A 113,546-nucleotide genomic window follows, 5' to 3' on the forward strand; every position below is an offset into this window, starting at 1 on the left:
CATACCTCGCGCGCAGAGCCGACCAGCTCGCCCGGCGGATGCTGCGCGTGACGGTCTCGCACCAGGATGTGCTCGCATGGCCGCGGTGAGCCCTGCCCCCGACGGCATCGCCGCATACCCAGCGGTCGCCGCGGAGCCGCGACGCGTCCGCCCGGGGATCCGTCTCGCCCTGCGCGTCGGAGGCGGGATCGCGATCCTCCTGATCACCGCGCTGGCGGTCGGCTTCGGCCCCTTCGTACGAGGGCTCTCGGCCGTCTCGCCGTGGTCCGTGCTGGCGGCGCTCGCGCTGGCGGTGGTCGCGACATCGGCTGCCGCCTGGCGCTGGAGGGTGATCGCGCACGGGTACGGACTGGATCTGAGCCGGCGCGCGGCGTTCGCGGCCTACTACCGTTCGCAGTTCCTCAACGCGGTGCTGCCGGCCGGCGTTCTCGGCGACGTGCATCGCGCCTGGGCGCACGGCCGCGATCAGGCCCGCGTGGGCGTCGCGGCGCGCGCGGTGGTCGTGGAGCGGATCCTGGGGCAGCTCGTCCAGATCGCGCTGACGCTCGCGGTGCTGCTGCCGCTGGGCTTCGGGTCCTCGCTCGTGCCGCTCGCGTGGTGTGCGGGGGCGATCGCGGTCGTGGCCGCCGTGGCGGCGGCCGCCGCGCTCCTGCCAGGGCGGCGACCGATGCTGCGGCGGGAATGGATCCTGCTGCGCCCGGTGCTGACCCGTCCCGCGGCGCTGTCGGCGATCGTCCTGGCTTCGGTCGTGGTGGTGGCCTCGCACGTCGCGCTGTTCGTCGTGGCATCCATCGCGGTCGGCCTGCCGTTCGACGGCGGGATCGCTGCGGTCGGACTCGTCGTGCTCGGGGCGTCCGCGATCCCCCTCAACGTCGGGGGCTGGGGGCCGCGCGAAGCGGCCGCCGGAGCCGCCTTCGCACTCGTCGGCCTCGGCGCATCCGCGGGCGTCGCCGCCTCGACGGCGTTCGGCGTGCTGGCGCTCGTCGGCGTCGCACCCGGGGCTGTCGTGCTGCTCCTCGAACGGAGGAGCAGATCATGAGCGAGCGCCCCTACGTGACCCTCAGCTGTGCGATGTCGATCGACGGATACCTCGACGGCTCGGCCCCGCGTCGCCTGGCGATGTCCAACGAGGCCGACTTCGATCGTGTCGACGAGGTGCGCTCCCGCCATGACGCGATCATGGTGGGAGCGTCGACGGTGCGCCGGGACGACCCCAGGCTGCTCGTACGCGATGCCGCGCGGCGTGCGCGTCGGCTGTCCTCGGGGTGCGCCGTGTCGCCGTTGAAGGTGACGGTGACGGCATCGGGCGAGCTCTCGCCGGATGCCGCGTTCTTCACCGCGGGCGACGTGCCGCGTCTCGTGTACACCCCGTCCGAGGGAGAGCGCGGACTGCGCGCACGGCTCGGCGACCGGGCGACGGTGGTCGGACTCGGCCCGCGGGTCACGATGGCCGCCCTGCTCGACGACCTCGGCGAGCGTCGCGCGGTCCGCCGGCTCATGGTCGAGGGAGGCGGGACCGTGCTGACGCAGTTCCTGCAGGCCGACCTCGCCGACGAGCTGCAGCTCGTGATCGCGCCGTTCTTCGTCGGAGAGCAAGGAGCGCCTCGGGCCGCTGCTCCCGGGCGATACCCGTGGACGGCCTCCCGTCGCGCACGCCTGGCCGAGACCCGGCAGATCGGCGATGTGGTGCTGTTGCGCTATGCGCTGTCGGACCGCTGCGACGTCCAGCCGGATCCCGGCGTCCCCAGCGGCGGGGAGGACGTGACGGACACGTCAGAGTGGCCATGAGCACGTCCCTCGGAAGCCGGATCGCACCGGGATCGCGCCTCGCCCCGTCCTCCCGGCGGGGGAGCGGCTTCGCGGCGATCGCCGCCGCGACCTTCGTGCTCGTCGTCCTCCCGCTCGCCCCCGGGCTGCTGGCACCGACCACGTCAGGGGCCGGGGTTCCCGGTCTCATCGGCATCCCCGTCGAGTCCCTCCTGATCGTGCTGCTGCTCGTGATCGTGCCGTGGCGGGTGGCGCGCGGCGTCCTCGCCGGGCTCTTCGGCGTGTTCGTCGCGGCGGCCCTCGTCCTCGCCGGTATCGACCGCGGCTTCCGGGCGACCGTCGGCACCCCGTTCGCCGTCGTGGACTGGCCGCAGCTCGGTTCCGCGTACGGGGTCGTCGTCGATGCGGTGGGCGTCTTCCTCGCCGAGCTGATCCTCCTCGGCCTCCTGTGCGCGTTCGTCGCGAGTGCGGCACTGCCGGCCTGGGCGGCGCTGCGCGTCGCAGACGTGGTGCGCAGCCGGGCTGCGGGGCGAGGCGTGATCGCAGGGCTCGCGGTCGTGTGGCTCGTCGCGGGGGTCCTGGCGCCGCTGCCGGCCGACGCCCCGCTCGCCGCCGCCGCATCGGTCGGCGCCGTCGAGACGGCCGTGTCGCGCACCGAGAGCGTGCTCGCGGAACAGGCCGCGGTCGCGCGCGCGATCGCGGAGGATCCGTTCGCAGGCACGCCATCCGCTCGCCTTCTCGCGGGGCTCCGCGGCAAGGACGTCGTCATCGCGTTCGTCGAGAGCTACGGCCGGGTCGCGCTCGAGGGGCAGGGGATCGCCGAAGGCGTGACGGAGACGCTCCGTGCCGGGGGCGCCTCCCTCGCCGCCGAAGGATACGCCGCGCGCAGCGCCTGGCTCACGTCGCCGACCTACGGCGGACTCAGCTGGCTCGCGCACGGGACGCTGCAGACCGGTGTGTGGACGCCCACGCAGTCGGCATACGACCAGCTCGTCGCGAGCGACCGCCTCTCGCTGAGCAGGGCCTTCGGCGAGGCCGGGTGGCGGACGGTGTCGGATGTCCCCTCGGACTCCGAGTCCTGGAGCGTCGGCACCTCCTTCTATCACTACGACTCCCTGCTCGACGCCCGGGATGTCGGCTATCGCGGCCCCGGCTTCGGATACGCCAGGATCCCGGACCAGTACACGCTCAAGCACTTCGCCGACACCGAGCTCACAGGACCGCATGACCCCGTCATGGCGGAGATCGACCTGGTCTCCTCGCACACCCCGTGGGCGCCGCTGCCGCAGCTCGTGCCCTGGGAGCAGATCGGCGACGGCTCGGTCTACGACCCGCAGCCCGGGCAGAGCGAGTCCGCCGGCACCGTCTGGCAGAGCGCCAAGACGGTGCAGCGCTTCTACGGTCGGTCGGTGCAGTACTCGCTCGGCTCCCTCTTCTCGTTCCTGGAGAACGTCGACGATCCGAACCTCGTCGTGATCGTCCTCGGCGACCATCAGCCCGCCGCGATCGTGAGCGGCGACGGAGCCTCCCACGATGTGCCGATCAGCGTCATCGCGCGCGATCCGGCGGTGTTCACCGCGATCGACGACTGGGGGTGGTCGCCGGGCCTGCGCCCGGGCGGCGCGTCCCCGGTGTGGCGCATGGACGCCTTCCGGGATCGCCTGTTCAGCGCGTTCCGTGCGAAGCCCTGAACCGGGCGGGGGAGCGGACACGTAGGCTGAGGGCGTGGCGAAGAGCATCCTCATCACGTCCATCGAAGGCCACTCCGGCAAGTCGTTGATCGCGCTGGGCGTCATCGACGCGCTGAGCAGGGCCACCGCCCGGGTGGGCGTGTTCCGTCCCGTCACTCGCTCGAGCGACGGCACGGACGACGTGCTGGAGATGCTTCTCAGCCGCACCGAGGTCGGACTCGAAGCGGCCGAGTGCATCGGCGTCGGCTACGACGAGCTCCACGCCGACCCCGATGCGGCGCTCGGGAGGATCCTGCAGCGCTATCGGGCCGTCGAGGCGCAGTGCGACGCCGTCGTGATCCTCGGCAGCGACTACACGGATGTGGCGGCCCCCGCGGAACTCGGGGTCAATGCGCGGATCGCGGCGAACCTCGGGGCGCCCGTCCTGCTCGTGCTCGGCGGCCGCGACACCGCCGGTCACGGCGAGCGCCTCGGCGCCACCGGCGCGCGCACACCCGCACAGCTGGGTCAGCTCGCCCGGCTCGGCATGGCCGAGCTGGCGCAGGAGCGGGCCGTGCTGTCCGCGATCGTCGTCAACCGCGCCGATGCCGCGCAGCGGGAGCAGATCACCACGGCGGTCTCGGCGGTGGTGGGAGAGCGGCCGCTGGCCGCTGACGACGCCGCTGACGTGCCGGTCTGGGTGATCCCGGAGGACCGTTCGCTCGTGGCCCCTTCGGTGCGCGGCGTGCGGACAGCGCTGGAGGGACGGATGGTCCGCGGCGACGAGGAGCTCCTGGACCGCGAGGTGCTCGACGTCGTGATCGCGGGGATGTCGATGGTGAACGTCCTGCCGCGGCTGATCGAATCCTCCGTGGTCGTGGTGCCGGCGGATCGTGAAGAGGTGCTGCTCGCCACGCTGCTGGCGCAGGCCGCGGGAACCTTCCCGTCGATCGCCGCGATCGTGCTGAACGGGCCGTTCGCGCTGCCGGAGCCGATCGAGCGGCTCCTCGACGGGCTGGGCCCGCGGGTGCCCATCATCGCGACCGACCACGGCACCTACGACACGACCGTGCGCATCATGAACGCCCCCGGCCGCCTCTCCGTGGACGCGCCGCACAGGGTGGGCCGCGCTCTCGCGCTCTTCGAGCAGAACGTGGATGTTCCGGACCTCATCGTGCGGCTGGGCGTCGCGCGATCCGACGTCGTGACGCCCCTGATGTTCCAGTACGAGCTGTTCGACCGGGCACGCACCGAGCGCCGGACGATCGTGCTCCCCGAGGGCGGGGACGACCGCGTCCTGCGCGCCGCGGCTGCGGTCCTCGCCGGCGGGATCGCGGATCTCGTGATCCTCGGCGAAGAAGCCGCCGTGCGGGCTCGAGCCCGGGAGCTCGGGGTCGACCTGGACGCGGCGCGCATCGTGTCGCCCACGGATCCCGTCCTCGTGCCGCGCTTCGCGGAGGAGTATGCGCGACTGCGCGCGCACAAGGGCGTCACGATCGCGCAGGCGGCCGATACGGTGACCGACGTCTCCTACTTCGGCACGCTCATGGTGCACCTCGGTCTCGCCGACGGCATGGTGTCCGGCGCCGCGCACACGACCGCGCATACGATCCGTCCCGCATTCGAGATCATCAAGACCCGGCCCGGGGTCTCGGTGGTCTCCTCGGTCTTCCTGATGGCCCTCGCCGACCGGGTCCTCGTGTACGGCGACTGCGCGGTGATCCCGGATCCGACCAGCGCGCAGCTCGCCGACATCGCGATCTCCTCCGCCGCGACGGCGACCGCGTTCGGCATCGATCCGCGCGTGGCGATGCTCTCGTATTCGACCGGGGACTCCGGATCCGGCGCCGAGGTGGAGAAGGTGCGCGCGGCGACCGAGCTGGTGCGCGAGCGCGCGCCGGAGCTTCCGGTGGAGGGGCCGATCCAGTACGACGCCGCCGCCGATGCCGCGGTCGCCCGGGCGAAGCTTCCCGGCTCCTCGGTGGCAGGGCGAGCGACCGTGTTCGTGTTCCCGGACCTGAACACCGGCAACAACACGTACAAGGCCGTGCAGCGCTCCGCCGGCGCGGTGGCCATGGGGCCGGTGCTGCAGGGGCTCAACAAGCCGATCAACGACCTGTCCCGGGGTGCTCTTGTCGAGGACATCGTCAACACGATCGCGATCACCGCGATCCAGGCGCAGCAGGGGAGCGCATCATGAGCATCGTCCTGGTCATCAACAGCGGATCGTCCTCGTTCAAGTACCAGCTCATCGATGTCGACGGCGGGGTCTCGCTCGCCTCGGGACTCGTCGAGCGCATCGGACAGCCCGAAGGCCGCGCGGTGCACGTCGATGCCCAGGGCCACGAGACCGAGCGGACCCTGCCGATCCCCGACCACACGGCCGGCTTCCAGGTGATGCTGGACGCGTTCGAGGCGCACGGGCCTTCGCTCGCACAGTTCCCGCCCGCCGCGCTCGGCCACAGGGTGGTGCACGGCGGCGCGCGCTTCTTCGAGCCGACGCTGATCACGCCACTGGTCGAGATCAACATCGATGAGCTGTCGGCACTCGCGCCGCTGCACAACCCCGGAGCGCTGCAGGGCATCCGCGCCGCGAAGGCCGCCTTCCCGGACGTGCCTCACGTCGCCGTGTTCGACACGGCGTTCCACCAGACCCTCGCTCCCGCGGCGTACACCTATGCGATCGACCGGGAGCTGGCAGAGGCGCATCGGATCCGCCGGTACGGATTCCACGGAACCTCGCACAAGTACGTCTCCGAGGCGGCCGCGGCCTTCGTCGGCGGCGAGCGGGAGGACCTGCGGCAGATCGTCTTCCACCTCGGCAACGGCGCCTCGGTGACCGCCGTGCGCGGCGGGCGCTCGGTGGAGACGTCGATGGGGATGACGCCTCTCGAGGGTCTCGTGATGGGCACGCGCTCCGGCGACATCGACCCGGCCGTGCTGTTCGCCCTGGCCCGCCGGGCGGACCTGACGATCCACGATCTCGACGAGCTGCTGAACACCCGCAGCGGACTCAAGGGGCTCGCGGGCGTCTCGGACATGCGCGATGTCCTCGCGCGGGCCGCCGCGGGGGACGAGGCCGCAGCCCTCGCCTTCGACGTCTACATCCACCGCCTGCGCGCGTACGCCGGCGCCTACCTCGCCCAGCTCGGCGGCGTCGACGTGATCTCGTTCACGGCCGGCGTGGGGGAGAACAACGCGCTCGTGCGGCGGGAGGCGATGGCGACGCTCGGATTCGCGGGCGTCGAGCTCGATGCGGTGCGGAACGAAGCGCCGGGCTCGGGGATCCGCGTCATCTCGGCGGACGCGTCCCGGGTGACGGTGCTGGTGGTGCCGACGAACGAGGAACTCGAGATCGCTCGGCAGACGGTGCAGATCCTGCCCTGATCCGTCGTACGACGCGCCTCAGGCGAACAGCGCGTCGAGTTCGCCCAGGCTCACGCGAGGTCCAGGGGTCGCGCCCTTCCGGCCCGGCTCCGGGGTCCGGGCGTCGACCACGGCCATGCACGCGAGTGCCTCGGGCGTCAGGAACCGGCTGGGCTTCGCCTGCACATGCCGGGCGGTGAATGCGGTCGGATGCGTCGGGAGCGTCGCCGGGGCATAGACGCTCAGTGCGTCGCGCGCACGGGTGAGCCCCACGTAGAACAGGCGTCGCTCCTCCTCCAGGCCGGCGTGCGAGGTGAGGGCCATATCGGACGGCATCGCGCCGTCCGTGGCGCGGAGGAGGTGCACGTGCGACCACTCGAGGCCTTTGGCCGAGTGGATCGTGGACAGCGTCACCCAGTCCTCGTCGAGATGCGGCTGCGCGGCCCAGTCGCCCGCCCGCGTCACCGGATCGATCGCCTGGTCGCCGACGAAGGTGCGGAGGTCGCTCTGACGTCCCGCCGCCTCGGCGATCTCCTGGACGTCGGAGGCCCTGCGCTGCCAGTCGGGGTAGTGCTGCTCGAGCAGACCAGAGACGGCGTCGTGGCAGGCCTCGACGAGCTCGGACACGGGAGACTCGGCATCCACGACACCGAGCAGCGAGAGTGTGGTGGCGAGCCCGACGCGGGCGGTCGGCGGAGCGGCGGCGATCGCCTCGGATCCTCCCGCGATGCCCTGATCCGCCAGGATGCCCGCGAGGCGCCGCGCGCTGACCTTGCCGAGGCCGCGGTGCCGTGTGAGCAGCCGGTACCAGGCGATCTCGTCGGCCGGGTTGAGCACGACGCGGAACGCGGCGAGGAGGTCTCGCACATGCGCGGTCTCGAGATATCCGATGCCGCCGAACTTGACGAACGGGATGTCGCGGACCTTGAGCTCCACCTCGAGCATCGCGCTGTGCGAACCCGTGCGCATCAGCACCGCCTGCTCGCGCAGCGGCACGCCGTCGGCGTGCACGGCGAGGATCCGGTCGGCGACCGCGCGGGCCTCCTCATCGGCGTTCTCGCACCGCACGAGCTCGGGGCGGGGTGCGGCTCCCGCGCGGTCCGCGACGAGCCTGATCGGGAAGTCCTCGGGGCGGGCGGCGTTGGCGAGGTCGAGGATCGGCTGCGTGGAGCGGAAGTTCCGCTCCAGGCGGATGAGCGCGGCGTCCGGGTGATCGTCCAGGACCTCCTGCAGCTGTCCCGCGCCGGCGCCGCGGAAGCCGTAGATCGCCTGCGCGTCGTCGCCCACGACGGTCAGCCCGCGCCCATCGGGAGCCAGGCCGCGCACGATGTCGGCCTGCACGCGGTTCACGTCCTGGTACTCGTCGACGAGCAGCCAGTCCCAGCGCGCGCGCAGCCTCGCCCCCACATGGGGATCGCGCACGAGCGCGCGCCACGCGACCAGCAGATCGTCCAGGTCGAGCAGTCCACGCGCCCGTTTGCGTTGCGCATAGGCGCGGAGGAGGCCCATGATCTCGTCCGCATGCCCGAGTGCCCACGGGAACTGCTCGGAGATCACCTCGCGGCCGGGCTTCTCCAGGCTCACGGCGCGAGAGGCGATGTCGGCCATCGCCCGGCTCGTGGGCATCCGCCGGTCGGTGCCGTCCAGTCCGTGCTCGCTGCGCAGGAGATCGAGAAGGTCGATGACATCATCAGGCGCCAGCACAGTGACGTCGGCCAGCCCGAGATGCTGCGCGTACTCGGCGACGACGCGGTGCGCCACGGCGTGGAACGTCCCGCCCGCGATGCGCTGAGCGAGCGCCGTGTCGCCGACCATCGCCGCCGCCCGCGCGGTCATCGCCGCGGCCGCGCGCCGGGTGAACGTGAGGAGCAGGATCCGCTCCGGCGGCACGCCGGTGTCGATCAGCCGGGCCACCCTGCTGGTGAGCACGCGCGTCTTCCCCGTTCCGGCGCCGGTGGCGACGACGAGCGGACCCTCGCCGTGCTCGACGGCGCGCCGCTGCATCTCGTCCAGCTCTTCGATCACGTCTGCGCTGCTCACGGAGGCGACGGTATCCGGCGCCTCGGACATCGACGCAGGCGGGGAGCGGATCCCTCATGCGCCACGCCCGGCCGACGAGCGCTGTCCGTGGTCGGCCCGCCGATCGGGTATGCTCTTTACCTGTGCCTCAGGCACGGAAAAACCCCTAGGGGCGATTGGCGCAGTTGGTAGCGCGCTTCCTTCACACGGAAGAGGTCGTCGGTTCGAGTCCGGCATCGCCCACCACGGAGAGCCCCTGGTCGAGATCAGGGGCTCTCGTCATTCCCGGTGCCCCGCGTGCATCGCTCCTGTAACCTGTGAGTTGCAGGAGGGCTCTCGCCGGGACTCTCCGGAGCGCTACAGGAGGCACATCCATGGGGAGCACCGACCGCACGGGGCCCGCCGTCGTCGACGAGACGGCATTCGCCGTGAGGCGGAGCATCACGATCGCCGCGCCCGTGGCGAAGGTCTGGCGCGCGATCACCGAGCCGGAGCACCTCTCGCTCTGGTTCGGGCGCACCGTGCTCGACGGTGACGGCGCCGGCACCATGACCTTCGAGGGACACGGTGCGGTCCCGATCCGGATCGAGTCGATCGATGCGCCGCGCTCGGTGACGTATCGCTGGAGCAATGACAACGCCCTCGGACGGATGCCGGTCGAGCTCGATGAGGCCCGCTCGACGGTGTTCACCTTCACGCTCGAGGCAGAGGGGGAGGGGACGCGGCTCACGGTCGTCGAGTCGGGCTTCGAGCGGACGTCGGATCCGCTCGTGAACCTCGAGCGCCACAGGGAAGGCTGGAACCTCGAGCTCGACAAGCTCATCGATCTGTTCGGGGGCCGCGGATGACCGTGTCGCTCGTCTCGGTCTTCGCGGCGCTGGGGGACGAGACGCGATGGAGCATCCTCGCCGCTCTCGGGGACGGGGATGCATCGGCATCGGCTCTCGCCGAGCGGTTCCCCGTGTCGCGCCAGGCCATCGCGAAGCATCTGACGGTGCTCGCGGATGTCGGCCTCGTGGAGCCCGTCCGCGTGGGGCGGGAGGTACGCTACCGCGTCGTCGGCGCGGAGCTCGACGCGACCGCGCGGCGGCTCGATGAGATCGGTCGTCGATGGGAGAGCCGGCTTGCGTCGATCAAGGAGATCGCCGAGAAGCTGTAGCCGATCCTCTCCTTTCTGCAATGCAATGGTTGCAGTAACTGTTCCGAATGTGCAATCCTGAAGTTGCACAACAATACGGAACGGGAGGCGGCATCATGCTGCTCGAGAACAAGGTCGCGGTGATCCACGGCGGTGGCGGATCGATCGGCGCCGCAGCGGCGCGGGTCTTCGCGCGAGAGGGTGCGAGGCTGTTCCTGGCCGGTCGATCGCTGCCCCGGCTCGAGGCCGCGGCATCCGCCGCCAGGGCTGCGGGCGGGGAGGTCTCGATCGCTGTCGTCGACGCCATGGACCAGGCCGCCGTCGACCGTCACGTGGACGATGTCGTCGCGGACGCGGGGCGCATCGACGTGGCGCTCAACGCGGTCGGCTTCGATCATGTGCAAGGGCTGTCGATCGGCGAGACGTCGCTCGACGACTACCTGCACCCGGTCGTGGGTTACCTGCAGACGAACTTCGTCACGGCGAAAGCCGTGTCGCGGCACATGATCGCCCAGCGCGGCGGCGTCATCCTGACGGTCTCGACGCCGGGGGCCCGTCTGACGGGACGGGGGCTGATCGGCAATGCGGCGCAGTCCGCGGGGCTCGAGGGCTTCTCCCGCGCCCTCGCCGGCGAACTGGGGCCCGACGGGGTGCGGGTCGTGTGCGTGCGTCCGCACGCGATCGCCGACGCGATGGAGACGTCCTACACGCGGGAGATGTTCGGTCGCATCGCGGCGGCCGGCGGCATTGCGATGGGGGATTGGATCGACGGTCTCGCCGGCACGACGCTGCTCGGGCGTCTCCCGGTGCTCGACGAGGTGGCGGAGTACCTCGCCTTCGCCGCATCCGACCGCGCCGCCTCGATGACGGGCGCGATCGCGAACCTGTCCGCGGGTGCTCTCGTCGACTAGTCCAGCGATGGGGTCAAGGGGGCTCCGGAGGGGGCGCGCGACGCTCGCGATCCCTCCGGAATCCCGCTGGACACGCCCGAGAACGGGCCCCGGTTTGGCGAAGCCCCGAACCTCGGCTAATGTATTTCAAGTGCCCGGGACACCGGGGAAAACACAAAACGCGGATGTAGCGCAGTTGGTAGCGCACAACCTTGCCAAGGTTGGGGTCGCGAGTTCGAGTCTCGTCATCCGCTCCAGTGCAGGAGCCCCTTCGGGGCTTCGGCATGTGGGTTCGAATCCACATGGTGGTGTGGCCGAGAGGCTAGGCACCGGCCTGCAAAGCCGTTTACACGGGTTCGAATCCCGTCGCCACCTCGCTTCTCATAAACTGAATAGCCTGAACAGGCGCGATTGGCGCAGCGGTAGCGCGCTTCCCTGACACGGAAGAGGTCACTGGTTCGATCCCAGTATCGCGCACAACAGAAACCCCCGGTTCTCCCGGGGGTTTTGTCGTACCCGGCGGGTGCCGCCGATGCTCGGCGCGCGAGGGTGTCTAGCCTGGGCGCATGCGGAAGTCCGTTCTTCTCGTGCCCGCAGCGGCGGGAGCGTTCGCGGCGCTCGCCTTCCTGCTCTGGGGCGAACTCGTCTCTGAGCGCGCGAGTGCGCGCGGGCTCGAGACGGGCCGCGACGGCGCCCGGCGCGCCGTTCTCGTGCTGGGATACGGCAACCGCGGACCACGGGCCAACGCCGTGAACCGCTTCCGGGTGCGCGCAGGGCTGCGCACGGTGCGCGGCGTCGACGATGTGCTGATCTTCTCCGGCGGTGCGGTGCGAGGGGCGGAGCCGGAAGCGGAGATCCTCGCCCGCTACGCCGCCGCTCAGGGATATCCCGGACGGATCCTCCTCGAGACCCGAAGCCGCTCGACGGAGGAGAACATCCGCAACTCGATCGCTCTGCTCGAGGAGGCGGAGGAGATCGCCATCGTCTCGAATGCGCTGCACGCGGAACGCGCCAGGGGACTGCTGCGCGCGCGACGCCCGGATCTCGCCCGCCGGCTCATCCGCGCGGAGGACTACCGGTTCGGCGAGATCCCGGTCATCAAGGCTGTCTCCGCCGCGCTCGCACTCGTCGAACGTCGCAGGAGCCGGCAGGGCCCCGGCTCGCGCTAGGTTGGACGCTGCGCATCCCAGGGGTCGGATGTCCGAGGGTTTGGGGGAAGCATGACGAACGCGGTCGAGCGGTACCGGCACGGGCTGAGCCCGATGCGCGGGCGCGCACAGCATGAGCAGCACCGGGCGGCGACCCCGCTCGAAGCGCTCTACGACCTGGTCTTCGCTGCGGCGTTCGGCGTCGCCGGAGTTCAGCTGGCTGAGGGCGTCGATGCCGGGCACGGGGGCGCGGCGATCGGAGCCTTCGCCTTCGCGGTCGCCGCGATCATCTGGGCATGGATCAACTTCTCCTGGTTCGCGTCGGCGTTCGACACGGACGACTGGCTGTTCCGGGTATTCACGATGGTGCAGATGGCGGGCGTCATCGTGCTCGCGATCGGCCTGCCGGCCATGTTCGACTCGCTCGAGGGGCACGGCGCCTTCGACAACAGGGTCATGGTGTCCGGATACATCGTGATGCGCGTCGGGCTCCTCGCCCAATGGCTGCGCGCCTCTCGCGACCCCGCGTATCGCCGGCACGCGCTCACCTACGTCCTGTTCGTGGCGGTCGCCCAGGTCGGCTGGATCATCGTGGCCTGGGCTCCGCTGCCGCTCGGCGCCGCCTTCGCGGCTGCCGCCGCGTGCTGGCTGATCGAACTGGGCGGGCCGATCGTCGCCGAGCGCAAGGGCCAGGGCGCACAGCGCGGGACGCCGTGGCATGCGCACCACATCGCCGAGCGCTATTCGCTCCTGACGATCATCGCGCTGGGCGAGACCGTGATCGGCACGCTCGCCGCGGCGCAGGAGGTGTCTCACGATCAGGGCTGGAGCGGAGACGCCGTCGTCGTGATCGGCGCCGGCGTCGCGATGACCTTCGCCCTGTGGTGGTCCTACACGATGATGCCGTCGGGGCCGATCCTCGCGGTGCACCGGAACCGCTCGTTCGTGTGGGGCTACGGGCACGCGTTCATCTTCGCGAGCGTCGCCGCCGTCGGCGCCGGACTGCACACGATCGGGTTCGCCTACCGGCATGAGAATCCGCTCGCGACGCCCGTCGTGATCCTCATGATCGCGGTCCCGGTGATCGTCTTCATGGTCTCGATCTCGCTGCTGCACTCCTACCTCGTGCATTCGCTCATGAAGGGGCTGCCGCTGCACGCCCTGGCGATGATCCTGCCGCTTCTGGGGATCGTGCTGGCCTTCGCAGGCCTCCCGTTGTGGGCCTGCCTGCTCGTCGTGCTCGCGGGTCCCGTCTTCGTCGTGGTCGCGTACGAGGCCGGGGGATGGCGGCTCGCGCAGCGGCACCTCGACGAGGCGCTGAACCGCGCCGTGGACGGCGCGCCGGAGCGGGCGGCGTAGGATTCTCCTATGGACTTCGCCCGGCTGACGCACGCGACCGCGGTCGCGGTCGCCGGCACGCGAACTCTCAGGGCCTGAGCGGGCAGGGCGCCATCGCGCCCGAAGCTGAGCCGAGACCATCGCCAAACTGGAGAACTTCCTTTGTCTGAGAACCCTGCGTCCGCCCCTGAAATGCCGTCCTACCCGTGCGACGGCTTCGCGCTCTACGGCGCGAACGGCCCCTTCAGCGATCGCTCTGTGGTCGCCATGCTCGTCAACGGGCAGCAGAAGGACCTCGCCGCCCTCGTGCACGAGGACGACGACGTGCAGCCCATCACGATCGACAGCCCCGAGGGCCTCGCGATCCTGCGCCACTCCACGGCGCACGTGCTGGCGCAGGCCGTGCAGCGCATCAAGCCGCAGGCCAACCTCGGCATCGGCCCGCCGATCACCGACGGCTTCTACTACGACTTCGGCGTGGACACCCCGTTCACCCCGGAGGACGTCAAGGCGATCTCCAAGGAGATGCAGCGCATCCAGCGCGAGGGTCAGCGCTTCGTACGCCGCGTCGTGAGCGACGACGAGGCGCGCGCCGAGCTCGCCGACGAGCCGTTCAAGCTCGAGCTCATCGGCCTCAAGGGCCCCGGCGCCGACAAGACCGAGGGCGCCTCGGTCGAGGTCGGCGAGGGCGAGCTGACCATCTACGACAATGTCGCCAAGGACGGCGAGGTCGTCTGGAAGGACCTCTGCCGCGGCCCGCACCTGCCCAGCACCCGCATGATCGGCAACGGCTGGGACCTCACCCGCATCGCCGCCGCCTACTGGCGCGGATCCGAGAAGAACCCGCAGCTGCAGCGCATCTACGGCACGGCCTGGCCGACGAAGGACGAGCTGCGCGCCTACCAGCAGCGCCTCGAGGAGGCCGCCAAGCGCGACCACCGCCGCCTCGGCAAGGAGCTCGACCTCTTCTCCTTCCCGGACGAGATCGGATCCGGCCTGTCGGTCTGGCATCCGCGCGGCGGCATCATCCGCGGCGAGATGGAGCAGCATGCACGTCGTCGGCACATCGCCGCCGGGTACAACTACGTGTACACGCCGCACATCTCCAAGGAGGACCTGTTCCTCACGTCCAACCACCTCGTCACCTACCGCGACGGCATGTTCCCGCCGATCCGGATCGACGAGGACCGCGACGACGAGGGCAACGTCACCAAGCAGGGCGTCGACTACTACCTGAAGCCGATGAACTGCCCGATGCACATCCTCATCTACAAGGAGCGCGCGCGCAGCTACCGCGACCTGCCGCTGCGGCTGGCGGAGAACGGCACCGTCTACCGCTATGAGCTGTCCGGCGCGCTGCACGGGCTCACCCGCGTGCGCGGCTTCACCCAGGACGATTCGCACCTGTTCGTGACGCCGGATCAGCTGGAGACCGAGGTCACCAAGGTCCTCGAGTTCATCCTCTCGATGCTGCGCGACTTCGGGCTCAGCGACTTCGAGCTCGAGCTCTCGATGCGGGACGACGAGAAGGACAAGTGGATCGGCTCCGACGAGTTCTGGGACTACTCGACGAACGCGCTCCGCAACGTCGCACTGGCGTCCGGACTCAAGCTCACCGAGGTTCCGGGCGAGGCCGCGTTCTACGGCCCGAAGATCGACCTGAAGACCACCGACGCGATCGGGCGCGTGTGGCAGCTCTCCACGGTGCAGGTCGACCCGAACCTCCCGGAGCGGTTCGGACTCGAGTTCACCGACAAGGACGGGCAGAAGAAGCGCCCGATCATGATCCACCGCGCGCTGTTCGGCTCGATCGAGCGGTTCTTCGCGATCCTGCTCGAGCACTACGCGGGCGACTTCCCGCTGTGGCTCTCTCCGGTGCAGGTCATGGGCATCCCGGTGGCGGACGAGTTCGCGGACTACCTCGATGACGCCGTCGCGGCCCTCCGTGAGGCAGGGGTCCGCGCGGAGGTCGACCACTCCGACGAGCGCATGCAGAAGAAGATCCGCAACCACACCACGGGCAAGGTCCCGCTCATCCTCATCGCGGGGGAGCAGGACCGCGCGGCCGGCACGGTGTCGTTCCGCTTCCGCGACGGGACTCAGGAGAACGGCGTGCCGCTCGCCGAGGCCGTCGACCGCGTGCGCCGGGCGATCGAGAGCCACGCGCTGATCCAGACGGCGGGCGACCTGGCATGAGCCTCGACGGGGGCGCCGCCCAGGACGCGCAGTTGGAAGACGCCGCGCACCTGGCCGGCGTCCCCGACGAGTTCCAGCGCCTCTGGGTGCCGCACCGGATGACGTACATCCAGGCGGGGCCGGAGCCGCTGCGCGAGGAGTGCCCGTTCTGCGAGGCGCCGAAGCATCCCGACGAGGAGCGACTGATCGTCGCTCGGGGGCGCACGGCGTACGTGCTCCTGAACCTCTTCCCGTACAACTCCGGCCACCTGCTGGTATGCCCGTACCGCCATATCGCGACCTACGACGAGGCGACCGCGGAAGAGGTCGCCGAGATCGGCGCGCTCACGCAGACGGCGATGCGCGTGCTCACGGCGACCTCGCGCTGCGACGGCTTCAACATCGGCATGAATCAGGGCGCCGTCGCCGGAGCCGGCGTGGATGCGCATCTGCATCAGCACGTGGTGCCGCGCTGGAACAGCGACGCGAACTTCTTCCCGATCATCGCGAAGACGAAGGCCCTGCCGCAGCTGCTCGGCGACGTGCGGAACACCGTCGCGGCCGCCTGGCCCGCCTGAGCCTCTCCCCGGGGCCGTTGAGCGAGCTCCGGCTGCGCCGATGCTCGCTCGACGACCGCGGGGAAGGAACGGCGGTCAGCGCACCTGCCGGGCCTCGAACTGCCGCGGAGGGTTGGCGTATGCCTCCTGCGCCGGGATGAGCTGCAGTTCGCGCTCTCCCGACTCGAGGGTGAGCTTCAGCAGCTCGAACACGCTCGACACGGTCAGCTCCAGGGCCGTCTTGGCGTCGCCCGTGCGCACGTAGTGCGCAGTGAAGAGAGCGGCGGTGACGTCGCCGGATCCGTTCGCCTTCATCGGCAGGTGCGGGGTGGCGACGAGCCAGGCGCCCTTGTCGTCCACGGCCAGCATCTCGATCGTGCCCTCTTCGCGATCGGGACGTTCGACGCTGGTCACCAGCACGGTGTTCGGGCCCATCGCGCGCGCGACGTCGACGGAGGCCAGCGTCGACTCGAGCGTGTCGGGCTCGGTGTCCGTGAGGAAGCCCAGCTCGAACTGGTTCGGGGTGATGATGTCGGCCACGGGCACGACCTTGTCCCGCAGCAGCACCGGGATCGCCGGGGCGACGAAGCACCCGGACTTGGCGTTGCCCATGACCGGGTCGCAGGCGTACACCGCGTTCGGGTTGGCCGCCTTGACCTTCGCCACGGCATCGACGATCACATCGCCGATGCCCTCGCCGCCCTGGTAGCCGCTCAGGACCGCATCGACCTCGCCGAGCACACCGCGCTCCTCGATGCCGGTGACGACCTCGCGCACGTCATCGGGGGCGATCAGCGGGCCGCGCCAGGCGCCGTAGCCCGTGTGGTTCGAGAAGTTCACCGTGTAGACGGGGAGCACCTCGACGCCGATGCGCTGCAGCGGGAACACCGCGGCGGAGTTGCCGACATGGCCGTACGCGACGGCGGACTGGATGGAGAGCACCTTCAGCATCCTTCGATCCTCTCACCTGAGAGGGGGCGCCCCCGCCGCTGTCTGCACGGTGCCGGTTTGCATTGCAGACAGCGTATGATCTGTCCTATGACAGAACTTGCACCCGAATCGACCACCGGAACCGGTCGCGTCAAGCGCGGCCTCGCCGAGATGCTCAAGGGCGGCGTCATCATGGACGTCGTCACCCCGGAGCAGGCGAAGATCGCCGAGGATGCCGGCGCGGTCGCCGTCATGGCGCTCGAGCGAGTCCCCGCCGATATCCGCGCCCAGGGCGGCGTGTCGCGCATGAGCGACCCCGACATGATCGACGGCATCATCTCGGCCGTGTCGATCCCGGTCATGGCCAAGGCGCGCATCGGCCACTTCGTCGAGGCGCAGGTGCTGCAGGAGCTCGGCGTCGACTACATCGACGAGTCCGAAGTGCTCTCGCCCGCCGACTACGTCAACCACATCGACAAGTGGGGCTTCACCGTGCCCTTCGTCTGCGGTGCGACCAACCTGGGCGAGGCGCTGCGCCGCATCACCGAGGGCGCCGCGATGATCCGCTCCAAGGGCGAGGCCGGCACGGGCGACGTCTCCGAGGCGATGAAGCACATCCGTACGATCCGCGGCGAGATCGCGCGCCTCACGACACTGTCGAAGGATGAGCTGTACGTGGCGGCCAAGGAGCTGCAGGCGCCGTACGAGCTGGTCGCCGAGGTCGCCGAGAAGGGTGCGCTGCCGGTCGTCATGTTCGTGGCCGGGGGAGTGGCGACCCCTGCCGACGCCGCGATGATGATGCAGCTCGGCGCCGACGGCGTGTTCGTCGGATCCGGCATCTTCAAGTCGGGTGACCCGGCTGCGCGCGCCGCCGCGATCGTCAAGGCGACCGCCGCCTACGACGATCCCGCCGTGATCGCGCAGGTCTCCCGCGGGCTCGGCGAGGCCATGGTCGGCATCAACGTGTCCGACCTGCCTGCACCGCACCGCCTCGCGGAGCGCGGCTGGTGACAGCCCCCGTGCGGATCGGCGTGCTCGCGCTGCAGGGCGATGTGCGCGAGCACGCCGCGATCCTCACCTCGCTCGGGGCGGAGGCGGTTCCCGTCCGCCGCCCCGAGCAGTTGGACGGGCTCGACGGACTGGTCATCCCCGGCGGCGAGTCGAGCGTGATCGACAAGCTGTCCCGGATCTTCGGCGTACGCGAGCCGTTGCGGACCCTCATCGCCGACGGCCTGCCCGTGTACGGCACGTGCGCGGGCCTGATCCTGCTCGCGGACGAGATCGAGGGCGCGATCGACGGCCAGCTGACCTTCGGCGGCCTCGACGTCACCGTCGCCCGCAACGCGTTCGGCGGGCAGGTGGAGTCCTTCGAGACGGAGCTCGTGGTCACAGGGATCGATGAGCCGGTGGAGGCGACGTTCATCCGGGCGCCGCTCATCACCCGCGTCGGGCCCCGTGCGACGGCGATCGCGGCACTGCCGGACGGCGGTGTCGTGGCGGTGCAGCAGGGCAACCTGCTCGGCACGAGCTTCCACCCGGAGATGAACGGCGAGACGCGCCTGCACGCCCGGTTCCTGGAGCTGGTGGCGGCGCGGCGGTCGGCCCTGGCGGCGTAGTCTCGCTGTTCTGCGCCCCGTTCGTCGGTGCCGCGGGCGCGGATCTTCTAGAATGGACGATGCCCTGGCGGGATGGACCGCGGGGCTGATACGAGCGGGAGACATATGTCCGGGCATTCCAAGTGGGCCACGACCAAGCACAAGAAGGCCGTCATCGACTCGCGCCGTGCGAAGTCGTGGGCCAAGCTCATCAAGAACATCGAGGTCGCCGCGAAGCTCGGCGGCGCTGATCTCGCGGGCAACCCGACGCTCTTCGATGCGGTGCTCAAGGCCAAGAAGACCTCCGTCCCGAAGGACAACATCGACCGCGCCATCAAGCGCGGCGCGGGCATCGGCGGCGAGTCGGTCGAGTACTCCTCGATCATGTACGAGGGCTACGGCGCGCACGGTGTGGCGCTCATGATCGAGTGTCTGACCGACAACAAGAACCGCGCGGCGGCCGAAGTGCGCACCGCGCTCAGCCGCAACGGCGGCACGCTCGCCGACCCCGGCAGCGTCGCCTACAACTTCACCCGCAAGGGCGTCATCGTCGTCGAGGGTGAGAACACCACCGAGGACGACGTCATGATGGCGGCCCTCGAGGCGGGCGCGGAGGAGATCGAGCCGCACGCGCAGGGCTTCGAGATCATCACCGACGCCTCCGACCTGGTCGCGGTGCGCACCGCGCTGCAGGAGGCAGGCATCGAGTACGAGTCGGCCGACGTCGAGTTCGTCCCGAACCTCAAGGTCGAGATCGACGCCGAGGCGGCGCGCAAGATCTTCCGGCTCATCGACGCGCTCGAGGACAGCGACGACGTGCAGAACGTCTACGCGAACTTCGACCTCACCGCCGAGGTGCAGGCCGAGCTCGAGAACGAGGAGTAAGCCGAGAGACCCTTCGATGGCCGCGCCAGAGATCGTCCCGTACGATCCGGCGTGGCCATCGGTCGCTTCGGGCTGGATCCGGCGGATCCGTGAGGCGTTCGTGCAGGCCGGTATCCCCGTCGCGGGATTCCAGCACATCGGATCCACCGCGGTGCCGGGCCTCGCCGCCAAGTCGTACCTGGATCTGCAGCTCCTCGTACCGGCGATCCCCGATGAAGCCGCGGTCGGCACGGCGCTCGGGCCGCTCCAGATCGAGAGGGCCCGCGGATCCCGGCCCGATTCGCCAGGGGTCGACGTCGACACTCCTCGGCCCGGATCCGACCCGCGTCACCATGAGAAGCTGCTCTACTTCCGAGAGCTGGATCAGGCGGGCCCTGTGCAGGGGATCATCCTGCATATCCGCCGCGCCGACTCGCCGTTCGCCGACTTCGTCGTCGCCTTCCGCGACTGGCTGCGCGCGGATCCCGCAGCGCGTGCGGAGTACGAGCGGCTGAAGCGGTCCCTCGCGGAGGAGAACGCGGACGCCGACGACTACGACGACTACACGAGGGCGAAGACCGCCTTCATGGACCGCGCCCAGACGGCGATGGGCTGGCCGCGCGCCTCGGCGCCGAGCGGCGGAACCGCGCCTAGCCTGGAGGCATGACGGGAGTACGGCGGGTTCTGGGCATCGACCCCGGTCTCACGCGCTGCGGCGTCGGCGTGGTCGACGTCGATCCGATGCGCCGCGGCACGCTCGTTCATGTGGGCGTGATCCGCACGCCGGTGGACGCGCCGATCGGGGAGCGGCTCGCGGCGGTCGCCGCAGGAATCCGTGCGGTGATCGCGGAGCACGAACCGGATGCCGTGGCCGTGGAGCGCGTGTTCGCCCAACAGAACACGCACACCGTCATGGGGACCGCGCAGGCCAGCGGCGTCGCGCTGCTCATCGCCGCCGAGCATGGCCTCCCCGCCGCGACGCATACGCCGAGCGAGGTCAAGGCGGCGGTGACGGGCTACGGCTCGGCGGACAAGAAGCAGGTGCAGGCGATGATCGCGCGCATCCTGCGACTCGATGCGCCACCGCAGCCCGCCGATGCGGCCGATGCCCTCGCGATCGCGCTCTGCCACGCATGGCGCGGTTCCGGCGCGGCAGGCGGAGCGGGTGAAGGCGGCGCGCAGACGCCGGCGCAGAAGGCATGGGCTGACGCCGAGCGTGTCGCTCGAACATACCTACGAGCACGTGCGTAGACTGCTTTCATGATCTCCTCCCTGCGTGGCACCGTGCTGTCCGCGACCATGGATTCCGTCATCATCGAGGTCGGAGGAGTCGGCTTCTCCGTCGCCGTGCCCGGCGACGTCGCGCACACCGCCCGGGTCGGACACGAGCTGCGCCTGCACACGTCGCTGATCGTGCGCGAGGACGCCCTGTCGCTCTACGGCTTCGCGGATGCCTCCGAGCTCGAGGTCTTCGGGCACCTGATCTCGGTCACGGGCGTGGGGCCGAAGTCCGCCCTGGGCGTGCTCTCGCACCTCTCCGTCGACCAGATCGCCACCGCGGTCGCCGCGGACGACGACGCTCCGTTCCGTCGCGTGTCCGGGATCGGACCGAAGACCGCCAAGCTCATCGTCGTCCAGCTCACGGGAAAGCTGCAGCCTCCGGCAGCCGCGCCCGTGGCGGTCTCGATCCCCGACGAGATCAGCACGCAGCTCATCGCCGCCCTCATCGGCCTCGGGTGGTCCGAGCGCGTCGCCGCCGAGGCCGCGGAGCGGAGCACCACCGAGGCGAGCGAGACCGAGCGCGGATCCGTCTCGCTCCTGCTGCGCCGCACGCTCGCGACCCTCGGGCCCGCCCAGGGCGGAGCCGCGCGTGGTTGAGTTCCACGATTCCGGCGAGGCCGTCGACGAGGCCGAGCTCGCGATCGAGGGCGCACTGCGACCGGCGAGCCTGGACGAGTTCGTCGGACAGCACAAGGTCCGCGGGCAGATGAAGCTCCTGCTCGAGGCCGCGCGGATCCAGGACCGTCCCGCCGACCACATCCTGCTGTCCGGTCCTCCCGGACTCGGCAAGACGACGCTGGCGATGATCGTGGCGCACGAGAGCGGGCGGCCGCTGCGCATGTCCAGCGGTCCCGCGATCCAGCACGCCGGCGACCTCGCGGCGCTGCTGTCGAGCCTCACGCCGGGGGAGGTGCTGTTCATCGACGAGATCCACCGGATGGCGCGCTCCGCAGAGGAGATGCTGTACCTCGCGATGGAGGACTTCCGCATCGACATCATGGTCGGGAAGGGTGCAGGGGCGACGAGCATCCCGCTCGAACTCGCCCCGTTCACTCTCGTCGGCGCGACCACCCGCTCCGGACTGCTGCCGAATCCGCTGCGCGACCGCTTCGGCTTCACCGCGCATCTGGAGTACTACGAGGCGGATGAGCTCGAGCGCGTCGTCGAGCGCTCCGCCGTCGTGCTGGGCGTCGGCGTCCCGGCTGTGGCGCGCGCGGAGATCGGCCGGCGCTCTCGCGGCACCCCTCGCATCGCCAACCGCCTGCTGCGGCGCGTGCGCGACTACGCGCTCGTGCACGGCGGGGGATCCTCGGCCTCCGTCGAGGACGTGCGAGCGGCCCTGGAGCTCTACGACGTCGACCGGATCGGCCTGGACCGACTGGACCGCGCGGTGCTGGACGCGATCGTCCGACGCTTCCGCGGCGGCCCCGTGGGCCTCAGCACCCTCGCCGTCTCGGTGGGCGAGGAGGCGGACACGATCGAGAGCGTCGTGGAGCCCTACCTCGTGCGGATCGGCTTCCTCGGCCGCACGCCCCGCGGGCGCATCGCGATGCCCGAGGCATACGCGCATCTCGGCGTCGCGCACCCCGAGGGGGCCGCGTTGTTCGATGACCTATAATCGCTGGAGACTTTCACTGTCCCCACCCTTCTGCGCACCCACCATCGGCGCGCGCCCCGAAAGGCACCTCTTCGCATGAATCTCGCGACCTTCTTCTCGCAGTACGGTCTGTTCTTCGTCCTGGCCATCCTGCTCGTCTTCATGGTGTTCTCCACCCGCCGTCGCAACAAGCGCATGAAGGAGGAGCAGGAGAAGAAGGCCACGCAGACCATCCCCGGCGCCAAGGTGCTGCTGCAGGGCGGCATCTACGGCACGATCGTCGAGTTCGACGCCGAGAACCTGGACCGTCCCGCCCGCGTCGAGATCGCGCCCGGCGTGGTCATCGAGGTGCACTCGCAGGCGATCCTGCGCATCGTCGACGAGGAGCAGAACGCGCCGGCCGTCGAGGACACGCACACGCCGCTCGACGAGCAGACCCCGCTGGACGAGCAGACGCCGCTCGACGAGCGCGCCAAGGACATCCGCATCGAGTCGGCCGAGGAGACCCGCGCCCGCCTGGAGCGCGAGGCCGACGACAAGAACTGACGCGGTCCGCGCTCGGCGCAGGACCTCCCTCCGGACAGACCGTCCCCCTCAGAAAGCGAAGAACCTTCGTGGCATCGTCTTCTCCCGTCAAGCACGCCTGGCGGGTCCTGCTCGGCCTGCTCATCGCCATCGGCGTGCTGTTCGGCCTGAACGCGCTCGGCGTGTACGGCTTCGGCAAGAGCTCCTGGACCCCTCAGCTGGCCCTGGACCTGCAGGGCGGCACGCAGATCATCCTCAGCGCGCAGACCGCTGACGGCAAGGATCCGAACGCCGACCAGCTCACCCAGGCGGCGCAGATCATCCGTCAGCGCGTGGACGCGTCGGGCGTCGGGGAGTCCGACATCACGACCGAGGGCGGTCGCAACATCGTCGTCCAGATCGCCGGCAAGGCGGACGAGGCCACGCGCAACCGGATCCAGGCGAGCGCCAAGATGGAGCTGCGCGCGGTGCTCGCGGCCACGGCGCCTTCGACGTCCTTCGTGGGCGACGACGGCAAGTCGACGCCCTATCCGACGCCGGCGCCGGACCTCGCGTCCACGCCGTCGCCGTCGCCGACCGACGGCAGCGACATGTCCTGGGTCACGCCGAAGCTGCAGGCCGAGTTCCTCTCCTACGACTGCAAGACCAAGCGCGACGCGGCGAAGCAGCCGACGGATCAGCCGCTCATCGCCTGCGACAGCAGCGATCAGGCCAAGTACCTGCTCGGCCCGGTCGAGCTGGACGGCACGTCGATCAAGGACGCCACCGCGGGCCTGAACCAGCAGAACGGGCAGTGGGAGGTCAACCTGACCTTCGACGGCAAGGGCACCGACGCGTTCGGCAAGGTCAGCCAGCGCCTCTACGCGTTCACGCAGCAGGGCCAGACGCCGCGCAACCAGTTCGCCTTCGTGCTGGACGGATCCGTCATCTCCGCGCCGACCATGAACGGCGTCATCCTCGACGGACGTCCCTCCATCAGCGGCTCGTTCACGCAGGAGACGGCCAAGAGCCTCGCGGACCAGCTCAAGTTCGGCGCGCTGCCGCTGAGCTTCACCGTGCAGAGCTCCGACACCATCTCCGCCACCCTCGGATCCCAGCAGCTGCAGATCGGCCTCATCGCCGGTCTCATCGGCCTCGGGCTCGTCGCGATCTACTCGCTGCTCAGTTACCGCGCGCTCGGTTTCGTGATCATCGCGTCGATCGGCGTGATGGCGGTCATCACCTACGTCCTGATCTGCATCCTGGGCTGGCGGATGGGCTTCCGCCTGTCCCTCGCAGGCGTCGCCGGTCTGATCGTGTCGATCGGATTCACGGCCGACTCGTTCATCGTCTACTTCGAACGAATAAGGGACGAGCTGCGCGACGGCAAATCCATCACCGGCGCGGTGGAGGACGGCTGGAGCCGTGCCAAGCGCACGATCTACATCTCCAAGTCGATCAACATCCTCGCCGCGGTGGTGCTGTACATCCTCGCCGATGCGACGGTGAAGGGCTTCGCGTTCACGCTGGGTCTGACCACGCTCATCGACGTGCTGATCTTCGTCGTGTTCACGCACCCGGTGATGCAGATCCTGGCCCGCACCCGCTTCTTCGGCAACGGCCACCCGCTGTCCGGCATGGACCCCGAGGCGCTCGGCGCGGTGTACCGCGGACGCACGGAGTACCGCGCGGTGGTGACCGCTTCCCAGGGCAAGGCGGCCCGTGCCGGCCGCTCCCGCGGTGAGGCCGAGCGACGCCAGACCATCGCCGAACGAAAGCGCGCGGAGTCCCTCGCCTCCGCGGACCAGGGCGCGAGCCGGAACGGAGAGAACGACTGATGCGCTCCATGAACGAGTTCGGCAACGACCTCTACTCCGGCAAGACCTCGTTCCCGTTCGTCGGGAAGCGGCGCGTCTGGTTCATCATCGCGATTCTGCTCGTGGTCGGATCCGCCCTCGTGCCCCTGTTCCGCCCGGTGCAGTTCTCGATCGAGTTCACCGGCGGCTCGCAGTTCACGGTCGAGGCGCCCTCGAACCGCAACCAGGACATCGCTACGACCGCGGTGCGCTCGGTGCTGCCCAACGTCACCACCAAGGTGACCACGGTCAACAACCGCGACATCCGCGTGCAGACGGCCCAGCTGAAGGACGAGCAGCAGAGTCACGACGTGGCCGCCGCTCTCGCCAAGGCCTACGGCGTCGCCGACGACAAGGTGAACACGTCGTTCATCGGCCCCAGCTGGGGCGAAGGCGTGACCCGGCAGTCGCTGTGGGGTCTCGCGATCTTCCTCGCGCTGACCTTCCTGATCCTCGCCATCTACTTCCGCACCTGGAAGATGTCGGCGGCCTCGATCCTCGGCCTCCTCGACGTGCTCGTGATCACGGTGGGCGTGTATGCGCTGGCGGGCTTCGAGATCTCCCCGGCGGCCGTCATCGGCTTCCTGACGATCCTCGCCTACTCGCTCTACGACACCACGGTCGTGTTCGACAAGATCCGTGAGAACACGAGCGAGGAGGGCACCAAGTCCTCGCGTACCTTCGGCGAAGCCGTGAACCTCGCGGTCAACCAGACCCTGATCCGGTCGATCAACACCGCGGTCATCGCGGCGCTGCCGGTCGGTGCGATCCTGTTCATCGGCGCCTTCTGGCTCGGCGCGCAGACGCTGACCGACATCTCGCTCTCGATCTTCGTGGGCATCATCGTCGCCGCGTACTCCACGCTGTTCGTCGCCGCACCGCTGTACTCGCTGTTCCGCGAGAACGAGTCGGGGATCCGCGAGCACGACAAGCGCGTTCTCGCCGCGCGGGAGCGCGCCACGGTCAGCGCGGTGGAGGTCTGACCCGCCGATGCGTCCTGCCGTTCCGGGCGCTTGTAGGATGATCTGCCTGGAGGTCGGATGAGCGAGGTCGGGACGACGCCGGGGGCGCCGGCGCAGGGTTCGAGTCTGCGCAGGCTCGTGCCCCGGATCTTCTCGCGCGCGCCTCGGATCAACGATCTCGACAACCTCATCCGCACGGTTCGGCAGAACCATCCGCGCGGCGACCTCGCGATCATCGAGCGCGCCTATGCCGTCGCGGCGGAGAAGCACGAGGGCCAGAAGCGGCAGAGCGGCGAGCCCTACATCACGCACCCGCTCGCGGTCGCGCAGATCCTCGCCGACCTCGGGCTCGGGCCTCGGGCGATCGCCGCCGCGCTCCTGCACGACACGGTCGAGGACACCGGCTACGCGCTCACCGACCTCACCGCGACATTCGGCGACGAGGTCGCCATGCTCGTGGACGGCGTCACGAAGCTCGACAAGGTCAAGTACGGCGACAGCGCCCAGGCCGAGACCGTCCGCAAGATGATCGTCGCGATGTCCAAGGACATCCGCGTGCTGATCATCAAGCTCGCGGACCGCCTGCACAACGCCCGCACCTGGGGCTTCGTCCCGCCGGAGAAGGCGGCGAAGAAGGCCACCGAGACGCTCGAGATCTACGCGCCGCTCGCGCACCGCCTCGGAATCCAGGCGATCAAGTCGGAGCTCGAGGACCTGTCCTTCGCGGTGCTGCACCCGAAGATCTACGCGGAGATCGACAGCCTCATCAAGCAGCGCACGCCGCAGCGGGAGAAGTACATCCGCGAGGTCGTCGACGCGGTCGAGAGCGACCTGCGCGACCTCCGCGTGCGCGGCAAGGTGGCCGGTCGGCCGAAGCAGCTGTACTCCGTCTATCAGAAGATGGTCGTGCGCGGACGTGAGTTCGACGACATCTACGACCTGATCGGGATCCGCGTGCTGGTCGGCACGGTCCGCGACTGCTACGCGGTGCTCGGCGCCATCCACGCGCGCTGGACGCCGCTGCCCGGCCGCTTCAAGGACTACATCGCCACCCCGAAGTTCAACCTCTACCAGTCGCTGCACACCACGGTGATCGGCCCCGGCGGTCGCACCGTGGAGATCCAGATCCGCACCCACGAGATGCACCAGCAGGCCGAGTTCGGCGTCGCGGCGCACTGGATGTACAAGGAGCGGATGAACGGAGGCGGCAAGGGCTCCACGGCCGATGCCGACATGACCTGGCTCGCGCACATCTCCGACTGGCAGGCGGAGACCGCCGACCCCAGCGAGTTCCTGGACTCGCTGCGCTTCGAGATCGGCGCGAAGGAGGTCTACGTCTTCACGCCGAAGGGGCGCGTGATCGGGCTTCCCTCCGGGGCGACCCCGGTCGACTTCGCATACGCCGTGCACACCGAGATCGGGCATCGCACGATGGGCGCCAAGGTCAACGGCCGCCTCGTGCCGCTGGAGACCGCGCTGAACAGCGGCGACGTGGTCGAGGTGTTCACCTCGAAGAACCCCGACGCCGGTCCCAGCCAGGACTGGCTGACCTTCGTCAAGAGCACCCGCGCGCGCAACAAGATCCGCGGCTGGTTCACGAAGGAGCGCCGCGAAGAGGCGATCGAGCAGGGCAAGGAAGCCATCGCGCGCGCCATGCGCCGGCAGAACCTGCCGCTGCAGCGCCTGATGAACCAGGACTCCTTCGCCGAGGTCGCGCAGCAGCTGCGCTACGAGGACGTCTCGGCGCTGTACGCCGCGGTCGGTGAAGGGCACGTGTCCACCCAGTCTGTGCTGGAGAAGGTCACCGCGCTCATCTCCACGACCGAGGACACCTCGACCGGTGCGATCGACCTCCCCGCCCACGGGCGAAGCCGCGCTCCGCGCGAGGGCGACTCCGGAGTCCTGGTGCGCGGCGCCGCGGACATCCTCGTGAAGCTCGCGAAGTGCTGCACGCCAGTGCCGGGCGATGAGATCGTCGGGTTCGTGACGCGGGGGAGCGGCGTGTCCGTGCACCGCTCCGACTGCGTGAACGTCAAGGCCCTGTCGGTCGAGAAGGATCGGATGGTCGACGTCGAGTGGGCGCCCACCACGCGCAGCATCTTCCTCGTGCAGATCCAGGTCGAGGCGCTGGACCGTGCGGGCCTGCTGTCGGACGTCACCCGGGTGCTCAGCGAGCACCACGTGAACATCCTGTCCGCGACGGTGCAGACCACCAACGATCGTCTGGCACTGAGCCGCTTCGTCTTCGAGATGGGCGACACGGTGCACCTGGACCGCGTGCTGAACGCCGTACGCCGGATCGACGCCGTCTACGACGTCTACCGCGTCACCTCGTCCTGAGCGGAGATCCCCCTCAGGACGAGGCGGGTTCGGCACCATGGGCGGCGAGGAACCGGGCGATGCGGTGATGCCCTGGTCCATGCCGCATGTCGGCCAGGCGGACCGCCGTGCGCCCGAGGAGCGCCGGATCCGCCTGGACCAGCAGCCGCGCCCAGTCGTGCCGCTCCGGCAGCGTCACGGGCCAGCGCAGCAGGTCGATGAGGGTGCGCTCCGGGGTCGTCACGGCGATTCCGCCGAGGCGCTGCACGTCCGCCGGATCGAGGATCGGGTCGTGCACGATGATGCGGCGCGTGACGGGAGCGCGCAACCGGCGTCCTGAGGCGCTCTGCACTTCGTGCGGTTCCGGGGCGGCGTCGCCGGCGCCGTGGATCCACGCCGCACTCATGCCGGCGAACGCGGCATCGCGCATCCCGCTGATCAGCGAGGTCAGCGAAGAGGCGCGCAGCACCGCCGTCTCCACGAGATCGGCAGGGGCGAAGGCCTCGCCCAGGCCGACGACATCGCCGTCCAGACGGGCCGCGGTGAGCTCGGCCAAGGAGAGCCGGACTCCGGGGACATGCAGGAAGGCGCCGCGCATGAACTCAGTGTGGGCCAGACGCCGCAGGGCGGGGATCCGAAGACCCCCGCCCTGTGGACAACTCCGACGATCGTCGGGCTGCGACGCGTGCTCAGCCGTCGAGCGCGTTCAGCCAGGCGCGTCGGGCCTCAAGGGCCTCGGTCGCGTCCTTGAAGGCCTTGGCGTTCCCGGACTTCTCTGCCGCGTCGCGCTCGGCCTCGAGCTTGGCGATGGCCTGCTGGAGCTGCTCGCTCATCGCGCCGGCGCGGGCCTTCGTCTCGGGGTTGTTGCGCTTCCAGTCGACGTCCTCGCGAGACTTGAGCTCCTGCTCGATGACGCGCAGACGGTCGTCCAGCGCGCGCTCCTTCTCACGCGGGAAGATCCGTCCGACCTCATCCCACTGACGCTGGATGCGGGTCAGGAGCGCACGGGCCTTGGTGAGGTTCGCCTCGTCGGCGACGGCCTTCGCCTGATCGAGCAGCGCGGTGCGCTCCTCGATGCGGGGCGCGGACTCCGCCTCGGTGGCCGCCGCCTGCTCGGCGCGCGCCGAGTAGAGCGCGTCGCCCGCAGCCTTGAACCGGGCCCACAGCGCGTCATCGGCCTTGCGTCCGGCACGGCCTGCGGCCTTCCACTCGTCGAGCAGGCCGCGGTAGGCGGGGATGCCGTCGACGCCCTTGGGCGCGAGCGCCTCCGCGCGCTCGACCAGACGCGACTTGCGGTCGCGGGCGGCCTTGTGCGTCTCGTCGAGCTCCGCGTAGAACGCGCGGCGCTGGCGATCGACCGTGGCGCGCGCATCGCGGAACCGCTTCCAGAGCTGGTTCGCCGCGCCCTTCGGCAGCCGGGGGCCGTTCTGCTGGTGGCTCTGCCACGCATCGAACAGCGCGCCCATCTCCTCGGTGACCTTCTTCCACTGCACGGAGGAGAGGTCCTGTGCGGCGATCGCCTCGGAGCGCTCCACCAGCGCGGTGCGCTCGGCGATGGCGGCGTCGACGGCCGCCTTGGCCTCGACCGCCTCCGCGGCGGAGGCGTCGGCGAGGGATCCGGTCAGCGCGTCGAGGCGCGCCCGCAGGTTCGCGAGATCGCCGACCGCAGCGGCGTCGGTGACCTCCACGACGAGGTGCTGGGCCTGCTTGGCGAGATCCGCGGCGCCGGATCCGCCGGCCTGCACGCGCTGCTCGAGCGTGTTCACCTTGAAGGCGATGTCCTCGAACTTGCGGACGAAGTAGGCGAGCGCCTCGGCCGGGGTGCCGTCAGGGTACTGCCCGACCTCGCGCCACTCCTCGCCCTCGCGCACCGACACGGTTCCGTCCTCGGTGACGCGTCCCCACTCGGCGGCGTCGCTCGTGCTCACCGGGGCGGCGGCGACGGGCGCAGCGGGCACGGCGGGGCGGATCGCCGATGCCGGCGGACGCGGCATGGCCGGCGGCCGGGGCATCGCCGACGGACGCGGCGCGGGCGCGGGGACCGACGGCTCTGCCGCAGCCTCCTCAGCAGGGGCGTCCGCGGCCTCGGCGGGCACGACGGCCTCCTCGGCGGGGGCCTCGGACTGCTCGGCAGGAGCGGCAGTCTCGGCCGTGGCGGACTCCGCATCCTCCGCGACGACCTCGGGTGCGTCCGCGACGGGCGTCGGGGCGTTCTCGGTGTCGGGCTGCGAGGCGTCGGTCGGGTTTACGGGGGTGTGCTCTTCGGTGGACACGGTGAACTCCTTGCGCGGCGTGCCGCGGGAGGCGGAAAGGACAGGCCCAGCCTAGTACGCCGGACCGGCGTGCGAGAGGGGCCTGGCTCAGCCGGCCGGGGTCTCCGTCGCCGTGGGCGCGGGCGTGGGAGCGGGGGTCGGCTGGTCCGTCGGGCTGACCGAAGGGGAGGGGGAAGGCGCGGGCGCGGCAACTTCCGCATGCACGACCTGGCTGACGACGGCGCCGATCACGATGACGGCTCCTGCGACCACCGCGATCGTGTTGTCGCGCACCCTGCGCCGGACGCTCCCCGCATGCAGATCCTGGCGTGCGGCGTGCAGGCGAGCGCGCTCCTGCTGGACACGAGCGCGCTGGTCGCGGGCGTTCGTCGGGCGGCGAGCGGCCATGGATCCTCCCTGGATGTCGAGGACCGAGCCTATCGCGACAGCCTCGCCCCGCCGCGCACCGCGAGCACGACAGTGCGCGTGCGCGTCGCACTGTCGGCGCACGCCGTTAGCCTTGACCGCATGACTCCTGCAGCTCCGCTGATGAGCGGCCAGACGCCGCTCGCCGTGCGGATGCGTCCGATCTCGCTCGACGAGGTCGCGGGGCAGCAGCACCTGCTCCGCCCTGGATCGCCGATCATGACCCTCGCGGACCCGGCGGCGAAGACCGCGTCGAGCGTCTCGATGATCCTCTGGGGTCCTCCCGGAACCGGCAAGACCACGCTCGCGCAGGCCATCGCGCGGTCCTCGAGCCGTCGCTTCGTGGAGCTGTCCGCGATCACGGCCGGTGTGAAGGACGTGCGCGAGGTCATGCAGGAGGCGCTGAACCAGCGCGACCTCTACGGCCAGTCGACGATCCTGTTCCTCGACGAGATCCACCGCTTCACCAAGGCGCAGCAGGACGCGCTGCTTCCGGGGGTCGAGAACGGCTGGGTCATCCTGATCGCCGCGACCACCGAGAATCCGTCGTTCTCGGTGATCTCCCCGCTGCTGTCCCGGTCACTGCTGCTCACGCTGAAGCCCCTCACGGATGAGGACATCGGCGTCCTGATCGACAGGGCCGTGGCGGATCCGCGGGGCCTCAACGGCCGCGCGGAGCTGGAGGACACGGCCCGCGCAGCCCTGATCCGGCTCGCCTCGGGCGATGCGCGACGGGCGCTCACCGGTCTCGAGGCCGCCGCAGCCGTCGCCGCCTCGCCGGAGCGCCTGACCGAGGACGAGACGCCGACCATCACCGACGACGACGTCGCGCAGGCCGTGGATCGCGCGCTGCTGCGCTACGACCGCCAGGGCGACGAGCACTACGACGTCATCAGCGCGTTCATCAAGTCGATCAGAGGTTCCGACGTCGACGCGGCCGTGCACTACCTCGCCCGCATGATCGAGGCGGGGGAGGATCCGCGCTTCATCGCACGGCGGCTCGTGATCTCGGCGTCCGAGGACATCGGTCTCGCCGACCCGCAGGCGCTCGTGATCGCCGTCGCGGCGGCCGACGCGGTCGCCTTCATCGGGATGCCGGAGGGGCGGATCCCGCTCGCCGAGGCGACGGTCTACCTCGCGACCACGGCGAAGTCCAACGCCGCGTATCTGGCGATCGACGCGGCGATCGCCGACGTCCGCGCGGGCGGATTCGGGCGGGTGCCCGTGCACCTGCGCGACGCGCACTACCCGGGGGCCAAGCGACTCGGGCACGGCAAGGGCTATCGCTATCCGCACGACAACGATGCCGGGATCGTGCCTCAGCAGTACCTCCCCGACGAGCTGCAGGGGCGCCGCTACTATCAGCCCAAGGCGCTCGGCGGAGAGCGCGAGGTGCAGGCGCGACTGGAGCGCATCAGGAGGATCCTGGGGGAGGGGTAGACGACCGTGGCACGAGCCGTCCCGAGGATCCCGCCCGACCGCGACCTCTCGATCGATTTCGTCCGTGCGATCTGCCTGCCCGTCGTGGTGCTGCTGCATGCGCTGCAGATGGGCATCGCCGGCGATCCGCTGCGCGCCTTCAACGCCCTCGCCGAGTGGAGGCCGCTGACGGCGATCACCTGGGTGGGCATGATCATGCCCACGTTCTTCATCGCCGGGGGCTTCGCGGGGATCACCACCTGGCGGCGCATGCACGGTGCGGGCGGGACGGCCGCGGAGTACATCCGCGCCAGGATGCTGCGCCTCGCGCGCCCTGTGCTGTTCGCGATGCTCGGGGTGCTCGCGGCGATGGGGATCCTCGCGCTCTGCGGAGCGGATCCGGAGTTCCTGCGGACCTTCGCGTTCCGCCTGGCCGAGCCGCTCTGGTTCATCGCGGTGTACGCGATCTGCACCTCCTTCGTCCCGCTGATGGCGGCGCTGCATCGTCGTGCCGCCTGGGCGACGTACTTCACGCTCGCCGGTCTCGCCGTGGCGGTCGACCTGGTGGACCGCTCCCTGCACGTGCCCGTCGGCGCGCTGAACTGGCTGTTCGTCTGGCTGTTCGTGCAGCAGCTCGGCTTCGGGGTGCGGGATCAGTGGTACTCGCGCCGTCCCCGCCGGCTGCTGCTCGTGCTCGCGCTGGTCGCCTACGCCCTCATGGCCGTCGCTGTGCTCGGCATGGGTTACGACCCGGACATGATCGCCAACCTGAACCCGCCGACCGTGCTCCTGCTGCTGCTCGGTCTCGCGCAGGTGTATCTGTTCACGCTGCTCCAGCCCGCGATCCGTGCCGCGATGCGACAGCGCCCAGTGCTGGTCGGGATCGGCGCGCTGGGCGTGTTCGGGATGGTCGTCTACCTCTGGCACACCGTCGCGATGGCGGTGGTGGTGGGCGCGCAGCTCGCGCTCGGGCTGCCCTTCCCTCCCGTCCTCACCACCACCTGGTGGATCACCCGGATCCCCTGGGTGCTGGCCATCGTCGCGGTGCTCGCCGTGCTGTGCCTCATCGTGCCGCGCATCGAACGGCTCTGGCCTGCGGAGCGCGCCCGGCGCATGCCTCTGTGGGCGGCGCTCGCGTGCGCGGTCGCGCTCGTCGCGAGTGTGGGGTGGGTGCTCACCCAGGGGTATCTCACGCCCGGGACGGGAGCGGCCGTGGTGCTTCTCGCCGGGGCGATCGCGTGGCTCACGACCGGCGGTCCCGTGCAGCGCACCCCGGTCGATGCGAAGGCCCGGCGCTCCGACCGGACCGAGACGGGCGCTCAGGCCTGATCTGATAGCATGGATCGGCTCGAAACCGTGTTTTCGGGCATCTCTCCACTCCTGCAACACCCTCTCGTCCGCCCCGGCGTGCGCTCGTGAGGGGCGGAATCGAGACGATACGTCCGCGAGCCGTGACCGACACGGCCGCGTATCGAAAGGAACGCTTCGTGGTTACGAAGTCCCAGGACCGCCGCAAGGTGCGTCTGTCGCGCGCCCTCGGCGTCGCGCTCACCCCGAAGGCCGCCCGCTACCTCGAGAAGCGTCCCTACGCTCCGGGTGAGCACGGCCGCACCAAGCGCAAGGCCGACAGCGACTACGCCGTTCGTCTGCGCGAGAAGCAGCGTCTTCGCGAGCAGTACGGCATCCGCGAGAAGCAGCTGGTCATCCAGTTCAACGAGGCCCGTCGCAAGGACGGCCTGACCGGTGAGAACCTCGTCGAGCAGCTCGAGATGCGTCTGGACGCGCTCGTGGTCCGCGCCGGTTTCGCGCGCACCACCGCGCAGGCGCGTCAGCTCGTCGTGCACCGTCACATCCTCGTCGACGGCCAGCTCGTCGACCGCCCGTCCTTCCGCGTGAAGCCGGGTCAGCTCATCCACGTCAAGCCCAAGAGCGAGGGCCTCGAGCCCTTCCAGGTGGCGGCCGCCGGCGGTCACGCCGAGGTGCTGCCCCCGGTCCCGGGCTACCTCGAGGTCGAGCTCGACAAGCTGGAGGCCCGTCTGGTCCGTCGTCCGAAGCGCGCCGAGGTCCCCGTGACCTGTGACGTGCAGCTGGTCGTCGAGTACTACGCCGCGCGCTGAGTCCAGCGACTCTGCTGTCGGAGTTCAGTGAACTCCGAGAACACGCCGAGGAGGCGTCGGGGGTATCCCCGGCGCCTCCTTCGCGTTTGCGCATACGATGGAGACCGTTGTGACGTGCGACCCGAACCGGAGGTGGTGACATGAAGACCCTGCTGTGGTTCCTCATCGGCGTGATCGGCGGCTTCGTCGCCGCGCACTTCCTGAACAAGGATCCGCGCGGACACGATGTGCTGGCGGCCGTCGACGACCGGATCAACGAGTTCACCGGGATCCTCGCCGACGCGTTCCACGCGCAGGAGGCCCGCCTCACTCAGGACGGCTCCGCGGACTGACGCGGATCCGCCCTCTCCCGATTCCGCGCTCCGGCGCGCCCTGACAGCAAGGACCCCTCGACGAGCATGAAGACCGCGGAGATCGCGCAGCGCTACCTGAGCTACTTCGAGAAGAACGATCACCTGATCGTCCCCTCGGCGTCGCTGGTCAGCGACGACCCCTCGCTGCTGTTCACCGTGGCCGGCATGGTGCCGATGATCCCGTACCTCACGGGCGTGGTCCCCGCTCCTCATCCGCGCATCGCCGACCTGCAGAAGTGCATCCGCACCAACGACATCGAGGAGGTCGGCCGTACGGCACGGCACGGCACCTTCTTCCAGATGCTCGGCAACTGGTCGTTCGGCGACTACTTCAAGGAAGGCGCGATCCGCTACGCCTGGGAGCTGCTGACCGGCTCCGAGAGCGACGGCGGACTCGGCTTCGACGAGAAGGACCTCTGGGTCACGGTCTTCGAGACCGACGACGAGGCCGAGGCCATCTGGCGCGACGTGATCGGGCTGAAGCCGGAGCGCATCCAGCGGCTCGGCCGCGCCGACAACTACTGGAACACGGGGCAGCCCGGCCCCGGCGGCCCCGACAGCGAGATCTTCTTCGACCGCGGGCCGGCATACGGCCAGGACGGGGGACCGGCGGTCGACGACAACCGGTTCCTGGAGATCTGGAACCTCGTGTTCATGCAGGACTTCATCGACAACATCCGCGGCAAGACCGAGTTCGACATCGTGGGCGAGCTCCCGATGAAGAACATCGACACCGGGATGGGCCTCGAGCGCGTCGCCTTCCTCAAGCAGGGCGTCGAGAACATGTACGAGACCGACCAGGTCCGTCCCGTGCTGGATCGGGCGGTCGAGCTGTCCGGGCGCCGCTACGGCGCCGAGCACGCCGACGACGTCCGCTTCCGCGTCGTCGCCGACCACGTCCGGTCCTCGCTCATGCTCCTCTCGGACGGTGTGCGCCCCTCGAACGAGGGCCGCGGCTACATCCTGCGCCGCCTCATGCGCCGCACCGTGCGGTCGATGCGGCTCCTGGGCGTCGATGAGCCCGTGTTCCCCGAGCTGTTCTCCGTGTCCAAGGACGCGATGAAGAGCGCCTATCCGATCCTCGAGCAGGACTGGACCCAGCTCTCCGCCGCCGCGAACGCGGAGGAGGAGACCTTCCGTCGCACCCTGGACGCGGGATCCACGATCCTCGACCTCGCCCTCGCCGACACCAAGAAGGCCGGATCCGAGACCCTCAAGGGCTCCGAGGCGTTCCTGCTGCACGACACCTACGGCTTCCCGATCGATCTCACCCTCGAGATCGCCGAGGAGGCCGGGCTCGACGTCGACCGCGCCGCGTTTGACTCCCTCATGCAGGAGCAGCGCTCCCGCGCCAAGGCCGACGCGCGCAACCGCAAGCGCCAGATCGCCGACGTTTCGGTCTACGGCGAGCTGCGCGCGAAGGGCGAGACCGCGTTCCTCGGCTACGACGAGCTGGAGACCAGCTCCACCGTGCTCGGGATCCTCGTCGACGGCCAGCCCGTCCGCCGCGCCGCCGAGGGCCAGGTGGCCGAGGTCGTCCTCGCCGAGACCACGCTCTACGCCGAGTCGGGCGGCCAGGTCGCGGACAAGGGTGTCATCACCGGTCCCGGCTATGCGCTCGAGGTGCTGGACGTGCAGCGTCCCGTTCCCGGCCTGATCAGCCACACGGTCGAGGTCACCACGGGCGTCGTCTCGATCGACGCCCCGGCGACCACCACCGTGGACGCGGCCAACCGCCGTGCCGCGCGCCAGGCGCACTCCGCCACGCACCTCGTGCACGCGGCCCTGCGCGACACGCTGGGCAAGACCGCGACCCAGGCCGGATCCCTGAACCGCGCCGGCTACCTGCGCTTCGACTTCTCGTGGGGCCAGGCGCTGTCCGGCGACACGAAGACCGAGATCGAGGAGATCGCTAACCGCGCCGTGCAGGACGGCCTCGAGGTCACCACGCGGATCATGTCGCTCGACGACGCGAAGGCCGCGGGGGCCATGGCGCTGTTCGGCGAGAAGTACGGCTCCACGGTGCGCATGGTCGACATCGGCGGGCCCTGGTCGCGCGAACTCTGCGCGGGCACCCACGTGGCGTCGAGCGCCGAGATCGGCCTCATCAACCTCGTCGGCGAGTCCTCCGTCGGTGCGTCCAACCGCCGCGTCGAAGCGCTCGTCGGCGCGGACGCCTTCCGGGAGTTCGCCGCGGAGCGCGCGCTCGTGTCCCAGCTCACCTCCGCCCTCAAGACGCCGCGCGACCAGCTCACCGAGCGCGTGACCGACCTCGCCGCGCAGCTCAAGGCCGCCGAGAAGCGGATCGCGCAGTTCGAGGCCGCGGAGCGCGCAGGACGCGTCCCCGCGATCGCGCAGACCGCGACCTCCCTCGGCGCAGTGCAGTTCGTCGCGCACGATCTCGGTGAGGTCGGCGGGGCGGACGAAGTGCGCGAGATCGCGACAGGCGTGCGCGACACGTTCGGTTCCGCGGCCGCGGTCGCGGCGATCTCGGGTGTGGCGAACGGGCGGCCGATGGTGGTCATCGCGACCAACGACTCCGCCCGTGCGCAGGGCGCGAAGGCGGGCGCGCTGGCCAAGATCGCCGCCGGCGTGCTCGGCGGCGGCGGAGGCGGCAGGGACGACGTCGCGCAGGGCGGCGGATCCGATGCGGCGGCGCTGCCTGCGGCGTTCTCCGCCATCGAGCAGGAGCTGCGCCGCGCGTGACCGGGTTCCGACGGGGCGTTCGGCTCGGCATCGATGTGGGCCGCGCCAGGATCGGCGTGGCCCGGTGCGATCCGGACGGCCTGCTCGCCGTGCCGGTCGAGACCGTGCCGCGCGGTGACACGGACGTCGCGCGGATCGCCGAGCTCGCGGCCGAGTACGAACCTCTCGAGCTCGTCGTGGGCCTGCCGATCAACCTCCGCGGTGAGGACACCGCATCGACTGTCGACGCCCGCGAGTTCGCCGAGGCGCTCGGCCGTGCGTGCGGGATCGCCGTGCGCCTGATCGACGAGCGGCTGAGCACCGTCACCGCGCACCAGGCGCTGCGCGCTTCCGGGCGCACGCAGCGCAACTCCCGCGGTGTCGTGGATCAGGCTGCCGCCGTGGTGCTGCTGCAGCACGCGATCGACACGGAGAAGAACACCGGCAACCCGGCCGGTACGCCTTTGATTCTCGATGAGGAGAACAGCTGACATGTCCGACCGATCGCCGTCGGCCGCCACGCCGGAGAACGACCCCGTCTCGCACGACCTGTTCGGTGCGCTGCCGGATCCGCAGGTGCAGTCTCCTCGCCCCGCCGAGCAGACCGCCGTTCCCGGGTCGCGTCGCGCCGTCCGCGAGGCCGCGTCCTCTTCGAGCGCACCCTCACCGTCGGCGGAAGAAGGCGCCCCCGCGGAGCATCACGACCCGTTCCACTCGACGCTCGAGGCGCTGTTCCATCACGAGACCGAGCCGCCGAAGACACCGAAGCGGAAGAAGCGCCGCGGCTGCCTGATCGCACTGCTCGTCGTGTTCGTGCTCATCGCGGGCGCCGCGGGCGGCGGACTGTGGGTCTGGAACACCTACGGCACCAAGATCAGCGAGGTCATGGGCTGGGGGCCGTCCAAGGACTTCGAGGCGGGACAGGCCACGGGCAATGCGCTCGTGACGATCAAGAAGGGCGACGGCGGGCAGCAGATCTCGCAGGCGATGTACGACGCCGGCGTGACGAAGACCTCTGGCGTCTTCTACGACATGCTGGTCAAGGACAACGTCGTCACGACGTTCTACCCCGGCGTGTACAAGCTGCAGCTGAAGATGACCGCCGCGGCCGCACTCAAGGCGCTCCAGGACCCGAAGAACAAGATGCAGAACTCCGCGGTGCTCCCGGAGGGCCTCTCGGTCACCGAGACGATCTCGCGCATCGCGCAGAGCGTGGACGTGCCGCTCGCGGATCTCCAGGCCGCGGTGAAGAACCCGGCGGACTACGGCGTGAACGCCCCCTCGCTCGAGGGATGGCTGTTCCCCGCGCTCTACGAGTTCCCGCCGGGGGCCACGGCGAAGGACGTCGTCTCGACGCTCGTGCAGCGCACGCGGGACTCGCTGAGCGCCGCCGGCGTGCCGGCCGCGGACGAGCAGCGCGTCCTCACGATCGCGTCGATCATCCAGCGCGAGGCGAGGGCCGAAGCCGACTTCTACAAGGTGTCCCGGGTGATCCAGAACCGTCTGGATCAGGGCATGAAGCTGCAGATGGACTCGACGGCGCAGTACGGCTACGGCGAGCTGCACAGCGGGTCGGCCAGCACCTCGGACGCGGCGCAGAACGATGACAACCCGTGGAACACGTACGTGATCGACGGGCTCCCGAAGACGCCGATCTCGAATCCGGGGGACAAGGCCATCGACGCCGCCATGCACCCGGCTGCCGGCCCCTGGCTCTATTTCGTGACGGTCAACCTCGACACGGGCGAGACGGTGTTCTCGACCACGTACGCCGAGCACGAGGCCGCCGTGAAGCAGTGGCAGGACTGGTGCAAGGCCAACCCGAGCTCGGGCTGCTGACGTGTCCGCCGCGGGGCCTGCCGCATCGCGCCTGGCCGTCTGGGGGGATCCGATCGATCACAGCCGTTCGCCCGATCTGCACGGCGCCGCCTATCGCCGGCTCGGGCTGGACTGGGAGTACGGCCGCCTCCGGGTGGACGAAGCCGGGTTCGACGCGGCGCTCGACGCGCTGGACGACGACTGGCGCGGGCTCTCGCTCACGATGCCGCTGAAGGAGCGCGCCCACGCGCGCGCCGACCTCCTCGATGAGGATGCACGGCTCACGGGGGCGGTGAACACGCTGCTGCTGGGCGAGGGGATCCGCGGATTCAACACCGATGTGGGCGGCCTCACATCCGCGCTCCTGGCGGGCGGCCTGGGCTCGGCGCGTTCCGCGCGCGTGCTCGGCGGCGGAGCGACCGCCCGCTCGGCCCTCGTGTCGCTGCGGCGTCTGGGCGTCGATGCAGTCGAGCTCAGGACCCGTCGTGCCGAGCAGGCGGCGGAGCTGGCCGGATTCGCCGAGCGGATCGGAGTGCGGGCGACCACCGCGGAGCTCGCATCCGAGGCGACGCCCTCGCCCGTCGATCTGACGGTCTCGACCCTGCCCGGCACCGCGACGCTGCCGGACGCCGTGATGACGGCGCTGGCGAGCACGGGCGGTGCGCTGTTCTCCGCCGCATACGCCCCCTGGCCCGCACCTCTCGTCGCGGCGTGGACCGATGCCCCGGTCGTGAGCGGACTCGAGATGCTCCTGCACCAGGCGGTGCGGCAGATCCGGATCTTCCTGCACGGGGACGCGGAGCAGGAGCTTCCCGACGAGGCCGGCGTGCTCGACGTCATGCGGGCGGCCCTGCGCTGAGGAATCGTCCCCTGCGCGAAGTCATGCGGGCGGACGCGTCCTGAACGCATGGGAGACTAGTCAGATGCTCCGCGTGCTCACGGCCGGCGAATCGCACGGCCCCGAACTCATTGCCGTCATGGAGGGCCTGCCTGCGGGCGTCCCGCTGTCCCGCGAGGCGATCCAGTCCGATCTGCAGCGCCGCAAGCTCGGCTATGGGCGCGGATCGAGGATGAAGTTCGAGCAGGACGAGCTCTCGATCTCCGGCGGCGTGCGTCACGGCTTCTCGCTCGGCAGCCCGATCGCGATGCGCATCGGCAACACCGAGTGGCCCAAGTGGGTCGAGGTGATGAGCGCCGACCCCGTGGAGCTGACGGACAAGTCGCGCGGGCGCAGCGCGGCCCTGACGCGCCCTCGTCCCGGCCACGCCGACCTCGTCGGCATGCAGAAGTACGGGTTCGACGAGGCCCGCCCGATCCTGGAGCGCGCGAGCGCCCGGGAGACCGCCGCCCGTGTCGCCCTCGGTGCCGTGGCCCGCGCCTTCCTCGGCGAGCTCGGCGTCCGCCTGGTCAGCCACACCCTGTCGATCGGGCCGGTGCAGGTGCCGGAGGGATCCGCCCTGCCGACGCCGGACGACGTCGAGACGCTGGACGCGGATCCGCTGCGCTGCTTCGACCCCGCGACATCGGCGCGCATGGTCGATGAGGTGGACGCCGCCCGCAAGGATGGCGACACTCTCGGCGGCATCGTCGAGGTGCTCGCCTACGGCCTGCCGCCGGGGCTTGGCTCGCACGTGCACTGGGACCGCCGGCTGGACGCGCGGCTCGCGTACGCGCTCATGGGCATCCAGGCGATCAAGGGCGTCGAGGTGGGCGATGGTTTCGAGACCACCCGCCGGCGCGGATCCGCCGCGCACGACGAGCTCTTCGCGACGGACGACGGCATCAGCCGCGGCTCCGACCGCGCGGGCGGCACCGAGGGCGGCATGTCCACCGGCACCGTCCTTCGCGTGCGCGCCGGCATGAAGCCCATCGCGACCATTCCGCATGCGCTGCGCACAGTCGACGTCGCATCCGGCGAGCAGGCCACCGCGCACCACCAGCGCTCCGACGTGTGCGCGGTGCCCGCCGCGGGCGTCGTGGCGGAGGCGATGGTGGCGATCGAGCTCGCGAACTCGGTGCTGGAGAAGTTCGGCGGAGACAACGTCGCGGAGACCCGGCGCAACCTCGAGGCGTACCTCGCCGCGATCCCGGAGGAGCTGCGCACGACGCCCGCCTCCGAGGCGGCGCTGATCCTGCACGATGAGCTCGGCTGAGGCGCACGCGCCGGGGCCGCTGGTCCTCGTCGGCCCCATGGGGTCCGGCAAGACCAGCATCGGCCGCAGGGTCGCGAAAGCCACCGGACTCCGCTTCGTCGACACGGACAAGGCGATCGTGCTCGAGCACGGGCCGATCCCCGCGATCTTCGCCGAGCACGGCGAGGCGCGGTTCCGGGCGTGGGAGCGCGAGGCGGTCGCCGCGGCGGTCGCGGGCGGCGGGGTGATCTCGCTGGGCGGAGGAGCGGTGCTCGCCCCGGAGACGAGGGCACTGCTGCAGAGCGTGCCGGTCGTTCTGCTGACGGTCTCGCCGGAGGCGGTGGCGGTGCGCATCGCCGGCGAGGGACGTCCCCTGCTGCACGGCGAGGAGGATCCGGTCCAGCGCTGGACCAGGATCTACGCCGAGCGGCGGGCGCTGTACGAAGAAGTGGCGGACGTGCACTTCGACACCTCGCGGGTGCCGATGTCGCGTGTCGCCGAACAGGTCGTGGAATGGATGAGAGGACGAGCATGAGCGCGGAGCAGAACGACGGGGTCACGACGATCGCGGTGACGGGCAGCACGCCCTACGACATCGCGGTGGGGCGGAACATCCTCGATCGCGTCTCCGCCGCACTCGCGCCCAGCGTGCGCAAGGTGCTCGTCGTGCACCCGCCGACGCTCGCCGATCGTGCGGCGCAGCTCCGGGACCGCATGGTCGCCGACACCGCGAACGGTCCGCGCGAGGTGCTGCTGGCCGAGATCCCGGATGCGGAGCAGGGCAAGCGCATCGAGGTCGCGCAGTTCCTCTGGCAGATCATGGGTCAGGCGGACTTCACGCGCACCGATGCGGTCGTCGGCTACGGCGGCGGCGCGGTCACCGACCTCGCGGGCTTCGTCGCGGCCACGTGGCTGCGCGGCGTGCAGATCGTCCAGGTGCCGACGACCGTGCTCGGCCTGGTCGACGCCGCCGTGGGCGGCAAGACCGGCATCAACACGAACGAGGGCAAGAACCTCGTGGGCGCCTTCTGGGCCCCGCGCGCGGTGATCGGCGATCTCGACGAGCTGTCCAGCCTGACGCCGAACGAGGCGACCGCCGGCTTCGCCGAGGTCGTCAAGGCCGGGTTCATCTGGGCCCCCGAGATCCTCGACATCATCGAGGCGGATCCGGCCCGCGCCGTGGATCCGCTCACCCCGGAGTTCCGCCGTGCGGTCGAACTCGCGATCGGGATGAAGGCGAGCGTCGTCTCCGAGGACTTCCGCGAGGCCGGGCAGCGCGAGATCCTCAATTACGGCCACACGCTCGGCCACGCGATCGAGCACGCCGAGCGCTACCGCTGGCGTCACGGCGCTGCGATCTCCGTGGGCATGCTGTTCGCGGCCGAGCTCTCCCGCCTCGCGGGGCGTCTCTCGGACGAGGACGCCAACCGGCACCGCGCGATCCTGGAGTCCCTGGGGCTTCCGATCTCGTACCGCGCCGGCGCCTGGCCGACCCTGCTGTCCACCATGCAGCGCGACAAGAAGAGCCGCGGCGGGATGCTGCGCTTCATCGTGCTGGACGGCATCGCCAAGCCGACCGTGCTGCAGGCCCCCGACGAGTCGCTGCTCTTCGCCGCCTATCAGGAGGTCGGCGAGTGAGCATCGAGGTGCGCCGGGTCCTCGCGACGGAGTGGACGGACGTCCGCGACCTGCGTCTGCGGGCCCTGCAGGATCCCGTCGCCGCGCTCGCGTTCCTCGACACCTTCGAGAACGCCTCCGCGCAGCCCGACGCGTTCTGGCAGCACCGCACCGCCAACGCGGCCGAGGGCGGTCCCAACGCGCAGTTCGTCGCGATCGCCGAGGACGGCGAGTGGTTCGGATCCGCGACGGTGCTGCCGTCCGGGCTCGAGGGCCCCGAGTCCACCGCCCTGGTCGTCGGCGTGTACGTGGCCGAGGGACACCGCGGCGCCGGAGCCATCGAGACGCTCTTCGACGAGTGCGCGACGTGGTCCGCCGAACAGGGCGCCCACGGCCTCACCCTCGAGGTGCACGTCGACAACCACCGGGCGCAGGCGGCCTATGAGCGCTGCGGCTTCACGCGCACCGGGCAGATCACCGAGCTCGCCAATGGGCGCGAGTACGTGATGGTGCGCCCGGTCGTCCCCGACGCGCGCTGATACCGTGTGCAGGTGACCACCCCGCGCCGCCTGCTCCTCGTCAACGGACCGAACCTCAACCTGCTCGGTCAGCGTGAGCCGGGGATCTACGGATCCGCGACGCTCGCCGATGTCGAGCGGATCACGGCCGAGGCCGCCGCGGCGTACGGCTACGAGGTCCGCGCGGTGCAGAGCAACCACGAGGGCGTGCTCCTCGACGCGATCCACGATGCGCGCGAGGACTGCGGCGGCATCGTGATCAACGCCGGCGCCTACACGCACACCTCTGTCGCCCTGCGCGATGCGCTCACCGGCGTCGCCCTGCCGTTCGCCGAGATCCACATCTCCGACGTGTACGCCCGGGAGGAGTTCCGGCACCACTCCTACCTCACGGACGTCGCCGCCGTGCACGTCGTGGGGGAGGGCGTGCAGGGGTACGCGACCGCGACGCGCCGCCTGATCCTGCTGCTCGAGGGACAGGAGGACGGCTGATCCGCGGCACCGCTCCGGTCGCTCTCACAGGCCGGGCGCCGGGCATCCCGTAAGATTGAACGTCGGCCGCTCGGCCGCGAATCTCAGGAACGGACTTCTCAGACCCATGGCATCCACCGCAGACATCAAGAACGGCGTCGTCCTCTCGATCGACGGACAGCTCTGGAACGTCATCGAGTTCCAGCACGTCAAGCCCGGCAAGGGCGGCGCGTTCGTCCGGACGAAGCTCAAGAACGTCGTCAGCGGCAAGGTCGTGGACCGCACCTACAACGCGGGCGCCAAGATCGACATCGAGAACGTCGACCGCCGCGATTTCACCTACCTGTACACGGACGGCGACAACTACGTCTTCATGGACCAGGAGGACTACGACCAGATCAACGTGGCCGCCGCGACCGTCGGCGACGCGAAGAACTTCATGCTGGAGAACCAGCAGGTCCAGATCGCGCTCAACAACGGCAACCCGCTCTACATCGAGCTCCCGGCCTCGGTCGTGCTCGAGGTCACCTACACCGAGCCCGGCCTGCAGGGCGACCGCTCGTCGGCCGGCACCAAGCCCGCCACGCTCGAGACCGGGTACGAGATCCAGGTTCCGCTGTTCCTGGAGACCGGCACCAAGGTCAAGGTCGACACGCGCACCGGCGGCTACCTCGGCCGCATCAACGACTGACGCGTGGGCGCCCGGACCAAGGCGCGCAAGCGCGCCCTCGACATCCTCTTCTCCGCCGATGTGCGCGGCGACGACCTCGCGGTGACCCTCGCCGCGGAGGCCAAGCGCGCTGCCGCCGAGCCCGCACGTGAGGCCTCCTGGCTCTATGCGCGCGAGATCGTCGACGGGATCATCGATCACCGCGACGAGATCGACGAGCAGATCACGACGCACAGTCGTGACTGGAAGCTCGACCGGATGCCGGCCGTGGACCGGGCGCTGCTGCGCATCGGCGTGTGGGAGATCCTCCGCAACGACGAGGTCCCGACGGCCGTCGCGATCGACGAGGCCGTGGAGCTCGCGAAGGAGTTCTCGACCGACGAGTCCGGCGCGTTCGTGCACGGCGTGCTCGCGCGCGTCGCGCGCTCGGCCTGATCCGCGCACGCCACGATCTCCAGGAGCTCCCGTTTGGGGCGTATCCGTCCGTTTTGGGGCGCAGGATCCCGGTCTTTCCCGGGATCCTGCGCCCCAAAACGTAGAAGTGCGCCCCGAAACCGGGCCGGGTGTCCGTGGCCTGCCTGAGGATGGATCATCATGACCTCCGCTGACGCCGACGACTGGCGCGTGCTGCTGCCGTCCACCCGGGCGAGCGGTGCTCCGCTGGCCCTCGGCGTCGAGCTGCGCCGGCGCGACCGCGCCGACGCGAGGCACTGGGCGTCGCGGCCGCTGCGCACCGCGACCGCGCGGGATCTGGTCAAGGATCCGGGCGAGCTGTTCCTCGCCGTCCGCCCGCTGCGGCGCAACGACGCAGGATCCGCCTGGGTGCAGTCCGATGCCGACTGGGACGCGGTCCGTCGCCCCGGCACACGCTACGACGCGGCGCACTCGCGCTGGTTCGCCGACCTGCTGAGCATCTCCCGCGACTCGCTGCTGTCCGGCACGGCGGGGGACTGGCTGCTGCTGGACCCGGTCGCGTCCCCGCTGCTGTGGCCGCACCTGCAGTCGGCGTCGGCGGCAGGGATCGCCCTGGTCGCGACGGAACGCAGCACCCGGCTGCAGTGGTCGGACGAGCTGCGGATCGTGGTGGACATCGCCGCGGACGGCGACGGCGGGCTCCGCCTCTCCGCCTCCGCAGACGCCGTCGGCGAGTCCTTCCCCGCCACGGCGACCCGGGCGGTGGGGGCCGGCGGCGTCTACGCGCACCGCGTCGTCGGCAAGAGGATCGACCTCGTGCTCGGGCAGGTGCCGCTGACGGACGGCGTCCGGGCGCTCCTGGCGGCACCGGGCGGGCTGACGGTGGCGCCGGTCGACAGGAAGGCCTTCTTCCGGGACGGATATCCGACGATCCTGCGCGGGGCCGCCATCCGTGCGGGGCGCGGCGTCACGCTGCCCCCCGCGCCGAGACCCGTGCCCCTCCTCGTCGTCGACTTCCGCCCCGACGACGTCGTGGCGTACCGGCTGCACTGGGACTACCCGGGATACGCGCGCTTCCCGCTCGACGAGCGCGCCGCCGAGTCCGGGATCCGCGACGCTGCGGCGGAAGGACTGCTGCGCCCGTCCGTGCTCGCCTCATGGACCGAGGCCACAGGACTGCCGTTCCTCCTCGCCGGCGCACTGCGCGACGCGGACGCGGCCGAGTTCGTCTCGCACCTGGTGCCCGCCCTCGAAGCGCGCGGCATCGCCATAGAGACGACCGGAGCGCCGCGCACCTACGCGGAGCTCACCGGCGATCCGGCGATCACCGTCAGCACGGTCGAGAGCACCGATCCGGACTGGCTCGAACTCGGCTTCCTGGTGCGGATCGACGGGAAGACGATCCCGTTCGAGCCGCTGTTCCGTGCGCTCGCCCTCCGCCAGGGCAAGCTCAAGCTCGTCGACAACACCTGGTTCTCGCTGCGCCACCCCGCCTTCGACCGGCTCAAGGAGCTTCTGGACGAGGCCGCCGAGCTCGCGGAGTGGGAGACCGGACCGAGGATCGCGCGCACGCACCTGACGCTCTGGGAGGACTTCGAGGATCTCGCCGACGAGACCCTTCCGGCGCGGACCTGGCGTGCTGCGATCGAGGCGCTGCGCGCCGACCCCGGCGAGGATCCGGTGCCGCTCCCCGCCGCGATCACCGCCGATCTCCGCCCGTACCAGCGCGAGGGGTTCACACGGCTCGCACGACTGTGGCAGCACAGCCTCGGCGGAATACTCGCCGATGACATGGGGCTCGGAAAGACCCTGCAGCTGCTCACCCTCATCGCTCACGCGCGGGAGGCCTCGGCGGAGGACGCCGCGCCCTGGCTGGTGGTCGCTCCCACCTCGGTGCTCCCGGTCTGGGAGCGCGAGGCCGAGCGGTTCGCGCCGGGTCTCCGCGTCGTCGTCGCCGGGCGGACCCGAGACGCCCACGGCGTCGACCTCGCCTCGCACGTGGGCGATGCGGATCTCGTGATCACCTCGTACACCGTGCTGCGTCTGGATGCGGAGGAGTTCGCGCGCCGGCCGTGGTCGGGCGTCGTCCTCGACGAGGCCCAGAACGTGAAGAACCCCGCGACCAAGCAGCATCAGGCGGTCGCCGCTCTCGACGCCCGGGCGGTCTACGCCGCGACCGGCACGCCGCTGGAGAACGGCCTGGGGGAGCTGTGGGCCCTGCTCAGCCTCACGTCGCCCGGCCTCTTCGCCTCGGCGCGGCGATTCCGCGAGGACTTCATCCAGCCGATCGAGCAGGGCAAGGTGCCGGAGAACGCCGAGGGCGCGCCCTTCCGTCGCTCCCGCATCGAGCTGCTGCGACGGCGGATCCGCCCGTTCCTGATCCGTCGCACCAAGGAGCTCGTCGCCCGCGACCTTCCGGAGCGGCAGGAGCAGGTGCTGCGCGTCGAGCTCGCTCCCGCGCACCAGCACCGCTATGACACCGTGTTGCAGCGCGAGCGGCAGAAGATCCTCGGGCTGCTGCCGGATCTCGACCGGCAGCGTTTCATCGTCTTCCGCTCGCTCACCATGCTGCGCATGCTGAGCCTGGCACCGGGGCTGATCGAACCCGATGACGCGGGCATCGCGTCCCGCAAGCTCGAGGAGCTCGTGGAACGGCTGATCGAGCTGCGGTCCGAGGGACACAGAGCGCTCGTCTTCAGCCAGTTCACCTCGTTCCTGGGCCTCGCGGCCGAACGGCTCCGGCGCGCAGGCCTTCGCGTGTCGTACCTGGACGGGTCGACGCGGGATCGGGACAGGGTCGTGCAGGAGTTCCGCGAGGGGGACCAGGACGCGTTCCTCCTCAGCCTCAAGGCCGGAGGCACGGGCCTCACGCTCACCGAGGCGGACTACGTCTTCCTGCTGGATCCCTGGTGGAACCCTGCGGCCGAGGCGCAGGCGGCGGACCGCGCGCACCGGATCGGGCAGCAGAACCGTGTCTTCGTCTACCGGATGATCTCCGAGGGCACGATCGAGGAGAAGGTGCTCGCGCTGCAGCAGCGCAAGGCGCGCCTGTTCTCCGCGGTGCTCGACGATGAGGACCTCTTCGCGCAGTCTCTGACCGCCGACGACATCCGCGAGCTGCTCGGCTGAGCCCAGGGGCGCGGTGCTCGCGCGACCACCCGATCCGGTTATGCACGGGCCGTCTCCAGGCCCGATGAGGGTGCTCCCGGTAGGATCGACAGGTCCACACAGGAGGAGAAACATGCGGATCACGGGACTCGGGCACGCCGGGATGTTCATCGAGACGGTCGGCGGGAACATCATCTGCGACCCCGTGCTCGGGCCGTCCTTCTACGGATCCTGGTTCCCGTTCCCGGACAACCGCGGCCTCGACTGGGAGCGCCTCGGACGGGAGGCCGACTTCCTCTACGTGTCGCACAGGCACCGCGACCACTTCGACCCCCGGCTGCTCGAGCGCTACATCCGCAAGGACATCGAGGTGCTTCTGCCCGAGTACCCGACCGACGACCTGGAGAAGGACCTCCGCGCCTTCGGCTACGACAACATCACCTACGCGCCCGCCGGGGAGATCATCGAACGCGGTGAGCTGAAGATCATGATCACGCCGCTCCGCGCCCCCAGCGATGGACCGATCGGCGACTCCTCGCTCAGCGTCGACGACGGCTCCGGATCGGTGCTCAACCAGAACGACTCGCACCCGCTCGACCTGGAGCGCCTGCTCACGTTCGGCAAGCCCGACGCCTACTTCACGCAGGTGTCCGGCGCGATCTGGTGGCCCATGGTCTACGACCTGCCGCTGGACGCCAAGCAGAACTTCGCCCGTCTCAAGCGCGAGGCGCAGAACAAGCGCGCGATGTACTACATCGAGAAGGTCGATGCCCCGCACGTCTTCCCGATGGCGGGCCCGCCGATGTTCCTCCGCGACGAGCTGTTCGACTTCAACGGCATCGGACGCAACGGCGAGTCGATCTTCACGGATCAGAAGCAGTTCCTCGCGCACATGAACGAGCTCGCCCCGCAGTACGACGGGCACCTGTTCGTGCCGGGCACCGTGGTGACCCTCGAGGACCGCGAGATCGTCGCGGTCGAGCAGACCCTCTACTCGGAGGACGAGCTGCGCCACGTCTTCGACGAGAAGTGGGACTACCTCGAGGAGCAGCGTGCCAGCCGCCAGCAGGAGATCCGAGACGAGGAGGCCCGTCGTGCTCCGGTCCTTCCGCCCGAGGAGATGCTCGCGGCGATCAAGGAGTGGTGGGAGCCACTGCTCAAGAAGTCCCGCACGATCCGACTCGGCGTCGGCGGCAACGTCCGCTTCCGCATCGGCGAGCTGGACATGGTGGTCGACTTCCCGAAGGCCAAGGTGCGCGAGTACGCGGGGGAGGAGTGCATCTACTGGTACACGATCCCCGCCGACCTCGTCTCGACCAACATCGCCGATCACGAGATCGACTGGTCGAACTCGATCTTCCTGTCCATGCAGTTCTCCGTCGGGCGCAGCGGCAAGTTTAACGAGTTCCTCACGACCTTCCTCAAGTGCCTGTCCGTCGACAGGATCGAGTACGTCGAGAACTGGTATCAGGAGCAGACCGACCAGACCGAGGACGCCGAGGTCGGCGACTGGATCGTGCAGCGCCGCTGCCCGCACCTGCGCGCCGATCTGACCCGCACGGGATCCGTCGACGAGGAGGGCGTGCTCACCTGCAGCATGCACGACTGGAAGTGGGACCTGAAGACGGGCCGGTGCCTGTCCACGAGCGGTCACCCGATCCGGGCCAAGCAGATCGATCCCGTCACCGACGACGCGCTGCGCCTCGGGGTCTGACCCCCTTCCGGCAACGCGATTCCGGAGCCGTCCTCCCCTCGGGAGGGCGGCTCCTTCCGCGTCCGGCGCAGCTGTCCACTCGGGGACCTCTTCTGTCCACTCGGGGACCATTCGGCGCGGCGAGCCGTCCCTAGCATGGGGATCCGGCAGGCGACGAGGCCCGCCCGGACGGAGAGAAACCCGATGGTCACCGCCTTCAGTTCCGCGACCGAGATCGCCCGCGAGATTAGGGCCGGCGCGGTCAGTCCGGTCGAGATCGCCGAGCTCTACCTGGACCGGATCGACCGCCTGAACCCTGCGATCAACGCGATCGTCTGGATCGATCCTGAGGCCACCCTCGCCGAAGCCAGGCAGGCCGAGCGTGCGGTCCGCGCGGGCGAGTCCCTGGGGCCGCTGCACGGCATCCCGGTCCCGATCAAGGACCTCACGGCCGCCGCGGGTCAGCCCTGCTTCTTCGGCTCCCTCGGCACGGATACCGCGATCCGGACGGAGGACGACCTCATCGTCGGGGCGCTCCGCCGCGCGGGCTGCGTGCTGCTCGGCCGCAGCCATGCACCCGAGGCGGGCACCATGAGCGTGACTGAGACGTCGCGCTTCGGCGTCGCGCGGAACCCCTGGGACCTCAGCCGGTCCCCGGCCGGATCCAGTGGCGGGGCAGGGGCGGCGCTGGCCGCCGGCCTGGCCCCCTTCACGCACGCTTCGGACGGCGGCGGCTCGATCAGGATGCCGGCGTCGAGCAACGGTCTCGTCGGACTCAAGCCCTCGCGCGGGCGAGTGCCCTCTGCCGTCGCGGGATGGGAGCACGCGGCGACCGAGGGCGCGGAGGCCCGCACCGTGGCCGACGCCGCCGTGATCCTCGACGCGATCAGCGAGCCGGATCCGTTCGTCATGTACAACGCGCCGCGCCCGGAACGGCCCTACGCCGCCGAGGCCGGGCGGCCGCAGGAGCCGCTCCGGATCGGGCTGCTCCTGGAAGCCCCCACCGGTCTGCCCGTCGATGAGGAGTGCGCCACAGCCGCGACGCTCACCGCGGCGCTCCTGGAGGCGATGGGACACATCGTGGCACCTGTGGCGCCCAGGTTCTACAGCGAGCGCGCGGTGCTCGGATACGTCACCCACATCATGGACGCGTCCGTCGCCGCGATGCCCTACCTCCGGCCGGAGCTCGCGGAGCCGTACCTGCGCCACCGGATGGGCCGCGCGAGGCGCGCCAGCGCGGTCGACTACGTGCAGAGCGCGATGCTGATCCAGGCCGAGACCTACGGCGTCGTCTCGCAGTTCGGGCGGGACTTCGACGTGCTGCTCACCCCGACCATGGCGACCGTCCCCGTGCCTGCCGGCGAACTCGTGACCGAGGCGAACGAGCATCCCGAGGAGTCGCGCCTGCGTGAGGGGCGCATGGTGAGCTTCACGAGCTGGGTGAACCTCGCGGGCCTGCCCGCCATCTCGCTGCCGATGCACGTCGCGGCGGACGGGCTGCCGATCGGTGCCCAGCTGGTGGCGGGGCCGTGGTGCGAGGACGTCCTGCTGCGGCTCGCCGCGGCGCTCGAGGAGGCGGTGCCGTGGGCGCACCGCCGCCCGGCGGGGTTCGAGGACTGAGCCGATGATCGAACTCGTCCTCTCGCTGTTCAGCCAGCTGGGCCTGGTCGCGCTGCTCGCGCTGTCGCTGTCCCTCGTGTTCGGCGTGAGCCGGATCGTGAACCTCGCGGTCGGCGACCTCGCGACGATCGGCGCCTTCACGATGGTCGCGACCGCAGGGCTGCCGTTCTGGGCGGGGATCCTCATCGGCCTCGCCGTCTCGGTTCCCCTTCTCGTTCTGATCGAGCGCGGCCTGCTGAGCCGCCTCTCGGGATCCCCGCTGGCTTCGCTGCTGGTCACCTGGGGCGTCGGGATGGTGCTCCGCCAGGTGTGCGAGCTGGTCTGGGGCGCGACGGCGCGCGCCGTCCCGCCGCCGTTCGACGGGATCGTGACCGTGTTCGGCGTCCCGTATCCGTCGTTCCGGCTGGTCGCCGGTCTCGTGGGAGCCGTCACGGTCGCGGTGGTCCTCGTGATCGCGTATCGAACGCGGGCGGGCCTCCGCCTGCGCGCCGTGGCGGACAACCCTACGATGGCGGCGCTGCTGGGCACGCCACCGGCGCGCACCAGGACCCTCACCTTCGTCGTGGCGGGGCTCCTCGCCGTTCTCGCGGGAGGGCTCTACAGCCCGCTCCTCGGCGTCCACCCGTCGATGGGGTTCACGATCCTCATCCCCGCGTTCGTGGTCCTTCTGCTGGCCAGGCCCGGTTCCTTCTCGGGAACCGCCATCGCCGCGCTGTTCGTCGTCGCGCTGCAGGTCGTGCTGCGCCGCTTCTTCGCCGACACCGCCGCGGACGCCCTCTTCTACGTCGTCGTGCTCGTCGCCGTCGCCGTTCGTTCCACCCCGACAACCAGGAGGCTCCTGACATGGTCCACCCGATTCCTTCCCCGCGGCCGCGCCGTCTGATGCGCCGCAACCGCCTCGCCCTCGGAGCGTTCCTCGCGGCGGGCGCACTGCTCCTGACCGGCTGCGGGAGCAGCATCGGCGGCGGTCCTGCGCAGAGCGCCGCGGCCGGCCCCCTCAAGGTCGGCGTGATCGTCCCCGCCACCGGCAACATCTCCTCGGCCGGGCTCGCTCTCAAGGCCGGCTTCGAGATCGGCGTCGAGAAGATCAACGCCGAGGGCGGGGTGAACGGCAAGCCGATCGAGTACACGGTCGAGGACGACGCCTCGGATCCCGCGACATCGATCCAGCTGGCGAAGAAGTACGTGCAGGCCGGCGACGTCTCGCTGCTGTTCGGCACGATCACGGGCGACACCGCGGCGGCGGTCGCGTCCGTCGCCGACTCCGCCAGGATTCCGTTCGCCACCTCGATCCTCGGCGACCCCGCGGTCTGCTCGCGCTACGCCTGGGGCTTCGGGGAGTCGACCCGTCAGCTGCTCACCCCGATCGTCCCCGACCTGCTCGCGAAGTACGGCACACGCGTCGCGATCGTCGGCTCCGACTACAACTTCCCGCGGGACTATGCGGCGAGCGCGGAGAAGATCGTGACGGCGGCGGGCGGGACCGTGGTCGCGCAGGAGTTCAGCCCCCTCGGCACGACCGACTTCGAGTCGACCATCGGACGCCTCAAGGCGGCGGCGCCGGATCTCGTGCTGTCGATGGTCGTCGGCGCGGATGCCATCGTGTTCACCAAGCAGGCGCAGGCCTTCGGGCTGCTGACGCCCACGCTGGGCTACGAGGGCGCGCCGCTCGATGCCGACTACTACCCGGCGGTCGCCGAACAGGTGACGGGCCGCGAGCACGCGGTGCGCTGGAGCGACGGCTTCGCCGATGAGGAGAGCAAGGCCTTCGTCGCGGCCTACCGCAAGAAGACCGGTTCGCCGGCACCGATTCCGGAGGTCGCCGCGAACGCCTACTTCGCGATCCGGTTCATCGCGGCGGCTGCGAACGACGCCAAGGCCACGGCTCCCGCGAGCCTCAACACCGCGATCGCCTCGTTCCGCTTCGATTCCGCGCTCGGCAGGGGAACGCACTTCGCAGGGCCCGCCAACATCCTGCAGGCCACGATGTCGACCGTGACGATCGGCGCGGACGGCGCCTATCCGGTCACGAAGGACCACGGCATGGTCGCCGACACCGAGACGACCTGCAAGTGACCCCGTCCGCCCATCGGGGGATCCGCGGTCTCGTCCGCCGCCCCGGCACGATCCTCGCGGTCGTGGTCGCCGTGCTCGCCCTGCTGCCGTTCGGGCTCGCACCCTACGCGCTGAGCGTGGTCGCCCTCGGTCTCGTCTACGGGCTCTTCGCCTATGGTCTGGACCTGTCCTGGGGGCGAGTCGGACTCATCAGCGTGGGCCAGGCCGCCTTCTTCGGCCTGGGCGCCTACGCGCTCACGATCGGCGTCTCGCTCGGCGTCCCCGGGGTGCTGGCCGCGGCGCTCGGCGTCGTGATCTCCGCCGGAGTCGCCGGGCTGATCGCGCAGATCGCGCTGACGGTGAAGGGTGAGACCGCGGTGCCGCTCTTCATCCTCTTCACGCTCGGCATCAGCCAGCTCCTGCAGCGCGTCGCGACATCCCTGCCGGACGTCACGGGCGGATCCAACGGCATGCTCGCGCCGCGCCTCGACCTCGTCCCGACCTACTACCTCGTGCTCGGGGTCGCCGTGCTCGTGGCGGCGCTCACGTTCCGTCTCTTCATCGCGGGCCGGCGCGGCGCGTTCCAGCTCGCCGTGCTCGTGAACCCGGCCAGGGCGGAGCATCTCGGCATCGGCGTGCGCGGCACGCAGACCGCGGCCTTCATGGTCTCGGCCGCGGTCTCGGCGGTGGCGGGGGCGCTCTTCGCCCCCGTGGCAGGCCTCGTCACTCCCGCCACGCTGGGCCTGGCGCTCTCGACGAGCGTGCTCACCTGGCTCGCCGTGGGCGGCAAGGGCTCGCTGATCGGGCCGTTCCTCGGCGCCGTCCTCCTCACCGTCGCCGCGCAGACCCTCGGGAGCACCTGGCAGAGCTGGTACGTGTTCGGGCTGGCCGCGCTCTTCATCCTCGTGGTCCTGTTCGCACCCGGAGGCGTGGCAGGCGGCGTGCGTCGTCTGCTCCTCGGCCGGTCGGAGGTGCTGCGCGTCCCGACCGCGCGTCCGGTGAGACGTGCCGGCGCGCCGTCGCGCACGGACGCGCCGCTGCTGCAGGTCGAGGCGGTGGATCAGCGCTTCGGGAGGTCGGACGTGCTGCAGGACGTCTCGCTCACCGTGCGGAGCGGGCAGTGCGTGGCGCTGATCGGGCCCAACGGCGCGGGCAAGTCCACCGTCCTCTCCGTCATCGCCGGCCTGCTCCGCCCTTCGTCGGGCCGCATCCTGCTCCGCGGCGAGGACGTCACGCTGCTGGGCGTCGACCGACGCGCCAGGCTCGGCATCGGCCGGCTGTTCCAGGTGCCGAGCGTGTTCACCGCGCTCTCCGTCGAGGACAACCTCAGGCTCGCCGCGCTCTGCGGGGGATCGGGCGATGATGCTTCGGCCGACGCCCGGCTCGCCGGCGAGTTGTCGATGGCCGAGCGGCGGCACCTCGAACTCGACATGGTGCTGCGGGGTCCCTCCGATCTCGTGCTGCTCGACGAGCCGGCCGCGGGGCTCTCCCACGCCGACGCGCGGGCGCTCGCACAGCGCCTGCGCCGGGTCGTCGAGGACACCGGATGCGGCATGGTCGTCGTCGAGCACGACATGGAGATCGTCCGGGAGATCGCGGACCTCGTCGTGGTGCTGTCGAACGGCGCGGTCATCGCGTCGGGGACCATGGACGAGATCGTCGCGCACGACGCCGTGCGCCAGGCCTACCTGGGGAGCTGAGATGGTGCTGCACGCGCGTGGGATCGTCGGGGGATACGACGGCGTTCCGATCGTCGAGGGCGTCGACCTCGCGGTCGATGCGGGGGAGATCGTCGGTCTGCTGGGCAGGAACGGGATGGGGAAGTCGACCCTGCTCGGAGCGCTCTTCGGGACGGTGGACCGTCTCGGCGGCGTGGTCGAGGTGGGAGGAAGGACCCTCGCGGCGCGGAGCCCCGATCGGTCGGCTGCGGCGGGTGTCGCCTTCCTCCCCGAGGATCGGGGCGTGTTCCCGTCACTGACCGTCGCCGAGAACCTCCGGCTCGCCCGACGCGGGCATCGGCCGGCGATCGATCCGCTCGAGGTCTATCCGATGCTCGGCGAGCGGGCGGCGCAGCCGGCCGGGACGCTGTCCGGCGGCCAGCAGCAGCAGCTCGGCATCGCCCGCGCGATCCTCGCCGGCTCCGCGCTCGTGTGCATCGACGAGCTCACCCACGGACTGCAGCCCTCGATGGTGACGCGCACGTTCGCGGCGCTCCGCACGGTGGCCGACTCCGGTGTCGGTGTGCTGTTCGTGGACCAGAACCCCGATCTCGTGACGGCGTCCTGCGACCGGGTGCTCGTGATGGAGGCGGGGAGGATCGTGCTGGACCGGACCGTCGAGGACGGGGTGCTCGAGGAGCTGCGACGCCTCCTCGTGCTCAGCTGACCGCGTCCTCGGCGCGCAGCTCGCGCGGGCTCCGTCCGAACCTCTGTCGGACGACCTTGCTGAGACGGGAGGGGTCGCGGAAGCCCCACCGGCGTCCCACGGCGGCCAGCGACTCCGCGCCGCTCGCGGTCTGCAGCTCCCGGCGCACGCCCTCGACCCGCCGCGCCAGCACGTGCTCGCCGACCGTGGTGCCGGTGCGGCGGAAGACGCGGTGCAGATAGCTGACCGAGATGTGGGTGGCTTCGGCGATCCGCGCGGGGCTGAGGTCGGGGTCTGCGAGATGCCCCTCGATCCACTCCACGACCCGGTCGTAGACCGTCTCCTCCGCCGAGCGGAGTACGGGGCGCTCGCCGCGTGCCTCCCTGACGCAGTCGCGGAGGAGCGACAGTGCGACATCGGCGAGTTCGAGCCGCAGCGGTGCGGGCAGCGCTCCCCAGCGCTCCGGGACGCCGGCCAGGAGTCCCGTCAGGATGCAGGCCGCGGTCGTGTCGGAGAGCGCTGCGGATCCCGCCACGGCCGAGAGGTCCTGTTCGCTCGCGCCCAGGGCGTCGACGTCGACGGCCAGCACCAGATACCGGTAGGGGCCGACGAGGTCGAGGAAGAACGGCGCCGATCGGGAGTAGAGGACCATGCTGCCGGGGCGCAGGGCCGTCTCGGAGCGGTTCTGCACGAAGGTCCCCGAACCCTCGAGGAGGATGCCGAGGAAGTGCGCGTCGAGCGCGGTCGAGAAGGCCAGCGGACGGACGCTGACCGAGTCCTCGTCCCTGATGTCGCAGCCGAGCAGGCGCCCGAGCGCCCAGGAGGAGGACCGTGCGCGATACGGATCCTGATGCGGGCGGACGACCACGGCGTCGCCGGGGACGTGATCGCGCCGCGCATCGTCGAGGTAGCCGCTCACGACCGCTCCGCCCGAGGTCGAGGTGATCTGCATGGCTCCGCCTTTCTCTTCGTCGAGAGGGAGCACGGGTCGCCGATCACTGTATCTCAGGATCCCTGACATTCGATCGACGCGACTCTCGCCACCTTCGACCGGCGTCTCGCCGATGCGGCCAGGGAGCGCGGCGTCGTCGTGGGCGCATGACCGGACCGGGTAGACTGGGGCGATACCTCGGAAGCAACCTTTAACACCGTCCCGTGAGGCGGAGAAGGGAGCCGGCAGATGAGCGCACGTATCGTGCTGCAGGAAGCCGACATCAGGCGCGCCTTGACGCGCATCGCCCATGAGATCCTCGAATCCAACCGGGGCGCGGAGGATCTGATCCTCCTGGGCATCCCGACCCGGGGGGTCCCGCTCGCCGAGCGCCTCGCGATGCTCATCACCGAGATCGCCCAGATCGCCGTCCCGGTCGGATCGCTCGACGTCACGCTCTTCCGCGATGACCTCGCCAAGCACCCGACGCGGTCGCCGCACCGTACGCACATCCCCGCGGGCGGCATCGACGGCAAGACCGTCGTGCTCGTCGACGACGTGCTCTTCTCCGGGCGCAGCATCCGCGCCGCACTCGACGCGCTGCAGTCGATCGGCCGCCCGGCCGTGGTCCGCCTGGCGATCCTCGTCGACCGCGGACACCGCGAGCTGCCGATCCGCCCCGACTTCGTGGGCAAGAACATCCCCTCGTCCCGCGCCGAGCGTGTCAACGTGCGTCTGCGCGAGGACGACGGCGAGGAGTACGTCTCGATCGAGGGAGGCGACGAATGAGGCATCTGCTCGACACCAGGACGCTCGCCCGCGAAGACGCGATGCGCATCCTCGACATCGCCGAGGACATGGCGGACACCCAGTCCCGCGAGGTCAAGAAGCTGCCGACCCTGCGCGGCAAGACCGTGGTGAACCTCTTCTTCGAGGACTCCACCCGCACGCGCATCTCGTTCGAGGCCGCCGCCAAGCGCCTCTCCGCCGACGTGATCAACTTCGCCGCGAAGGGATCCAGCGTCTCCAAGGGCGAGAGCCTCAAGGACACCGCGCAGACGCTCGAGGCGATCGGCGCCGACGCCGTCGTCGTGCGGCATCCCGCATCGGGCGCACCGCGCACGCTCGCCACGAGCGGCTGGATCTCGGCCGGCGTCGTGAACGCGGGCGACGGCACGCACGAGCACCCCACCCAGGGCCTGCTCGACGCGTACACGATCCGCAAGCGCCGTTTCGGCGCGGACAGCCGCGGCCGCGACCTCCGCGGAGTGCGCGTCGTGATCGTCGGAGACGTGCTGCACTCCCGGGTCGCGCGGTCCAACGTGTGGCTGCTGTCGACGCTCGGCGCCGAGGTCACCCTGGTCACCCCGCCGACGCTGATCCCGCAGGACGTCACGGGCTGGCCCGCGCGGGTGCTGTACGACCTCGACGCGGCGCTGGCCGAGGAGCCGGATGCGGTCATGATGCTGCGGATCCAGCTCGAGCGCATGCACGCGGCGTTCTTCCCCTCCGAGCGCGAGTACACCCGCCGCTGGGGTCTCGACGCGGCGCGGCTGCGGCGTCTGCCCGACGATACGATCGTGATGCACCCCGGTCCGATGAACCGCGGACTGGAGATCTCCTCCGACGCCGCCGATTCCGCCCGCTCCACCGTGCTGGAGCAGGTCACGAACGGCGTGTCCGTGCGGATGGCGGCGCTGTACCTGCTGCTGGCGGGGGAGCGGCCAGAGCCGGACAGAACAGCGACGAGTGCAGCGACCGAGGAGTTCGAGATGAATCGAGGAGACCGATGACCGAGAGCCTGCTCTTCCGAGGCGCGAAGATCCTCGGCGCCGATTCCGCGGACATCCTGGTGCAGGACGGGCGTATCGCGGAGGTCGGCTCCGGCCTCTCCGCCGCCGGCGCCCGCACGATCGACGCCGACGGCCTGGTCGCGCTGCCCGGCCTGGTCGACCTGCACACGCACCTGCGCGAGCCCGGCTACGAGGCCAGCGAGACCATCCTGTCCGGAACCCGCGCCGCGGCGGCCGGTGGTTTCACCGCCGTGTTCGCGATGCCCAACACCTCGCCGGTCGCCGACTCGGCGGGCGTGGTCGAGCAGGAGCTCGCGCTCGGCGAGGCGGCCGGCTACGCCACCGTGCAGCCGATCGGCGCGGTCACCGTCGGCCAGAAGGGCGAGCGGCTGGCCGAACTGGGCGCGATGGCCTCGTCGCGCGCCAACGTCCGCGTCTTCAGCGACGACGGCTTCTGCGTCTGGGATCCGCTCATCATGCGCCGCGCGCTCGAGTACGTGAAGGCCTTCGACGGCGTGATCGCGCAGCACGCGCAGGATCCGCGGCTCACCGAGGGCGCGCAGCTCAACGAGGGCGCCGTCTCGGCCGAACTCGGCCTCGCGGGCTGGCCGGCCGTGGCCGAGGAGTCGATCATCGCGCGCGACATCCTGCTCGCCGAGCACGTCGGATCCCGGCTGCACGTGTGCCACCTCTCCACCGCCGGCTCCGTGGAGCTCATCCGCTGGGCGAAGAAGCGCGGTGTGGCGGTGACCGCCGAGGTCACCCCTCATCACCTGCTGCTGACCGACGAGCTGGCCCGCGGCTACGACGCGCGATTCAAGGTCAACCCGCCGCTGCGCACCCAGGAGGACGTGCTCGCCGTGCGCGAGGGCCTCGCCGACGGCACGATCGACATCGTCGCGACCGACCACGCCCCGCATCCCAGCGAGGCGAAGGCCTGCGAATGGCAGGCCGCGGCGAACGGCATGGTCGGGCTCGAGTCCGCGCTGCGGGTCGTGCACCAGGCCATGGTGCAGACCGGCCTCCTGGACTGGACCGATGTCGCCCGCGTCATGAGCTCCGCCCCCGCGCGGATCGGATCCCTCGCCGGGCACGGCACGCCGATCGCGGCGGGGCAGCCGGCCGAGTTCACGCTCTACGACGCGGCTGCGGCCGGCGTCTTCGCCGAGTCGGACCTGCACGGCCAGAGCTCGAACTCGCCGTACCTCGGCCGGGATCTGCCCGGGAAGGTGCTCTGGACCGTGCACAACGGGTACGCGACGCTCGAGGACGGCGTGCTCGCCGACCGGGGAGCGCGCTCGTGAACCAGCAGATCGCCGGATCGGTCGTCCTCGCAGTCGCCATCGTGCTGATCCTCGCCGGCGTTCTCGCCTGGCGTGCGCGGCTGCGCCGGGACTCCGGCCTCACCGCGCCGCTCGGCGTGCCGGAGCATGCAGAGGTGCAGGCGCGCTACGAGACGCTCTACGTCGCGACGACCAAGCACGACCACTCGCTCGAGCGCCTCGCGGTCCGTCCCCTCGTCTACCGCGCGCGCGGCGAGCTCACCATCACCGACAGGGGAGCGGCGCTGAGCCTCGACGGCTCGCCGACCGTCTTCCTCGCCTCGGCCCGGCTGGTCGTCGCCGACCGGGCCACCGTCACGATCGACCGGGTCGTCGAGCCCGGCGGCCTCATCCGCCTCGCCTGGCGGACGGACGACGGCACGGTCGTCGACAGCTATCTCCGCATCACGGGCGACATCGGCAACACCGATGCGTCCGGTGCGGCGCTCACCGACCTCCAGCGACTCATCAGCTCGCAGCGCCCCGACGCTGCCTCCGAGACAGGAGAATCCGCATGACCCTTCCCCACGATTCCGCCGTGCTCGTCCTCGAGGACGGCACGCGCCACGTCGGGCGCGCCTACGGCGCCCGCGGCACCACGCTCGGCGAGGTCGTCTTCGCGACCGGCATGTCCGGTTACCAGGAGACCCTCACCGACCCGTCCTACGCCGGGCAGATCGTGCTGCAGACCGCACCCCACATCGGCAACACCGGGATGAACGACGAGGACCCCGAGTCCCGCCGCATCTGGGTCGCCGGCTACATCGTGCGCGACCCTTCGCGCGTGGTGTCGAACTGGCGCGCCAATGCGTCCCTCGACGACACCCTCGTGCGCGACGGCATCGTCGGCATCAGCGGCATCGACACGCGCGCGGTGACCCGCCACATCCGCTCCGCCGGCTCCATGCGCGGCGGCATCTTCTCCGGCGCGGACGCCGCGCTCGACGCCGACGAGCAGCTGCGCCGCGTGACCGAGGCGCCCGAGATGGCCGGCCAGAACCTCTCGGCCGCGGTCTCCGTCGACTCCGCGCAGCTCACGCCGGCGACGGGGGAGCGGATCGGCAACCTCGCGGTTCTCGATCTCGGCGTCAAGCAGTCCACGCTCGACAACCTCGCCGCGCGCGGGTTCGACGTGCACGTGCTGCCGCAGGCGTCCACGTTCGCCGACATCGCCGCGATCGATCCGGTCGCCGTGTTCTACTCGAACGGCCCCGGCGACCCCTCCGCGTCCGACGCGCAGGTCGCGGTGCTCCGCGAGGTGCTCGACGCAGGCCTGCCGTACTTCGGGATCTGCTTCGGCAACCAGCTGTTCGGCCGCGCGCTCGGCCTCGGCACCTACAAGCTCACGTTCGGCCACCGCGGCATCAACCAGCCGGTGCTCGACAAGGCCACGGGCCGGGTCGAGATCACCGCGCACAACCACGGCTTCGCGGTCGAGGCGCCCATCGAGGGCTCGTTCGACAGCCCGCACGGCTACGGCAAGGTCGAGGTCAGCCACGTCGGCCTCAACGACCAGGTGGTCGAGGGGCTCCGCGCCCTCGACATCCCGGCGTTCTCGGTGCAGTACCACCCCGAGGCCGCCGCCGGCCCGCACGACGCCAACTACCTCTTCGACAGATTCCGTGACACCGTCGTCGCACACCTCTCCCAGAAGGACAGCAAGTAATGCCCAAGCGCGACGACATCCACTCCGTCCTCGTCATCGGATCCGGCCCGATCGTCATCGGTCAGGCCTGCGAGTTCGACTACTCCGGCACCCAGGCCTGCCGCGTGCTGCGCGAGGACGGCGTCCGCGTCATCCTCGTGAACTCCAACCCGGCCACGATCATGACCGACCCGGACTTCGCGGACGCGACCTACATCGAGCCGATCACCCCCGAGGTCATCGAGACCATCATCGCCAAGGAGAAGCCGGACGCGATCCTGCCGACCCTGGGCGGCCAGACCGCGCTCAACGCCGCCATGGCGCTGCACGAGCGCGGAATCCTGGAGAAGTACGGGGTCGAGCTCATCGGCGCCAAGGTCGACGCGATCCAGAAGGGCGAGGACCGCCAGATCTTCAAGCAGCTCGTGCTCGATGCGGGCGCCGACGTCGCCGCGTCCGTGATCTGCCACACGATGGACGAACTGCTCGAAGGCGCGGAGAAGCTCGGCTACCCGCTCGTCGTGCGTCCCTCGTTCACGATGGGTGGACTCGGATCCGGTTTCGCCTACGACGAGGAGGATCTGCGCCGCATCGGCGGCGCCGGCCTGCACGACTCGCCGACCACCGAGGTGCTCCTGGAGGAGTCGATCCTCGGCTGGAAGGAGTACGAGCTCGAGCTCATGCGCGACACCGCAGACAACACGGTCGTCGTCTGCTCGATCGAGAACGTGGATCCGGTCGGCGTGCACACCGGCGACTCGATCACGGTGGCCCCGGCGCTGACGCTCACCGATCGCGAGTACCAGAACCTGCGCGACATCGGCATCGACATCATCCGCGCCGTCGGCGTGGACACCGGCGGCTGCAACATCCAGTTCGCCGTGAATCCGGAGAACGGCCGCGTCATCGTCATCGAGATGAACCCGCGCGTGTCCCGTTCCTCGGCGCTCGCGTCGAAGGCGACCGGCTTCCCGATCGCGAAGCTCGCGGCGAAGCTCGCCCTCGGCTACCGCCTGGACGAGATCCCGAACGACATCACGGGGGTGACCCCGGCGAGCTTCGAGCCCACGCTCGACTACGTCGTGGTCAAGGCGCCGCGGTTCGCGTTCGAGAAGTTCCCGGCCGCCGACGCCACGCTCACGACGACCATGAAGTCGGTCGGCGAGGCGATGGCGATCGGGCGCAACTACACGACCGCGCTGCAGAAGGCGCTCCGCTCGCTCGAGAAGCGCGGATCCTCGTTCCACTGGGGTCCCGAGGACCGCAGCGTCGAAGAGCTCCTCGAGATCTCGAAGACGCCGACCGACGGCCGGATCGTCGTGCTGCAGCAGGCGCTGCGCAAGGGCGCCACGATCGAGCAGGCCTTCGAGGCCACCTCGATCGACCCCTGGTTCATCGACCAGATGGTGCTCATCAACGAGGTCGCCGAGCAGATCCGCACCGCGCCCGAGCTCGATGCCGACACGATCCGGCTCGGCAAGGACCACGGCTTCTCCGACGCGCAGTTCGCCGAGCTCCGTGGCCTCACCGAGGCCGAGGTGCGGGGCGTCCGGCACGGGCTGGGCATCCGCCCGGTCTACAAGACCGTCGACACCTGCGCGGGGGAGTTCCCCGCGCTCACGCCGTACCACTACTCGAGCTACGACAGCGAGACCGAGGTCACGCCGTCCGAGCGCACCAAGGTCGTCATCATCGGCTCCGGGCCGAACCGCATCGGCCAGGGCGTCGAGTTCGACTACTCGTGCGTGCACGCGTCCTTCGCGCTCTCCGACGCCGGCTTCGAGACCGTGATGGTCAACTGCAACCCGGAGACCGTGTCCACGGACTACGACACCTCCGACCGGCTGTACTTCGAGCCGCTGACGCTCGAGGACGTGCTCGAGGTGCTGCACGCCGAGGCGCAGAGCGGAAAGATCCTCGGCGTCGTCTGCCAGCTCGGCGGACAGACCCCGCTGGGTCTCGCGAAGGGCATCGAGGCGGCCGGCTACACCGTGCTCGGCACGAGCCCCGAGGCGATCGACCTCGCCGAGGAGCGCGAGCTGTTCTCCCGGCTGCTCGACGACGCCGGCCTCGTCGCCCCGCGCAACGGGACGGCGATCGACGCGGACGGCGCGGTGGCGGTGGCCGAGGAGATCGGCTACCCGGTCCTGGTGCGCCCGAGCTTCGTGCTCGGCGGCCGCGGCATGGAGATCGTCTACGACACCCCCGCGCTGCGCGACTACTTCGTGCGCACGGCGGGCGAGGTCATCATCGAGGAGGGCAAGCCCCTGCTCGTGGACCGCTTCCTCGACGACGCGATCGAGATCGACGTGGACGCGCTGTACGACGGGGTCGAGCTCTACATCGGCGGCGTCATGGAGCACCTCGAAGAGGCCGGGATCCACTCCGGCGACTCGAGCTGCACCCTGCCGCCCGTCTCGCTCGGACGGACCGACATCGACCGCGTGCGCGAGGCGACCCTCGCGATCGCCGAGGGCGTGGGCGTGCGCGGTCTGCTGAACGTGCAGTTCGCGATCAGCGCCGGCGTGCTCTACGTGATCGAGGCGAACCCGCGCGCGAGCCGCACCGTTCCCTTCGTGTCGAAGGCGCTGGGGATCCCGCTCGCGAAGGCGGCGAGCCGCATCCTCTCCGGATCCACGATCGCTGCACTCAAGGCCGAGGGTCTCCTTCCGGAGAACGACGGATCGCGCGTGCCGCTGGGCTCGCCGGTCTCGGTCAAGGAGGCCGTGCTGCCCTTCAAGCGGTTCCGCACCGCCGACGGCCGGATCGTCGACTCCGTGCTCGGCCCCGAGATGCGCTCGACCGGTGAGGTCATGGGCATCGACCGCGACTTCCCGACCGCGTTCGCGAAGAGTCAGGCCGCGGCCTACGGCGGAACGCCGACCTCCGGCACCGTGTTCATCTCGGTCGCCGACGCCGACAAGCGCGCCGTCATCCTGCCGGCGCACCGGCTGCACCAGCTCGGCTTCACGATCGTGGCGACGACCGGCACCGCGGAGATCCTCTCCCGCAACGGCATCCCGGTGACCGTCGTGGAGAAGTACAGCGAGACCCAGGCCAACGGCGAGACGAACATCGTCGACCTGATCGACCAGGGCGCGATCGACATCATCGTGAACACGCCGTCCGGCGGCGCGGCGCGCGCCGACGGCTACGAGATCCGCGCGGCGGCGGTCGCCGCGGACAAGGCGCTGTTCACCACGATCGCGACGCTCGGCGCCGCGGTGAGCGGAATGGACGCGGCGGACAAGGGCTTCGAGGTGCGCAGCCTCCAGGAGTACGCCCAGGACCGGCTGGCACGCGCGTGACGTCCTTCGGAGCACGGCTGCGCCGGGCGCTCGACGCGCGCGGCCCGCTGTGCGTGGGCATCGACCCGCACGAGGCGCTGCTGGACGCCTGGGGCCTGCCCCAGACGGCCGAGGGCGTCCGCTCCTTCGGGCTCACCACGGTCGAGGCCGCCGCGGGGCGCGTGGGTGTGGTCAAGCCGCAGGTGTCGTTCTTCGAGCGTTTCGGGTCCCGCGGGTTCGCGGCGCTCGAGGACGTGATGTCGGCGGCACGCGCGGCGGGGCTCCTCGTCGTCGCCGACGCGAAGCGCGGCGACATCGGCACCACCATGGCCGGCTACGCGCAGGCGTGGCTCGAGCCGGGTGCGCCGCTCGAGGCCGATGCGCTCACGATCAGCCCCTATCTCGGCGGCGGATCGCTCGCCGAGGCGATCACGCGTTCTCTTCCCGCGGGGAAGGGCGTCTTCGTGCTCGCCGCAACGAGCAACCCGGAGGGCGCTCCCGTACAGCAGGCGCTCGTCCCCCCGTCGCTCGCCACGGCGCCGGGGGAGACCGTGGCGCTGCGCATCACCCGGGACGTGACCGCCTACGACGCTCCGGAGGGCGGGCTCGGATCCGTCGGCCTGGTGATCGGCGCGACCATCGATCGGAGCGGGTTCGCCCTGGACGACGACACGCTGCGCACGGTGCCGCTGCTCGCACCCGGATTCGGCGCGCAGGGGGCGACACCCGCGGATCTGCGTGCGAGATTCGGTACGCTGGCAGGTAACGTCCTGGCTTCCGAAAGCCGGAGCATCCTGTCCGCTGGTCCGGACCGGATCGCAGCGACGATCGAAGAGCGCGCCGCGCGCTACCAGGAGGTCATGGGTGGTTGAACCGGCAGGGCGCGCAGTCCCCGAGGTCGATCGCGTCGCCGCCGCTCGCCGAGCGGTCGAGCGCCGCCGCGCGCGGGCGTCGCTGAAGCGCGATCTGACCATGCGGGTGATCGCCCCGCAGGAGGTGCTGGCCGCGGCCGCGGCCGATCCGCTGTCGACGGCGGGAACGCTGCGCGTGCCGGACTTCCTCACCGCCCTCCCGGCGATCGGCGCCGGCAAGCGCGATCGCATCCTCGCCGAGCTGCAGATCTCGCCGGTCAAGAGGCTCGGAGGCCTCGGATCCCGCCAGCAGCTGGCGCTGCGCCAGTGGGTCGACTCCCGGTTCCCGCAGCCCGCCCCCCGCGAGGGCCGCAGCCGCCTGCTCGTGCTGGCGGGGCCGACCGCGGTCGGCAAGGGCACGGTCGCCGCGCACATCCGCGAGAACCACCCCGAGATCCACCTGTCCGTCTCCGCGACCACGCGCGCACCGCGTCCGGGGGAGCAGGACGGCGTGCACTACTTCTTCGTCGACGACGCCGAGTTCGACCGCATGATCGCGGCGGGCGAGCTGCTCGAGCACGCGACCGTGCACAACCGATTCCGCTACGGCACCCCGCGGGGTCCCATCGATGCGGCCCTGGCCGAGGGCAAGACCGTGCTGCTGGAGATCGACCTGCAGGGCGCCAGGCAGGTGCGGGCCGCGGATCCCTCCGCGAACCTCGTGTTCCTGCTGCCTCCGTCCTGGGACGAGCTCGTGCAGCGGCTGGTCGGCCGGGGCACCGAGGACGCGGAGGAGCGGGCCAGGCGCCTGCGCACCGCCAAGGTCGAACTGGCCTCTCAGTCCGAGTTCGATCACAGGGTCGTGAACGAGGACGTCGCCACCGCCGCTCGAGAGGTCGTAGAATTGTCCTCGGCGTCTGCGCGCTGACCGCTCTCACCGGTCCTGGGCCGGTCCGAGGGCCGGGGCGCACGCCCGAATTCTTCGCGACACGCGTCGCCGAACATCCCACCAACAGGAGGTCCACCATGGCCGGACACAACAACGGCATCATCGACCCGCCCATCGACAACCTGCTCGACCGCGTCGAGTCCAAGTACGAGCTCGTCATCTACGCGTCCAAGCGCGCGCGTCAGATCAACGACTACTACTCCGACCTGCACGAGGGCAACCTGTTCGACAACGTGGGTCCGCTGGTCGACTCCTCGGTCGAGGACAAGCCGCTGACCATCGCGCTGCACGAGATCAACGAGGACAAGCTCCGCATCCGCCACGCGGAGTGAGCTGACCCTCCGGAGCCGCCGTCATCCCGTCCGTGGATGTCGGCGGCTCCGTTCATACTGGGCTCGGGCGCACGGACCCGCTGCCTAGGGCGCATCCCGCCCCACACGACCTTCCTCCACACCAAGGAGCACACCGATGAGCGCGTTGCGTCTGTTCACCTCCGAGTCCGTCACCGAGGGACACCCCGACAAGATCTGCGACCAGATCTCCGACTCGATCCTGGACGGCCTGCTCACGGTGGACACCGGGGCGCGCGTCGCGGTGGAGACGCTCGTGACGACCGGCCTCGTGCACGTCGCGGGGGAGATCCGCACCTCCGGCTACGTCGACATCCCGACGATCGTCCGCGACGTCGTCAACGGGATCGGCTACACCTCGAGCGACACCGGGTTCGACGGCTCCTCCTGCGGCGTGAGCGTGTCGGTGGGGGAGCAGTCGGCCGACATCGCGAGCGGCGTGGACCAGGCGCGCGAGCACCGCGAGGGAGGCTCCTCGGATCCCCGGGATCTGCTGGGCGCCGGCGATCAGGGCATCATGTTCGGCTTCGCCACGACCGAGACGCCGCAGCTCATGCCGATGGCGGCGTGGACGGCGCACCGCCTCGCGGAGCGCCTGACCGAGGTGCGCCGCGACGGCACGCTGCCGTTCCTGCGCCCCGACGGCAAGACCCAGGTGACCCTGGGCTACGACGGCTTCACCCCGAAGACGGTCGACGCCGTGGTGCTGTCCACCCAGCACAACCCGGAGATCTCGCAGGGGGAGCTCAAGGCGCTCGTCCGCGAGCATGTGATCGATCCGGTGCTCGCCACGACGGGGCTCGACCTCGACGGCGTCACGCACTACATCAACCCGGCAGGGCCCTTCGTCACCGGCGGTCCGAAGGGTGACGCCGGCCTGACCGGGCGCAAGATCATCATCGACACCTACGGCGGGGCGGCACGGCACGGCGGCGGCGCCTTCAGCGGGAAGGACCCGTCCAAGGTCGACCGCTCCGGCGCCTACGCGATGCGCTGGGTCGCCAAGAACGCGGTCGCCGCGGGACTCGCCGACCGGCTCGAGGTGCAGGTCGCCTACGCGATCGGCGTCGCCCAGCCCGTGGGACTGTACGTGGAGACGTTCGGCACCGGCAAGGTCGACGACGAGACGATCACCCGCGCGATCCGCTCGGTCTTCGACCTGCGCCCGCAGGCGATCATCGAGGAGCTCGATCTGCTGCGCCCGATCTACGCCGCCACGGCGGCCTACGGGCACTTCGGCCGCGAGCTGCCGACGTTCACCTGGGAGCAGACGACGCGCGCCGACGACCTGCGCCGCGCCGCCGGCCTCTGATCCACCCCGCTCACCCGCAAGCTCCGCTCGTGCCACGGCCGATCGCCCGCGTGCTGCTGGACTCTCCGGTCCCGCAGCTGGACCGGCTGTTCGACTACGCCATCCCGGCGGAGCTGATCGACGATGCGATGCCGGGGGTGCGCGTGCGGGTTCCGCTGCGCTCGGCCGGACGGCTCATCGACGCGTACGTGGTCGACCTCGACACCGAGGACGACGACGCGAGGACCCTCGCCGAGATCGACACCGTGGTGTCGCGCGCGCAGGTGCTGCCGGAGCGGCTCTGCACGCTCGCCCGGCGCGTGGCGGATCGCGCCGCGGGCAGCGCCTCGGACGTGCTGCGGTTGATCGTTCCCAAGCGTCAGGTCCGCGTGGAGAAGGCCTGGCTCGCGACGGGCGGAGGCCGGTCGGACGCGTCCGCCGGCGAGAATGCGCCCTCGGGTGCGGACGACGCGACGCCGCCGACCGAGGATGCGGCGCAGGCGCCGGCAGACGATGCGCCGACATCGATCGCCCCCGTGCTCCCCGCCGTCACCGAGACCATCGCCCAGTATGAGGGTCTCGCGGAGGCGCTCGCGGATTCCGCCCGGGCCGCGGTGGAGGCGATTCCGCGGCTGGCTCCGGACGGACTGCCGGAGTGGACCCGGCTGCTGGCCGCCTCGGCCGCGCGCACGCTCGCCGGCGGCGCTTCGGCGATCCTGGTCGTGCCGGACTACCGAGACCTGGATCTGCTCCTCGCCGCGCTCGAGGTGTTCGCGCCGGACGCCCCCATCGCACGCCTGGACTCCCGCCAGACCAACCCGGACCGGTATCGCGCCTACCTCCGCACCCTCGAGGATGCACCCTGCATCGTCGTCGGCAACCGCTCGGCCGCATACGCGCCCGTCCAGGCAGGGCTGGTGGCGATCTGGGATGACGGAGACAGTCTGCTCGCCGAGCCGCTCGCCCCCGGCGTGCATGCGCGCGATGTCGCCCTGCTGCGGCAGGAGCAGGAGGGCTCGGCGCTGCTGTTCGCCGGTCACACGCGCACGACGGATGTCGAGCGCCTGGTCGAGACCGGCTGGATCCACGCGATCACGGCCGCGCGCCGGCTGCTGCCGCGCGTCGTGCTGGACACCACGGAGGATCTGGACCGCCGCGGTCAGCGCCTGCCGTCCCGGGCCTTCCTGACGGCGCGCGAGGCCGCCGCGACCGGTCCCGTGCTGCTGCAGGTCGCCAGACCCGGCTTCTCGCCGACCTTGGTCTGCGCATCGTGTCGCGCCCCCGCGCGCTGCACCTCCTGCGGGGGACCGCTCGGCGCCGCGCACCGCGGCGCGACGCCCGTGTGCGCCTGGTGCGGCCGCGGCGCGCGGCTGTGGGCGTGCGGCTCCTGCGGAGGCGAGACCGTGCGCCTGGCCGCCTCCGGCAGCGAGCGGACGGCGGAGGAGCTGGGCCGTGCGTTCCCCGGCATCAGGGTGATCGTCGCGGACGGCAACCATCCGGTCGAGCGCGTCGATGCCAAGCCCGCGCTCGTCGTCGCCACACGGGGCGCCGAACCGCTGGCCGAGGGCGGATATCGCGCGATCGTGCTGCTGGACGGATCCCGCATGCTGCAGGCGCCCGAGCTGCGGATCGGCGAGTCCTGCCTGCGCTGGTGGTCGAACGCTGCAGCACTCGCCGCCCCCGGTGCGCCGATCCATCTCGTCGGCGTCGACGGCGCCGTCGCGCGCGCCCTCGCCACCTGGTCCCAGGCGTCATATGCCCGCGCGGAGCTCGCGGAGCGCGCGCCGCTGCGCATGCCGCCGTCCGTGCGCGTCGCACAGCTCGAGGGCACGGGCGCGGGCGTCCGCCGCGCCCTGGACGACATCGCCGCACTGCAGCTGCCTCCGGACGCCGTGCTCGGGCCCGTTCCGATCGAGGGCGACGAGGACGGCCGGGAACGCGCGCTCGTGCGCTTCCCCTACGCGGAGGGCGCGCGCGTCGCCGGCACGCTCCGCGCCGCCGTGGTCGCCGAGGCGATGGGGCGCCGTCGGGCGCGGGGAAAGACTCCGCGGACTACGCTCTCGGTGAGGCTCGACGTCACAGAACCCGACCTCTGAACCATCCCGAACACCCTGTTCGTCTCGAACATCCCGCAGCACCTTCGAAGGACCCCCATGCGCCTCGTCTTCGCCGGAACCCCGGCGGCCGCCGTGCCCACCCTCCGTCGCCTCGCCGGCGAGCACGAGATCGTCGCCGTCGTGACACGTCCCGACGCCCCGCTCGGCCGCAAGCGGATCCTCACGCCGTCACCGGTCGCCCAGGAGGCGGAGGCTCTCGGCATCCCGGTGATCAAGGCCGCGCGCCTGGACGACGAGGCGACCGGACGGATCAGCGCACTGCGCCCGGAGCTCGGCGTCATCGTCGCCTACGGCGGGCTCGTGCGCGAGCCGTTGCTGAGTGCTCCCGCGCACGGCTGGATCAACCTGCACTTCTCGCTGCTGCCCGCCTGGCGCGGAGCCGCCCCGGTTCAGCGTGCGCTCATCGCGGGCGACGTCGAGCTGGGCGCCACCGTGTTCCAGCTCGTCCCCGCACTCGACGCGGGAGACGTGCACGCGATGCGCGTCTATCCGGTCGCAGACGACGCCACCGCCGATGACGCGCTCGCGTCTCTCGCGGTCGACGGCGCGCAGCTGATGGCCGAGGCGGTCGCCGCGATCGCGGACGGCTCCGCCCGCCCGGTGCCGCAGCAGGGCGACGCCACCCACGCCGCGAAGCTCGGCCTCGACGACGGCCGGCTGGACTGGACGGAATCCGCGGACGCCGTGTTCGCCCGCTACCGCGGAGTCACGAGCGAGCCGGGCGCGCACACCGCGCTCGACGGCGTGCCGCTCAAGGTGCGCGAGCTCGCGCGGGCGCAGGATGCGGATCCACTCCCGCCGGGTGCGCTGCGCGGGATCAAGGGCGGCGTGCTCGTGGGCACCGGCACCGTGCCGCTGCTCCTCGTGCGCGTGCAGCCGGCAGGCAAGGCCGTCATGGCGGCCGCCGACTGGTTCCGCGGTCTGCGCGTCGCCGACGGCGCGTCCGTACGACTCGACGTCGCGGCGCCGGCGAACGAGGGGAACGAGGGGAACGAGGCACGATGAGCGCACTGGGACGGCAGAACCGCGACGACCGTCGCGGTCCGCAGCGGCGCACGGACGGACAGGGCGGACCGCGTGAGGGGGGCACCGGCGGGACGACTCATCGCGGCCCGTCACGGGATTCACGCACCCGCGAGGTGCAGCCCGCGCGCCGTGTCGCCTTCGACGTGATCCGGGCCGTCAGCACCTCCGACGCCTACGCGAACCTGCTGCTGCCCGGCGCGATCAGGGAGGCGGGGCTCTCCGGTGCGGATGCCGCCCTCGCCACCGAACTCGCCTACGGCACGCTGCGCCGCCTCGGCACCTACGACGCGATCATCGCGCAGGCGGCCGGGCGGGACATCGCGGAGATCGACCCGCCGGTGCTCGATGCGCTCCGCCTCGGCGCGCACCAGATCCTCGCGACCCGTGTGGCGACGCACGCCGCCGTCAACGAGTCGGTCAACCTCGTCGCCCGCGAGGCGGGTCGCGGGGCCTCCGGGTTCGCGAACGCGGTGCTCCGCAGGATCGCCGCGCGCACGCAGGAGGAGTGGCTCGAGGCGGTCACCGCGGCGGCGCGCTCGGATGACGAGCGCCTCGGACTCCGTTTCGCGCACCCGGTGTGGATCATCCGCGCCCTGCGTCGCGCCCTCGCGGCAGAGGGCAGGGAGGAGGAGCTGGAGGAGCTCCTCGCCGCCGACAACGCCGCGCCCGAAGTGACGCTCGTCGCCCTGCCGGGGCTGGCGGAACCGCAGGAACCCCGGCGGCCCTACGCGCCGACGGCGTTCGGATCCGAGGGGGGAGACCCCGGGGCCGTCGTCGCCGCGAGCAAGGGGCGCGTGCGCGTGCAGGACGAGGGCTCGCAGCTCGTCGCCCTCGCGCTCGTCGGTGCGCAGCCGGTCGTGGAGGGGGAGCGCTGGCTCGATCTCTGCGCGGGTCCCGGCGGCAAGACGGCCCTGCTCGCCGCGGAGGCCCTGCGCAGCGGCGCGGTGCTCGACGCGAACGAGGTCGTGCCCGCCCGCGCCGGCCTCGTCCGAAAGGCCGTCGCCTCCGTGCCGCTGCACGTCGAGGTCGCGGAGGAGGACGGCCGCCTGCTCGCCGTCGACCGGCCCGCGGCCTACGACCGGATCCTGCTCGATGCGCCGTGCACCGGGCTCGGCGCGCTCCGGCGCCGGCCGGAGGCGCGGTGGCGGAAGACCGCGGCCGACGTCCCCGAGCTCGCCGCCCTCCAGGAGGAGCTGCTGACGGCAGCGCTCGGCGCGCTCAAGCCCGGTGGGGTCCTCGCGTACGTCACCTGCTCGCCGCACCTCGCCGAGACCGCGGCGGTCGTGCAGACCGTCCTGCGCGACCGGGACGACGTGGACGAGCTCGACGCCCGCGAGGTCGTCCGCGACGTCTCGCAGCATCCGATCGACCTGCCGGAGCCGGCCGGCGGATCCGGACACGTCCAGCTCTGGCCGCACCGGCACGGCACCGACGCGATGTTCCTGTCGCTGCTCCGGAAGCGGCCGTAGCGGCAGGCGCTATTCGGCGATCGCGGCCGTGGCCCGACGCGAGCGCACCAGGCTCGCCGTGACGGCCACGACCGCGACCATCGCCACGACGAACGCGAGCGCGACCCAGCCGGAACCGACGCCGACGCCGCCTTCCGCGACGGGCTTGCCGAGCCAGTCCGCGACCGACGCTCCGAGAGGTCTGGTCAGCACGTACGCGACCCAGAACGCGAGGATCCCGTTCCAGCGCAGGAACCGGTAGCCGATCGCCGGCACCAGGATCAGCACCGCGAAGAGCAGGATCGACGGCACGTACCCGAGGTGCAGTCCCACGGCGGCGAGGTCGCCGGCGGCGGTGCCGAGGGCGAAGGTGGCGACGACCGCGGCCCAGTAGAAGAGCTCCCGTCGCGTGGTGCGCACCTCGTGGACCGAGAGCGTGCGCTCGGTGCGCCACCACAGCAGGAACACGCCGGCCAGGACGGCCGCGTAGGCCACGGTCGTGACCGCGTAGGGGAGGCCCAGCACGACGTGCACCACGTCGGCCGCCATGGTCCCGAACACACCGACCATCGCGACCGTGAACCAGTACACGCCCGGCACGTACCGGCGCCGGGTGAGCTGCCAGCCCAGGGCGAGGGCGAACAGGACGAAGCCGAGCAGCACCGCGACCACCGGCGGCATGACCCTGATCGAGAAGTCGGAGGCGGCCTCGCCGAAAGCGGTCGACGCCGCCTTCGCGATCCAGAACCCGATCGTCGGGTCGGGCACCCGCACCGGTCCCTCCCGCCGTTCGGCGCTCGTCATGCTGCTCATCGGTCTCCTCGTGTGCCCGGCGATGCCGATCCGCGCGATGGGGGCGCCGATCCGCGACGACGTTATCCGCGCCCTCTAGGCGCCGGCTGACACCCGCTGCGGCGCGCGCCGGATCGTGCCGGGCCGGGGCACCGGGATAATGGGCGCATGCCCGCCTCCCGTGCCGAACTGCCCGCAGCCCCCCGGATCAACCCCTCGATCCTCGCCGCCGACTTCGTGAACATGCAGGCGGATCTCGCCCGCATCGCGACGGCCGACTTCGCGCACGTCGACGTGATGGACAACCACTTCGTCCCCAACCTCACGTTCGGGCCGCAGATGGTCGAGCGCATCCAGGCGACGAGCCCGATCCCGCTCGACGTGCACCTCATGATCACGGATCCGGACCGCTGGGCGCCCGGATACGCGGAGCTGGGCGCGGCGAGCGTCACCTTCCACCTCGAGGCGGCGGCGGATCCCGTCGCCCTCGCACGCAGGCTGCGCAGCATCGGCGCCAGGGCCGGCGTCGCGATCAAGCCCGGCACGGCGGCCGAGCCGCTGTTCGACATCCTCGGCGAGTTCGACCAGATCCTCGTGATGACCGTCGAGCCGGGCTTCGGCGGCCAGGGGTTCATGCCCGAGACGATGCCGAAGCTGCGCGCCCTGGCGGATGAGGCGAAGCGGCGCGGATCCGACGTGTGGCTGCAGGTCGACGGCGGCATCTCCGATGCGACGATCGCCCAGGCCGCCGCCGCAGGAGCCGACACGTTCGTCGCCGGATCCGCCGTCTACGGCTCTCATGACGTCGAAGCCGCCGTCACGCGGCTCCGAGGGCTCGCGCGAGCCGGTAGCCTGGGAGGGTGAAGACCTTCGACGAACTGTTCGCCGAGCTGAGCCGCAAGGCGGCCGAGCGCCCGGAGGGATCCGGGACGGTGCGCGAGCTCGACGCGGGCGTGCACACGATCGGCAAGAAGATCGTGGAGGAGGCGGCCGAGGTGTGGATGGCCGCCGAGTACGAGAGCGACGAGGCCGCGGCCGAGGAGATCTCCCAGCTGCTGTACCACCTGCAGGTGCTGATGCTGGCCAAGGGACTGACCCTGGAGAACGTCTACCGACATCTGTGAAGCGCCCCGACCAGGATCGCTTCGAACGAAAGACCTTTCCATGCTGCGCATTGCCGTCCCGAACAAGGGATCGCTGTCCGAGACCGCCGCCGAGATGCTCGCCGAAGCCGGATACGCCGGCCGCCGCGACACCAAGACCCTGCACGTGATCGACGCCGACAACGACGTCGAGTTCTTCTTCCTCCGTCCCCGTGACATCGCCACCTACGTCGCCTCCGGCGCCCTGGACGTCGGGATCACGGGCCGTGACCTGCTGCGCGATGTGCGGCGCCCGGACGCTCGTGAGATCGAGCAGCTCGGCTTCGCACGCTCGACGTTCCGCTTCGCCGCGCCTCCGGGCCGGTTCAAGACCCTCGAGGACCTCAACGGGGTGCGGGTCGCCTCGGCCTACCCCGGTCTCGTCGACGACTACCTGCGCGAGCACGGGGTCGAGGCGGAGCTGGTTCCTCTCGACGGCGCCGTGGAGTCCGCGGTGCGCCTGGGCGTCGCCGACGCGATCGCCGACGTCGTCGAGACCGGGACGACCCTCCGTCAGGCCGGTCTGGAGATCTTCGGACCGGTGATCATCGAGTCCGAGGCCGTACTGATCAGCCGTCCGGGCGATGCCGAGGGCACCGAGAAGCTGCTGCGGCGCCTTCGCGGGGTGATGGTCGCCCACCGCTTCGTGCTCCTGGACTACGACCTGCCCGCCGATCTGGTCGAGCAGGCGGCCGCGATCGCTCCCGGGCGCGAGTCGCCCACCGTGTCCCCGCTGCGGGATCCGGCCTGGGTCGCCGTGCGGGTGATGATCCCGCGCCGTGGCATGAACCAGGTCATGGATCAGCTCTATGCGCTGGGTGCACGGGCGATCCTCGTGACCGCGATCCACGCCGCGAGGCTCTGATGTCGCTCACCGCACGTGTCATCCCCTGTCTCGACGTGGCCGCCGGCCGGGTCGTCAAGGGCGTGAACTTCGAGAACCTGCGCGACATGGGGGATCCGGTCGAGCTCGCGTGGCACTACGCCGCTCAGGGCGCCGACGAGATCACCTTCCTGGATGTGACGGCGACCGTGGACGAGCGCGCGACGACCTATGACGTGGTGCGCCGCACCGCGGAGGAGGTGTTCGTGCCGCTCACGGTCGGCGGCGGGGTGCGCTCGGTCGACGACGTCGCCCGACTGCAGGGCGTCGGCGCCGACAAGGTCGGCGTCAACTCCGCGGCGATCGCGCGGCCCGAACTCATCGGCGAGATCGCCGACCGCTTCGGGGCGCAGGTGCTCGTGCTCTCGCTCGACATCAAGCGCAGTGCGCGCACGGCCTCCGGATTCGCGGTGACCACCCATGGCGGCCGCACCGAGACCGACCTGGACGCGCTGGACTGGGCCCGCGAGGCGATCGAGCGCGGCGCGGGCGAGCTGCTCGTCAACTCGATCGACGCCGACGGCACCAAGGACGGATTCGACCTGGAGCTGGTGCGCCTCATGCGCGAGGTCTCCAGCGTGCCGGTGATCGCCTCGGGCGGCGCGGGGAAGGCGGAGGACTTCGCTCCGGCCATCGCCGCAGGGGCGGACGCCGTGCTCGCCGCGAGCGTCTTCCACTCCGGCCAGCTCACGGTCGGCGACGTCAAGGCGGCCTTGAGCGCCGCGGGAGTGACAGTGCGATGACAGACGACCGCATCGAGGCCGAGCTGCGCCTCGTCACCTGGAACGACCAGGGGCTGGTCCCCGTCGTCGTGCAGCAGTGGGACACCCTCGAGGTGCTCATGATGGCCTGGGCCGACGAGGAGGCGCTGCGCCGCACGCTCACGACCGGCCGCGCCACCTACTGGTCCCGCTCCCGCCGGCAGTACTGGCGCAAGGGCGACACGTCCGGCCACGTGCAGCACGTGCGCGGCGCCCGACTCGACTGCGACGGCGACACCGTGCTCCTGCTCGTGGACCAGGTGGGCGTGGCCTGCCACACCGGCACCCGGACCTGCTTCGACGGCAGGGATCTGGATCCGGTCGTGGACGCCGTGCAGGACCGCGCGGCGGACGACGCCGGGCAGGCGACCGAGTGATGCTCACGCGGCGCGCGAAGTCCACCAGCCTCCTGCTGATCCTGCTCGCCGGCGGCATCGGCATCCTCTCCTCAACGCAGACCTGGCTCACGGTCGGGCGCGCCGACGGGGGAGAGCCGCTGGAGGTCGCCGGCAACGCGGCGCTGCCCGTGCTCGCCCCGCTGAGCCTCACGGCGCTCGCACTCTGCGCGGCCATCGCACTGGTCGCTCCCGTGATGCGGCGCGTGTTCGCGGCGATCGCGGTCGTCGTCGGCGCCCTCATGCTCGTGCTGACGGCGCGCATCCTGCTGCAGCATCCCCTCGACGCCGTGAGCCCGGCCCTGACCAAGGCCACGGGGCTCGCCGGAGACACCGCGCTGTCCGCGATCATCGACGGCATCGCGGTCACCGCCTGGCCGTGGGCGGCGCTCGTGGGGTGGATCCTGCTCGTCCTCGGCGGCGGACTCGCGCTGCTCACCGCCGGCCGGTGGCGCAGCGGAGGGCGGCGGTACCGCACCGCGCCCGTGCCGCACGACGGGCCGGTCGATGCGGTGGAGAGCTGGGACGACCTCAGCCGCGGCACGGATCCCACGCGCTGACAGCAGGCCAGGCAGCGCCTCGTGCCGCTCGGCGTCCTCGCCGCGCGGCACGATCCCGATAGACTTGAACCCACACCCGACGCTCGGAGGAGAACATGAGCAACCCCATCGCAGACCCCGGCCACGGACACTCGCCTGCGGCTTGGACCGCCGTGGTGATCATGCTGCTCGGCTTCGCCGTCGGCACGACCGCGTTCTTCCTGGAGATCCCTGTGGTGGTGTGGGTGGGCGTCGCGCTGATCGTCATCGGCGCGATCGCGGGCTGGGTGCTCTCCAAGGCCGGTTACGGCGCGAAGGGCCCGAAGTACCAGCCGAAGGCGCACTAATGGTGCTCGCCGACCTCACGGCCGGCGCAGTCGAGGACGCGGCCCGTCGCGAGCGGGAGCGTCCGCTCGCGATCGTGGAGCGCGCCGCCCTCGATCGCGCACCCGCACTCGATGTGCGCGCCGCACTCGCGCCCGCGGACCGGGTGAAGATCATCGCCGAGGTGAAGCGGGCGAGCCCGTCGCGCGGAGCCCTCGCCGAGATCCCGGATCCGGCCCTGCAGGCGTCCCTGTACCAGCAGGGCGGCGCCTCCGCGATCAGCGTGCTCACGGAGGAGCGCCGCTTCGGCGGCAGCCTCGCCGACCTCGAGGCCGTGACCGCGGCCGTGCAGATCCCGGTCCTGCGCAAGGATTTCATCGCCACGCCGTATCAGGTGTTCGAGGCTCGTGCGGCGGGCGCCTCCCTCGCGCTGCTCATCGTGGCAGGCCTGGACCGCGCGAACCTGGAGCGGCTGTATGCCCTCATCCTCGAACTGGGCATGACCCCGCTCGTCGAGACGCACTCCGCGGAGGAGCTCGAGGTCGCCATCGACCTGGGCGCGCACCTCATCGGTGTGAACGCCCGCGACCTGAGGACGCTCGAGCTGGACCGCGACCTGTTCGGCCGACTGGTCGAGCGCATTCCGTCGACCTCCGTGAAGATCGCCGAGTCCGCGGTGCTCACGCCTGCCGACGTCGCGCACTACCGCGGCGCCGGCGCCGACGCCGTGCTCATCGGCGAGGCTCTGGTCACCGGCGACCCCGTCGCCACCCTGCATTCCTTCCTGGAGGCAGGATCAAGCGATGCACTGAGCGATCGGAGGGAGACGAAGTGAGTCTGCGCGATCAGCCGGGGCCGTTCTTCGGCGATTTCGGCGGACGTTTCATGCCCGAATCGCTCATCGCCGCGATCGATGAGCTCACCGACGCGTACCACGAGGCGATCGCCGACCCGGCGTTCCAGTCCGAGCTCGCGACGCTGCTGCACTCCTACGCCGGCCGTCCTTCGCCGATCACCGAGGTGCCGCGCTTCGCCGAGCACGCCGGCGGTGCGAGGGTCTTCCTCAAGCGCGAGGACCTCAACCACACCGGCTCGCACAAGATCAACAACGTGCTCGGACAGGCGCTGCTCACCCAGCGGCTGGGCAAGACGCGGGTGATCGCCGAGACCGGTGCCGGCCAGCACGGCGTCGCCACGGCGACCGCGGCGGCGCTGTTCGGCCTGGAGTGCACGATCTACATGGGCGAGGTCGACACCGAGCGCCAAGCGCTCAACGTCGCGCGCATGCGCCTGCTCGGCGCGGAGGTCGTGCCCGTGACCACGGGGTCGCGCACCCTCAAGGACGCGATCAACGACGCGTACCGCGACTGGGTCGCCTCCGTCGAGACCACCAACTACATCTTCGGCACCGCGGCGGGACCGCATCCGTTCCCGGCGATGGTGCGCGACTTCCAGAAGATCATCAGCGAGGAGGCGCGCCAGCAGCTCCTCGACGAGGCCGGGCGCCTGCCGGACGCGGTGCTCGCGTGCGTCGGCGGGGGATCCAACGCGATCGGCATGTTCGACGCCTTCCTCGACGACGAGGCCGTGCGCCTGTACGGCGTGGAGGCGGCCGGCGACGGCGTCGACACGCCCAAGCACGCGGCGTCGATCGAGCGCGGTCGTCCCGGCGTGCTGCACGGCGCCCGCACCTACGTGTTGCAGGACGAGGACGGGCAGACGATCGAGTCGCACTCGATCTCGGCCGGACTCGACTACCCGGGAGTGGGTCCCGAGCATTCCTGGCTCGCGGCGATCGGCCGCGCCGAGTACATCCCGGCGACCGACGACGAGGCCATGCAGGCCCTGCGCCTGCTCAGCCGTACCGAGGGCATCATCCCCGCGATCGAGTCGGCGCACGCCCTGGCCGGAGCCATCCGGATCGGCAAGGAGCTCGGCCCCGACGCGATCCTCGCGGTGTGCCTCTCCGGGCGCGGGGACAAGGACATGGACACCGCGGCCCGGTACTTCGGACTGTACGACGAGGGCGCCGCGGAGAACGGAGCCGGCGCATGAGCCGCGTCGAAGAGGCCATCCAGCGCGCGCACGACGCGGGACGCGGCGCCTTCATCGGCTACCTGCCGGTCGGCTACCCGGATCTGCAGACCAGCATCGATGCGGCGATCGCGCTCGCGCGCAACGGCGTCGACATCATCGAGCTGGGCCCGCCTTACAGCGATCCCGTCATGGACGGCGCGATCATCCAGGAGGCGACGCAGGCCGCGCTCGCGAACGGATTCCGGATGCGCGATCTGTTCACCGCTGTCAAGGCCATCACGGACGCCGTGGATGCCCCGGTCGTCGTCATGACGTACTGGAACCCCGTGCTGCAGTACGGCGTGGACCGCTACGCCGACGACCTGCTCGCCGCGGGCGGGGCGGGGCTCATCACCCCGGACATCACGCCCGAGGCGGCACCCGAGTGGATCGCCGCGAGCGAGCGCACCGGGCTGGACCGCGTCTTCCTCGCCGCTCCGACCTCGACCGACGCGCGGCTCGACCTCGTCGCCTCGAGTTCGACCGGTTTCGTCTACACGGTCTCGACCATGGGCATCACCGGTGAGCGCGCGGAGCTGGACAAGGCCGCGCGCACGCTCGTCGGGCGGCTCCGCGAGCACGGCGCAGGGCGCGCCTGCGTCGGCATCGGCATCTCCACGGCCGACCAGATCGCGGGCGTGCTGGAGTACGCCGATGGCGCGATCGTGGGCACGGCCCTCGTGCGCGCGCTCAGGGACGGGGGAGTGGAACGGCTCGCCGAGGTCACCCGGGAACTCGCCACGGGCACCGTGCGCGCACGGTGACGGCGCCCTGACGACGTAGACTCGTGATCATGCCCTTCGCGCTCCAGAACGCCCTCATCGGCGTGCACGCCAGCATCCCGAGCCCGCCGGTCAGCTACTTCACGCTGAACATCTTCGGGTGGACGCTGCAGATCCACTTCTACGCGCTGTGCATCATCGCCGGCATCATCGCGGCCACGCTGCTCACCAACCACCGCCTCACCAAGCGCGGCGCGGAGCGCTGGGTCGTCGTGGACATCTGCATCATCGCCGTGCCCCTGGCGATCATCGGAGCGCGGATCTTCCACGTGCTGACGCACCCCGGGTTCTACTTCGGACCCGGCAAGAACACCTGGAACCCCTTCGAGCCCGGCTCGGTCTGGGCGATCTGGGAGGGCGGCATCGCGATCTTCGGCGCCCTCATCGGCGGTGCGATCGGCGCCTGGCTCGGCTGCAGGTGGACCGGGGTGCGCTTCTCCGCGTTCGCGGACGCCCTCGCGCCCGGCCTCATCCTCGCGCAGGCCTTCGGCCGCTTCGGCAACTGGTTCAACCACGAGCTCTTCGGCCTCCCCACCGACCTCCCCTGGGGTCTCGAGATCGAGTCGACCAACCCCGCCTTCCCTGCCGGACTGGCCCCCGGGACGCTTTTCCATCCCACCTTCCTGTACGAAGTGATCTGGAACACGCTGGGCTGCCTGTTCCTGCTCTGGCTCGGCCACAAGCTGCGCCTGCAGTGGGGCAAGCTGTTCGCCGTCTACCTGATCTGGTACGGCGCGGGACGCATGGTCTGGGAGTCGATCCGCATCGATCCCAGCGAGATCTACTTCGGCCTGCGCACGAACGTCTGGGCGGCGCTGTTCGGCGTCGTGCTCGGCATCGTGATCCTCTTCGTCCAGGCCCGCCGCCACCCCGGATACGAGCCCTCGCCGTACCAGCCGGGTCGGGAGCCGAGCAGCGCTGGGGTAGAATCGCAAAACCCCGATGATTTCGTCGATCTGAGCGAGCCTCAGCCCGACGAGAATCGCGCGGAGGCGGACGCCACGAGCGCCGTCTCCCGCCCCTGAGAACGGCACCGACAGGAGCCTCGCTGCGGTGGACGCACGTCCACCGGGAATCACGCACTGAACGAGCGGGCCGATGATGTCCCCGGGTTCATCAGAAATCTGAGGACGGTGACTGGTGTACTTCCAGCCTCCCTACGGCGCCTCGGGCGCCTACCCCCCGAAGCAGGGGATGTACAACCCCGCGTTCGAGAAGGACGCCTGCGGCCTGGCCATGGTCGCGACGCTCCGCGGGGAGCCAGGCCACGACATCATCGCGCTCGCCCTGGAGGCGCTGCGCAACCTGGAGCACCGCGGCGCCATCGGGTCCGACGCGGGAACCGGCGACGGAGCCGGGATCCTGACCCAGATGCCGGACGCGTTCCTGCGGGCCGTCACCTCCTTCGAGCTTCCCCCGGTCGGCGAGTACGCCGCGGGGCTGGCCTTCCTCCCGCTCGACTCGCGCACGCGCCGCGAGCAGAAGGCCGGGATCGAGAAGATCGCCCGTGCGGAGGGTCTCACCGTCCTCGGCTGGCGCGAGGTCCCGACCGCGAACCAGCATCTCGGCAAGCTGGCAGACGAGGCCCGTCCGGCGTTCGAGCAGCTGTTCGTCTCGCGCCCCGCATCGAGCGGCGCCGACGCCCTCTCCGGCATCGCGCTGGACCGCGTCGCCTACCGCCTGCGCAAGCGCGCCGGCCACGAGCTCGGCGCCTACTTCGTCTCGCTCTCGGCGCGCACGCTCGGCTACAAGGGCATGGTCACGACGCTGCAGCTGGAGCCGTTCTACCCCGACCTCCAGGACGAGCGCTTCGCCTCCGAACTCGCGGTCGTGCACTCCCGGTACTCCACCAACACGTTCCCGTCGTGGCCGCTCGCGCAGCCGCTGCGCATGCTCGCCCACAACGGCGAGATCAACACGGTCGGCGGCAACCGCAACTGGATGCGGGCGCGCCAGTCGCAGCTCGAGTCCGAGCTGCTCGGGGACATCCGCCCGCTGCTGCCGATCTGCACCGACGGCGCGAGCGACTCCGCCTCGTTCGACGAGGTGCTCGAGCTGCTCACGCTGACCGGCCGCAGCCTGCCGCACGCCGTCATGATGATGGTGCCCGCCGCCTGGGAGCGGCAGACGGATCTGGATCCTGATCTGCGCTCCTTCTACGAGTACCACGCGAACCAGATGGAGCCGTGGGACGGCCCCGCCGCCCTCATCTTCACCGACGGCACCGTCGTGGGCGCCACGCTCGACCGCAACGGCCTGCGCCCTGGCCGGTGGACCGAGACGACCGACGGCCTCGTCGTGATCGGCAGCGAGACCGGCGTCCTCGAGTTCGAGCCCGAGCGCATCAAGCGCCGCGGGCGCCTGCAGCCCGGGACGATGTTCGTCGTCGACACCGCGCAACGCCGCATCGTCGAGGACGAGGAGGTCAAGCGCGACCTCGCGACCCTGCACCCGTGGCAGGAGTGGCTCGACGAGGGGCGCGTGCGCCTCGCCGACCTCCCGGAGCGCGAGCACATCGTGCACCCGGTCGCCTCGATCACGCGTCGACAGCGCACCTTCGGCTACACCGAGGAGGAGGTGCGGATCCTGCTCACCCCGATGGGGCAGACGGGGGCCGAGCCCCTGGGCGCCATGGGCAGCGATGCGCCGATCGCCGTGCTCTCGGAGCGCCCGCGACTGCTCTTCGACTACTTCGTGCAGCAGTTCGCGCAGGTCACCAACCCGCCGCTCGACGCGATCCGCGAAGAGGTCGTCACGAACCTCTCGCTGGGCCTCGGCCCCGAGCGCAACCTGCTCGCCTGGGGGCCCGATCACGCCCGCACGATCGTGCTGGACTTCCCCGTCATCGACAACGACGAGCTCGCCAAGCTCCGTCACATCGACCGGGCGCGTCCCGAGCGCTCCAGCGCGACCATCAAGGGCCTGTACCACTTCGACAAGGGCCCGCACGCGCTCGCGCAGCGCCTCGACGAGATGTGCGCCGAGGTCGACGCGGCGATCGAGGGCGGCGCGGAGCTGATCATCCTCAGCGACCGCGACTCCAACAAGGACCTCGTGCCGATCCCTTCGCTGCTGATGCTCTCGGCGGTGCACCACCACCTCATCCGCCGTGAGGATCGGATGAAGGTGGGACTCATCGTCGAGGCGGGTGACGTCCGCGAGGTGCACCACGTCGCGACGCTCATCGGCTACGGCGCGTCCGCCGTGAACCCCTACCTCGCGATGGAGACGGTCGAGCACCTCGTGCGCACCGGATACATCACCGGGATCACCCCGGAGAAGGCGGTCCGCAACCTCATCTACGCGCTCGGCAAGGGCGTGCTGAAGATCATGTCGAAGATGGGCATCTCGACGGTCGGCTCCTATGCCGGCGCGCAGGTGTTCGAGGCCGTCGGCCTCAGCCAGGAGCTCGTCGACGCGTACTTCACCGGCACCGAGACCAAGCTCGGCGGCATCGGCATCGAGGACGTCTTCGCCGAGAACCAGGCGCGTCACGACTTCGCCTACCCGGAGGACGCGGCCGCGCGTGCGCACGAGCGCCTCTGGACGGGCGGCGAGTACCAGTGGCGCCGCGACGGCTCTCCGCACCTTTTCAACCCGCGGACCGTGTTCCGTCTGCAGCACTCGACGCGCACCCGCCGGTACGACGTCTTCCGCGAGTACACACAGCTCGTGGACGACCAGGCCAAGGAGCTGAAGACCCTGCGCGGGCTGTTCGAGCTGCGCACGGGGGAGCGGCCCCCGGTCCCGATCGACGAGGTCGAGCCGGTGTCCTCGATCGTGAAGCGGTTCTCGACCGGTGCGATGAGCTACGGCTCGATCTCGCAGGAGGCGCACGAGACGCTCGCCATCGCGATGAACCGCCTCGGCGCGAAGTCGAACACGGGCGAGGGCGGTGAGGATCCGGAGCGCCTCGTCGACCCCGAACGCCGCAGCGCGATCAAGCAGGTCGCGTCCGGCAGGTTCGGCGTGACCAGCCAGTACCTCACCGAGGCCGACGACATCCAGATCAAGCTCGCCCAGGGCGCCAAGCCCGGCGAGGGCGGTCAGCTGCCGCCGCAGAAGGTGTACCCGTGGATCGCGCGCACGCGCCACGCGACGCCCGGCGTCGGGCTCATCTCGCCGCCGCCGCACCACGACATCTATTCGATCGAGGATCTCAAGCAGCTGATCTTCGATCTGAAACGCGCCAACCCGAACGCCCGGATCCACACCAAGCTGGTCAGCCAGTCCGGGATCGGCGCGGTCGCGGCGGGCGTCGCCAAGGCGCTCAGCGACGTCGTGCTCGTCTCCGGACACGACGGCGGCACGGGCGCGAGCCCGCTGAACTCGCTCAAGCACGCGGGCACCCCGTGGGAGCTGGGCCTCGCCGAGACGCAGCAGACCCTCATGCTCAACGGCATGCGCGACCGCGTCGTGGTGCAGGTCGACGGTCAGCTGAAGACCGGCCGCGACGTCATCATCGGCGCGCTCCTGGGCGCGGAGGAGTTCGGCTTCGCGACGGCGCCGCTCGTCGTGAGCGGCTGCATCATGATGCGCGTGTGCCACCTGGACACCTGCCCGGTCGGCGTCGCGACGCAGAACCCGGTGCTGCGGGAGCGCTTCACCGGCAAGCCCGAGTTCGTCGTGAACTTCATGGAGTTCATCGCGGAGGAGGTGCGCGAGCACCTCGCCGCGCTCGGCTTCCGCAGCCTCGAGGAGATCGTGGGACGCGCGGACCTGCTCCGCACGGATGCCGCGATCAGGCACTGGAAGGCGGACGGCCTCGACCTCGCCCCGGTGCTCGAGGGGCCCGCGTTCCCCGCCGATGAGCCGCGCCGCAGCGCGCGCACGCAGGATCACGAACTGGAGAAGCACTTCGACGCCCCGCTGCTCGCGGCCGCGCGCGAGGCGATCGCACAGGGTGCGCCCGTCTCCTTCGACCTGCCGATCCGCAACACCGAGCGCGCCGTCGGCACCATGCTCGGCCACGAGGTCACGGTGCAGCACGGCGGTGAGGGGCTGCCCGCGGGCACGATCGGCATCTCTCTGCACGGCACCGCCGGTCAGTCCCTCGGGGCGTTCCTCCCACGGGGCATCTCCATCTCCCTGGAGGGCGACGCCAACGACTACGTCGGCAAGGGCCTCTCGGGCGGGGAGATCGCGATCCGACCGCACCACGGCGCGACGTTCGAACCGCACCGCAATGTGATCGCGGGCAACGTGATCGGCTACGGCGCGACGAGCGGCACGATCCACATCTCGGGCGTCGTCGGCGAGCGCTTCCTGGTCCGCAACTCCGGGGCGACCGCGGTCGCCGAAGGCGTGGGCGACCACGCGCTGGAGTACATGACCGGCGGCGTCGCGGTGATCCTGGGGAGCACGGGCCGCAACCTCGGCGCCGGCATGTCCGGCGGGATCGCCTACGTGCACGACCTGCAGGTCGAGCGCGTGAACCCGCTGTCGCTGGGCTCGGGCGAGCTGGAGCTCCTCCCGCTCGACGAGGTGGATGCGCAGGAGCTCCGCGAGCTGCTCGCCCAGCACGTGGAGCGCACCGGATCCCCGCTCGCCGCGTCGATCCTGGCGGACGACGATTTCGCCGCCGCCTTCACGAAGATCCTGCCGCGGGACTACGCCGCCGTGCTGCGCACCCGCGCAGAGGCAGAGGCCGAGGGGATCGATCCCGACGGCTCCATCGTCTGGACCCGCATCCTGGAGGTGACCGGTGGCTGATCCCAAGGGCTTCCTGACCGTCACGGAGCGCGAGCTCCCCGCACGCCGGCCCGTCCCGGTCCGCATCATGGACTGGAAGGAGGTGTACGAGCCGGGTGATTCGGCCGTGCTCCGCCGCCAGGCCGGCCGGTGCATGGACTGCGGCGTGCCGTTCTGCCACCAGGGCTGCCCCCTGGGCAACCTGATCCCCGAGTGGAACGACCTCACCTGGCGCGGCGAGGGCCGCGCCGCGATCGACCGCCTGCACGCGACGAACAACTTCCCGGAGTTCACCGGGCGGCTGTGCCCCGCGCCCTGCGAGAGCGCGTGCGTGCTGGGCATCAACCAGCCGGCCGTCACGATCAAGCAGATCGAGGTCTCGATCATCGACGAGGCGTTCGCGTCGGGCTGGGTCGAGGCGCAGCCGCCGGCCCGCCTCACCGGCAAGACGGTCGCCGTGGTCGGATCCGGCCCGGCCGGCCTCGCCGCCGCCCAGCAGCTCACCCGTGCCGGGCACACCGTGGCCGTCTTCGAGCGGGACGACCGCATCGGCGGTCTGCTGCGGTACGGCATCCCCGACTTCAAGATGGAGAAGTCGCACCTCGATGCGCGCCTGCGGCAGATGTCCGAGGAGGGCACCCGCTTCCGCGCGGGTGTGAACATCGGCACCGACATCAGCTGGGCCGATCTGCGCACCCGGTACGACGCCGTGGTGATCGCGACCGGGGCGACCCTGCCGCGCGAGCTCGCGATCCCCGGACGCGACCTCGACGGCGTGCACTTCGCGATGGAGTACCTGGTCGAGTCGAACAAGGCGGTCGCCGGGGATCCGGTCTCGAACCAGATCACCGCCGAGGGCAAGCACGTGATCGTGATCGGCGGCGGCGACACCGGCGCCGACTGCATCGGCACCGCGCACCGTCAGGGCGCGCTCAGCGTGACGAACCTCGCGATCGGCCGTCAGCCGTCGTCCGGCCGGCCGGAGCACCAGCCCTGGCCGATGATGCCGACCGTGTTCGAGGTCTCCTCGGCGCACGAGGAGGGCGGCGAGCGGCAGTACCTCGCCTCCACCGTCGAGTTCCTCGGCAACGAGGCGGGCGAGGTGCGCGCACTGCGCGTCGCCGAGACCGAGTTCGTGGACGGGCGCCGGGTTCCGAAGAGCGGCACGGAGCGCGAGATCCCGGCGGACCTCGTGCTCATCGCGATGGGCTTCACCGGTCCCGAGTACGAGGCGTACGGCGAGGACGGCCCGCAGCGCACCGAGCGCGGCGCCTTCCGCCGCGATGAGGACTATGCGTCGACCATCCCGGGCGTGTTCGTCGCCGGCGATGCGGGACGCGGCCAGTCCCTGATCGTGTGGGCCATCGCCGAGGGCCGCGCCGCGGCCGCCGCCGTCGACCGGCACCTCATGGGACAGACCGTGCTGCCCGCGCCGGTCCGCCCGTCGGATGTCGCGATCGGGGTCCAGCCCGCGTAGGCTGGGCCCGGCAGCGTGGCCCTTTATTCCATCCCCCTGACACTTATCGGAGAACGCATTGAGACGTGCCAAGATCGTGGCCACACTCGGCCCCGCAACCTCGACGTATGAGACGGTGCGGGCCCTCATCGATGCGGGCGTCGACGTCGCCCGACTGAACCTCAGCCACGGGGACTACTCCGTGCACGAGAACAACTACGCCAACGTCCGCCGCGCCGCGGAGGACTCCGGCCGAGCGGTCGCCGTCCTCGTCGACCTGCAGGGCCCGAAGATCCGTCTCGGCAAGTTCGAGGCAGGTCCCTACGAGCTCGCCGTCGGCGACATCTTCAAGATCACGACCGAGGACATCCTCGGCAACAAGGAGATCTGCGGGACGACCTTCAAGGGCCTCCCGCAGGACGTCAAGCCGGGCGACTTCCTGCTCATCGACGACGGCAAGGTCCGCGTCGAGGTCGTGGAGACGGACGGCACGGTCGTGACCACCCGCGTGATCGTGGCCGGTGCGGTGTCCAACAACAAGGGCATCAACCTGCCCGGCGTCGCCGTCAGCGTCCCGGCGCTGAGCGAGAAGGACGAGGACGACCTGCGCTGGGGTCTGCGCACCGGCGCCGACCTCATCGCCCTGTCGTTCGTCCGCGACGCGGCCGACGTCACCCGCGTGCACGAGATCATGGCTGAGGAGGGCGTGCGCGTCCCGGTCATCGCGAAGATCGAGAAGCCGCAGGCCGTCGACAACCTCGAGGGCATCGTCGACGCGTTCGACGGCATCATGGTCGCCCGTGGGGACCTCGGTGTCGAGCTGCCCCTCGAGGCGGTCCCGATCGTGCAGAAGCAGGCCGTCGAGCTCGCCCGCCGCATGGCGAAGCCCGTCATCGTCGCGACGCAGATGCTCGAGTCGATGATCTCCAGCCCGGTGCCGACGCGCGCCGAGACCTCGGACGTCGCCAACGCCGTCCTCGACGGCGCCGACGCGGTCATGCTGTCCGGCGAGACCAGCGTGGGGGAGTACCCCGTCATCGTCGTGGAGACCATGGCGCGGATCATCGAGTCCACCGAGGACCACGGCCTGGAGCGCATCCACCCGCTCACGACCAAGCCGCGCACCCAGGGCGGAGCGATCACGCTCGCGGCCCTGGAGGTCGCCGAGTTCGTCGAGGCGAAGTTCCTCTGCGTGTTCACCCAGTCGGGCGACTCGGCGCGGCGCCTGTCGCGCCTGCGCTCGCGCATCCCGATGCTCGCGTACACGCCCGACCCGGCCATCCGCCGCCGTCTGGCCGTGACCTGGGGCGTCCGCACGAGCCTGGTGAACTTCGTGCCGCACACGGACATGATGTTCCACCAGGTCGACGAGCACCTGCTCGGTTCCGGCCTCGCGGAGGTGGGCGACAAGGTCGTGGTCATCTCCGGATCCCCTCCCGGGATCGTCGGATCCACGAACGACCTGCGCATCCACCGGGTCGGCGACACCGTTCACGGTGCCGCTCCGGCCTACCAGGCCAAGTAGGACGCGCGTACGAGGGCCGGTTCCCGCGGGGACCGGCCCTCGTCGCATCCCCGGGTGCGCTACAGTCGATCCGGGCCGGCGTGGCGGAATGGCAGACGCGGAGCACTCAAAATGCTTTGTCCGAGAGGACGTGTGGGTTCGAGTCCCACCGCCGGCACCGAGAGCGTCTCGGAGCGGCCGTCAGGTCGCTCCGAGACGGCACCGGCACCCCGTGGTTCACAAGATCCGAAACTCCTGTCCAGTAGGATGGATCCGTGACTGAAGAGCAGCAGCCTGAGCAGCCCGCCTCGTCCGCTCCGCGACGCGTCGTCGTCGCCGAGGACGAGTCGCTGATCCGCCTCGACATCGTCGAGATCCTCCGCGACAACGGTTTCGACGTGGTCGGCGAGGCCGGAGACGGGGAGACCGCGGTGCAGCTGGCCACCGAGCTGCGCCCCGACCTCGTCATCATGGACGTGAAGATGCCCCAGCTGGACGGCATCAGCGCTGCGGAGAAGCTGCACAAGGGCAACATCGCGCCCGTCGTGCTGCTCACCGCCTTCAGCCAGAAGGAGCTCGTCGAGCGTGCCAGCGAGGCCGGCGCGCTGGCCTACGTCGTGAAGCCGTTCACGCCGAACGACCTCCTGCCGGCGATCGAGATCGCCCTCGCCCGCCACGAGCAAATCATCACGCTCGAGGCCGAGGTCGCCGACATGGTCGAGCGCTTCGAGACCCGCAAGCTCGTCGATCGCGCCAAGGGCCTGCTGAACGAGAAGATGGGGCTCTCCGAGCCCGAGGCGTTCCGCTGGATCCAGAAGGCGTCGATGGATCGCCGCCTCACGATGCAGGACGTCGCGAAGGCGATCATCGAGCAGCTGGCTCCGAAGAAATAGCGGCATGGATCTCGGCGACGGGATCCTGCTCCGTCCGCTCCTGGCCGGCGACGGCGAGGAGCTCGCAGCGGCGTACAGCCGGAACCGCGTGCATCTCGAGCCGTGGGAGCCGCTGCGCTCCGACGACTTCTTCACCGCGGCACGTCAGCACCGGCTGGTCGCCGAGACCCTGCGCTCCGTCGCAGACGGTCGTGGCGCCGCCTATGTCCTCGAGGACGGCGACCACCGCATCGTCGGGCGGGTGAACCTCAGCGACATCGTCCGCGGGGCGTTCTGGAGCGCCCACCTCGGCTACTGGATCGACGGAGGGTTCGCGGGACGCGGACTCATGCGCCGCGCTGTGGACGCGGTCTGCGCGCTCGCACGCGACGATCTGGGACTCCATCGGGTCCAGGCCGCGACCCTCGTGCACAACGAGGCCTCGCAGCGTGTGCTGCGGGCGACCGGCTTCACGGAGATCGGGCTCGCGCCGCGCTATCTGCGCATCGCCGGGGAGTGGCAGGACCACGTGCTGTTCCAGCGCATCTTCGAGGACGTCCCGGACCGCGCCGTCTGAACGATCAGGTGGCGGGCAGATCCTTGATCATGTTCGTGATGCGGATCGTCGAGCAGCGCCGTCCCTGCTCGTCGCTCACGGCGATCTCGTGCACGGTGACGCTGCGCCCGAGGTGGATCGGCGTGCACACCCCGGTCACCACGCCGCTGGTGGCCGAGCGGGTGTGCGTGGCGTTGATGTCGACGCCGACCGCGAGCCGGCCTGGTCCCGCGTGCAGGTTGGCCGCCATCGAGCCCAGGGACTCGCCGAGCACCACGTACGCGCCGCCGTGCATCAGACCGACCGGCTGGGTGTTCCCCTCGACGGGCATCGTCGCGACGCAGCGGTCCACCGAGAACTCGACCCAGCTCAGGCCCATCTTCTCGGCGAGAGCGCCCATGCCGCGCTCGGTCGCCCACTCCAGTCCGGGGCTCGTCCGCGCGGTGCCCGCGTCGACCTGCTCGCTCACGCGGGTCCTCCTCGATTCGATGTCCGCCGGGGTCGTTAGGCTGGAATCGTGACGGACTCCGCAAAGCCTACCCTCATGGTCGTCGACGGCCATTCGCTCGCATACCGGGCGTTCTTCGCCCTTCCGGTGGAGAACTTCACCACCAAGGACAACCAGCACACGAACGCCATCTACGGCTTCCTGTCGATGCTGGTGAACCTCATCAAGGCGGAGCGGCCGACCCATATGGCGATCGCCTTCGACACCTCGCGGCACTCGTTCCGCACCGACGAGTATCCGGAGTACAAGGCCACGCGCTCCGAGACGCCTTCGGAGTTCCGCGGGCAGATCCCGCTCCTGCAGGACTGCCTCGCGGCGATGTCGATCCCGGTGCTCACAAAGGAGGGCATCGAGGCCGACGACATCCTCGCGACGCTCGCCGCCCAGGGCTCGGAGCAGGGCTACGACGTCCTCGTCGTCTCGGGCGACCGCGACACGATCCAGCTCGTGAACGACCGGGTCACGCTGCTCTATCCGAACGTGCAGGGGGTGTCCCAGCTCAAGCGGTACGACCCGATCGCGGTGCAGGAGCGGTACGGCGTGCGTCCCGAGCAGTACCCCGACATCGCGGCGCTCGTCGGCGAGACCAGCGACAATCTGCCCGGCGTGCCGAAGGTGGGGGAGAAGACGGCGGTCAAGTGGCTGACGCAGTTCGGCACGCTCGACGAACTGCTCGAGCGGGCCGGAGAGATCAAGGGCGTCGTGGGCGGGAACCTGCGCGACCATATCGAGGACGTGCGACGCAATCGCAAGCTCAACCGCCTTCTACAGGACGTGGAGCTCCCGGTCGGACCCGCCGACCTCGAGACCCGTCCGATCGACGCGCAGGCCGTGCGCGACATCTTCGCGCGCCTCGAGTTCCGCACGCTGCTGCCGCGCGTCTTCGAGGCCGTCGGGGAGGACGCCCCCGAAGAGGAGGCCGCAGCCACCGTCGCCGTCCCGGCCGCGGTCGAGCTCGCCGCCGAGGGCATCGCGACCTGGCTCGAGAAGGCCACCGGCGATATCGCCGTCGAGGTGACCACTGCCGGCGGTCTGCCGCAGCGCGTGGGTCTCGCGCACGGCGACGACCTGGTCGAGTTCTCCTGGTCGCCGCAGGTGCAGTCCGCCCTCGCGGACTGGCTCGCCTCCGATGCGCCGAAGATCTTCCACGACGCCAAGCCGCAGGTGAAGGGGCTGCACACCGCCGGGGTCCGGCTCGGGGGTCTCGCCTACGACACCAACCTCGCCGGCTGGCTGCTCCGTCCGAGCTACCCCGACAAGACGCTCGCGGATCTCGTGGACCGCTACCTCGGCGAGAAGCTCCCGGAGGCGGATCCGAGCCAGCTCGTGCCCGAGACCGAGGGCGCCTCGCCCGCGCAGCTCGCCTGGTTCGCGGCGCGGGTCGCGACGGCGCTCCGCGCCGATGTGCCGGAGAGCGTCGACCGCGTGCTGCGCGAGATCGAGTTGCCGACCCTCATCACGCTGGCCGACATGGAGCTCGCCGGCGTCGCCGTCTCGCACGAGATCCTCTCCGGCTTCTCGCAGGAGCTCGGGGAGCGAGCGAGCCGCATCGCCGAGGAATCGTTCGCGATCATCGAGCGGGAGGTGAACCTCGGATCGCCCAAGCAGCTGCAGGAGGTGCTCTTCGAGCAGCTCGAGCTGCCGAAGACGCGCAAGACCAAGACCGGATACTCGACCGACGCGGCCGTGCTCGCCGACCTGCAGGAGAGCAACCCGCACCCGTTCCTCGATCTGCTGCTGCAGCACCGCGAGGCCACGAAGCTCCGGCAGATCATCGAGTCCCTCGACACCGCGATCCGCGCCGACCACCGCATCCACACCACCTACGTGCAGACCGGCAGCCAGACGGGCCGGCTGAGCAGCACCGATCCGAACCTGCAGAACATCCCGGTGCGCACCGAGGAGTCCCGGCGGATCCGCAGCGCGTTCCAGGTCGGCGAGGGCTACGAGACGCTGCTCACCGCGGACTACTCGCAGATCGAGATGCGCATCATGGCGCACCTGTCGGGCGACGAAGGGCTCATCGAGGCGTTCAACTCCGGGGAGGATCTGCACCGTTTCGTCGGCGCGCGCGTCTTCGGGGTCGAGCCGGAAGAGGTCAGCCCCGCGATGCGCACCAAGGTCAAGGCGATGTCCTACGGCCTGGTCTACGGACTCAGTGCCTTCGGCCTGTCCAAGCAGCTGCGCATCGAGCAGTCCGAGGCGAAGCAGCTCATGATGGAGTACTTCGCCCGATTCGGCGCCGTGCGCGATTACCTGCGCGCCTCCGTGCTCGCGGCGAAGCAAGTCGGCTACACGGAGACGATCTTCGGGCGCCGTCGGCCGTTCCCCGACCTCGTCAGCCCCAACCGCGTGCTGCGTGAGAACGCCGAGCGCGCGGCGCTCAACGCCCCCATTCAGGGCAGCGCCGCCGACATCATGAAGATCGCCCTGTTCCGCATTCACGCCGACCTCGTCGAACAGGGACTGTCCTCGCGCGTGCTGCTGCAGATCCACGACGAACTCGTGGTCGAGGTCGCTCCGGGGGAGTGGGACGCGACGGAGCGGATCGTGCGCGACCGGATGGGGGGCGCCGCCGAGCTGTCCGTCCCGCTCGACGTGCAGGTCGGCCGCGGCGCCGACTGGAACGAGGCCGCGCACTGACCGATCACCGGTGACGGGCCCCGCTCCGCGACGCATCCCTCGAGGACGCGTCGTTCCATGGAGCGGGACCCGTTCCGTGGATAGGCTCAGGGGATGACCGCAGAGCAGCCCACGACGCGCACGCCCTCCACCATCGATCGGATCGCGGAGGGCTGGGTCGACACCCTTGCCGAGCTCTCGCCGATCCTCGGCACCTACATCGGACGCAACGAGGTCAACGGCCGCCTCGACGACTTCAGCCCCGCCGGCCATGAGCACGCGATCGCGGAGACCCGCCGCGTCCTCGCAGAGCTCGACGCGCAGGAGCCCGTCGACGAGATCGACCGCATCACCAAGACGGATCTCTCCGCCGAGCTCCGGCTCTCCATCGAGCAGCATGACGCCCAGTGGCACCTGCGCGATCTGAACGTCATCGAGTCCGCCGCGCAGAACGTGCGCCAGGCCTTCGACCTCATGCCCACGGCGACGGCCGACGACTGGAGCGTCATCGCCGAACGCCTCGGCGCGATCCCCGCCGCGCTGGACGGCTATGTCGAGACGCTCCGCGAGGGCATCGCCCAGGGCGTCGTGCCCGCGCGACGTCAGGTCGTCGAGGTCGCCACGCAGATCGCCCGCTACACCGCGGACGACGGCTTCTTCGCCGCATTCGTCGCCGATGCGGCGACCGACGAGGGGCAGCTCCCCGCGAGCCTCGCCCGCGAACTCGCCGACCGTTCTGCAGCCGCCCGCGTCGCGTACGACGGGCTGCGCTCCTTCCTCAGCGCGGAGCTCGCCCCGGTCGCCGGGGAGCAGGACGCGGTCGGCCGCGAGCTGTACGCCCTGTCCTCGCGCCGCTTCCTGGGTGCGACGATCGACATCGACGAGACGTACGAGTGGGGCCGTGAAGAGCTCGCCCGCATGGTGGCCGAGCAGACCGCGATCGCGAACGAGATCCTGCCCGGGTCCACCGTCGAGGAGGCCGTCGCCCACCTGGAGGCGGACCCCGCGCGCAAGCTCGTGGGCACCGAGGCGCTGCAGCGCTGGATGCAGGAGACCAGCGACCGGGCGATCGCCGAGCTCGGCGCCTCGCACTTCGATATCCCGGAGCAGATCCGCGAACTCGAGTGCATGATCGCGCCGACCCAGGAGGGCGGGATCTACTACACGGGCCCGACGGACGACTTCTCCCGGCCCGGTCGCATGTGGTGGTCCGTGCCGGAGGGCGTCACCGAGTTCGACACCTGGCGCGAGCTGACCACCGTCTACCACGAGGGCGTTCCGGGGCATCACCTGCAGATCGCGCAGGCCACCTACAACCGCGCGGAGCTGAACACCTGGCGGCGCGTCCTCGCGGGCACCTCCGGTCACGCCGAGGGGTGGGCCCTCTATGCGGAGCGCCTGATGGAGCAGCTCGGCTACCTCGACGATCCGGCCGACCGGCTCGGCATGCTGGACGGGCAGCGCATGCGCGCCCTGCGCGTCGTGCTCGACATCGGCGTGCACCTCGGCAAGCCGCGCCTCGACGGCGAGGGCGTGTGGGACCACGACTACGCCCTCGACATGATGCGCCGCAACGTGAACATGTCCGATGAGTTCCGCCAGTTCGAGGTCAACCGCTACCTCGGCTGGCCCGGACAGGCGCCGTCGTACAAGGTCGGCCAGCGCATCTGGGAGCAGGTCCGCGACGCCGTCAAGGAGCGCGAGGGCGACGCCTTCGACATCAAGGCGTTCCACAAGCGCGCGCTCGACATGGGCGGTGTCGGACTCGACACGCTGCGTTCGGTCTTCCAGGTCGGCTGAGATCCGCATCCCCGCGCGGGAATGCACCCTGCCCCTGGAAGGTTCATTCGCTTGAATACGAAAGGGGCAGGGATGGATCTGCAGTTCGGACTGGGCACGTTCGGCGATGTGAGCCGCGGGGCCGATGGGGAGATGCTGAGCGGCGCGCAGACGATCCGCAACATCGTCGCGCAGGCCGTGCGCGCCGAGAAGGTCGGCGTCGACTACTTCGGCGTGGGGGAGCACCACAGGCGGGAATTCGCCGTGTCGAGCCCCGAGATGGTGCTCGCCGCGATCGCGTCCCGCACGGAGCGGATCCACCTCGGCACCGCAGTGACGGTGCTGTCGTCCGACGACCCGGTGCGCGTGTATGAGCGCTTCGCGACGCTCGACGCGCTCTCCCACGGGCGCGCCGAGGTCGTGCTCGGCCGGGGGTCCTTCACAGAGTCGTTCCCGCTCTTCGGCTACGACCTGCGCGACTACGACCGCCTCTTCGAGGAGAAGCTCGAACTGTTCGTCGAACTCCTCAAGGAGGAGCCGGTCACCTGGCAGGGGACCGTGCGGGCACCGCTCGAGAACGCGGATGTCTTCCCGAAGACCGAGAACGGCCTGCGCACCTGGGTCGGCGTCGGCGGCTCGCCGGAGTCCGTGGTCCGCGTCGCACGCCACGGCCTGGGGCTCACTCTCGCGATCATCGGCGGCGCGGCAGCACGCTTCAGGCCGTTCGTCGACCTGTATCACCGCTCCACTGCGGCCTTCGGCACCACCGTGCACCCGATCTCGGTGCATTCGCCCGGACACATCGCCGACACCGATGCCGAGGCGTGGGAAGCGGCCTATGAGGGCATGGAGGCGATGAACAACACCATCGGCCGGGAGCGCGGATGGCCCGCGTACAGCCGTGCGCGATTCCAGAACGACGTGGGTCCCGAAGGCGCGATGTACAGCGGCTCTCCGGATCGCGTCGCGCGGAAGATCGTCGACACGGTGCGGACCCTCGGCATCGGCCGGTTCGAGCTCAAGTACGCGTCCGGCCCTCTTCCCCACGAGGCGATGATGCGCAGCATCGAGCTCTACGGCACCGAGGTGATCCCGCGCGTGCGGGCGATGCTCGCCGACGACTGAAAGCACGCCACGACGGCGTCGTAGGCTTGAGGGATGAGCATGGTCCGTTTCGTCGCCATCGGAGACTCGTTCAGCGAAGGCGTCGGCGATGAGCTGCCCGACGGCACCGTCCGAGGGTGGGCGAACCTCGCGGCGATGGGCTGGGCCGAGGCGATCGGCGAACCGATCGAGTACGCGAATCTCGCGATCCGCGGCCGGCTCGCCTGGCCGGTCGTCGAGGAGCAGCTCGAGCCGGCCCTCGCGCTGAAGCCGACGCATCTGTCGTTCAACGCCGGCGGCAACGACATGCTGCGCCCGAAGGCGGACATCGAGCACATCGCCGACGCCTTCACACGCGTGCTGCGCCGGTGCGACGAGGCCGGCACGACGCTCATCGTGCTCTCCGGGGCGAACCCGTCTGCCCAGCTGCCGCTGACCTCGCTCATCCAGCGTCGCGGCGACGAGTTGTCCGCCGCGGTGCTCCGCAGGATCCAGGACAGGTCCGACGTGCTGCAGGCGCTGAACTGGCCCGATCATGAGCTCAGCCGCCCCGAGTACTGGGCGGAGGACCGCCTGCACATGAATGCGAACGGCCACCATCGCGTCGCCGCACGGGTTCTCGACGCCGTCGGCGCCGGAGCTCCGGGGGAGTGGTGGCATGCCCGTGAGGTGCCGGAGGAGGAGCCGCTCAGTACGGCCGCGTACTACCGACGGCATGTCGGGCCCTGGATCAAGCGCCGGGTGACGCGTCGGTCCTCCGGCGACGGCCGGCGGCCGAAGTACGCCGAGTGGACCGAGATCCGCCCGTCCTCCGCGGGCTGAGCAGGCCCTGCGGCGGGCCGCTCAGCCCGCGAGGACTCTTCAGTGGGGGACGCGGGCGAGGAACTCCGCGGTCGCGGGATGCTGCGGCGCGTCGAAGATCTGCGCGGGCGGCCCCTGCTCGACGAGCACGCCGTCCTTGAGGAACACGACCCGGTCGGCGACCTCGCGCGCGAAGGACATCTCGTGCGTGGCCATGAGGATCGTCGTCCCGCGCCCCTTGAGCTCACGGACCAGATCCAGCACCTCGCCGACGAGCTGAGGGTCGAGCGCACTCGTGATCTCGTCCAGGAGCAGCAGCTCGGGGTCGGTGAGGATCGCGCGCACGATAGCGACGCGCTGCTGCTGGCCGCCCGAGAGGCGATCGGGGTAGGCATCCGCCTTGTCGCCCAGACCGAGGGCCGTCAGCAGCTCACGGCCGCGCCGCGCGGCCTCGGCCCTGGGCAAGCGGTGCACGCGGCGCGCGGCGAGGGTGACGTTGTCGAGCACGGTGAGGTGAGGGAACAGGTTGAAGTGCTGGAACACGACCCCGATCCGCGCGCGGATCGCATCCGCATCGATCCGGGGATCCGTGATGTCCGTCCCCGAGAGCAGGATCTGCCCGTCATCGACGCGTTCGATCAGGTTCATCGTGCGCAGCAGCGTGGACTTTCCGGATCCGGACGCGCCGATCAGCACGACGACCTCGTGCGCGTCGACCGCGAGGTCGATGCCTCGCAGCACGTCGTGGTCGCCGAAGCGCTTGCGGACGCCGAGCGCCTCGATCACGGGTGCGGTCATACGATCCCTCCGGCCTGCTCGCGCTTGTTGAGACGCGCGGTGACGACGTCGGTGAGCCGGATCATCGGCCAGCTCAGGATCACGAAGAAGAGCCCGGCGACGATGTACGGCGTGAAGTTGAACGTCTCGGCGACCTGCAGCTGCGCCGCGCGGACCGCATCGATCGCGCCGAGGACCGAGATGAGACCCACGTCCTTCTGCATCGAGACGAAGTCGTTCATGAGCGCCGGGACCACTTTGCGCACACCCTGCGGGATCACCACGATCCGCAGGGTCTGCCCGTGCGTGAGACCGAGCGACCGTGCCGCGACCCGCTGCGACGGGTGCACGGCCTCCATTCCCGCACGGAGCACCTCGGCGACGTATGCCGAATAGCTGATGACGAGGGCGATCGTGCCCCAGAACATCGCGGGCATGCGCGGGAAGATCATGAGCGCCGGGATCCCGAAACCCACCAGGTAGAGCACGATCAGCAGTGGCACGCCGCGGAAGAAGTCCGTGTACGCCGCGGCGAGCAGCCGCAGCGGGAAGAACACGGGACCGCGCAGCGAGCGCAGCACCGCGAGCAGGGTGCCGAGCAGCGCCACGCACACGGCGGAGATCACGAGCACGAGGATGTTCAGGAGCAGGCCCTGGAAGATCGGGCCCACGCTCGCGAGCGCGACCTTCGGGTCGAAGAACGTCTCGCGGACGACCTTCCAGCCCGGGGTGTTGGCGATCACGATGACGAGCACCACCGCGACCGCCACGCTGCTCAGCAGCGCGAGCAGGACGGATCGCACGGTCGCCCGCCGTCGCAGAGCGCGACGGGACAGCTCGAGCGTGCTCGGCTGCCACGCCGCCTCGGCCAGGGGAGCGGTCACTTCAGGACGGGGACGTTCACGGCCTCGCTGAGCCACTTCTTCTGCAGCTCGGCGATGGTGCCGTTCTTCTGCAGCGTGTCGACGGCCTTCGTCACCGCCGGCGTGAGCGAGGAGTTCTTCGGGAGCACGAACGCGAACTGGTCGCCGCCCTTGTCGTCGGCGAACTGCCCGACCACAGAGGCGTTCTCGAGCTGCGCCGCGGTCACGTAGAACGCACCGGGCAGGTCGGTGATCATCGCGTCGATCTGGCCGCCCTTGAGCGCCTGCACGACGTCGTCGACCGAGTTGAACACGCTGAGGTCGCCGGTGCCGAGCTGCGCCTTCGCCACGGTGTAGCTCGTCGTGCCGGTCGCGACGCCGACCTTGGCCTTCTTGAGATCGGCGACGCTCGTGGCCGAGGCAGCAGGGGTGCCCTTCGCCGCGACGACCGCCTGCGTGGTGGTGTAGTACGACGACGAGAAGTCCACGGCCTTCTTGCGGTCCTCGGAGATCGAGAACTGCTGGATGTTGAGGTCCCAGTCCTTGGGCCCCGGGGCGATCGCGGCATCGAAGCCGGTGCGCGTCCACACGATCTGCTTGTCCGAGAAGCCCAGCTCCGCGGCGACGGCGTGGGCGACGGCGCCCTCGAAGCCCTTGCCGTTGGACGGGTCGTTGTCCACGAACCAGGGCTCGTAGTCGGGGTCGCCGGTGGCGATCGTCAGCTTCCCCGCCGTGACGGTCTGCAGAGCCGCGCCGGTGGCATCGGCGCCCGCGGACGGGGCGGACGCGGCGGAGCCGCTGCAGGCGGCGAGGGACAGCGCGGCGGCGGCGATCGTCGAGACGAGCGCGACGCGGCGCAGAGCGGGTGCGAGGGACACGGAGACTCCTGAGATGCGGGTGCGGGGGCGGACGGGTGTGACTGCAGGCGCAGGTGCCCCGTTCATACCGTAGAGGAATCGGCGAGTCGCCAGTCGGCGAAGTCGAAACCCGGCGAAACGAAACAGGAGACCAGGACCTCTCGGTCATCCATCGGACGAGCGGCCTGCCACATCCCGGCGGGAACGAGCACCTGTGCGGCCTCGTCGGGGCCGAGCACGATGGTCTCGGCGTCTCCCGGCGCGGCAGCGGATCCGCCGAGACTGAGTTCGAGACGACCGGGACCGTGCCACAGCCAGAGCTCGTCGCTGGTGACGACGTGCCAGGCGCTGGATTCCTCCGGGGTGAGGAGGTAGTGGATGCAGGTGGCTGCGGGGCGCGTGCCACCCGCGGTCTCGATCGGGATCGGACTCGTCCAGGTGCGACGGAACCAGCCGCCTTCGGGGTGCGGCTCGAGACCGAGGCGGATCGCGGTCGTGGGGGTGGGCGCAGTCATAGGGGATCTCCGATGCGGGCGGTCAGGGGGTCTCGAAGGCGGTCGTCGCGTGGCGGACCTCGCCGGCGATCACGGTCGCGGCGGAGCGCCCTGCCCCGGCCTCCACGAGCTCGGCGACCGCGTCGGCACCGGGCGCGACGTCGAAGAACGCGAGATCCGCGAGGGCGCCGACGGCGAGGTAGCCGGTGCGGTCCGGGCCGACGTCGATCCCCATGGCGTGCGCGCCGCCGAGGGTCGCGGCGTTCAGGAGCCGTGCGTGCAGGTCTCGATCGGTGTACCCCTGGGATCGGGCGATGCGGGCGAGCTCTGCGACGTCGGCGAGCAGGTCGAGCGAAGGGCTGGACGAGAGCGAGTCCGTACCCGCGGCGATCGGGTTGCCCTCGCGCAGATAGGCCGCGATCGGCGGTTCCTCCAGTCCGATCACCGCATTCGAGCGGGGACACAGCGCCACGCTCGTGTGGCGCTCGCGCAGGATGGCTCGGTCGCGGGCACTCATGTAGACGCCGTGTGCGATGTGGCAGTCGGGCCCGAGCACGCCGAGCTGGTCCACGAACTCGGTCGCGCTGGTGCCGAAGCCCGCGTCGCGCAGCTCCTGGAAGCTCGCGAGCCCGGCCGTGTGCCAGGCGTGGGCCTTGTCGTGCGCGAACTCGCTCTCGAACGCGGCCTCGCCGAGGTGGATGTGGATCCGGCTGCCGCGCTCCCGGACGATGTCGGGGATCTCCAGAAGGGGCTCGATGTCGAGCGAGTACGGGGCGTGCGGCGACAGCCCGGTGCCCGGAGGCGTGGGCAGTGCATCGAGCGACTCCTCGACCTGACGCCGCCCGGTGCGGGCCCAGTCCGCGTTGGTCCAGCTCATCACCTCCCAGTAGGTGATGCCGTGCAAGCGCGCGTCGTGCAGGGCGGATACCGCAGACCTGTCGGTGACGACGTCGGCGGCGGCGGTCGTTCCGGTGCGGATCAGGGTCGCGGCGCCGTCCGCCGCGTCGGCGGCCCAGTCCCGTCCGCGCTCGTACACCGGATCGAACGCCGTGACCCAGTCGTCGAAGCCCTGGTAGCGGCCCTGTCCGACCTCGGCCATGCCGGTGTACTGCAGGTGGGTGTGGGCATTGACGAGCCCGGGGATCAGCACGCCCGGCCAGTGCACCTCCGTGGGGCTGATGCCGCGGTCGGCGAGGGAGCGCTGCACCCAGGCGCGCTCGCCCACATGCAGGATCCTGCCGTTCTGCACGGCCACGGCCCCGTCGGCGATCGGCGGCGCGGTGATGGGGAACACTTGCCCCGCGGAGTACAGGGTCACGCCGTTCATGCCGCGCCGTCCCGGTAGCGGGGCGAGCGCCAATCGTCCTGCGCGCGGAGCTGCGCATCGCTGCGGACGTCGAGCGACTCGCCGCGTGCGGCCAGCGCAGCGCGCGCGACCGCCTCATCGGACTCCGACGGGAAGGGGTGCACTCCCGCAGGCAGCACGGTGCCGAGCAACTGCGACACCGCGGACAACTGCACCGCGAAGGAGAGATCCATGATCTCGATCGGGTTGCCCTCGGCCGCCGCGAGGTTGACGCAACCGCCCCGCGCGATGAGGAGCGCGCCGTCACCGGCGCGTTCGAGATGGGGGTGCGCGGTGCCGGCGAGCTCGACAGGGAGCAGCCCCGCGACGTCCACGTCGACTTCGCCGGGCACGCCGCCTGCAACAGCGACGATCCGGGCTGCTCGCAGGGTATCGGGGTCGATCGTGTGCGGGGCGCCCGTGGCGGAGACGACCAGGGCGCCCGGCGCCAGCGCGTGCAGGCGTCCGGTCTCGTAGCCGTCGTGCGCCGCACGGAGCGCCCGCACCGGATCGGTCTCCGTGATGCTGACCGCCGCGCCGAGGGCGCGCAGGTGCGCCGCGACGCCTTCGCCGACGGGACCGTATCCGATGACGACCGCCGGCTGGTCGCGCACGCCGATGCCCACCGTGTCGAGCACGTCCGCGATGGCGAACACGCAGGACTGACCCGTGCCGTAGCGGTTGTCGAAGGCGGTCTTCATCGGGGCGTCGTTCACCGCGATCACCGGGATGCGCAGCAGGCCTTCCTCGGCCATCAGGCGCAGTGGCGTGAGCCCGCTCGTGGTCTCCTCGGCGGCGCCTCTGAGGCCGGTGACGAGTTCCTCCTCATGAGCGAGCCGGATGAGGTGCGACCCGTCGTCGAGCAGGAGGTCATGGCCGCGGCGCAGGAAGGCGATCGCGGCTTCGCGTTCGGCCGAACCCGTCAGCGCGGGGTCTCCGTCGACCGGGATCCCTCGTGCACGCAACGCGGCGGCGACGTCCGGGTCGATCTCATCCGGATGCGCGTACACCGCGACCTCCGCGCCCGCGTCGCGCAACAGGAGGGCCAGCTGCGCCGTCTTCGGCTCGAGCACCATCGCGATGCCGATCCGGGTGCCGCGGACTGTCCCCGCGAATCGGAGGGTCTCGGCGATTCCCCGGGACACCGGCATGTGGGCCCCGGCGAAGTCGATGCGCTCGTCGGCGCTCCCGCGCCGCGGGAGCGCTGCGCCGTCGAGCCGGATCTCCGTCGCGGACCCCGGCGCGAACACGACCGCTCCGCGTCCGATCCGGGCTCCCACTCGGATGAGCAGCGCTCGCAGCTCGTCGGCGACGTCGCTTTCGCCGACCACCTCGACGGTGCGGCCCGCGATCAGCAGGTTGGTCTCGCGGGCGAACCGGCGCACGAGGCGTTCGGCGGTCAGGAGGGCGTCGGGCACCTGTTCAGCGTAGAGGTTCCGCCGGCCCGCTCCCCGCCGTGCGACGTCGCACCGTCACCGGGCGAGGGCCGGCGGCGACAGTCGATAGGTGAGCTCCGCGAAGGGCCCCGCGTGTCGCACCCCGGTCAGTTCGAGGCGGGAGTGGTCGAGGTCGCGAGGCAGCAGCGGCTTACCCGAGCGAAGGGTGGCAGGGGCGAACGTCACGACGATCTCGTCGAGCAGGCCTTCGTCGGCGAACTGACCGGCGAGGTCTCCGCCCCCGACGATCCACACGTCGCGGCTGCCGGCGGCGGCGACGATCTCGTCCCAGTGATCGCGGACGGCGCCGTGCACGAAGTGGATGTCGGCGCCCGGAACCCGGGGGAGTTCCCGCGACGTGAACACGAAGGTCGGACGGTCGCCGTAGAACTGCTGCCAGCGCTCCGGATGGTCGAGCAGCCCCTCTTCCCGCAGAAGCCACTCATAGGTCGAGGAACCCTCGACGAGGACGCCGACCGTCTCCGTGAATGCGGCGATGTCGGCCGTCGCGGCATCCTGCGGAACCGAGAGCAACCAGGAGAGCGAGTCCGCATCGTCTGCGAGGAAGCCGTTGAGGGTCGAGGCGGTGTAGAAGATGGCGCGCGTCATGCCGGCGACGCTATCCGAGGCCTCCGACATCGGCAGCGGCCTCTCGGCGCCGCAGATGCAGCTGCCACTCCCGCGCGGTGAGGATCACGATGAAGACGTCGAAGAGCGTGAGCGCGAGCATCCACCAGCTGAAGTGGACGATCAGCTCGCAGCACTGCAGCGCGATGAAGACCCCCAGGGCCGCGAGCATCCACGGATATGCCCAGAGCTGCTGTCTCAGGAGCGCCCAGACCAGCACGACCTTGATGATCCCGTGCAGCAGCAGATACGCGGCGGCGAAGATCGTCGTCCTGGTGCCCCAGGAATCGCCGAGGTGGATCGCCCAGTGGAAGACGGGGGAGTGCTCGTGGCCCACGAGCACGAAGGAGACGACATCCCCGAGTGCTTCGCGCAGTGCCGCGGGGGAGATGAACAGCAACGCGAGCCCGCCGATCAGCTCGGCCGCACCGTCCAACCCCTTGAGCACGATGCTCACGGCGAACACCCGGTCCAGGGTGCGGTGGGAGGAGGCGGTCGTCATGGACCCGATCGTACGTTCGCCGGCTCTTAGACTGCCCTGAGATGAGTGACATCGAGATGCGCGCCCTGCCCGCCGGTTCCGTCGCCCTCCACGACGCGCGCACCAGGCGCCGGTGGAGCGTCGACCTCGATCCGTTCGAGATCGGGGTGTTCGCCGTGACCGAGGAGCAGGCTTCCGAACTGCTCGGAATCGCGGCCGAGCATCCGGATCGCCCTGCCATCGACGTCTCCTGGCAGCGGGCGATCCGCTTCTGCAACGCCGCCTCGGAATGGGAGGGACTGGATCCGGTATATCGGTTTGACGGGACCGAGGTGCGCTGGGACGTCTCTGCGGACGGGTACCGGCTCCCGACCGAAGCGGAGTGGGAGTACGCGTGCCGTGCGGGTTCGACCGCGCCGCACTACGGCCCGCTGCAGGAGGTCGCGTGGACGGCCGCCGACGGCCTCCGCCACCCGCAGCGCGTGGGGGAGCGGATGCCCAACCTGAACGGGCTCTTCGACACGCTCGGCAACGTCTGGGAGTGGTGCTGGGATCTGCTGGATCCCGCGCGCTACGGAGAGTATCGCGTGTTCCGCGGAGGCGGCTTCGCAGATGACGCGTGGAGCGTCCGCGCCTCGGTGCGACGAGGGGGAGACCCGCGCACGACTCAGGACGATCTCGGTTTCCGCGTCGCACGCGGCGGTTTCGATCGCGTCGATGCGGCTCAGGGGTGGTCCCTCGCCGCCGATGAGGAGCGTGCACTGCTCGCCGGGCCTCTGCCGTCCGGGTGGACGCCCCGCCGCTGACCGGACCACACGTCACTTCTCCCGTGCCCGCGCGAGCACACCGCGGATCGCCGACGCGACGAGGGCAGGCTGTTCCACCTGGATTCCGTGCCCGCTGTGCGTCGCGCTGACGTGCGTGGCATTCCACGCGCGCGCGAGATCATCCTGCGCCGCGAGCCATGCGGGCCAGGTCGACGCGTCCGGCGTCACGCCGAGATCCCACGGCCGGTCCGAGGAGAGCACCGCCGCCGGCAGCTCGGGTGCGGCCGCGGCTGCGGCGAACTCCTGGAGCGTCGGATCGTAGGCGGGTCTTTCGGCGGCACTGTCGCCGGGCGCCGCGGCGATGACAGCCATCCACCCCCGCCACTGATCAGGGCTGAGAGTCTGTGCGAGCCAGGTCGATGCGGAGTCCACGAGGACCAGTCCGGCGACCTGCCGAGGGTAGGTGCGCGCATACAGCTGGGCGATCATGCCGCCCCAGGACGCGCCGACCAGGACCACGGGTCCGCGCTCGCCCGACGCGTCGAGCAGCGCTCGCAGGTCCCGCGCGCCGTCCAGAGCGGTCGTCGGCTGCGGCACAGGGGGCGTAGGGGAGGGTGCGCCATCCTCCCTCGTCGTTCCGGGCCGGTCGTAGGCGCAGACGCGCGAGTCCGCGGAGAGCGCCGGCAGGACCGCCTCGGCGGGCGCCGCGGTCGAGGACGGCGACGAGAGCGGGGGGAGGGTCGTCCATTCATCGGCGGCCCCTCCGGTGCCGGAGATCAGTACGACGATCGGGGATCCGGACCCGCGGCACGTGAGGTACATGTCGCGCGAGGAGCTCACCGACACCATGCCCGCGCGGTCCTTCCTCGCCGACGGGGTCGCCGTGCTCCCGGTCGGGCTCGGGCTCGGGGGAGTGCAACTCGTCAGCAGCGCGACCAGGAGCGCTCCGGCGAGGAGCGCGATCCCGGCTCTGCTTCGCACCGCATGCCTCCTGAGGCGTGGACGATCCTGGCGGCAGGCTAGTCCGCGGTTCGGCCGCGGGGAAGTCAGGGCAGCGCGCGCACCAGGACGAGCGAGCCTTCGAACGTCGTCTGGTCGCGGAGCGCGCCGTGCCGACGGTCCCACTCGCCCGAGTCGAGGGCACGCTGCAGCCGCCCGGCGTACTCCATGGCCCGCGGCGGATCCACGAAGCTCCAGGCCGAACAGGCAGCCCGCGCTCCGGCGTCGAGCAGCGCCTCGGGCCTGCCGTAGTACGCCTCGTTGAAGCCGTCGCTGCAATCGAAGGGGATCGGCACCGACTCGACCGTGATGGTGCCGCCGAGTTCGGAGGCGAGCCGAGCGATCGACGGATACCGGCGGCGTTCTGTGTCGATCACGTCCGGGGCGTAGTCGGCCAGCCAGAACCGATCCAGCAGATCCGGATCGCACGTCAGGATCACGACGGGCCCGCGCGTGACGCGACGGACCTCCGAGAGCCCACCGGCGAGGTCGCTCCACTGGTGCACGGAGAACGTCGTCATGGCGGCATCGAAGGTCGCGTCGGCGAAGGGAAGCGATTCGGCCACCGCGTCGATCGCCGAGGCCAGGTGCGGAGGGCGCTGCGCGCGCATGCTCGCCGACGGCTCGACGGCGGTCACATCCCGATCGACCGGCTCGTAGCTCCCGGCGCCGGCGCCCACGTTGAGGACCGTGCGCGCACCGCTGAGCGCATTCCGCACGATGGCCGCGATTCTCGGGTCGGGCCTGCGGAAGGCGCTGTACGTCGCACCGATGACGCCGTAGTCCGCGTCTCCCGCGCTGCCGTCCTGAGTCCTCGGCCGCTCCTTCATGCCTTCGATCCTGACACGCCGCCCACGCCGCCCGCGCGCGTCACGATGGGATGATGAGGTCATGTCCGAGGACCCGCGCGCGACGACGCTCACCACGGAGCGCCTCATCCTCCGGGCGCAGCAGGAGCGGGACGCGGAGGTGTTCCACCAGCTCTGGACCGAACGAGATGAGCGGGTTCCTCCGCACCGCAGGATCGACGCCGAGGGGCATCCGACGGTCGCCGACATCGCCGACAGCATTCGCGGAGGGGACTCGCACGCTCGGCCCGGGTTGCTCACGGTCGTTCTGCGCGAGAGCGATGCGGTGATCGGATACTGCGGGGTGGTGTTCGACGACGACGACCGGCCCGAATTGGCCTTCGAGCTGCTGAGCGCGGTGCACAATCGCGGATATGCCACGGAGGCCGGCCGAGCCGTCATCGCATGGGCGCGGGATGCCGGCTACCCCCGCCTGTGGGCCAGCGTCTGGGACTGGAACCTCGCCTCACGGCGTGCGCTGGAGAAGCTCGGCTTCGCCGAGACGGGCACGATCGTGAAGGAGAGCGCACACGGCCGGTCCCTCCTCACCGTGCGGGAGCCGGGGGACTGAGCGTGGCGACGATCGACGACGTGAGGGCTCTCGGATCCACGCTCGAGCGCTCATACGAGGTCTATGTCCGCGGGAGGATCAAGTTCCGCGTGGGACAGCTCGTCTACGTCGCCTTCTCCTCCGACGAACTCACCATGGAGTTCGGCTTCCCGAAAGAGCTTCGCGCAGGGCTCGTCGGAGGACAGCCCGAGAAGTTCCAGCTGCCCTCGCCCTCGGACATGCGCTTCCACTGGGTGCGCTCGGATCTCTCTGCATTGGATCCGGGGGAGGCGCGGGAGTTCGTCGTGGACGCATGGCGCATGGTCGTGCCGCAGAAGCTGTCGCGCGCCTATGACCTGGCTCATCCTGGCGGGCCTGCCTAGAGCGGTCGGCGGATTCGCAGCGGAGTCGGTCGGCAGACCTAGTATGGGGACGGTGACTCAGGAACCGGCGACCGCGCAGCAGGGCTCCCCGGACGCCGAACTCGTCGCCCGGCTTCTTCGGGAACAGGCTCCGCGTCTCTCCGGTCGAGCGGTCCGCCCCAGTAGCGCGTCAGGAAGCAGCAACTGGGTCTTCCGCCTCGGCGACACCCTGGCCGTCCGTCTGCCTCGTTCGGACGGTTACGCCGAGGACCTTCTCAAAGAGGTGCTCTGGCTCCCGGCCCTCGGTCCCGCCGTCTCCGTTCCGGTTCCCCGCATCGAGTTCGTGGGTGAGGCCTCGGAGGCGTTCCCCCGCCCGTGGACCGTGGTCTCGTGGCTGCCGGGGGAGACCCCCAGCGATCTCGACAACGATGAGCAGGCCGAGCTGGCGGTATCGCTCGGGCAGTTCCTGCGGAGTCTGCACGACGTCGATGCCTCCGCGGAGCCGGTCGGCGCCGAGCGCTGGGGATACCGGGCGGGCGAGCCTGTGACGGACACGATCGATGAATGGGCCGACGAAGCGGCGACGCGCCTCTCCGACCTCTTCGATCCCGAAGCGGTCCGTCTGGCCTGGAGGATCGTGCGCGACGTTCCGGCGCCGACCGCGCCTCCGTGCTGGATCCATACCGACCTGTCCGCCGAGAACCTGCTCGTCCGCTCCGATGGGAACCTGGCGGGGGTGATCGACTGGGGCGGTCTCGGGGTGGGCGATCGCTCTGTCGACCTGTTGTACGCCTGGGGCATGTTCGACGCCCCCGCGCGCGATCTGCTCCGCGCCGCTGCCGACGCCGACGACGCGAGCTGGGCGCGGGCGCGCGCGTGGGCCTTCGTCGGCCCCGGGCTGCTCACGATCGCGGACTACCGGCAGACGATGCCGGAACGGACAGCCAGACTCATCTCGATGGTCACCACCATCGCCGGGGAAGTCGGTATCCGGCTTCGCTGAGCGAGCGTTGGACGCACTCCTCCGCACCGCGTTTCGCGCGACGAGCAGCCATGGCGCTTCAGACGGCGAGTCCGTATCCTTCAGGCATGAGCGAGCCCTCGATCCCCAAGCCCACCCGTGGCTACGCGTTCGCCGTGTGGGCCACGGCGGTCGTGATCGGTGTGATCCTCGGGGCCGCCACGGGACTGGTGATCCAGAGCACCTGGATCGGCGTCGGGGTCGGGGCAGTGGTCGTCGCGCTGGTGGGCATCTCGTCGGTGCTCGCGGTTCGGCGCGGAGGTCGTGGCACCGTCGAAGGAGCGCCACCCTGGACAGGAGACGCTTCCGCTCGTCACCACAGCGGTGCGTCCTGAGTCCACACGCTCCGAGGGCGCTCGGCCGCGGGGCGTGCGCCCCAGGCGTCGAATGGAGCCGTGACACATGCCATGATCCGCATATACAACCAATTGGTTGAGTATTGTGGCACGATCGCACCATGACCGAGAATCCCGTGCCCGCCGTTGCACCAGACGCGCTGATGCTCGAGCTCGTGCTCGTCCCCGTCAGCGACGTCGACCGAGCCAAGTCCTTCTACACGGAACAGGTCGGCTTCACCGCCGATGTCGATGTCAGCCCCTCCGCGGGGGTCCGCATCGTGCAGCTCACGCCGCCGGGATCGTACTGCTCGATCACGCTCAGCGCAGGCATGCCCGGGACGGCGATGGCGCCCGGAACGCTCCGCGGTCTGCATCTGGTCGTCTCCGACATCGCCGCCGCTCGCGCGAAGCTGGTCGAACGCGGCGTGGACGTCGGACCGGTCGAGGACCTCGGCGGCGTCCTCTACGCGGGATTCGCGGATCCGGATGGCAACACCTGGACCCTGCAGCACATGCCCTGGCGATGATGATCGCGCGGTGGGGGCAATACCCTGGCTTCGTGGCAGAACGACAGAAGATCCTCGCATCCGTCGAAACCGACTTCCCGCGCTGGTATCAGGACGTGCTCGAGAAGGCCGAGCTCGCCGACAACGGACCAGTTCGCGGCACGATGGTCATCCGGCCGTACGCGTACGCGATGTGGGAGCGGATGCAGTCGGAGGTCGACGCCCGCATCAAGGCGACGGGTGCGGAGAACGTGTATCTGCCGCTGTTCATCCCGCAGTCGTACCTCGAGCGTGAGGCGGAGCACGTCGAGGGCTTCAGCCCCGAGCTCGCGGTGGTCACTCACGCAGGAGGCAAGGAACTCGCCGAACCGGTGGTCGTGCGCCCCACGTCGGAAACCGTGTTCGGCGAGCTGATGTCGAAATGGATCCAGTCGCACCGCGATCTGCCGATGCTGCTGAATCAGTGGGCGAATGTCGTGCGCTGGGAGATGCGTCCCCGCCTGTTCCTGCGCACCAGCGAGTTCCTCTGGCAGGAGGGGCACACCGCCCACGCCACGCGGGAGGATGCGGCCGCGTATGCCACGCGCATCCACCTGGAGGTGTACCGGGACTTCCTGGAGAACGTGCTCGCGATCCCTGTGCTGCCCGGGTTCAAGAGTCCGTCCGAGCGTTTTGCGGGCGCCATCAACACGATGACGTGCGAAGCGATGATGGGCGACGGGAAGGCGCTGCAGATGGCCACGAGCCACGAGCTCGGCCAGAACTTCGCCACCGCCTTCGACATCACCTACACCGACTCCGACGGCAAGGTGCAGACGACGTGGACCACGTCATGGGGATCCTCGACGCGCATGATGGGCGGTCTGATCATGTCGCACGGCGATGATTCCGGGCTGCGCATTCCTCCGCGCATCGCGCCGCATCAGGTGGTCGTCATCGCCGTGAAGGACGACGACCGTACGGTGGAGGCCGCGAGGCGGATCGTCACCGACCTCGCCGCGGCCGGGGTGCGCGCCAAGCTGGACGCGCGCGTCACCCCCGGGTTCGGTCGCCGGGCCACCGAGTGGGAGCTCAAAGGGGTTCCGCTCCGCCTCGAGGTCGGTCCGCGCGACCTGGACGCCGCTCAGGTCACCTGCGCGCGTCGCGACACGGCGGGCAAGTCCACGCTTGCCTTGTCGGATCTCGTTTCCACGATCCCGCCGATGCTCGACCGGATGCAGGATGAGATGCTCGCGAACGCCCGCAGGCGTGTCGCCGAGCGCACGACGCGCGTGTCGACGATTGGCGAAGCGCGCGAAGCCGCCCAGACGGGTTTCGCGGTGATCGACTGGGCCGCACTCGGCGAGGCCGGCGAGAAGGAGCTCAACAAGGACGCGGTCACGGTGCGCTGCCTGCAGACGCGCGACGGGCAGCTGCCCGACCCGCTGAAGCCTCAGCAGGATCTTGTCGCGGTGGTCGCACGTGCGTATTGACTGACGCGGCTTCGGCTCGCGGCTGACCGCAGCCTCGTCCCGGGGGAGGGGCGGGCAGCGGACACAGGGATCGGCGACGTCGCTCCGCGGATTCTCTCCGCGAAGCGACGTCGCCCGCACCGGTTCAGGGCTTGCAGAAGCCGGACACGGTGAAGGTGAACGGTCCGAGCCAGATGTTCTGGTTCGGACGATCGCTGGGCGCACGACCCGAGTTGTTCACGACGTAGGTGAGGTCGAACGAACTCGTGGCGGGCACCGTCACCGCGACGTTCCCGGCACTGCTGGTCGGGGCGACTTCCACATTCGGTGCGGCGGTCGACAGCCGCCACCGATCGGCGTCCGTGCCCGAGCCCTGCACCCAGGCGGAGTCGTAGGTGCCGGTGCCGGCGGAGACGAAGACACGCTCCGCTCCGCCCTTGCCGTCGAGCGCCATGAATCCGTCGATGTCCTTGATCTTGTAGGTCAGGTTCGTGACGCTCATCGACACGCCGCCCAGGGCGAAGTCGAACGTCACCTTCTCGCCGCCACCCGTGTTGTCGAGAGCCAGTGTGTCGAGCGAGAGATGAACGCTCGGCTGCGCCTCACCGCCGTTCATGCCGCTGTCGAGCACGAGGTTGTTCGCCTGGTTGATGGCCATATTGGTCCACAGGGCGTGCACGGCCGTGAGCGTCAAGGTGAAATCCTTGCCATCGCCGAAGAGGTTCGGCCAGATGAACTGCGACGCCGTCGCGCTCGCGCGTGAGTAGGCGGCAGTGGCCGTGCTGATGGTCTTGGTGCAGGCCGTCGTCGAGGCGGATGCCATCGGCACCGCGGCTGCTGCCACCAGGACGGGTACCGACCAGGCGGCGCTCTTGACGACGGTGCGACGCGACAGGCCGTCCGACAGGATCCGCTCGGCTGTGGGCTGTTCCATTCGGTGCTTCCTTCTCTCCCCGATTCGGCGGTGACCAGGGGATGTCACCGCACTCAGAGAGAAGGAGTGCGCGGCGTACGAGAAGTGACGCGAGTTCGAGGGATTTCTCAGCGCAGTCGGACGAGACGGTACCGGCCATCCGGCAGTCGACCACCGAAGTGGAACCCGAGCCGCTCCGCCAGACGCAGTGAGGGGTGGTTGTCCTCATGGATCACCGCTGCGATCCAGTTCGCCCCCAGCTCGCGGAAGGCGACATCGATCAGCGCTGCCGCGGCCTCCGTCGCGTAGCCCTCTCCTGTGCAGGAAGGAAGCAGGAGCCAGCCGATCTCGGCGCCGAAAGTGAGCGGATCAGTCCCGCGCAGATGCAGCGAGACATCGCCGATCACCGAGTCTTCGCGCGTCACGGCGAGAGCGAGGAAGTCGCCGTCATAGCAGAGCCGGGTGTGGCGGGTGCGGTGCTGCAGATGACGCGCGGAGGCACGACGGTTCCGCGCCGGCCACGGCAGGAACTCACGGATCGCGGGAGACGACTGGATCCGGAACCAGTCTGCGGCGTCGGCCATCGTGTAGGGGCGCAGCAACAGGCGGGGCGTCAGCAGGGTGCGGGCGATGAGGGGACTGTGCACACGGGGTCCGCGGAGGTAGTCCGGGCGACGCAGAGGAACCGCATCCCGCACCGCGCGCATCCATGTGCCTTCGCTGCCCGCATGATGCAGCACGCGGCGCTCGTGTGTCGGATCCCGATGGACGATGCCTGCCATGGACCCGAAGCTAGGCACGCCCGCCCTGGACGACTGAGGCAGCGCCCCTGTGCCTTCTGTGAAACACCTCGGGCTCCGATAAACGCCCGGCCCAGTGGATCCGTGCGCCCGGCGGAGGAGCGACCCGAGGGACTGCACTCGATCGGTGCCGCGCCGGCACGCGCAGGGGACTGGTGGCTTAGGGGCTCGGGCCCGGGCTCGGCGCGTTTCGGGCGTGATCCAGAACGGAACGGATCGAGTCGACCACGAGTCGAGGCTGCTCCAGCTGGATGTAATGCGTGCTCTTGGTATCTGAGATGTGCGTGGCGCCGGGGTACAGCTGTGCGAGCTTGTCTTGTGCCGACGTCTGCGCCGACCAGAGCGCATCCGCGAATGCCTGATCGACGCCGGGAGGCCATGTGCCCGATGCCAGCACGTCCGGCGTCAGCTGCGGGCGGTCCGCGGTGAGCACGACTGTCGGGATCGGCTCCGGCAACTGCCGCATGGCCCGCAACTCCTGGAAGTTCGCCGCCCAGTCGACCCGCTCCGTGGATGCGGGGGCTCCCTTCGGGGTGTTGAGCGCCTCGTAGACGGACAGCTGCTCAGCGGTGAGCCCGTCCGGGAGGTACGGGGAGAGGGCGTCCACGAGAACGAGCCCGGCGACATCCTGAGGATGCCGACTGGCATAGAGCATGGCGATGTCGCCCCCGTACGAATGGCCGACGAGGACGTAGGGCGCACGCAACCCGCTCGCCTTCAGCAGTGCGGCAAGGTCCGCTGCTCCGTCTTCGCCCGTGGTGGGTTGATCCACGGGAGTGGAACGGCTCCGCTCGACGCCGTCAGAC

General features: G+C 70.5%; 107 protein-coding genes and 5 tRNA genes (2 of these 112 only partly in view). 91 read left to right on the plus strand and 21 right to left on the minus strand.

Translation table 11 applies throughout. The features are described from left to right. The 6 genes in view from ACIPY5_RS01300 to ACIPY5_RS01325 are tightly spaced (at most 34 nt apart) and all read left to right on the plus strand, a layout consistent with a single transcriptional unit that may run on beyond the window. Window positions 1–89, plus strand: the end of a protein-coding gene (locus ACIPY5_RS01300; protein WP_400965759.1) for an SAM-dependent methyltransferase. The gene continues 727 nt to the left of window position 1, outside the view; only the last 89 of its 816 coding nucleotides appear in the window; the start codon falls outside the window, past its left edge; the stop codon is at window positions 87–89. After that, window positions 77–1,039: a lysylphosphatidylglycerol synthase transmembrane domain-containing protein gene (locus ACIPY5_RS01305; protein ID WP_400965762.1), complete on the plus strand. Its 963-nt coding sequence runs from the start codon at window positions 77–79 to the stop codon at window positions 1,037–1,039. The genes ACIPY5_RS01300 and ACIPY5_RS01305 overlap by 13 nt, the downstream gene beginning before the upstream one ends. Beyond that, window positions 1,036–1,788, plus strand: a complete 753-nt coding sequence (locus tag ACIPY5_RS01310) for a RibD family protein (RefSeq protein WP_400965765.1) — start codon at window positions 1,036–1,038, stop codon at window positions 1,786–1,788. Before ACIPY5_RS01305 ends, ACIPY5_RS01310 begins: the two co-directional genes overlap by 4 nt. Then, complete coding sequence (locus tag ACIPY5_RS01315; RefSeq protein WP_400965767.1) at window positions 1,785–3,458, plus strand: CDP-alcohol phosphatidyltransferase; 1,674 nt, start codon at window positions 1,785–1,787, stop codon at window positions 3,456–3,458. The genes ACIPY5_RS01310 and ACIPY5_RS01315 overlap by 4 nt, the downstream gene beginning before the upstream one ends. 34 nt (window positions 3,459–3,492) lie before the next feature. Continuing rightward, window positions 3,493–5,637, plus strand: a complete 2,145-nt coding sequence (gene pta / locus ACIPY5_RS01320; RefSeq protein WP_400965770.1) for a phosphate acetyltransferase — start codon at window positions 3,493–3,495, stop codon at window positions 5,635–5,637. After that, window positions 5,634–6,824, plus strand: coding sequence for an acetate/propionate family kinase (locus tag ACIPY5_RS01325; RefSeq protein ID WP_400965773.1), 1,191 nt, complete (start codon window positions 5,634–5,636; stop codon window positions 6,822–6,824). Before pta ends, ACIPY5_RS01325 begins: the two co-directional genes overlap by 4 nt. A gap of 18 nt (window positions 6,825–6,842) precedes the next feature. Here the strand turns inward: ACIPY5_RS01325 and ACIPY5_RS01330 are convergent, their stop codons facing one another. Continuing rightward, a complete protein-coding gene (locus ACIPY5_RS01330) occupies window positions 6,843–8,843 on the minus strand; it encodes an ATP-dependent helicase (protein ID WP_400965776.1) in 2,001 nt (666 codons plus the stop codon). 149 nt (window positions 8,844–8,992) lie between these two features. On the opposite strand from ACIPY5_RS01330, the gene ACIPY5_RS01335 reads away from it, so the two are divergent. The 11 genes from ACIPY5_RS01335 (at window position 8,993) to ACIPY5_RS01385 (ending at window position 16,089) form a co-directional block, all read left to right on the plus strand. Beyond that, window positions 8,993–9,068 (plus strand) — tRNA-Val (locus tag ACIPY5_RS01335). 128 nt (window positions 9,069–9,196) lie between these two features. Continuing rightward, window positions 9,197–9,670, plus strand: a complete 474-nt coding sequence (locus ACIPY5_RS01340) for an SRPBCC domain-containing protein (RefSeq protein ID WP_400965779.1) — start codon at window positions 9,197–9,199, stop codon at window positions 9,668–9,670. Then, complete coding sequence (locus tag ACIPY5_RS01345; protein WP_400965782.1) at window positions 9,667–9,981, plus strand: ArsR/SmtB family transcription factor; 315 nt, start codon at window positions 9,667–9,669, stop codon at window positions 9,979–9,981. The genes ACIPY5_RS01340 and ACIPY5_RS01345 overlap by 4 nt, the downstream gene beginning before the upstream one ends. A gap of 95 nt (window positions 9,982–10,076) precedes the next feature. Beyond that, window positions 10,077–10,871 carry an SDR family NAD(P)-dependent oxidoreductase gene (locus ACIPY5_RS01350; protein WP_400965785.1) on the plus strand — a complete coding sequence of 265 codons (795 nt, stop codon included), beginning with the start codon at window positions 10,077–10,079 and terminating at the stop codon, window positions 10,869–10,871. A gap of 160 nt (window positions 10,872–11,031) precedes the next feature. Then, a tRNA-Gly gene (locus ACIPY5_RS01355) sits at window positions 11,032–11,107 on the plus strand. Between the two features lie 47 nt (window positions 11,108–11,154). Further along, window positions 11,155–11,225, plus strand: a tRNA-Cys gene (locus ACIPY5_RS01360). A 30-nt stretch (window positions 11,226–11,255) separates the two neighbouring features. Further along, a tRNA-Val gene (locus ACIPY5_RS01365) sits at window positions 11,256–11,327 on the plus strand. A gap of 89 nt (window positions 11,328–11,416) precedes the next feature. Further along, a complete protein-coding gene (locus tag ACIPY5_RS01370; RefSeq protein ID WP_400965787.1) occupies window positions 11,417–12,019 on the plus strand; it encodes a YdcF family protein in 603 nt (200 codons plus the stop codon). A gap of 51 nt (window positions 12,020–12,070) precedes the next feature. Next, on the plus strand, window positions 12,071–13,357 hold the full coding sequence (locus ACIPY5_RS01375) for a low temperature requirement protein A (protein WP_400965789.1): 1,287 nt from the start codon (window positions 12,071–12,073) through the stop codon (window positions 13,355–13,357). A gap of 171 nt (window positions 13,358–13,528) precedes the next feature. After that, complete coding sequence (gene thrS / locus ACIPY5_RS01380; protein WP_400965793.1) at window positions 13,529–15,532, plus strand: threonine--tRNA ligase; 2,004 nt, start codon at window positions 13,529–13,531, stop codon at window positions 15,530–15,532. Next, window positions 15,529–16,089, plus strand: coding sequence for an HIT family protein (locus ACIPY5_RS01385; protein ID WP_400965795.1), 561 nt, complete (start codon window positions 15,529–15,531; stop codon window positions 16,087–16,089). The genes thrS and ACIPY5_RS01385 overlap by 4 nt, the downstream gene beginning before the upstream one ends. A 75-nt stretch (window positions 16,090–16,164) precedes the next feature. Here ACIPY5_RS01385 and pdxY read toward each other — a convergent pair whose 3' ends face one another. Continuing rightward, on the minus strand, window positions 16,165–17,016 hold the full coding sequence (gene pdxY / locus ACIPY5_RS01390) for a pyridoxal kinase PdxY (protein WP_400968434.1): 852 nt from the start codon (window positions 17,014–17,016) through the stop codon (window positions 16,165–16,167). A 90-nt stretch (window positions 17,017–17,106) separates the two neighbouring features. Here pdxY and pdxS point away from each other — a divergent pair, with 90 nt between their 5' ends. The 11 genes from pdxS (at window position 17,107) to ACIPY5_RS01445 (ending at window position 27,997) form a co-directional block, all read left to right on the plus strand. Next, entirely contained in the window at window positions 17,107–18,009 is a 903-nt protein-coding gene (gene pdxS, locus ACIPY5_RS01395) for a pyridoxal 5'-phosphate synthase lyase subunit PdxS (protein WP_400965798.1), read from the plus strand. After that, a complete protein-coding gene (gene pdxT / locus ACIPY5_RS01400) occupies window positions 18,006–18,614 on the plus strand; it encodes a pyridoxal 5'-phosphate synthase glutaminase subunit PdxT (RefSeq protein ID WP_400965799.1) in 609 nt (202 codons plus the stop codon). Before pdxS ends, pdxT begins: the two co-directional genes overlap by 4 nt. Window positions 18,615–18,719: 105 nt before the next feature. Further along, the gene (locus tag ACIPY5_RS01405; protein ID WP_400965802.1) at window positions 18,720–19,478 is read left to right on the plus strand and encodes a YebC/PmpR family DNA-binding transcriptional regulator; all 759 of its coding nucleotides are present in this window, start codon (window positions 18,720–18,722) and stop codon (window positions 19,476–19,478) included. Window positions 19,479–19,494: 16 nt separating this feature from the next. Continuing rightward, window positions 19,495–20,124: a GrpB family protein gene (locus ACIPY5_RS01410; RefSeq protein ID WP_400965805.1), complete on the plus strand. Its 630-nt coding sequence runs from the start codon at window positions 19,495–19,497 to the stop codon at window positions 20,122–20,124. Further along, window positions 20,121–20,708 (plus strand): crossover junction endodeoxyribonuclease RuvC, encoded by a 588-nt coding sequence (ruvC, locus tag ACIPY5_RS01415; protein ID WP_309337381.1) that lies wholly within the window; start codon window positions 20,121–20,123, stop codon window positions 20,706–20,708. Before ACIPY5_RS01410 ends, ruvC begins: the two co-directional genes overlap by 4 nt. Before the next feature lie 9 nt (window positions 20,709–20,717). After that, on the plus strand, window positions 20,718–21,335 hold the full coding sequence (gene ruvA, locus ACIPY5_RS01420; protein WP_400965809.1) for a Holliday junction branch migration protein RuvA: 618 nt from the start codon (window positions 20,718–20,720) through the stop codon (window positions 21,333–21,335). Then, window positions 21,328–22,356 carry a Holliday junction branch migration DNA helicase RuvB gene (gene ruvB / locus ACIPY5_RS01425; RefSeq protein ID WP_400965812.1) on the plus strand — a complete coding sequence of 343 codons (1,029 nt, stop codon included), beginning with the start codon at window positions 21,328–21,330 and terminating at the stop codon, window positions 22,354–22,356. Before ruvA ends, ruvB begins: the two co-directional genes overlap by 8 nt. Before the next feature lie 75 nt (window positions 22,357–22,431). Further along, window positions 22,432–22,881, plus strand: coding sequence for a preprotein translocase subunit YajC (gene yajC / locus ACIPY5_RS01430; RefSeq protein ID WP_400965814.1), 450 nt, complete (start codon window positions 22,432–22,434; stop codon window positions 22,879–22,881). A 68-nt stretch (window positions 22,882–22,949) separates the two neighbouring features. Then, window positions 22,950–24,677, plus strand: a complete 1,728-nt coding sequence (gene secD, locus ACIPY5_RS01435; protein WP_400965817.1) for a protein translocase subunit SecD — start codon at window positions 22,950–22,952, stop codon at window positions 24,675–24,677. Further along, the gene (gene secF / locus ACIPY5_RS01440) at window positions 24,677–25,678 is read left to right on the plus strand and encodes a protein translocase subunit SecF (protein WP_309337393.1); all 1,002 of its coding nucleotides are present in this window, start codon (window positions 24,677–24,679) and stop codon (window positions 25,676–25,678) included. The genes secD and secF overlap by 1 nt, the downstream gene beginning before the upstream one ends. A gap of 57 nt (window positions 25,679–25,735) precedes the next feature. After that, a complete protein-coding gene (locus tag ACIPY5_RS01445; protein ID WP_309337396.1) occupies window positions 25,736–27,997 on the plus strand; it encodes a bifunctional (p)ppGpp synthetase/guanosine-3',5'-bis(diphosphate) 3'-pyrophosphohydrolase in 2,262 nt (753 codons plus the stop codon). A gap of 13 nt (window positions 27,998–28,010) precedes the next feature. Here ACIPY5_RS01445 and ACIPY5_RS01450 read toward each other — a convergent pair whose 3' ends face one another. The 3 genes from ACIPY5_RS01450 to ACIPY5_RS01460 form a co-directional block, all read right to left on the minus strand. Then, the gene (locus ACIPY5_RS01450; protein ID WP_400965820.1) at window positions 28,011–28,574 is read right to left on the minus strand and encodes a type IV toxin-antitoxin system AbiEi family antitoxin; all 564 of its coding nucleotides are present in this window, start codon (window positions 28,572–28,574) and stop codon (window positions 28,011–28,013) included. A 91-nt stretch (window positions 28,575–28,665) separates the two neighbouring features. Beyond that, the gene (locus tag ACIPY5_RS01455; protein WP_400965823.1) at window positions 28,666–30,249 is read right to left on the minus strand and encodes a DUF349 domain-containing protein; all 1,584 of its coding nucleotides are present in this window, start codon (window positions 30,247–30,249) and stop codon (window positions 28,666–28,668) included. Between the two features lie 87 nt (window positions 30,250–30,336). Beyond that, window positions 30,337–30,636, minus strand: a complete 300-nt coding sequence (locus ACIPY5_RS01460) for a hypothetical protein (RefSeq protein ID WP_400965826.1) — start codon at window positions 30,634–30,636, stop codon at window positions 30,337–30,339. Window positions 30,637–30,756: 120 nt separating this feature from the next. On the opposite strand from ACIPY5_RS01460, the gene ACIPY5_RS01465 reads away from it, so the two are divergent. The 22 genes from ACIPY5_RS01465 (at window position 30,757) to ACIPY5_RS01570 (ending at window position 55,729) form a co-directional block, all read left to right on the plus strand. After that, complete coding sequence (locus ACIPY5_RS01465) at window positions 30,757–32,094, plus strand: replication-associated recombination protein A (protein ID WP_400965828.1); 1,338 nt, start codon at window positions 30,757–30,759, stop codon at window positions 32,092–32,094. A 6-nt stretch (window positions 32,095–32,100) separates the two neighbouring features. Continuing rightward, window positions 32,101–33,402, plus strand: a complete 1,302-nt coding sequence (locus ACIPY5_RS01470) for an acyltransferase (protein ID WP_400965831.1) — start codon at window positions 32,101–32,103, stop codon at window positions 33,400–33,402. A gap of 158 nt (window positions 33,403–33,560) precedes the next feature. Further along, window positions 33,561–34,190 carry a 30S ribosomal protein S4 gene (gene rpsD / locus ACIPY5_RS01475; RefSeq protein ID WP_292716821.1) on the plus strand — a complete coding sequence of 210 codons (630 nt, stop codon included), beginning with the start codon at window positions 33,561–33,563 and terminating at the stop codon, window positions 34,188–34,190. Between the two features lie 140 nt (window positions 34,191–34,330). Continuing rightward, window positions 34,331–34,522 carry a hypothetical protein gene (locus ACIPY5_RS01480; protein WP_309337409.1) on the plus strand — a complete coding sequence of 64 codons (192 nt, stop codon included), beginning with the start codon at window positions 34,331–34,333 and terminating at the stop codon, window positions 34,520–34,522. Window positions 34,523–34,588: 66 nt separating this feature from the next. After that, a complete protein-coding gene (gene alaS / locus ACIPY5_RS01485; RefSeq protein ID WP_400965836.1) occupies window positions 34,589–37,249 on the plus strand; it encodes an alanine--tRNA ligase in 2,661 nt (886 codons plus the stop codon). Further along, window positions 37,246–37,719, plus strand: coding sequence for a Holliday junction resolvase RuvX (ruvX, locus tag ACIPY5_RS01490; protein ID WP_400965839.1), 474 nt, complete (start codon window positions 37,246–37,248; stop codon window positions 37,717–37,719). The genes alaS and ruvX overlap by 4 nt, the downstream gene beginning before the upstream one ends. A gap of 1 nt (window position 37,720) precedes the next feature. Further along, window positions 37,721–39,067 carry an endolytic transglycosylase MltG gene (gene mltG, locus ACIPY5_RS01495; RefSeq protein ID WP_400965842.1) on the plus strand — a complete coding sequence of 449 codons (1,347 nt, stop codon included), beginning with the start codon at window positions 37,721–37,723 and terminating at the stop codon, window positions 39,065–39,067. Between the two features lies 1 nt (window position 39,068). After that, a complete protein-coding gene (locus ACIPY5_RS01500; RefSeq protein WP_400965845.1) occupies window positions 39,069–39,905 on the plus strand; it encodes a shikimate dehydrogenase family protein in 837 nt (278 codons plus the stop codon). Window positions 39,906–39,969: 64 nt separating this feature from the next. Further along, window positions 39,970–41,199 (plus strand): chorismate synthase, encoded by a 1,230-nt coding sequence (gene aroC / locus ACIPY5_RS01505; RefSeq protein WP_400965848.1) that lies wholly within the window; start codon window positions 39,970–39,972, stop codon window positions 41,197–41,199. Then, window positions 41,186–41,713, plus strand: a complete 528-nt coding sequence (locus ACIPY5_RS01510; protein ID WP_309337424.1) for a shikimate kinase — start codon at window positions 41,186–41,188, stop codon at window positions 41,711–41,713. Before aroC ends, ACIPY5_RS01510 begins: the two co-directional genes overlap by 14 nt. After that, a complete protein-coding gene (gene aroB, locus ACIPY5_RS01515; protein WP_400965852.1) occupies window positions 41,710–42,816 on the plus strand; it encodes a 3-dehydroquinate synthase in 1,107 nt (368 codons plus the stop codon). Before ACIPY5_RS01510 ends, aroB begins: the two co-directional genes overlap by 4 nt. Then, complete coding sequence (locus tag ACIPY5_RS01520; RefSeq protein WP_400965855.1) at window positions 42,813–43,334, plus strand: GNAT family N-acetyltransferase; 522 nt, start codon at window positions 42,813–42,815, stop codon at window positions 43,332–43,334. The genes aroB and ACIPY5_RS01520 overlap by 4 nt, the downstream gene beginning before the upstream one ends. Window positions 43,335–43,346: 12 nt before the next feature. Then, complete coding sequence (gene aroQ, locus ACIPY5_RS01525) at window positions 43,347–43,805, plus strand: type II 3-dehydroquinate dehydratase (protein WP_400965858.1); 459 nt, start codon at window positions 43,347–43,349, stop codon at window positions 43,803–43,805. A 106-nt stretch (window positions 43,806–43,911) separates the two neighbouring features. After that, complete coding sequence (efp, locus tag ACIPY5_RS01530) at window positions 43,912–44,475, plus strand: elongation factor P (RefSeq protein WP_045273064.1); 564 nt, start codon at window positions 43,912–43,914, stop codon at window positions 44,473–44,475. 3 nt (window positions 44,476–44,478) lie between these two features. After that, a complete protein-coding gene (gene nusB, locus ACIPY5_RS01535; protein ID WP_309337434.1) occupies window positions 44,479–44,889 on the plus strand; it encodes a transcription antitermination factor NusB in 411 nt (136 codons plus the stop codon). Window positions 44,890–45,048: 159 nt separating this feature from the next. Beyond that, the gene (locus ACIPY5_RS01540) at window positions 45,049–47,997 is read left to right on the plus strand and encodes a DEAD/DEAH box helicase (protein ID WP_400965862.1); all 2,949 of its coding nucleotides are present in this window, start codon (window positions 45,049–45,051) and stop codon (window positions 47,995–47,997) included. A 112-nt stretch (window positions 47,998–48,109) separates the two neighbouring features. After that, window positions 48,110–49,690 (plus strand): Rieske 2Fe-2S domain-containing protein, encoded by a 1,581-nt coding sequence (locus ACIPY5_RS01545; RefSeq protein ID WP_400965865.1) that lies wholly within the window; start codon window positions 48,110–48,112, stop codon window positions 49,688–49,690. Between the two features lie 183 nt (window positions 49,691–49,873). Next, window positions 49,874–51,289: an amidase gene (locus ACIPY5_RS01550; RefSeq protein ID WP_400965868.1), complete on the plus strand. Its 1,416-nt coding sequence runs from the start codon at window positions 49,874–49,876 to the stop codon at window positions 51,287–51,289. A gap of 4 nt (window positions 51,290–51,293) precedes the next feature. After that, complete coding sequence (locus ACIPY5_RS01555) at window positions 51,294–52,172, plus strand: branched-chain amino acid ABC transporter permease (protein ID WP_400965871.1); 879 nt, start codon at window positions 51,294–51,296, stop codon at window positions 52,170–52,172. Next, on the plus strand, window positions 52,133–53,365 hold the full coding sequence (locus ACIPY5_RS01560; protein ID WP_400965875.1) for an ABC transporter substrate-binding protein: 1,233 nt from the start codon (window positions 52,133–52,135) through the stop codon (window positions 53,363–53,365). Before ACIPY5_RS01555 ends, ACIPY5_RS01560 begins: the two co-directional genes overlap by 40 nt. Further along, window positions 53,362–55,044, plus strand: a complete 1,683-nt coding sequence (locus ACIPY5_RS01565) for an ATP-binding cassette domain-containing protein (RefSeq protein ID WP_400965878.1) — start codon at window positions 53,362–53,364, stop codon at window positions 55,042–55,044. Before ACIPY5_RS01560 ends, ACIPY5_RS01565 begins: the two co-directional genes overlap by 4 nt. 1 nt (window position 55,045) lies before the next feature. Next, entirely contained in the window at window positions 55,046–55,729 is a 684-nt protein-coding gene (locus ACIPY5_RS01570; protein ID WP_400965880.1) for an ABC transporter ATP-binding protein, read from the plus strand. Here ACIPY5_RS01570 and ACIPY5_RS01575 read toward each other — a convergent pair. Beyond that, window positions 55,722–56,660 carry an AraC family transcriptional regulator gene (locus ACIPY5_RS01575; protein ID WP_400965883.1) on the minus strand — a complete coding sequence of 313 codons (939 nt, stop codon included), beginning with the start codon at window positions 56,658–56,660 and terminating at the stop codon, window positions 55,722–55,724. The genes ACIPY5_RS01570 and ACIPY5_RS01575 overlap by 8 nt on opposite strands. Before the next feature lie 228 nt (window positions 56,661–56,888). Here ACIPY5_RS01575 and pyrR point away from each other — a divergent pair, with 228 nt between their 5' ends. The 13 genes from pyrR (at window position 56,889) to ACIPY5_RS01640 (ending at window position 72,739) form a co-directional block, all read left to right on the plus strand. Further along, window positions 56,889–57,428 (plus strand): bifunctional pyr operon transcriptional regulator/uracil phosphoribosyltransferase PyrR, encoded by a 540-nt coding sequence (gene pyrR / locus ACIPY5_RS01580; protein ID WP_045273074.1) that lies wholly within the window; start codon window positions 56,889–56,891, stop codon window positions 57,426–57,428. Then, on the plus strand, window positions 57,425–58,432 hold the full coding sequence (locus tag ACIPY5_RS01585; RefSeq protein WP_309337457.1) for an aspartate carbamoyltransferase catalytic subunit: 1,008 nt from the start codon (window positions 57,425–57,427) through the stop codon (window positions 58,430–58,432). The genes pyrR and ACIPY5_RS01585 overlap by 4 nt, the downstream gene beginning before the upstream one ends. Then, window positions 58,429–59,736 (plus strand): dihydroorotase, encoded by a 1,308-nt coding sequence (locus ACIPY5_RS01590; RefSeq protein ID WP_400965886.1) that lies wholly within the window; start codon window positions 58,429–58,431, stop codon window positions 59,734–59,736. The genes ACIPY5_RS01585 and ACIPY5_RS01590 overlap by 4 nt, the downstream gene beginning before the upstream one ends. Continuing rightward, complete coding sequence (locus tag ACIPY5_RS01595) at window positions 59,733–60,272, plus strand: hypothetical protein (protein ID WP_309337463.1); 540 nt, start codon at window positions 59,733–59,735, stop codon at window positions 60,270–60,272. Before ACIPY5_RS01590 ends, ACIPY5_RS01595 begins: the two co-directional genes overlap by 4 nt. Continuing rightward, window positions 60,269–61,420 (plus strand): glutamine-hydrolyzing carbamoyl-phosphate synthase small subunit, encoded by a 1,152-nt coding sequence (gene carA / locus ACIPY5_RS01600; RefSeq protein WP_309337465.1) that lies wholly within the window; start codon window positions 60,269–60,271, stop codon window positions 61,418–61,420. The genes ACIPY5_RS01595 and carA overlap by 4 nt, the downstream gene beginning before the upstream one ends. After that, window positions 61,420–64,707, plus strand: a complete 3,288-nt coding sequence (gene carB / locus ACIPY5_RS01605; RefSeq protein ID WP_400965891.1) for a carbamoyl-phosphate synthase large subunit — start codon at window positions 61,420–61,422, stop codon at window positions 64,705–64,707. Before carA ends, carB begins: the two co-directional genes overlap by 1 nt. Beyond that, the gene (gene pyrF, locus ACIPY5_RS01610) at window positions 64,704–65,558 is read left to right on the plus strand and encodes an orotidine-5'-phosphate decarboxylase (RefSeq protein WP_400965894.1); all 855 of its coding nucleotides are present in this window, start codon (window positions 64,704–64,706) and stop codon (window positions 65,556–65,558) included. The genes carB and pyrF overlap by 4 nt, the downstream gene beginning before the upstream one ends. Further along, window positions 65,551–66,465, plus strand: a complete 915-nt coding sequence (gmk, locus tag ACIPY5_RS01615) for a guanylate kinase (protein WP_309337474.1) — start codon at window positions 65,551–65,553, stop codon at window positions 66,463–66,465. The genes pyrF and gmk overlap by 8 nt, the downstream gene beginning before the upstream one ends. A gap of 98 nt (window positions 66,466–66,563) precedes the next feature. Further along, on the plus strand, window positions 66,564–66,818 hold the full coding sequence (rpoZ, locus tag ACIPY5_RS01620; RefSeq protein ID WP_045273081.1) for a DNA-directed RNA polymerase subunit omega: 255 nt from the start codon (window positions 66,564–66,566) through the stop codon (window positions 66,816–66,818). Window positions 66,819–66,954: 136 nt separating this feature from the next. Next, window positions 66,955–68,148: a methionine adenosyltransferase gene (metK, locus tag ACIPY5_RS01625; protein WP_309337477.1), complete on the plus strand. Its 1,194-nt coding sequence runs from the start codon at window positions 66,955–66,957 to the stop codon at window positions 68,146–68,148. A 29-nt stretch (window positions 68,149–68,177) separates the two neighbouring features. Next, a complete protein-coding gene (locus ACIPY5_RS01630) occupies window positions 68,178–70,223 on the plus strand; it encodes a primosomal protein N' (protein ID WP_400965900.1) in 2,046 nt (681 codons plus the stop codon). A gap of 57 nt (window positions 70,224–70,280) precedes the next feature. Further along, window positions 70,281–71,249: a methionyl-tRNA formyltransferase gene (gene fmt, locus ACIPY5_RS01635; protein WP_400965903.1), complete on the plus strand. Its 969-nt coding sequence runs from the start codon at window positions 70,281–70,283 to the stop codon at window positions 71,247–71,249. Further along, window positions 71,246–72,739 carry an RsmB/NOP family class I SAM-dependent RNA methyltransferase gene (locus ACIPY5_RS01640; RefSeq protein ID WP_400965906.1) on the plus strand — a complete coding sequence of 498 codons (1,494 nt, stop codon included), beginning with the start codon at window positions 71,246–71,248 and terminating at the stop codon, window positions 72,737–72,739. The genes fmt and ACIPY5_RS01640 overlap by 4 nt, the downstream gene beginning before the upstream one ends. Window positions 72,740–72,748: 9 nt before the next feature. On the opposite strand, the gene ACIPY5_RS01645 is transcribed toward ACIPY5_RS01640, so the two are convergent. Next, window positions 72,749–73,531, minus strand: coding sequence for a hypothetical protein (locus ACIPY5_RS01645; protein WP_400965909.1), 783 nt, complete (start codon window positions 73,529–73,531; stop codon window positions 72,749–72,751). Window positions 73,532–73,678: 147 nt separating this feature from the next. Here ACIPY5_RS01645 and rpe point away from each other — a divergent pair, with 147 nt between their 5' ends. From rpe to ACIPY5_RS01730, 17 genes are all read left to right on the plus strand, one after another. After that, entirely contained in the window at window positions 73,679–74,374 is a 696-nt protein-coding gene (gene rpe / locus ACIPY5_RS01650) for a ribulose-phosphate 3-epimerase (protein WP_309337491.1), read from the plus strand. Next, window positions 74,371–74,634 (plus strand): phosphoribosyl-ATP diphosphatase, encoded by a 264-nt coding sequence (locus ACIPY5_RS01655; protein ID WP_045252002.1) that lies wholly within the window; start codon window positions 74,371–74,373, stop codon window positions 74,632–74,634. Before rpe ends, ACIPY5_RS01655 begins: the two co-directional genes overlap by 4 nt. A 40-nt stretch (window positions 74,635–74,674) precedes the next feature. Then, entirely contained in the window at window positions 74,675–75,517 is an 843-nt protein-coding gene (gene hisG / locus ACIPY5_RS01660) for an ATP phosphoribosyltransferase (RefSeq protein ID WP_309337495.1), read from the plus strand. Continuing rightward, window positions 75,517–76,278 carry an imidazole glycerol phosphate synthase subunit HisF gene (hisF, locus tag ACIPY5_RS01665; RefSeq protein WP_400965913.1) on the plus strand — a complete coding sequence of 254 codons (762 nt, stop codon included), beginning with the start codon at window positions 75,517–75,519 and terminating at the stop codon, window positions 76,276–76,278. Before hisG ends, hisF begins: the two co-directional genes overlap by 1 nt. Next, a complete protein-coding gene (gene hisI / locus ACIPY5_RS01670) occupies window positions 76,275–76,673 on the plus strand; it encodes a phosphoribosyl-AMP cyclohydrolase (protein WP_400965915.1) in 399 nt (132 codons plus the stop codon). The genes hisF and hisI overlap by 4 nt, the downstream gene beginning before the upstream one ends. After that, a complete protein-coding gene (locus ACIPY5_RS01675; RefSeq protein ID WP_400965918.1) occupies window positions 76,673–77,251 on the plus strand; it encodes a Trp biosynthesis-associated membrane protein in 579 nt (192 codons plus the stop codon). Before hisI ends, ACIPY5_RS01675 begins: the two co-directional genes overlap by 1 nt. Before the next feature lie 95 nt (window positions 77,252–77,346). Then, the gene (locus ACIPY5_RS01680; protein WP_309337504.1) at window positions 77,347–77,577 is read left to right on the plus strand and encodes a DUF6704 family protein; all 231 of its coding nucleotides are present in this window, start codon (window positions 77,347–77,349) and stop codon (window positions 77,575–77,577) included. A 2-nt stretch (window positions 77,578–77,579) separates the two neighbouring features. Further along, window positions 77,580–78,389 carry an indole-3-glycerol phosphate synthase TrpC gene (gene trpC / locus ACIPY5_RS01685; RefSeq protein ID WP_400968437.1) on the plus strand — a complete coding sequence of 270 codons (810 nt, stop codon included), beginning with the start codon at window positions 77,580–77,582 and terminating at the stop codon, window positions 78,387–78,389. Further along, the gene (gene trpB / locus ACIPY5_RS01690) at window positions 78,386–79,609 is read left to right on the plus strand and encodes a tryptophan synthase subunit beta (RefSeq protein WP_400965921.1); all 1,224 of its coding nucleotides are present in this window, start codon (window positions 78,386–78,388) and stop codon (window positions 79,607–79,609) included. Before trpC ends, trpB begins: the two co-directional genes overlap by 4 nt. Then, window positions 79,606–80,394 carry a tryptophan synthase subunit alpha gene (gene trpA / locus ACIPY5_RS01695; protein WP_400965922.1) on the plus strand — a complete coding sequence of 263 codons (789 nt, stop codon included), beginning with the start codon at window positions 79,606–79,608 and terminating at the stop codon, window positions 80,392–80,394. Before trpB ends, trpA begins: the two co-directional genes overlap by 4 nt. A 29-nt stretch (window positions 80,395–80,423) precedes the next feature. Next, window positions 80,424–81,437 carry a prolipoprotein diacylglyceryl transferase gene (lgt, locus tag ACIPY5_RS01700; protein ID WP_400965925.1) on the plus strand — a complete coding sequence of 338 codons (1,014 nt, stop codon included), beginning with the start codon at window positions 80,424–80,426 and terminating at the stop codon, window positions 81,435–81,437. A gap of 169 nt (window positions 81,438–81,606) precedes the next feature. Next, complete coding sequence (gene gltB / locus ACIPY5_RS01705) at window positions 81,607–86,124, plus strand: glutamate synthase large subunit (protein ID WP_400968439.1); 4,518 nt, start codon at window positions 81,607–81,609, stop codon at window positions 86,122–86,124. Beyond that, window positions 86,117–87,580 carry a glutamate synthase subunit beta gene (locus ACIPY5_RS01710; RefSeq protein ID WP_400965928.1) on the plus strand — a complete coding sequence of 488 codons (1,464 nt, stop codon included), beginning with the start codon at window positions 86,117–86,119 and terminating at the stop codon, window positions 87,578–87,580. The genes gltB and ACIPY5_RS01710 overlap by 8 nt, the downstream gene beginning before the upstream one ends. Window positions 87,581–87,638: 58 nt before the next feature. Beyond that, entirely contained in the window at window positions 87,639–89,084 is a 1,446-nt protein-coding gene (gene pyk / locus ACIPY5_RS01715; RefSeq protein ID WP_400965931.1) for a pyruvate kinase, read from the plus strand. Between the two features lie 74 nt (window positions 89,085–89,158). Further along, window positions 89,159–89,241 (plus strand) — tRNA-Leu (locus tag ACIPY5_RS01720). 97 nt (window positions 89,242–89,338) lie between these two features. Further along, window positions 89,339–89,956 (plus strand): ANTAR domain-containing response regulator, encoded by a 618-nt coding sequence (locus tag ACIPY5_RS01725; protein WP_045252013.1) that lies wholly within the window; start codon window positions 89,339–89,341, stop codon window positions 89,954–89,956. A 4-nt stretch (window positions 89,957–89,960) separates the two neighbouring features. After that, the gene (locus ACIPY5_RS01730; RefSeq protein ID WP_400965935.1) at window positions 89,961–90,512 is read left to right on the plus strand and encodes a GNAT family N-acetyltransferase; all 552 of its coding nucleotides are present in this window, start codon (window positions 89,961–89,963) and stop codon (window positions 90,510–90,512) included. A 4-nt stretch (window positions 90,513–90,516) separates the two neighbouring features. Here ACIPY5_RS01730 and ACIPY5_RS01735 read toward each other — a convergent pair whose 3' ends face one another. Next, complete coding sequence (locus tag ACIPY5_RS01735) at window positions 90,517–90,891, minus strand: hotdog fold thioesterase (RefSeq protein ID WP_309337536.1); 375 nt, start codon at window positions 90,889–90,891, stop codon at window positions 90,517–90,519. A gap of 117 nt (window positions 90,892–91,008) precedes the next feature. Between ACIPY5_RS01735 and polA the strand changes: the two genes are divergently transcribed. From polA to ACIPY5_RS01755, 4 genes are all read left to right on the plus strand, one after another. Next, window positions 91,009–93,642: a DNA polymerase I gene (polA, locus tag ACIPY5_RS01740; RefSeq protein WP_400965938.1), complete on the plus strand. Its 2,634-nt coding sequence runs from the start codon at window positions 91,009–91,011 to the stop codon at window positions 93,640–93,642. Between the two features lie 93 nt (window positions 93,643–93,735). Next, window positions 93,736–95,421, plus strand: a complete 1,686-nt coding sequence (locus ACIPY5_RS01745) for a DUF885 domain-containing protein (RefSeq protein WP_400965941.1) — start codon at window positions 93,736–93,738, stop codon at window positions 95,419–95,421. Window positions 95,422–95,493: 72 nt separating this feature from the next. Beyond that, window positions 95,494–96,525 carry an LLM class flavin-dependent oxidoreductase gene (locus ACIPY5_RS01750; RefSeq protein ID WP_400965944.1) on the plus strand — a complete coding sequence of 344 codons (1,032 nt, stop codon included), beginning with the start codon at window positions 95,494–95,496 and terminating at the stop codon, window positions 96,523–96,525. Window positions 96,526–96,558: 33 nt separating this feature from the next. Continuing rightward, window positions 96,559–97,326, plus strand: a complete 768-nt coding sequence (locus ACIPY5_RS01755) for an SGNH/GDSL hydrolase family protein (RefSeq protein ID WP_400965947.1) — start codon at window positions 96,559–96,561, stop codon at window positions 97,324–97,326. A gap of 39 nt (window positions 97,327–97,365) precedes the next feature. Here ACIPY5_RS01755 and ACIPY5_RS01760 read toward each other — a convergent pair whose 3' ends face one another. The 8 genes from ACIPY5_RS01760 to ACIPY5_RS01795 form a co-directional block, all read right to left on the minus strand. Then, window positions 97,366–98,103 carry an amino acid ABC transporter ATP-binding protein gene (locus ACIPY5_RS01760; RefSeq protein ID WP_400965950.1) on the minus strand — a complete coding sequence of 246 codons (738 nt, stop codon included), beginning with the start codon at window positions 98,101–98,103 and terminating at the stop codon, window positions 97,366–97,368. Further along, a complete protein-coding gene (locus ACIPY5_RS01765; RefSeq protein ID WP_309339742.1) occupies window positions 98,100–98,966 on the minus strand; it encodes an amino acid ABC transporter permease in 867 nt (288 codons plus the stop codon). The genes ACIPY5_RS01760 and ACIPY5_RS01765 overlap by 4 nt, the downstream gene beginning before the upstream one ends. After that, entirely contained in the window at window positions 98,963–99,823 is an 861-nt protein-coding gene (locus ACIPY5_RS01770; protein ID WP_400965954.1) for an ABC transporter substrate-binding protein, read from the minus strand. The genes ACIPY5_RS01765 and ACIPY5_RS01770 overlap by 4 nt, the downstream gene beginning before the upstream one ends. Window positions 99,824–99,885: 62 nt before the next feature. Beyond that, window positions 99,886–100,317: a cupin domain-containing protein gene (locus ACIPY5_RS01775; protein ID WP_400965957.1), complete on the minus strand. Its 432-nt coding sequence runs from the start codon at window positions 100,315–100,317 to the stop codon at window positions 99,886–99,888. 22 nt (window positions 100,318–100,339) lie between these two features. Beyond that, on the minus strand, window positions 100,340–101,623 hold the full coding sequence (locus ACIPY5_RS01780) for an amidohydrolase family protein (protein WP_400965960.1): 1,284 nt from the start codon (window positions 101,621–101,623) through the stop codon (window positions 100,340–100,342). Next, window positions 101,620–103,059, minus strand: a complete 1,440-nt coding sequence (locus ACIPY5_RS01785; protein ID WP_400965963.1) for an adenosylhomocysteinase — start codon at window positions 103,057–103,059, stop codon at window positions 101,620–101,622. Before ACIPY5_RS01785 ends, ACIPY5_RS01780 begins: the two co-directional genes overlap by 4 nt. Before the next feature lie 54 nt (window positions 103,060–103,113). Continuing rightward, window positions 103,114–103,686: a dihydrofolate reductase family protein gene (locus tag ACIPY5_RS01790; RefSeq protein ID WP_400965965.1), complete on the minus strand. Its 573-nt coding sequence runs from the start codon at window positions 103,684–103,686 to the stop codon at window positions 103,114–103,116. A 10-nt stretch (window positions 103,687–103,696) separates the two neighbouring features. Continuing rightward, on the minus strand, window positions 103,697–104,206 hold the full coding sequence (locus tag ACIPY5_RS01795; protein ID WP_400965968.1) for a DUF2127 domain-containing protein: 510 nt from the start codon (window positions 104,204–104,206) through the stop codon (window positions 103,697–103,699). 41 nt (window positions 104,207–104,247) lie between these two features. Between ACIPY5_RS01795 and ACIPY5_RS01800 the strand changes: the two genes are divergently transcribed. Then, window positions 104,248–104,991 (plus strand): formylglycine-generating enzyme family protein, encoded by a 744-nt coding sequence (locus tag ACIPY5_RS01800; protein ID WP_400965971.1) that lies wholly within the window; start codon window positions 104,248–104,250, stop codon window positions 104,989–104,991. A gap of 12 nt (window positions 104,992–105,003) precedes the next feature. On the opposite strand, the gene ACIPY5_RS01805 is transcribed toward ACIPY5_RS01800, so the two are convergent. Both ACIPY5_RS01805 and ACIPY5_RS01810 read right to left on the minus strand, forming a co-directional pair. Next, window positions 105,004–105,933 carry an alpha/beta fold hydrolase gene (locus ACIPY5_RS01805; RefSeq protein WP_400965974.1) on the minus strand — a complete coding sequence of 310 codons (930 nt, stop codon included), beginning with the start codon at window positions 105,931–105,933 and terminating at the stop codon, window positions 105,004–105,006. A 65-nt stretch (window positions 105,934–105,998) separates the two neighbouring features. Further along, on the minus strand, window positions 105,999–106,781 hold the full coding sequence (locus ACIPY5_RS01810; RefSeq protein WP_400965976.1) for a class I SAM-dependent methyltransferase: 783 nt from the start codon (window positions 106,779–106,781) through the stop codon (window positions 105,999–106,001). 61 nt (window positions 106,782–106,842) lie between these two features. On the opposite strand from ACIPY5_RS01810, the gene ACIPY5_RS01815 reads away from it, so the two are divergent. The 6 genes from ACIPY5_RS01815 to proS all read left to right on the plus strand — a co-directional run bounded on the left by ACIPY5_RS01815 (window position 106,843) and on the right by proS (window position 111,048). Beyond that, window positions 106,843–107,370 carry a GNAT family N-acetyltransferase gene (locus tag ACIPY5_RS01815; protein WP_400965979.1) on the plus strand — a complete coding sequence of 176 codons (528 nt, stop codon included), beginning with the start codon at window positions 106,843–106,845 and terminating at the stop codon, window positions 107,368–107,370. 2 nt (window positions 107,371–107,372) lie between these two features. Continuing rightward, window positions 107,373–107,732 (plus strand): hypothetical protein, encoded by a 360-nt coding sequence (locus ACIPY5_RS01820; protein WP_309341869.1) that lies wholly within the window; start codon window positions 107,373–107,375, stop codon window positions 107,730–107,732. A gap of 52 nt (window positions 107,733–107,784) precedes the next feature. Then, on the plus strand, window positions 107,785–108,714 hold the full coding sequence (locus tag ACIPY5_RS01825; protein ID WP_400965983.1) for an aminoglycoside phosphotransferase family protein: 930 nt from the start codon (window positions 107,785–107,787) through the stop codon (window positions 108,712–108,714). A gap of 86 nt (window positions 108,715–108,800) precedes the next feature. After that, window positions 108,801–109,067 carry a hypothetical protein gene (locus ACIPY5_RS01830; RefSeq protein ID WP_309341873.1) on the plus strand — a complete coding sequence of 89 codons (267 nt, stop codon included), beginning with the start codon at window positions 108,801–108,803 and terminating at the stop codon, window positions 109,065–109,067. A gap of 122 nt (window positions 109,068–109,189) precedes the next feature. After that, a complete protein-coding gene (locus tag ACIPY5_RS01835) occupies window positions 109,190–109,597 on the plus strand; it encodes a VOC family protein (RefSeq protein ID WP_400965987.1) in 408 nt (135 codons plus the stop codon). A 32-nt stretch (window positions 109,598–109,629) separates the two neighbouring features. Further along, a complete protein-coding gene (proS, locus tag ACIPY5_RS01840) occupies window positions 109,630–111,048 on the plus strand; it encodes a proline--tRNA ligase (RefSeq protein WP_400965989.1) in 1,419 nt (472 codons plus the stop codon). Window positions 111,049–111,172: 124 nt separating this feature from the next. Here proS and ACIPY5_RS01845 read toward each other — a convergent pair whose 3' ends face one another. The 3 genes from ACIPY5_RS01845 to ACIPY5_RS01855 all read right to left on the minus strand — a co-directional run. Further along, entirely contained in the window at window positions 111,173–111,961 is a 789-nt protein-coding gene (locus ACIPY5_RS01845) for a hypothetical protein (protein ID WP_400965992.1), read from the minus strand. A gap of 107 nt (window positions 111,962–112,068) precedes the next feature. Further along, the gene (locus tag ACIPY5_RS01850) at window positions 112,069–112,722 is read right to left on the minus strand and encodes a GNAT family N-acetyltransferase (protein WP_400965995.1); all 654 of its coding nucleotides are present in this window, start codon (window positions 112,720–112,722) and stop codon (window positions 112,069–112,071) included. 178 nt (window positions 112,723–112,900) lie between these two features. Continuing rightward, window positions 112,901–113,546 carry the 3' portion of an alpha/beta fold hydrolase gene (locus ACIPY5_RS01855; protein WP_400965998.1) on the minus strand. 350 nt of this gene lie beyond the right edge of the window, so only the last 646 of its 996 coding nucleotides appear in the window; the start codon falls outside the window, past its right edge — the gene reads right to left on this strand; it ends in the stop codon at window positions 112,901–112,903.

Source organism: Microbacterium sp. NPDC089698, assembly GCF_044749045.1.
Taxonomy (GTDB): domain Bacteria; phylum Actinomycetota; class Actinomycetes; order Actinomycetales; family Microbacteriaceae; genus Microbacterium.

What these genes read in the sequence shown, in the direction of transcription:
- ACIPY5_RS01305 (WP_400965762.1), top strand. Translation starts at nt 77, where the DNA reads ATGGCCGCGGTGAGCCCTGCCCCCGACGGCATCGCCGCATACCCAGCG.
- ACIPY5_RS01310 (WP_400965765.1), top strand. Translation starts at nt 1,036, where the DNA reads ATGAGCGAGCGCCCCTACGTGACCCTCAGCTGTGCGATGTCGATCGAC.
- ACIPY5_RS01315 (WP_400965767.1), top strand. Translation starts at nt 1,785, where the DNA reads ATGAGCACGTCCCTCGGAAGCCGGATCGCACCGGGATCGCGCCTCGCC.
- ACIPY5_RS01325 (WP_400965773.1), top strand. Translation starts at nt 5,634, where the DNA reads ATGAGCATCGTCCTGGTCATCAACAGCGGATCGTCCTCGTTCAAGTAC.
- ACIPY5_RS01340 (WP_400965779.1), top strand. Translation starts at nt 9,197, where the DNA reads ATGGGGAGCACCGACCGCACGGGGCCCGCCGTCGTCGACGAGACGGCA.
- ACIPY5_RS01345 (WP_400965782.1), top strand. Translation starts at nt 9,667, where the DNA reads ATGACCGTGTCGCTCGTCTCGGTCTTCGCGGCGCTGGGGGACGAGACG.
- ACIPY5_RS01350 (WP_400965785.1), top strand. Translation starts at nt 10,077, where the DNA reads ATGCTGCTCGAGAACAAGGTCGCGGTGATCCACGGCGGTGGCGGATCG.
- ACIPY5_RS01370 (WP_400965787.1), top strand. Translation starts at nt 11,417, where the DNA reads ATGCGGAAGTCCGTTCTTCTCGTGCCCGCAGCGGCGGGAGCGTTCGCG.
- ACIPY5_RS01375 (WP_400965789.1), top strand. Translation starts at nt 12,071, where the DNA reads ATGACGAACGCGGTCGAGCGGTACCGGCACGGGCTGAGCCCGATGCGC.
- thrS (WP_400965793.1), top strand. Translation starts at nt 13,529, where the DNA reads ATGCCGTCCTACCCGTGCGACGGCTTCGCGCTCTACGGCGCGAACGGC.
- ACIPY5_RS01385 (WP_400965795.1), top strand. Translation starts at nt 15,529, where the DNA reads ATGAGCCTCGACGGGGGCGCCGCCCAGGACGCGCAGTTGGAAGACGCC.
- pdxS (WP_400965798.1), top strand. Translation starts at nt 17,107, where the DNA reads ATGACAGAACTTGCACCCGAATCGACCACCGGAACCGGTCGCGTCAAG.
- ACIPY5_RS01405 (WP_400965802.1), top strand. Translation starts at nt 18,720, where the DNA reads ATGTCCGGGCATTCCAAGTGGGCCACGACCAAGCACAAGAAGGCCGTC.
- ACIPY5_RS01410 (WP_400965805.1), top strand. Translation starts at nt 19,495, where the DNA reads ATGGCCGCGCCAGAGATCGTCCCGTACGATCCGGCGTGGCCATCGGTC.
- ruvC (WP_309337381.1), top strand. Translation starts at nt 20,121, where the DNA reads ATGACGGGAGTACGGCGGGTTCTGGGCATCGACCCCGGTCTCACGCGC.
- ruvA (WP_400965809.1), top strand. Translation starts at nt 20,718, where the DNA reads ATGATCTCCTCCCTGCGTGGCACCGTGCTGTCCGCGACCATGGATTCC.
- yajC (WP_400965814.1), top strand. Translation starts at nt 22,432, where the DNA reads ATGAATCTCGCGACCTTCTTCTCGCAGTACGGTCTGTTCTTCGTCCTG.
- secF (WP_309337393.1), top strand. Translation starts at nt 24,677, where the DNA reads ATGCGCTCCATGAACGAGTTCGGCAACGACCTCTACTCCGGCAAGACC.
- ACIPY5_RS01445 (WP_309337396.1), top strand. Translation starts at nt 25,736, where the DNA reads ATGAGCGAGGTCGGGACGACGCCGGGGGCGCCGGCGCAGGGTTCGAGT.
- ACIPY5_RS01450 (WP_400965820.1), bottom strand. Translation starts at nt 28,574, where the DNA reads ATGCGCGGCGCCTTCCTGCATGTCCCCGGAGTCCGGCTCTCCTTGGCC.
- ACIPY5_RS01460 (WP_400965826.1), bottom strand. Translation starts at nt 30,636, where the DNA reads ATGGCCGCTCGCCGCCCGACGAACGCCCGCGACCAGCGCGCTCGTGTC.
- ACIPY5_RS01465 (WP_400965828.1), top strand. Translation starts at nt 30,757, where the DNA reads ATGACTCCTGCAGCTCCGCTGATGAGCGGCCAGACGCCGCTCGCCGTG.
- ACIPY5_RS01480 (WP_309337409.1), top strand. Translation starts at nt 34,331, where the DNA reads ATGAAGACCCTGCTGTGGTTCCTCATCGGCGTGATCGGCGGCTTCGTC.
- alaS (WP_400965836.1), top strand. Translation starts at nt 34,589, where the DNA reads ATGAAGACCGCGGAGATCGCGCAGCGCTACCTGAGCTACTTCGAGAAG.
- mltG (WP_400965842.1), top strand. Translation starts at nt 37,721, where the DNA reads ATGTCCGACCGATCGCCGTCGGCCGCCACGCCGGAGAACGACCCCGTC.
- aroC (WP_400965848.1), top strand. Translation starts at nt 39,970, where the DNA reads ATGCTCCGCGTGCTCACGGCCGGCGAATCGCACGGCCCCGAACTCATT.
- ACIPY5_RS01510 (WP_309337424.1), top strand. Translation starts at nt 41,186, where the DNA reads ATGAGCTCGGCTGAGGCGCACGCGCCGGGGCCGCTGGTCCTCGTCGGC.
- aroB (WP_400965852.1), top strand. Translation starts at nt 41,710, where the DNA reads ATGAGCGCGGAGCAGAACGACGGGGTCACGACGATCGCGGTGACGGGC.
- efp (WP_045273064.1), top strand. Translation starts at nt 43,912, where the DNA reads ATGGCATCCACCGCAGACATCAAGAACGGCGTCGTCCTCTCGATCGAC.
- ACIPY5_RS01540 (WP_400965862.1), top strand. Translation starts at nt 45,049, where the DNA reads ATGACCTCCGCTGACGCCGACGACTGGCGCGTGCTGCTGCCGTCCACC.
- ACIPY5_RS01545 (WP_400965865.1), top strand. Translation starts at nt 48,110, where the DNA reads ATGCGGATCACGGGACTCGGGCACGCCGGGATGTTCATCGAGACGGTC.
- ACIPY5_RS01550 (WP_400965868.1), top strand. Translation starts at nt 49,874, where the DNA reads ATGGTCACCGCCTTCAGTTCCGCGACCGAGATCGCCCGCGAGATTAGG.
- ACIPY5_RS01555 (WP_400965871.1), top strand. Translation starts at nt 51,294, where the DNA reads ATGATCGAACTCGTCCTCTCGCTGTTCAGCCAGCTGGGCCTGGTCGCG.
- ACIPY5_RS01560 (WP_400965875.1), top strand. Translation starts at nt 52,133, where the DNA reads ATGGTCCACCCGATTCCTTCCCCGCGGCCGCGCCGTCTGATGCGCCGC.
- ACIPY5_RS01570 (WP_400965880.1), top strand. Translation starts at nt 55,046, where the DNA reads ATGGTGCTGCACGCGCGTGGGATCGTCGGGGGATACGACGGCGTTCCG.
- ACIPY5_RS01575 (WP_400965883.1), bottom strand. Translation starts at nt 56,660, where the DNA reads ATGCAGATCACCTCGACCTCGGGCGGAGCGGTCGTGAGCGGCTACCTC.
- pyrR (WP_045273074.1), top strand. Translation starts at nt 56,889, where the DNA reads ATGAGCGCACGTATCGTGCTGCAGGAAGCCGACATCAGGCGCGCCTTG.
- ACIPY5_RS01585 (WP_309337457.1), top strand. Translation starts at nt 57,425, where the DNA reads ATGAGGCATCTGCTCGACACCAGGACGCTCGCCCGCGAAGACGCGATG.
- ACIPY5_RS01590 (WP_400965886.1), top strand. Translation starts at nt 58,429, where the DNA reads ATGACCGAGAGCCTGCTCTTCCGAGGCGCGAAGATCCTCGGCGCCGAT.
- carA (WP_309337465.1), top strand. Translation starts at nt 60,269, where the DNA reads ATGACCCTTCCCCACGATTCCGCCGTGCTCGTCCTCGAGGACGGCACG.
- carB (WP_400965891.1), top strand. Translation starts at nt 61,420, where the DNA reads ATGCCCAAGCGCGACGACATCCACTCCGTCCTCGTCATCGGATCCGGC.
- rpoZ (WP_045273081.1), top strand. Translation starts at nt 66,564, where the DNA reads ATGGCCGGACACAACAACGGCATCATCGACCCGCCCATCGACAACCTG.
- metK (WP_309337477.1), top strand. Translation starts at nt 66,955, where the DNA reads ATGAGCGCGTTGCGTCTGTTCACCTCCGAGTCCGTCACCGAGGGACAC.
- fmt (WP_400965903.1), top strand. Translation starts at nt 70,281, where the DNA reads ATGCGCCTCGTCTTCGCCGGAACCCCGGCGGCCGCCGTGCCCACCCTC.
- ACIPY5_RS01640 (WP_400965906.1), top strand. Translation starts at nt 71,246, where the DNA reads ATGAGCGCACTGGGACGGCAGAACCGCGACGACCGTCGCGGTCCGCAG.
- ACIPY5_RS01645 (WP_400965909.1), bottom strand. Translation starts at nt 73,531, where the DNA reads ATGAGCAGCATGACGAGCGCCGAACGGCGGGAGGGACCGGTGCGGGTG.
- rpe (WP_309337491.1), top strand. Translation starts at nt 73,679, where the DNA reads ATGCCCGCCTCCCGTGCCGAACTGCCCGCAGCCCCCCGGATCAACCCC.
- hisG (WP_309337495.1), top strand. Translation starts at nt 74,675, where the DNA reads ATGCTGCGCATTGCCGTCCCGAACAAGGGATCGCTGTCCGAGACCGCC.
- hisF (WP_400965913.1), top strand. Translation starts at nt 75,517, where the DNA reads ATGTCGCTCACCGCACGTGTCATCCCCTGTCTCGACGTGGCCGCCGGC.
- hisI (WP_400965915.1), top strand. Translation starts at nt 76,275, where the DNA reads ATGACAGACGACCGCATCGAGGCCGAGCTGCGCCTCGTCACCTGGAAC.
- ACIPY5_RS01675 (WP_400965918.1), top strand. Translation starts at nt 76,673, where the DNA reads ATGCTCACGCGGCGCGCGAAGTCCACCAGCCTCCTGCTGATCCTGCTC.
- ACIPY5_RS01680 (WP_309337504.1), top strand. Translation starts at nt 77,347, where the DNA reads ATGAGCAACCCCATCGCAGACCCCGGCCACGGACACTCGCCTGCGGCT.
- trpA (WP_400965922.1), top strand. Translation starts at nt 79,606, where the DNA reads ATGAGCCGCGTCGAAGAGGCCATCCAGCGCGCGCACGACGCGGGACGC.
- lgt (WP_400965925.1), top strand. Translation starts at nt 80,424, where the DNA reads ATGCCCTTCGCGCTCCAGAACGCCCTCATCGGCGTGCACGCCAGCATC.
- gltB (WP_400968439.1), top strand. Translation starts at nt 81,607, where the DNA reads ATGTACAACCCCGCGTTCGAGAAGGACGCCTGCGGCCTGGCCATGGTC.
- ACIPY5_RS01730 (WP_400965935.1), top strand. Translation starts at nt 89,961, where the DNA reads ATGGATCTCGGCGACGGGATCCTGCTCCGTCCGCTCCTGGCCGGCGAC.
- ACIPY5_RS01735 (WP_309337536.1), bottom strand. Translation starts at nt 90,891, where the DNA reads ATGGGCGCTCTCGCCGAGAAGATGGGCCTGAGCTGGGTCGAGTTCTCG.
- ACIPY5_RS01745 (WP_400965941.1), top strand. Translation starts at nt 93,736, where the DNA reads ATGACCGCAGAGCAGCCCACGACGCGCACGCCCTCCACCATCGATCGG.
- ACIPY5_RS01750 (WP_400965944.1), top strand. Translation starts at nt 95,494, where the DNA reads ATGGATCTGCAGTTCGGACTGGGCACGTTCGGCGATGTGAGCCGCGGG.
- ACIPY5_RS01755 (WP_400965947.1), top strand. Translation starts at nt 96,559, where the DNA reads ATGAGCATGGTCCGTTTCGTCGCCATCGGAGACTCGTTCAGCGAAGGC.
- ACIPY5_RS01760 (WP_400965950.1), bottom strand. Translation starts at nt 98,103, where the DNA reads ATGACCGCACCCGTGATCGAGGCGCTCGGCGTCCGCAAGCGCTTCGGC.
- ACIPY5_RS01775 (WP_400965957.1), bottom strand. Translation starts at nt 100,317, where the DNA reads ATGACTGCGCCCACCCCCACGACCGCGATCCGCCTCGGTCTCGAGCCG.
- ACIPY5_RS01780 (WP_400965960.1), bottom strand. Translation starts at nt 101,623, where the DNA reads ATGAACGGCGTGACCCTGTACTCCGCGGGGCAAGTGTTCCCCATCACC.
- ACIPY5_RS01790 (WP_400965965.1), bottom strand. Translation starts at nt 103,686, where the DNA reads ATGACGCGCGCCATCTTCTACACCGCCTCGACCCTCAACGGCTTCCTC.
- ACIPY5_RS01795 (WP_400965968.1), bottom strand. Translation starts at nt 104,206, where the DNA reads ATGACGACCGCCTCCTCCCACCGCACCCTGGACCGGGTGTTCGCCGTG.
- ACIPY5_RS01800 (WP_400965971.1), top strand. Translation starts at nt 104,248, where the DNA reads ATGAGTGACATCGAGATGCGCGCCCTGCCCGCCGGTTCCGTCGCCCTC.
- ACIPY5_RS01810 (WP_400965976.1), bottom strand. Translation starts at nt 106,781, where the DNA reads ATGAAGGAGCGGCCGAGGACTCAGGACGGCAGCGCGGGAGACGCGGAC.
- ACIPY5_RS01815 (WP_400965979.1), top strand. Translation starts at nt 106,843, where the DNA reads ATGTCCGAGGACCCGCGCGCGACGACGCTCACCACGGAGCGCCTCATC.
- ACIPY5_RS01830 (WP_309341873.1), top strand. Translation starts at nt 108,801, where the DNA reads ATGAGCGAGCCCTCGATCCCCAAGCCCACCCGTGGCTACGCGTTCGCC.
- ACIPY5_RS01835 (WP_400965987.1), top strand. Translation starts at nt 109,190, where the DNA reads ATGACCGAGAATCCCGTGCCCGCCGTTGCACCAGACGCGCTGATGCTC.
- ACIPY5_RS01845 (WP_400965992.1), bottom strand. Translation starts at nt 111,961, where the DNA reads ATGGAACAGCCCACAGCCGAGCGGATCCTGTCGGACGGCCTGTCGCGT.
- ACIPY5_RS01850 (WP_400965995.1), bottom strand. Translation starts at nt 112,722, where the DNA reads ATGGCAGGCATCGTCCATCGGGATCCGACACACGAGCGCCGCGTGCTG.